Here is a 115,343-nt window from a genome sequence, read left to right as displayed (position 1 = left end):
CCAGAACGTATCTAACGCCAGGTGATGATAATGTTTCTCATTCCTATTCTTTAAATGTGCGGTATTATATTGCCGGAGCCGATGATTATTTGAGTTTTGGAGTAGGTACAGGTATTTCTCCTGACGATAATACGAACAACATTTTGATTCAGGATCCCTATAAATTAAAATCCAGTAATATTTCAGTAGGTTATCGTATGTCTGTAAATAGCACGAATGTATTTTTTATTAATGCTGAACTCGAAGATCAGGAGTATGCTCCTGAAACTCGGGGTAATCAGTTTTCTATTGGCATAGGCTATTTCAAAAAATTCTAAAATGAGAAAAAAAATCTCTTTGGGAATCCTCATTTTGGTTCTTAGTATCCCCCTAATTATGTGGGTAATCTGGTTGGCAACTCCAAATACAAAACTGGTTATAGCTATTGTAGACAAAACTGTTCTAACATCTGAAGGGCAGGAACATATTTCTCTAAATTGGGTACTCAACCATGAAAAATACACTAAGACTTCAGAAAAACCTTATAAGGTAAGTCATGACTATTTTGGTTTTTTTCCTGAAGACAACGAAAAATTTAAACTAAAAGGTCTTGAGCGATTTTCATTTTCAAAATTAAGTCAGTTAAGTAACGATGCCGATTTGGCTTATTTTACTGATACCTACGGAATTTATAATAATGAGTGGTTTCAGGAGGGAGATGACAAAGAGCGATCTGGTATTCTCTACGGCGGTTTAAGTGACAAGGATATACAGTTACTCAAATTAATGAAAGAGAAGGGTAAACTGGTTATTACTGAATTTAATACCATTGGGTCACCAACCGCTTATGAAAACAGAACCCGTTTTGAAAAAATGTTTAAAGTAAGATGGACGGGATGGACTGCAAGATATTTTGATAACCTCAACCCCAGGGAAAATAAAGAAATCCCTAAATGGCTCATCAGGAATTATAAAAATTCACATAAGGGTCGTTGGCCATTTAAAAGTTCAGGAATTGCATTTGTGAATAATAAGGACCAGGTAGTGATTCTTGAAAATGGTACTCATCTCAATAACTCGATGCCTCATATTGAGACAAATGAAAAATTTCAGAATACATACGAACTTCCAGAAAGGATAAAATATCCATTTTGGTTTGATATTATCACACCAGATAAAAAGGTTAATTCTGTAGTATCCAGTTTTAAGATCGATGCAAATAACAAAGGGCTGGAAGAACTAAAGAAATTTAATATTCCTTCAGAATTTCCCGCGGTTACTGAGCATATTGACAGCGATTATAACTTCTTCTATTTTTCAGGGGATTTCGCAGACAACCCCGTTGGAATGAATAGTTCTTACTTTAGCGGTATTGGCTATTTTAAAGGACTTTTCTATGATGAAAGGAATACCATGGAAAGAAGCAGCTTTTTCTGGAATTATTACAAGCCTTTACTTACAACCATTTTACAGCAATATTCTGAAAAAGGTATAAACTAGTTAATCGTATATTTTTCAATAATAGAATCCGGTAAAATTCTCTTACCATTCACGATCTCTGAATTCTTTCTTCTGAACTGATTAAATCCATTCCTGATTTCTTCTACTTTAGCAGGGTCTTTAACGATCTCTTCTTTGAATTCACGGGTTAAATGATACAGGTCATCTCCATTTAAATGATATTCCCCCATTACAAAATCAATTAGATCTGTTTTAGTCTGCATTAAAGGAATTTGATGAATATTCTGAAAATTCCTGGTCGTATCCAGCCCCCGGCCCACGAAACTGTTTATTTTAGGAGACTTTACTTTATAATTATTTTCCAAAAATGAGATTAAACTCGGTGCAATATCAAAATGGGAAGAAACAGATTCAAATTCTGCAGGCCGGTTTATCATAGGCGAATAAATAAGTAAGGGTACGTGATAACGATCAATTTTTGAAGCCATGGGTATCTCCGGAATCCTATGATCCCCGGTTATGATGAAAATTGTATTTTCAAAATCGTCCCTCTTTTTATAAGTCTCTATAAAATCTTTAATCGCGTCATCTGCAAAAAGGACACTGGTATATTGCCTGGTGTAATTTCTATAGTCACTTTTTTTCCCTTCACTAAAACCAAACTCAGTCATTCTATTCTCAAATTTTTGAGTATACTTTTCAGTTTCATCAATGAGAAAAGGATCATGGGTGCTAACGGTAAGTAACACGTCTAATCTGGGTTGATTATCTTCCCCTGATTTAGTATTTAAATAGTACCTGAACAATTCCTTATCGCCATAACCCCATGTAAACCCAGAATTGGAAGCCGGTATCTTTTTATAGGAAGACGGGAAATCATTTTCATCAATAATTTGGTCTATCCTGTTCTTTTTTAAGTACATGTCCATTTTATCAAATTCAGAATTTCCTCCATAATAAAAGGATGTTCTATAGCCATTCTTTTTAAGAAGATTCAGAAGGGAAATTTGATTTGGCATTTTATCTTTCATCTCCAGAAAACCATTTTCTGAAAATGGCAAAGAACCAAGCAGTGAAGGTAGCACGGCAAAGGTACGACCGCCATTACTTAAGAAATTTGACCAGTAAAGACTTTCTGTAGAAAGAGAATCCAGGTATGGTGTAAAGTTGCCTAAATAAGCACCGCGATTCGTGAAGGCCCTTCCCAGTCCTTCCACAAGGATAATTACGATATTTGGTGCCTTTTCCTGTGTGTCGAAAAATGGAGAAAGCACATCACTCTTCAATTCCTTATGCAAAAATGGGTAATCTGGATCATCCAGATATTCTATAGGCTCTGCATTGGCATATTTTGAAAAGAATTCCCCCAGGTAACTTTCAGCATAAATATCGGTTTCATAAAGATCTGGATCAAGGTAAGCGTACGTTTCAGAAAAGAAATGCTGGGATTTATTCTTAATTAAATTTGTTTCAAAATCTGAATTTAAGTCCGCAGTAATTAACTTTTCAGAAGCTCCAAAAAGTATGAATACAACTGAAAATAATACTAATACAGAAGGAAATATAATCCCAAAATTAAGTTTTTTAGGCAGATAGAATAGCGAAGCAACCAAACCTGTTACCACAACGATGAATATAAGTACTGGAGTTAAGCTCAAGGTACCTGAAGCACCAACTGTCTGCATTATTTCATCGGTTGAATACCCGAAAATATCACTTCCCAGCATTAAAAGCGTGGTGTTAAAGTAAAAAACAAGACCAAGTTGCCCCAGGAAAAATACAATGCTAAATATTATAAATGAAAATCTGGCAATCTGTTTACTTAGTAAATATAAAATGGAAAAAATAAGATAAGCAGGTAAAAGCCAGGTGAAAAAGAACTTTAGATCTTCAAGGCAACTCCACAAAAAAAGATCTGAAAATCCATTTTCGACCGTATGATTTGCTATTCCCAGGCTTACCTCTACTCCACTGAGTATAAACAGGAAAATAAGAAAAATTAAGGCAAAGCCTGTGAATGCAGTAGTAGCTCTTCTAATATTATATAGGAATATACTGTTTACAGAATTGGTTTTAGATTTCATGGGTTACAGATATGAGGCTTATCTTTCTTTAATTCAAACTAAAGTGGTGCAAAAGAATGAAAAATAATTGATTATTTGGAAAACAGGGAATTATCCATTCAAGAAATAAGTGAATTCTGATTTTAATACAGCCTGATTATTCCTCATCATCAAATATTTCCTCGATCTTCAATTTGAAAAGTCTGGAAAATCTAAATGCCAATGGTAAACTGGGATCAAATTTACCTTTTTCGATCGCATTGATGGTTTGCCTGGAAACCCCTGTTTCATCTGCCAGTTGTGCCTGGGTCATATTATATTCGGCACGCAGTACTTTGAGTCTGTTTTTCATTTGTAACGTGCATTTCCAATTAATACCGCCCCAAAATAACTTAAACCTATTAGAATAATGAGGAAAGAGATCTCAGCATCTTGAGAAATAATATTGGTAGTATCTAGCATGGAATAGCTAATTCCACCAACTAATGCAACTCCAAGGGCTATTCCCATAGCATCCATCTGGATTTTTCTTTGAAGCTCATCCAGCGCCATTAAATACCTGATATTAGAACGAATCATTCCAATTCCGGAAATCGTAGAGACCAAAATTGCGATAATTGTTGCTATCGTATTATAGTCCCAAATAAATTTTGCTCCAAACGTCACTACCGCCACACTAATAGTCCATATACCTGTCCAAATAGCCAGATCTCTAATCTTAGCTTTTCGTTGTTCACAATGACTTTCTTTAGCTCTCATAAGTAAAGTTGTTTTGATTTATTGTAAAGTTTATTTTACAAATATAGAATAAATTTTAAATATGTAAAGTTTTGTTTACATATAAATTTTAAAATATCATATTTAGTACAATTTGAACATCTGAATCACCATTTAAGAAATTTTAGATATAACAAATTGATTCAGAATATTTTACAGGAAATTTATAAATTAAAATCTCTGTTATCAAACTAGTAGCATTTTGAGTTTTGGGTTTCTTTAACAAAGGTTTCGGGTTTCTTTCACATCTAGAAGCTATTGAGAACCGTAAGTTTCAGCGTAAACCAATTAAATTTAATTATGAAGACGACTAATTTTAAGATTACCCATTTCGGATTAGCATTTTTATTCATCTTTCTTCTTGCATCATGCTCTGATGATGATGACAATATTGATGATATGCCAGAAGTGGCAACATGTACAGACGGAGTGATGAATGGAGATGAAACAGGAGTTGACTGCGGAGGAACTTCTTGCGAACCTTGTGAAGTAGAAGCAGGAAGACGTGCAGAACTTTATGTGACTAACAATGAAAACGGAAATATAAGTAAATATAGTGTTACCGGCGATTCACTGGTTACATTTACAACAGATGCCATGGCTGCCGAAGGTATCTACTATGATGCAGCAAACGACATCGTTGTACAGGCATCAAGATCTGATTTACGATTAGACGCTTATTCAGATATTAGTACGCTAATGGAAGATACTTCAATCTCTCCTGCATATAGTAGTTCAGCAGATCTTGAAAGTCCAAGAGAGTTGGCCGTTAATGGGTCAACGTATGTAGTTTCAGATAACGGATCCAATAAATTTTATGTGTATTCCAATGATGGAAGCGGATTTTCTTTAATGAATACCGTTGAAGTGCCATTTAAAGTATGGGGAATTACCTTTAAAGGGGAAGATCTGTATGCCGTAGTAGATGCGAGTAGCGACCTTGCAGTATTTTACGATTTCGAATCTAATATAACTGATGGAGTTTTAATGCCATCTAAAAGAGTTACCGTTGAAGGGATTGTTAGAACGCACGGACTTACCTATGATGGTAGTGATGACGTGATGGTCTTGACCGATATTGGAGACGCGGCTAATGGAACAGATGATGGTGGTTTTCACGTAATTAGTGATTTTTCTACTAAATTTGATGCGCTTTCAGATGGTGATCTTTTAACCTTAGATATGCAAACAAGAGTTGCAGGAGCTTCTACCATGTTAGGAAATCCAATTGATGTAGCTTATGATTCTGAAGAAGATGCTGTTTATATTTCAGAAATAGGAAACGGAAAAGTGCTTGGCTATACTTCTATTGGAGATGGTGGAGACCTTGCCCCTTCTTACAGCATGGATCTTACCTCTGCTTCATCCATATATTTTTCAAGTGATGAAACCGATGGAAATACAGGTACGGCTACCGCTAATGCCATGACTCAATTATATGTTACAAATAATGGTAACGGAAATTTGAATGTATATGATGCTACAGGTGCAACCATTAAAACTGTAATGACAGAATCAAGTGCTTCTGAAGGAATATATTATTCAGCAACTAATGATGCGCTTATCCAGGCTTCAAGATCTGGGATGATGCTAGAGTATTATTCAGGTTTTGCAGGAGCTATGGATGGAAGTTCAGTAACCGCAGATTTTACAGGTGATGCTGAATTAGCAAGCCCGAGAGAGATTGCTGTATTTGGAAATAATGTAGTTGTTTCTGACAATGACATGCATATGTTCTATGTATATTCTTTTGATGGATCTTCTTTCACTTTAGAAAGTACCTTAGATCCAGGATTCAACGTTTGGGGAATCACTTTTAAAGGTGGTGACCTTATTGCTGTAGTAGATGGATCTAGTGATATCGCAGTTTTTAATGATTTCCTTGATAATGATATGGACGGTTCTATTACCGCTGATAAAAGAATTACGGTTAGCGGAATTGTTAGAACACATGGTATTGACTATAGCGAAGCTGATGATGTATTGGTATTGACTGATATTGGAGATGCTGGGAATGCTACAGACGATGGTGGATTCCAAATCATTGAAAATTTCAGTATGAAACTGGATGCTGTTTCAGATGGTGGAATGATTGCACAAGCTGACCAGACAAGAGTTGCTGGTGTTGCAACCATGCTAGGTAATCCTATTGATATTGCATATGATCATAAAACCAACACAGTATTTATTGCTGAAGTTGGAAATGGAAAAGTTTTAGCCTTCTCTAATGCGCTAAACTTAACAGGAAATGTTGCACCAGATGTAAGTAATGATCTTGCAGCTGCATCATCTCTATACCTTTATAATAACTAGAAGATTTTTTATTCCAATACGTAACCCTAAAAGCCCTGAGAATTTTCTCAGGGCTTTTCTTATTTCAACATTATATTAATTGAAGGCAATGTCTATATCATAACTTTATTTCCTGATTTTCTTGTCCCAGTAAACGAAGCCTCCAAAAAGCAGTAAACTAATAATAGACCCCCACAGTAAACCCGTTTTTAATCCTTGAGTGCTTTTACCTAATATAGCAATGAATATTGTCAACGGAGCTATTCCAGTAAGCGTCGCTGTTATAAATTTTCTATAACTCATTTTTAATACCCCACAAACAAAACTAATAGCATCATTAGAAAGAAACGGATTTAACCTGGTAATGAAAATTGCCCAAAAGCCATAATCTTCAAGAAAATCGGCCACTTTCTTTTTAGATTTATGACCTATGATCTTTTCTACAAGTCCCGGTCCAAAATAATGACCTATAACATATCCTACACTAGATGCCGTAAAAACAGCAATAAATGCAATGATACTGCCCCAAACCGGGCCGTAAGCTAATATACTTACCACCATTAAAGCAATCGTAGGAATCACTATTAAAAACATCTGGAATACCATTGCCAGAATTAATAATATAGGCGCAATCCAGCCAAATCCTTTAAACCAATGCTGGATCTTTTGATTGTTTCCACTTGTAAGCACACTCCATGCTTCATCCATAAAGTTTTGCGCTGAAGGGACAAAAAAGTAAGCTGAAATGATCAAAGCTACTATAGCCAGAGATGTATATAAAGGAAGTTTACTCTGACTAATGTTTTTTTCGTTAGTAATCACATGATCCATTACTTCTCCGGATTTATTATTATTTCCAGAATATTGGCATTGTTCTTTCCAGCTTCATTAGAAATAAACAGTCTGCCGTCTTCGGCAAAACTTAGACCTTCAGGTTGAGCAAATTCACCCTCATCCAAAGAAATTAATCGTAATACCTTAAATGAAGAATTAAGAATAAGCAACCTTGGATTCTTACCATCAAGAACATAGTACTTACCGGTTTCCGGGTTTATTTCAATTTCAGAAGGTCTGAAGGAGCCTTTAAAATCCTTGAAGATTCCCTTTTCGGTTTCCAGCTTAAAAGGAATAGTTTTATCGAATTTTTTGGAAGCAAGATCAAAACTATAGACATTCTTAATCCCGTTACTAACATCTTCATCCTTGGTAATCATTAATAGTTTTTTTGAATCCTTACTAAGACAAAGTCCTTCAAAATTGACAGAATGTTTTAAATCTGGTTCATACTTGATAGTTTTAGGATTGCTTAAAAAATCTTTTACTTCAAAAAGAACTCCATCGCTTCTTAATACATAAGCATCTTTAGCTTTTACAGTCAAGGCTTCATAATCTCCACTTCCGGCAAAATCTATCTCCCGCTCTATTTCTTTTTTCTGCAGATCATAAATAAAGATCGTTCCATCTTCATCCTGAATACTGGCAAGTTTATTAGGAGTATAATAATGGATTCCCGAAACCTCTTCCAGCACTTTTGGAAGACGCCATTGATTGTTAATGGTATATTCCCGTTCGCCCTTAGCATCAGGAGAAATACCACTTTCAAATTTTTCGCTAAAGGAAAATGCAACCACGCCTGCGAGTACAAGCACAGCTGCAACGATTCCTATGATTACTCTGCTCATTTTCATGAAACTCTGCTTTAATCCCATACTGGAATTTCTGTAGTCATTTCACCTGAAGCAGTAAAAACAACTTCCTTGTCTCTTAAGGTTCCATCTATTTCAATTTGATAATACTCCATATCACCACTTACCAGCAAATCAAAATCATCAAATTTTTTATCTGAAAACTCATTCTGAAGTGCTGTTCTTACGGCCTCTGGAAGATCTGTTTCCATGATGTCTTTTTTGTATTTGAACAATTCTCCACTCTCATTTAAAAGTGCCGTATGTTCCACATTTTTTAAATCAAACTCTACTTCATAATCCTGCCCGTTCATTTCCCAATCGGTATTGGTAGGATTATCAAATCTGGATTCAAATGCGTTTAAAACTACAGAAGGAATTTCTGAATTAGCCTTATCATCCTGTGCACATGCGGTCATAAAAAAGGCCGCGAACATGCTTAAAAAAAATATTTTTCTCATAATTCAATTTTTAATTTGAACAAATATGAGACTGAAAACTGTAAAGAATCTGGAATTGGTTAGGTGAGCTTCTAAAAATCTATTTTGAAAATATGTACTTCCCGGTATATATAAGAAAGTTTGAGCTGATAGGTATCTGCGATGGCCTTTGAGATTGCCAGCCCCAGACCTGAAGAACTTGAAGTATCATTTACTTTCTGAAAACGGGTAAAAAGATCCTGTTCCTCTAAAGTATGGCTTCCTTTGTTTGAAATTTGCCAGGAATGGGATCTTAGGCTGATCTTTATATTAGCTGAATCAGAATTATGAAGTATAGAATTTTTTATGAGATTGGTTAAAAGAATTTGTGCCAGATCCGGATTCATAGAAAATTTTAGATCTTCAATATTTTCAATTATAATATCAACATTTTTATGATGGAGCAGATCTTCAAAATTATCAACAATTTTTTGAGTTAATTGATTAAAATTTACTTCCTGAAGCTCCGTAAACTGCTTGTTCTCTATTTTAGATAATAGCAAAAGAGACTGGTTAAACCTTGATAGACGCTCCAGGTTTTCTATTACCGTAACTATTCTATTCGCCTGGGAAACCTTTAGATCGTTATCTTCTAATAATAACTCCAGCTTATTGATACTTATCGCTATAGGGGTTTGTAATTCATGTGATGCATTTTCTATAAACTGTTTTTGATCCTGGTAACTTTTTACCGACTTTGTTATTAAATTTTCTATATTTTCATTAAGGGTATTGAACTCGTCTATTTTTGAGTTTTCCAGTTCTATTTTAGAATCATTTTCAATTTTGAAATTCTTCAGATTTTCAATCAGCTTGTAGAAGGGATTCCAAACTTTCTTCAGGATAAGATTATTTAAGATCAGGATACTTAAGATCAAGCCAACATATAACCATATTATGGAAAAAAGAAGATCTTCTACCAGGTCGTCTTCCTCTACCATAGACGTGATGATCTTAACTTTATAATATTGATCTTCCCGTTTAAAAACACTTTCCAGCAAACGAACCGGTTCAAAATCCTTTTCATTTTGCATATACATCAGAGTATCGCGGTAGGAATCCTTAAATTTCAGGGCTGTAGATTCACTAATTTCATGCAAAGTAAAATACCCATCGCCAAAATCTGTTTTGGTTTGCACAGTATCCCTTTGCCTGGCATTTCTAATTACCAGCATCTTTTGGTTTTCCAGACCATCATCCATACTATCATAGATCTCATCTAACATCTGAAAATAGAAAATAACCGCCCATCCAGTTAATACAAAGAATAACAGCCAGGCAAAATATTTAGAGGTGTAATTGAGTAATTTCAAGGAAGTATAAGTTTATAGCCAATTCCATAGATAGCTTTAATTTCAACCTCTGCCATCACATCTTTGAGTTTCTTTCTAAGATTTTTTATCTGGGAATAAATGAATTCAAAATTATCTGCCTGGTCTATATGATCTCCCCAAACATGTTCTGCCAGCGCCGATTTACTTACCAGCCTGTTTTGATTGGTAGCAAGATAGGTAAGAATATCAAACTCCTTTCGGTTGAGTTCCATCTCTCCAAATTCAGTATATGAAGTATGCTTTTCAGAATCTATATGGAGATTGCCAATGTTGAAAAGTACGCTTCCATCAAATTTTTTTCTTCGAAGTAGCGCCTTTACCCGTGCATTTAACTCGGCCATATGGAAGGGTTTAGCTATATAATCATCAGCCCCTGTATCTAATCCCTGGATTCTGTCATCTAAAGAATTTCTTGCTGAAACTATGATCACCCCTTCTGTCTTTTTATTCTCCTTCAGAAAATTCAGAATTTCCATGCCACTACCATCAGGAAGATTTATATCGAGAAGAATGCAATCATAATCATAAACACCCACTTTAGACATGGCAGAATCCAGATCACTCGCCGTTTCTACAATATAATTCTGTTTCAAAAGCGTATCCTCCATATTCTGAAGCATATCTTTTTCATCTTCAATAATGAGAATTTTCATAAGCTTGATTATAGCCGATAATTATAAAGATGAAAACTGGAAAGAATTGGGAATTTATTTTGACTACAAATTCATCAACACTTATATATCAAAATTGCTATTATAATTCTAAAAAACAGCTAAGAAAACTTATCGATATTCCGGGTTTTCAAAATTCCAGCGTGTGCCATCATCCCATTTTTCTCTGGAATTCCCATACTCAGGATATCCTCCCTGATCTTTAAGCATTTTCGCCAGGTGCATCAAATTATAGGTCATAAAAGTAGTATTCCTATTGGTAAATTCTGAATCATATCCTACCGGAGGATCTTTCTTTTCACCATCCCATTCAGTATCTCCATAACTCGGCCCGGGTCCAACTTTGCCAATCCAACCCGCATCTGCCTGCGGCGGAATACTATACCCAAGGTGCTGTAGAGCATATAGAATTCCCATAGAACAATGTTTAACTCCGTCCTCATTTCCTGTAATTATACAACCGCCGGCTTTGCCATAATAAACATACTGCCCCTTATCATTTTGGTATCCGCTCATAGCGTATAAGCGTTCAATGAGTCTTGAAGCTATAGATGAGCGTTCTCCCAGCCAAATAGGAGTTCCAATAACCAAAATATCTGCATCTATAATTTTTTTATAGATCTCCGGCCAGTCATCTTTATCAAATCCCTCCTCAGTCATATCTGGTTGCACTCCCGCAGGCACCTCATGATCCACAAGGCGTATCATTTCTACAGCTACACCTTCAGTTTCCATAATTCCTTTGGAAACACGCATTAAATCTGCCGTATGACTTTTAGATGGCGATTTCTTTAAGGTACAGTTTACAAATACAGCCTTGAGGCCATTAAAATTATTTTTATCCATTATTCCCAATTTTATTTAATATGATTAATTGAATTTTCTATTTAAAGATGACAAATTTTTCTGAAACTTAAAATTAAACAGAGTACTAAGAATCTCTCTATTAGATTCATAAAGTCTTTATCTAATGAACTTTCAGCTATAAGTTTGTTATAAGTTCTAAATATTATTCAGCAATTAATTCTGAAAGCACCTGCTTAAAAGTGTCTACCGGTTGTGCACCAGTAACAGCGCTTTTTCTATTAAAAACTACAGTGGGCACAGAGCTAACTCCTAAATTCTTCCAATAAGCTTGCTGACTTCTAACTTCATAGCGAGCTTCTTCGCTTTCTAACCTGGCTAATCCTTCTTCTGCATCTAACCCAACATCTAATAGAGCTTGTCTCAATACATCTTTATCTGAAACGTTTTTACGTTCACTAAAAAAAGCTTTGGTCAGGTGCATTTTTAATTCGGTTTGCTTGCCAAATTCCTTTGCATAGTCCAGTAAAATATGGGCGTCAAACGTATTTACCATTTTCATCTCATCGAAATAATCGAAAGTAAAACCAAGTTCTTCACCAATTTGGGTCATATGTTGCTGTGATTCTTTCTGCTGGTCTATTGTAGAACCGTATTTTTCTGTAATATGCTCGGTGACGTTTTGACCTTCAGCGGGCATATTTGGATTTAATTCAAATGGTTGCCATTCAATTTCAACCTGATCTTCTACACCCAATTCAGTAATAGCTCTCGCTAATCTCTTATAACCAATAGTACACCAGGGGCACACTACATCAGAGACAATATCAATTTTCAACTTTTTCTTCATATCATTTTTTTAATAGGTAAACTATACCACTTCACTAATTTGAACCTCCGGTTTCACATTGGTGAAATTTGGAAGATCTTCTAAAATCTTTTGTCTATGTTCTCCAAACGATTGTTGAAAAGATTCCATAGATTTAAAAACCAGGTTGGTAATTACAAAATAAGGTGCAGGTTCATCGGGATTACCGCCGGCTACTCCCATATTCACATCAGACGAAATAATAGCCTCCCCTAATAGATCTTTCAGTAATTGACCATGATGATTTATATAATATTCTTTATCGAATTTTAAATCAGCACTATTTGGATACATCACTGTTAATTTTATCATGTCGTTTTATTTAGGTAAAGGTTATTAAATCAGTAAATGTCAGGTTGAGTGAAGTCGAAACCTAAATGTATCTGACTACTAGTTCTCGACTGCACTCGAACTGACAAAACCGTTATTTTTATAAGCTTCGCATTTAGTTTTTATAATTCTGAAATTATATACACTAAGGTACTGACCTTAATTATTAAATCTATTCTGAAAAGTCTGCCAGGACCACATTTTCTGAAAACTCCTTGTAAGCCTGTTCTACCTGCTTCGCCATTTCATCGGGGAATAAATGAAAATCACTCGCTTTAAGTGCTTTCACAATACCTTCTGAAACGGTTTCTGTGGAAGCCGGATCATCAAAACCTGCTTCGGCAGCCATTTCAGTATCAATCGGTCCGGGATGCACACTTAATACACTCACACCTTTCTCCCCAAGATCTGCTCTTATTCCTTGTGTTAGTGAATAGGAAGCTGCTTTTGAAGCAGAATAAGTAGAAAGATGCGGGAAGTTCTTGATAGAAGCTACCGAATTCATCTGTACCAACGCCCCCTTATTCTTTATCAGGGTTTCAGCAAAAGCATTTGCAACCCTTAGCAAACCAAAGACATTGACATCAAAATGCTTTTGAAGATCTTCTTCTACCCCATCAGCAATGGTAGTATGCGGTTTTCCAACTCCTGCATTGTTAACCACAATTTCTACATCTTTTGACTTATTCGCCAGTTCCTGGATGGAGGTTTTATTAGATAGATCTGCCTCAAGGGTTTCTACTTTACTTCCAAATTCTTCTTCCAGATCTTTTGTAGAACCTGTATCCCGAACGGCAAGATATACCTTTTTTGCACCGTGTTTTATAAAAGATTTCACGATTGCCTTACCAATTCCTCTATTTGCACCGGTTACTAATGCGACTTTATTCTCTATTGAAATACTCATAATTATTCTTTTTTTAATTGTTTTAAAATTCTAAATGATCTCCCACATTTTAAAGTGGGAGATCATTTAAAGCTACTTGATTCATAGCCTTTTTATGATGCTACATCCTCCTTATTCCATTCAAATTTTTTGAATGGTTCATCTACCGGAGTTTCTGCTATATGATTTGTGTAATTGCTAATTACTTTCTGAGAAAGCCCCAATATAATTTCCAATAGCTGACGCCTGGTATATCCAGCAGCAAAGAAATTCTCTAATTCTTTCTCGGCTACCTGACCACGATTTCTTACTATAGAAAGCGTCATTTCATGTAACTTCTGAAGTTTTTCAGTAGGCATTTCCGTTCTGTTACGGAGTGCCTCGGTAATGGCTAAATCTACTTTCATCATATTGGCAATTCCCGTGTGTGCAGGAACGCAATAATGACACTCGTGCTCAACATTTATCGTTTGCCATACCACCGTTAGTTCTTCTTTATTAAAAGATGAATTTTCAAATAGGTTATGTAGGGTCAGATAAGCTTCATAAATTCCCGGCGATTCAGCCAGCACTCCATGAAGATTAGGAATCATTCCGTAAGCTTTCTTCGATTGCTCCAAAAGAGGTTTACTGTCTTCTGGTGCGGTTTCCATATTGTGAATTTTTAATGTACTCATTTTTTAAATATTTATAATTAATAATTTTTTTATACTACTTGTTTTAGTTAATCATCCCAGTTGTCTGCTAAATCCTGAACGTATTTATTAAAGGTCCCTTTTCTGAACTTTTTATATAACTGATCCAAATCATTATCGGAAACATAATTTCTGAATGATGGAGTAACGTTATCCAGAAATTCACTGAATTCCGTCGTATTTCCAGATTTTCGAGCTGCTTTTCTTAAAAGCTTTACTAATTCTGTTTTTGTATAATTTTTCTTTCCAAATTTATATTTCGATCTGGAATCTTTAGAATCTTTCAAAAACTCGCGATATTCAAAATCCTCATTCTGAACAATTTCCTTTAGAAAATTAGCTGATAATGTCGCGTTTCGAGATGTCGAGCGATCTATTGTATTAGCCTGGTTATAAGCTACAGTATAGGTTTGAGCATGACTGGATATCGAAAATACAATGAGAGCAAATATTAGAATTGACTTTTTCATGTTATTGATTTTTTTCTAAGCAAACGCTTAGTTTTAGATTAAAAAAAAGTTATATAGATTTAAAGGTGGTTTCTATAAAGTCGTCGAGTTGTTGTTTTTCCAGAATTCTGGATCCTAAAGATAATCCCAGCATGGAGGTCATAAGAAAGTTCGCTTCTTTCTCTACTGCTTCAGGAGTTTTTCCCTGAACCTGCTCTAAATTCTTTAAAAACAGATCTCTGATCTCTTCAGTAAATTTCATTAACTGAGCTAAAACCTCCGGCTTAGCCTTATTTCCCAATTCACTTACCGTATTACAAACCAGGCAACCTTTATTTAAATTATTGTCTTTTGTAAATTCAAGAAAGTCATAAAAGAATTGTTTTATACCCAATACTCCGTTATTAGATTCTTTAAGTGTATGTCTAATACTATTCAGTTTATTTTTGTAAACCTTAATACTTTCCAGGAACACCCCATTCTTACTACCAAAACTAGAATATATAGAAAACTGATTAATTCCCATTTCCTTTTCAAGCATACGTACAGAGGTGGCTTCATATCCATTTCTCCAGAAAAGATCCATTGCTTTCTGAATAACATCTTCTTCTCTATACTGCTTAGTTCTTGCCATATCATTATTACTACAACACAAAACTAAGCACATGCTTTGTTATAGCAAAACTTTTAAGCTTTTTTTAATATTGCAAAGACTAGTAGCTGCGAAATTGAATATTTTATTTGAGGTAAAATACCATTAGAGCTATTTAGAATAAGCAAAAAATTCAGAAAGAATGAATGTTTTGTCGCCCAGCAATCTATTCTAAATATTTTTTAATCTCCAGAAAGTTAGAACGATCTTCAGTAAGAATTAACAAAATATCATTCTCTTCCACAACAGTATCCCCTTTTGGGGTTATAAAGTTGTTGTTTCTTGTAATCATCGCAATGATTGCCCCGGCAGGAATTTTAAGATCTACAATGCGCTTTCCTATAGCAATACTTTGCTGCGGAATATCAATTTCCTGCAAATGGGATTTACTTTCATCCATCAGGATTTTATCCACAGGAGATAATTTTTTCTCAGAACTTGGCAGCGAAACCTTGAACCAATGTGCCACGGCTGCCAAACTGGTTCCCTGAACCAAAACAGATGTCAGTGAAACAAAGAACACAATATTAAAGATTAAATTGGCTTTTTCTATTCCGGCTATTAACGGATAGGTGGCAAATACGATTGGAACGGCACCTCTAAGCCCTACCCAGGAGATATAAAGTCTTCTTCTGAATTTCATTTTAAAGAAACTTAAGCTAAGAAAAACGGCAATTGGCCTAGCCACGAAGATCAATACCGCTGCAATAGCCAAACCAATTCCAACTACAGGCACTACTTGCGAAGGAAAAACCAGCAGGCCCAAGGTTAAGAAAAGTATGATCTGCATGAGCCACGCCAGACCATCAAACATTTTGATGACTGTATTCTTATGGATTAGATTCTGATTTCCCAGGAATACTCCACATAAATAAACGGCTAAGAACCCGTTTCCACCCATAGCGTCGGTAGCAGAAAAGGTGATAAACATTAGAGAAATTACTAAGACTGGATATAGCCCTTCAAAGCCGAGTTTAATTCTATTGATGACCAGTTTGCTCAAGTAACCAAAAACAAACCCTGCTATTCCTCCAATAATTATTTGCAGAAAAAATATAGGGATGATACTCCAAACTGAATCTTCCGGATTCATTACTAAACTCAAGAAGGCAATAGTTAAAAAATAGGCCATGGGATCATTACTCCCACTTTCAAGTTCCAGTGTAGGTCGAAGGTTAGATTTAAGCGCCAGGTTTTTAGACCTCAAAATAGAAAATACGGCGGCCGCATCTGTTGAAGAAATAATAGCGCCCAATAGCAGTCCTTCCATCAAAGTGAAGTCTGTAATTTGCCAGGCAAAAGTCCCAATACACAGCGCAGTAATGAGTACACCCAGGGTAGAAAGCGATATTCCCTGCCATAAAACAGGCTGGATGCTTTTCCACCGGGTATCCAGACCTCCGGAAAATAAGATGAAATTAAGTGCTACTATCCCTATGAACTGGGCTATCTTAGGTTCGTCAAAATAGATCCCCCCTATTCCTTCTGAACCCGCAAGCATCCCTACCGCCAGAAATAAAAGTAAGGTGGGTACTCCAAACCGGTAAGAGGTCTTTCCTGCCAAAATACTAATAAAAAGCAGGATAGAACCAATAAGCATTATATTCTCAATAGTAATATCCATCAGCAGTACAAGGTGAAATTCATAGCAAAAATAATTTTTTAATTAGAGATTCATATTTTAAAATACAGAATTCCAAATTTTTGCAAATCGTAGGAGGTTTGTAATATTTTCCAAACCCTGTTCCTTTTTATTTCAATTGAAATAACTCTCATTAGTTTAGCTGCATGGGTTGTTGACCAATGGTGAATCTTTTAATTCATTTATCGAAGAATATATTGATCAACATTCAGGATTTCAGGGGATTTCAAAAGAGAATCACCTCCATCTTTTTACGCGAATAATTATAAGCTTATAGTATAACTCTATAAAAACATAGAAATCGAAGAAATATCAAATTTCCATTCCACCCAATTTCTCGAAGATGAAAATTTATATAGATCAATGTTTGGAAAAGTGTTGAGAAATGTAATCAATACCTAAAAAAACAAAAACCTTGACAATCTGAAAATTATCAAGGTTTATATGCCATATTTTATGGTCTTAGTCGGGGTGGCAGGATTCGAACCTGCGGCCTCCTGCTCCCAAAGCAGGCGCGATAACCGGGCTACGCTACACCCCGAAATTGCTTACGCAATTCATTCAATATTTTCAATTCAAGGTTCAATATTAATAAAACCTTTATTAGTAGCCCGGTTGAGGGCGGAGCCTGTACCGAGCTTGTCGAGGTGCTACACCCCGAAAATGACATTTCCGTCATTATTGGGCGGCAAATATAAGAATATTTCATCTCCTACAATGAAAACTTTTAATTTTTTATATCTTAGTTTCCTTAATACCTTTTACACCCTATAATATTATTGCTATGAAAAAAATTTTATTGATATCCGGCCTTGCCTTAAGTCTTATTGCCTGTGGTGAAAATGATAATAATTCAGACAAGGCGCAGGTTGAAGAAAATGCAGAAGAAACATCAGAAGAACAAACCCAGGAACCCACTGAAGTACCTGATCCAATAGACGCCGAAAGCTCCGATAAATATTCCTATGAAATGGTCGTTGAAGGATTAAAGATTCCGTGGGGATTCACTTTTCTTCCAGACGGGAGTATGTTGATCAATGAGAAAAATGGCGATATTATCCATTTTAAGGATGGACAAAAAAATAAGATTCAGGGAGGACCTGAAGTTTACGATCGTGGACAAGGTGGATTAATGGACGTGGTACTTCATCCTAATTATGAAAATAATGGATGGATCTATTTTTCTTATGCTTCAAAAGAAGGTGAAGACGATGGTGGAAATACTGCCGTCCTGAGAGCTAAATTAGAAGGGAATCAACTAACAAGTAAAGAAGTACTTTATAAGGCTTCTCCAAATACTACCAAAGGCCAACACTTTGGTTCAAGGATCGCATTTGATAAAGATGGTTATTTATATTTTAGTGCCGGTGAACGCGGTGCCCGGGATGAAAACCCTCAGGATATTACCCGTGACAATGGTAAGGTTTATAGACTAAATGATGACGGGAGTGTTCCTTCAGACAACCCATTTGTAAATCAAGAAAATGCTGTAGAGGCAATTTATTCTTATGGGCATCGTAATCCTCAGGGAATGATCCTAAACCCTGAAACTGGTGAGATCTGGGTGCATGAGCATGGCCCAAAGGGAGGTGACGAAATTAATATAGTAAAAAAAGGAGCTAATTTCGGCTGGCCTGTAGTAACCTATGGAGAAAATTATAGCGGTACGTCAATTACCGATGAAAGGTCAAGACCGGAAATGGAAGACCCGATCTTTTACTGGTTACCATCGATTGCACCAAGTGGATTTGCCTATATAACTTCAGTTAAATTTCCCGAATTGAAAGGAAATCTTTTGGCAGGTTCTCTTAAGTTTCAGTACCTGGAACTTCTGAAATTAGACGGTAAAAAGATCAATAAAAGAACCAAACTTTTAGAAGATTCTGGAAGAATGAGAGATGTGCGACAGGGACCTGATGGTAATATCTATGTTGCTATTGAAGGAAAAGGAATTGCAAAATTAATAAATAAACAATAATAATGAGAAAACTGTTATTTGTAATAGGATTGGCAACTGCTATGATTGCTTGTAAATCTGACAAGAAGGAGAATGATCCTGAAGAAGAATCTTATGTGATTCCGTCTTCAGAAAAATCAAGCCAAAAGACTCCGCTTACTGCTAGTATTGAAAGAGGAAAAGTTCTATACAACGATCTTTGTGTCACCTGTCACCTACCAAACGGAAAAGGAATTCCCGGCACCTATCCTCCTCTCGATGGCTCTAACTGGCTTACCGAAAAAAGAGAAGAAAGCATACGAGGCGTAAAATATGGGATGCAGGGACCAATAGAAGTCAACGGTGAAAAATATGATAATATTATGACCCCAATGGGCTTAAGCGATAAGGAAGTTGCAGATGCTATGAATTACGCAATGAATTCCTGGAGTAATAATATTGATGATATGGTTACAGAAGAAGAAGTTGCTGCTATTCAAGAAAGTGCGGAATAAAGACTTTTTATATTCAGAATCTAAACCGGACTAATCTCAGTCCGGTTTTTTAATTTCAATCCAATTCGTGTGATCACAAATTGAAATAAGAATCTTCAAAAGATTTTTAAAAACTAATATTACCTTTGCGCAAATTTTAACGTTATGCTAATAATTGGTATTGCCGGTGGTACGGGAAGTGGGAAAACTACGGTAGTAAATCAAATTACAGAAGAACTGAAACACGAAGAAGTAGATGTAATCTCACAGGATTCTTACTACCAGGATACTTCTCACCTATCTTTTGAAGACAGAAAAAAAATAAATTTTGACCATCCAAAATCAATTGATTTTGAACTTTTAGCGGAACATTTAAGAGAATTAAGAGCAGGAAATTCTATTCAGCAGCCAGTTTATTCATTTAAAGAACATAATAGAACGGGTGAGACTATAGAAATTCAGCCAAGAAAAGTAGTGATTGTAGAAGGAATTCTTATTCTAACTCATCCTGAAATTCGTGAGTTATTCGACATTAAGATCTATGTTCATGCAGACAGTGATGCTAGATTAATTCGTAGATTAAAGCGTGATATTGCAGAACGTGGTCGTGACCTGGAAGAAGTTTTATGGCGTTATGAAACTACTCTAAAGCCCATGCACCAACAATTTATAGAACCCACCAAAGAGTTCGCTGATATCATTATCCCGACCAATCGCTACAATACAGTTGCTGTTGATATCGTTCAGACTATAATTAAGGATCGCTTAACCTAATTTTGTATATTTAAAGCGTATGAATTTTAAAGACCTGCGTAAAAAACCCTGGTTTAGGTTTATCAGCAACAAATATATACTGATAAGTCTTGTATTTGCCGGGTGGATGTTCTTTCTAGACACCAATTCATGGTTTATCCATCATGAGCTGGATCAGGAGGTAAATGAATTGCAGGACAATAAAGAATATTATCAAAAGGAAATTTCGAAAGATAAGGCAGTTATTGAAAAACTTCAGGATTCAGTAGAGCTTGAAAAATTCGCCAGACAGAAATACTATATGAAAAGATCTGATGAAGATATTTACATTATAGAATATGATACTGTAAACTAAACTTTTCGAAAATTTTCCCACTCAAAACAAACTAAGAATGAAACAATTGTTATTTCAGGACTTTGAAGAAGTTTCTGCAAAACAATGGAAACAAAAGATCCAGGCCGATCTAAAGGGTGCCGATTATAACGAGAAACTGGTCACTAAAACCCTTCACGGCATTGATATTAAACCATTTTACTCTTCAGAAGATGTTACCGAAACTTTAAAGGTTTCAAATCCTGCACACTGGAATATTTGCGAAAAAATTTATGTTTCTTCCGCAGATTCAGCCAATGAAAAAGCATTGGAGAAACTTCAGAAAGGAACTGAAGCCATCTGGTTTATATTACCTGAGAAGGAAATCGACCTGGCTAAATTATTTAATGATCTTCCGGCTGGTCTTTCAGTATATCTACATCTGGAATTTTTGGATGCTGAATTTGTTCAGAAACTGAATGAATTAATTTCTGAAAAAGATTTTAAAATATTTCTTCAGACTGATATTATAGGAAATCTAGCCAGATCTGGAAACTGGTATGAAAACTTACAATCTGATCATTCAGCACTTGAAACTATTCTGAATAATTCTTCAAATATTGAGTCGGTAGTTAGTATCGATCTCGGATTGTTTCAGAATGCAGGTGCCAATATTCCACAGCAATTAGCGTATTCGCTGGCTCAGGTAACAGAGTATTTAAATCATTTTGAAAAAATAGAATTTTCAGAAGAGCAAAGGTCAAAATTCACATTCCAGTTCAATATTTCGGTAGGCTCAGATTATTTCTTTGAAATTTCAAAGATCAGGGCTCTACGCTGGCTTTTTGCAACGGTAGCAAAAGAATTTAATTTCAACACCACCTGTCACGTGATTGCTGAACCAACAAAGCGTACCAAAACTTTATATGATTATAATGTAAATCTTTTACGTACCACCACCGAAAGTATGAGTGCAATCCTTGGTGGAGCCGATTCCATCTGCAACATGCCTTACGATGCTATCTATCATAAGAACAATAATTTTGGAGATAGAATTGCCCGTAATCAATTGCTTATTATGAGAAATGAAAGCTATTTAGATAAAGTTGGCAATGTTGCTGAAGGCACTTATTATATCGAATCGCTCACCAGACAGCTTGCTGAAAAAGCATTGGAAATCTTTAAAGAAATAGAAAAAGGTGGTGGTTTCCTGAAAGAATTAAAAGCTGGGATTATTCAGAAAAAAATAAAAGAAAGTGCTGCGGAAGAACAGGAAAAATTTAATAATTCCGAATTAGTACTAATAGGGACTAATAAATTTGAAAATCCTGAAGATAGAATGGAAGAGGATATCGAATTATATCCTTTCCTTAAGAAAAACCCACGTAAAACCTTGATAGAACCTGTACTTGAAAAACGGCTGAGTGAAGAGCGTGAGCAAAAGAAATTAGCAGAAGAAAAGAATAGCCAGCCAACTCCACAAAATTAAGAGGTATGCAACGCAAAGACCTTCAAAACATAAACCTTTTGGATAAAGAGTTTTCAACGAGAAAACCTGAATCGCAAAAGGAAACTTTTAAAACTCCCGAAGAAATAGAAATCAAAACCTCTTATTCTAAGGAAGATATTTCAGATGCTGAACATTTAAATTTTGCTGCAGGAATTCCACCTTATTTACGCGGACCCTATAGCACCATGTATGTGAGCCGTCCCTGGACGATTCGCCAATACGCAGGGTTTTCTACCGCAGAAGAGAGCAACGCTTTTTATCGAAGAAATCTTGCTGCCGGTCAGAAAGGACTTTCAGTGGCTTTTGACCTTCCAACTCACCGTGGTTATGACTCAGATCATGATCGTGTGGTTGGCGATGTTGGAAAAGCCGGGGTGGCCATAGATTCTGTGGAAGATATGAAGATCCTTTTTGATCAGATTCCGTTGGATAAGATGTCGGTTTCAATGACCATGAATGGCGCAGTACTTCCCATAATGGCTTTTTACATCGTTGCTGCGGAAGAACAAGGCGTAAAACCTGAATTATTATCAGGAACTATTCAGAATGATATTTTAAAGGAATTTATGGTAAGAAATACCTATATCTACCCTCCCACTCCTTCCATGAAGATCATTTCAGACATATTTGAGTACACCTCTCAAAATATGCCAAAATTTAACAGTATTAGTATTTCCGGGTATCATATGCAGGAAGCAGGCGCTACCTGTGATATTGAACTGGCTTATACGTTAGCCGACGGACTCGAATATATTCGAAAAGGTTTAGATGCGGGAATGGATATTGACAGCTTTGCCCCGCGACTTTCTTTTTTCTGGGCCATTGGGATGAATCATTTTATGGAAATCGCTAAAATGCGAGCCGGAAGAATGCTTTGGGCTAAACTGGTAAAACAATTTAATCCAAAAAACTCAAAATCACTTTCTCTTAGAACTCACTCGCAAACCAGCGGATGGAGTTTAACAGAGCAGGATCCTTTTAATAATGTAGCAAGAACCTGTATAGAAGCGGCTGCGGCTGCTTTCGGCGGAACGCAGAGCTTACATACCAACGCATTGGATGAAGCTATTGCGCTGCCTACAGATTTTTCTGCCAGAATTGCCAGAAATACCCAATTATACCTTCAGCAAGAAACAAATATTACAAAAACTGTTGATCCCTGGGCAGGAAGTTTCTATGTCGAAAAACTTACGGAACAGATTGCCGAACAAGCCTGGAAGCTTATTGAAGAGGTTGAAGAACTTGGCGGAATGACTAAAGCTATTGAAGCCGGAATTCCAAAAATGCGTATTGAAGAAGCTTCCGCAAAAAAACAGGCAAGAATTGATAGTGAGACCGATGTTATTGTAGGCGTTAACAAATATCGATTAGACAAAGAAGATGAACTGGTAACCCTTGAAGTTGATAATCAAACAGTTAGAAAGCAACAGGTTGCCAGGCTTGAAAAAATAAGGGCTGAAAGAAATAATGAAATAGTAGAAAAAGCACTGGAAAATCTAAGAAAAGCTGCCAAAGAAGAAAATGGTAATTTACTGGCACTGGCAGTTGAAGCTGCCCGGGAAAGAGCCAGTCTCGGGGAGATAAGTGACGCTTTGGAAGATATTTATGGAAGATATAAGGCGAAAATTCAATCTTTTAGCGGAGTATATTCAAAAGAAATGAAAGATAATAGTCCATTTAATGAAGCAAGAGCGTTAGCAGACAAATTTGCCGAAATGGAAGGTCGTAGACCAAGGATCATGGTCGCTAAAATGGGTCAGGATGGCCATGACCGTGGGGCTAAAGTAGTTGCGACAGGTTATGCAGATCTTGGTTTTGATGTGGATATTGGGCCATTATTCCAGACTCCAGCAGAAGCTGCGCAACAGGCTACAGAGAACGATGTTCATATTTTAGGCGTGTCTTCATTAGCTGCCGGACATAAAACACTGGTTCCGCAGGTTATTGAAGAGCTAAAAAAACGAGGTAGAGAAGATATTATGGTGATCGTAGGTGGAGTAATTCCTTCACAGGATTATCAATTCCTTTTTGACGCTGGAGCCGTTGCCGTATTTGGTCCTGGAACTAAAATTAGCGATGCGGCAACTCAGTTGTTGGAAATATTGATTGACGAATAAATTAACAAGTAAGCAGTCACAGTTTGCAGTAAGCTTCTTTTTAAATACTGCCAACTGAATACTGAATACTGAATACTGAAAAACATGGATCTAAAGAAAAAAATGCTTAGAGACGATGCGCTCGAAGGAAAAAATATCATCGTTACCGGAGGCGGAAGCGGACTCGGAAAATCAATGACCAAATATTTTCTGGAACTGGGAGCCAAGGTTGCGATCACTTCCAGAAATATTGAGAAACTTGAAAATACCGTAAAAGAGCTTGAAGAGGAAACCGGCGGAAAATGTTTTGCAGTTCAATGTGATGTTAGACATTACGATCAGGTGGAAGCTATGCGTGATGCGGTAATCACCGAATTTGGATCTATCGATATTCTTCTTAATAACGCCGCAGGAAATTTTATCTCTCCTACTGAAAGGTTAAGTGCAAATGCCTTTGATACTATTATTGACATTGTGCTGAAAGGAAGTAAAAACTGTACACTTGCTCTGGGAAAATACTGGATAGATAAAAAAGAAGAGAATAAAACGATACTAAATATTGTAACCACTTATGCCTGGACAGGTTCTGCTTATGTAGTTCCAAGCGCGACTGCAAAAGCAGGTGTCCTTGCTATGACCAGATCTCTCGCTGTAGAATGGGCAAAATATGGAATTAGATCTAATGCGATCGCTCCGGGACCATTCCCAACAAAAGGCGCATGGGACAGATTATTGCCGGGTGACCTAAAAGAGAAATTTGACCTTGCCAAAAAAGTTCCACTCAAAAGAGTTGGAGATCATCAGGAACTGGCAAACCTCGCGGCTTATTTGGTTTCAGATTTTTCAGCTTATGTAAATGGCGAAGTGATTACCATAGATGGTGGAGAATGGTTAAAAGGTGCCGGCCAGTTCAATTTACTGGAAGCAGTTCCAGAGGAAATGTGGGATATGTTAGAAAACATGATTAAATCAAAGAAAAATTAATAGAGTAAAATACTTTTCTAAATTACTTATTTACCGGATAGATTGATGACTCAATACTATCCGGTATTTTTTTACAGGAGAGCGTGAAAATTTTAACGTAAAAAAAAACTCAAAATTCAAGTGTTTTTTAGATTAATCCTATCTTAGGCACCAATTCATTAACACCTATATAATTATTTATGAAAAAACACCTATCCAGCAACATTTGGATGTTGCTTTTGATAGTAACAGGCTTTTCTGTTGCTCAATCAAACGACACACAAAAAATTCCGGTAGATCCCAATGTCAAAATTGGAAAATTAGACAATGGTTTAACCTACTACATCAGGAATAATGGAAAACCGGAGGATAAACTTGAATTAAGGCTTGCCATAAAGGCTGGTTCTATCCTTGAAAATGAAGATCAGCAAGGCCTGGCCCACTTCATTGAGCATATGAACTTTAATGGTACCAAGAACTTTGAAAAAAATGAATTGGTGGATTATCTTCAAAGTATTGGAGTAAAATTTGGAGCAGATCTAAACGCTTACACTAGCTTTGATGAAACAGTTTATATTCTTCCTATCCCAAGTGATGATTCTGAAAAACTTGAAAGTGGTTTTACCATACTCGAGGACTGGGCTCATAATGCGTTGCTTACAGAAGAGGGAATAGACGGTGAAAGAGGCGTTGTACTTGAAGAGTACCGTCTTGGTCTTGGCCCAGATAAAAGAATGATGCAGGAATACCTACCGAAGGTTATGTATAATTCAAGATATGCTGAGAGATTACCTATTGGAAAGAAAGAAGTAATTGAAAATGCAGATTACGAAACCGTAAGAAGCTTTTATAAAGATTGGTATCGCCCGGGATTAATGGCTGTAATTGCTGTGGGAGATCTGGATATTGAAACCATCGAGAATAAAATTAGATCCCATTTCTCAAACTTGGAAGCTCGAAAAGACCCGAAAAAAAGAGAGGAATATGACGTTCCTAATCACGATGAAACTTTCGTTGCAATTGCATCAGATCCCGATGCAAATTTCAGTCAGGTAAGAATCTATTATAAAGATCTGGACAAGGCCAGGGATGTTGTAACTATTGGGGACTATAAGGAGCAATTGGAACAAAGCATGTTCTCTTCTATGATTAACAATAGGTTAGATGAATTAGCAAATTCCTCTAATCCTCCATTTACCTATGGATTCTCTTATTATGGCGGCACATATTCCCCGATGAAAAATGCTTATCAATCATTTGCCATGGCAGGTGAAAATTCTCAGCTCCTAGCCTTAAAAGCTCTGGTTACTGAAAATGAGCGCGTAAAAAGATATGGCTTTAAAAATTCTGAATTTGAGAGAGCAAAGAAAGAATATCTGGCCAGATTGGAGAAATCTTTTAAAGACCGCGACAAGCAGGAAAGCAATAGAATTATAGGTCAGTATGTAAACCATTTTCTTGAGGACTCTCCTATCCCGGGAACAGAATGGACCTACGAATTTGCCAAGAACAATCTTGATGCTATCAAACTTGAAAACATTAATGGTCTAATCAATGATTTTCTTCATGAAGAAAATAGAGTGGTTGTATTAACAGGTCCCGAAAAAGAATCTGTTGCAAAGATAACTGAGAAGCAGGTTCTTGCAGTTCTTAATGAAGTGGGAAATGCCGAGATCGAAGAATATTTAGAAGAGGAAGTTCGTGAAGATCTTATTACTAATATGCCCCCCAAAGGATCTATTACAGATTCTAAAGCAAATAATGAGTTGGGCATTATCACCCTTACTCTTAGTAATGGTGCTAAAGTAATTTATAAAAAAACAGATTTTAAAAATGATGAGATTCTTTTCTCCGCTTATAGTGAGGGAGGAACTTCTTTATATAGTGACGAAGAATACCAGTCAACAGTATTTGCGAATGCCGGACTAGGCGAAGCAGGTATTGGTGGCTTGGATAAGAATGATTTGAATAAAATGATGAGTGGAAAGATTGTGAATGTTCGCCCTCAAATTGGTTCTTATTCAGAAGGTCTTAGCGGAACTTCAACACCGAAAGATTTCGAAACGATGATGCAAATGATTAACCTTTATTTTACAGGTCTTAATAAAAATGAAGAAGCATACCAGTCATTTGTAACCAAGCAGAAAAACTTTCTCGGTAATTTGATGTCCAATCCAAATTTCTATTTTCAGAATGAGTTGGGTAAATTCAGAAATGAAGGTAACCCAAGATATACAGGTTTCCCTACTCCAGAAAAATATGACGAGATGGATTATAATCTGGCTTATACTAAGTACCAGGAAAGGTTTGCAGATGCGTCAGATTTCACATTTTTCTTCGTTGGAAATGTGGATGAAGCGCAATTAAAGGATTATGCGACAAAATATATCGCAAGTTTACCATCTTCAAATTCAAAGGAAGTTTATGAAGCTCCGGAATTTAGAGAGGACACCGGTTCTAAAAGAGAGAAGACCGTATATAAAGGTTCAGACCCTAAAAGTCAGGTTTCCATACTTTGGAATGGAGAAACAGAATACGATAAAGAGGACGAATTTGCTCTTACCGCTCTAGGGGAAGTTCTTACCATTAAGCTTGTGGAACAACTGAGAGAAGAAGAAGGTGGTGTGTACGGTGTAGGCGCTCGAGGAAACATGTCTGAGATTCCTTACGATAGTTATAGCTTTTCCATTTCATTTCCTTGTGGCCCCGAAAATGTAGAGAAATTGACGAATGCGGCATTAGCTGAAGTCGAAAAAATTAGAAATAACGGACCTTCTCAAGAAGATCTTGCCAAGATCAAAGAAACCTTTAAGGTTCAGAGAAAAGAGCAGCTCAAGGAAAACAAATTCTGGCTGGATCAAATTGAGAAAGCAGAAGTTGAAGGATATGAGATAACAAGAATCAACCAATTTAATGATATGGTAGAAGATCTTGAAGTAGAAGATCTTCAAAAAATGGCTAATAAATATCTTGACTCTAACTACTTACTTGGAGTATTAATGCCTGAAACAGAAAAATCTTCTGCTGAATAAAGTCGTTAATTTTTTAAACTTATAAACAAACCACCACCAGAAACTGATTCTGCTGGTGGTTTTTCTTTAAAAGTTCTTCTCAACCTGTTAACAATTTCATTTTCTAAACCTATAATAAATTGTATTTTTACCTTTCAAAAATCATACACTTTTAATGGGTAAAATCATTGCTATTGCCAACCAAAAGGGAGGCGTGGGTAAAACCACAACATCCGTTAACCTTGCAGCATCGCTTGGGGTTCTGGAAAAAAAGATATTATTGATTGATGCCGACCCTCAGGCCAATGCAACTTCAGGTCTGGGAATAGACGTTGAAGAGGTAGAGAATGGCACCTATCAACTACTGGAACACTCCATAAAAGCTGAAAAGGCTATACAAAAAACCAGCTCTCCAAATCTCGATATTATTCCTGCACATATTGACCTGGTGGCTATTGAGATTGAACTGGTAGATCAGGAAAACAGGGAATCGATGCTAAAGAAAGCCATTGAGCCCTTAAGAGATCTGTATGATTTTATTTTAATTGACTGTGCTCCTTCTTTAGGGCTATTAACACTGAATGCACTAACTGCGTCAGATTCTGTGATTATTCCAATTCAATGTGAATATTTCGCTCTTGAAGGTTTAGGTAAACTATTGAATACCATAAAAAGTGTGCAAAAGATTCATAATAACAAACTGGATATTGAAGGTCTTTTATTAACGATGTATGATTCAAGGTTAAGACTTTCCAACCAGGTGGTAGAAGAAGTTAAGAAACATTTTGATGAAATGGTTTTTGAAACAATCATTCAGCGAAATGTACGTTTAAGTGAAGCGCCCAGTTATGGAGAAAGCATTATTAACTATGATGCTTCCAGCAAAGGAGCCAGCAATTATTTAAGCCTGGCACATGAAATTATCAAGAAAAACTAATACAAATGGCTAAGGCTACCAAAAAACAAGCATTGGGAAGAGGACTTTCAGCATTACTGAAAGATCCCGATAATGATATAAAATCTGCTGAGGATAAAAATGCCGACAAGTTGGTTGGTCATATTGTGGAACTGGAAATGTCTTCTATTGAAGTAAATCCGTTTCAGCCAAGAACCAGTTTTAACGAAGATTCATTAAAAGAACTTGCTTCATCTATACGTGAATTAGGTGTGATCCAGCCAATTACCGTAAGAAAGCTGGATTTTGGTAAATTTCAGCTGGTCTCTGGTGAAAGAAGATTTAGAGCTTCTAAACTTGTTGGCTTAGATAGCATTCCGGCTTATATAAGGATTGCCAACGATCAGGAATCTTTAGAAATGGCTCTGGTAGAAAATATCCAGAGACAGGATCTTGATCCTATTGAGATCTCTTTGTCCTATCAGCGTTTAATAGACGAAATTCAACTAACTCAGGAACAGTTAAGTGAACGTATTGGAAAAAACCGTTCTACGATTGCAAATTACCTAAGACTTTTAAAGCTTGATCCGATCATTCAAACAGGAATGCGAGATGGTTTTTTAAGTATGGGACATGGTAGAACGCTTATAAATATTAACGATACCCAGAAGCAACTGGAGATTTACGAAAAAATTCTTCAGAAATCCCTTTCTGTTAGAGAAACAGAACAATTGGTTCGTGAATTAAATGCTGAAGGGAAACCGGCTTCAGCTATTTCAAAAAAAGCTGCCGTTCCAAAAACCTATAAAAAAGGCATTAAAGAATTTACTGAATATCTTGGAGCCAAGGTTGATGTGAAAGTCACTAAAAAAGGTAGCGGTAAATTAACTATTCCATTTTCTTCCGAAGAAGATTTCGAAAGAATCAAAAAACTAATTCGGGGTGAAGAATAGCGTCACATTTTTACTTTCTATTTTTCTAGTGAGCTTTTCAATAGCTTCCGCACAACAGGATTCGCTTGCGATCACTTCTGAAAATGCTTCGAAAAAAGAATTGAAAGAAAAAGATTATGAACCTTATAATGCTTTGGCTCCCGCAAAAGCTGCTTTTTATTCAGCAATTTTACCGGGTTTAGGTCAGGCGTATAATGGAAGTTACTGGAAAATTCCCATCGCTTACGGGGGTTTAGGTACGGGCGTATATTTTTACCTGAAAAATGATAAGGATTATGATAGATATCGGGATGCCTATAAAAACAGGTTGGCGGGAAGACCGGATGAGTTTACAGTTGATGGAAAACAAAGAATTACTACAGACGGGTTGATCAGGGCGCAGGAGCTTTTTCAGAAAAATAAGGAAATCTCTATTCTGGTTACCGTTGGTGTTTACATCCTAAATATCATTGACGCTAATGTAGAAGCACATTTGAGACAATTTAATGTTGATGAAGATCTTTCGGTAAAACCAGGTCTTGATTATGATGCCTTTTCAGGAAAAACAAATTACGGACTTACTCTTAATTACAGATTCTAGTATGAATATAGCGCTTTTAGGTTACGGCAGAATGGGGCAAACAATAGAAGAAATTTCTAAAAACCGTGATCATAAGATAGTTTTCAAACTTGACGACGATATTGAAAATCATGATTTAAATGATTTTGAAATTGATGTCGCTATAGATTTTAGTGTCCCGAAAGCGGCTTTCAAGAATATCACAACCTGTTTTAAACATGCGATTCCTGTAGTGAGCGGAACAACGGGTTGGTTGGATGATTACGCGAAAGCACGTGAAATTTGTAAAAAAGAGGATTCAGCATTTATCTATGCGTCTAATTTCAGTTTAGGTGTGAATGTGTTCTTTGAACTCAATCAAAAACTTGCGGGAATGATGCAGGGGCTTGAAGATTATTCGGTTGATATTGAAGAGATACACCATTTACAAAAACTAGATTCGCCCAGTGGCACAGCCATCACTCTGGCACAGCAAATACTTGAGCAGAATTCAAAGTTAAAAGGATGGCAGCTTGATGAGGCTGATGAAGATGAAATTCCCATTCATGCTAAAAGAGAAGAGAATGTTCCTGGGACTCACACGGTAACCTATGAATCTTCTATAGATAAAATTGAAATTACCCATACCGCTAAATCCAGACAGGGATTTGCCCTTGGAGCGGTTGTAGCTGCTGAATACCTCAAAGACAAAACTGGGATTTTCACTATGAAAGATGTACTTTCAGATCTTTTTAAAAATTAAAATGTAACATTTAGAGGCGTATCCAGCCTTATACTATAAAGACTTTTAAATATGACTTTTACCGAATGGTTTATTTTCTTCCTGCTTATTCAGGTAGTTCATTTTTTGGGGACCTGGAAATTATATCAACGAGCCGGTAGAAAGGCCTGGGAAGCAGCCGTACCGGTCTATAATGCGGTGATTCTAATGCAGATCATTAACCGTCCATGGTGGTGGGTTATTTTGATGTTTATTCCCATTGTAAACCTGATCATCATTCCGGTTATTTGGGTAGAAACCATACGGAGTTTTGGACGTAATTCAACCGCAGAAACTTTTGGGGTAATTCTCACACTTGGTCTTTACATTTATTATGTAAATTATGCTACTGAGAATGCGTATATCGTAGACAGGGATCTAAAACCAAGAACTGAAGCCGGTGAATGGATAAGTTCTATCCTTTTTGCAGTAATCGCAGCCACTATTGTACACACGTACTTTATGCAGCCTTTTACCATTCCAACCTCCTCTCTGGAGAAAACTTTACTGGTTGGGGACTTTCTTTTTGTAAGTAAATTTCATTACGGTGCCAGAGTGCCAAAAACAGCGGTAGCATTTCCCATGGTGCATGATACCATTCCTTTTCTTGGAGTAAAGTCTTACTTAAACAAACCTCAGATTCCATATTTAAGATTCCCGGGATTTGAAGAGGTTGAACGTAATGACATAGTTGTTTTCAACTGGCCTGTAGATACCGTTAGGAAATTCTTTGACAGATCTGGAAAACACTATGCAAAACCGATAGACAAGAAATCTAATTACGTTAAAAGAGCTGTAGGGGTTCCCGGAGACTCTCTTTCCGTAATTAATGGTTATGTTCATATAAATGGAAAACAACTGGAACTTCCAGATCGAGCTAAACCACAATTCTCGTATGTAGGTAAAACAAAAGGGAATAGATTTGATCCATATAATCTCTATAAACTTTACGATATCACCGATGGTTTTGGGTATTTAGAAAATAACGGATTTTTTATTCAATCTTTATCTGAAGAGACTTTAGAGAGATTCAAAAACCATCCAAATGTTGCCAGTATTAGAAGATATGTAGATTCGGCAGGTGTTAAGAATGCGAGTTTATTTCCAAATGACGGAAAACGCAACTGGAATAATGACAATCTTGGCCCTATCTATATTCCTAAACAAGGTGTTACTGTGGATATAACTCCGGAAAGTATGGCCTTCTACAAGGAAATTATTGAAACCTATGAAGGATCTGAATTTGGCGTAACTAACAAACTTAAAATTAATGGAACCCAGGTCTTATTAAATGGGCAGCCTATAACCAGCTACACCTTCCAACAGGACTATTACTGGCTTATGGGTGACAACCGTAATAATTCAGAAGATAGCCGAACCTGGGGCTATGTTCCGGCAAACCACATCGTAGGAAAACCTGTATTTATATGGTTGAGCTGGGATTCTAATGCCAGCGGATTTGATAAAATTAGATGGGAGAGGGTTTTTACCACTGTTAAAGGTGATGGCGAACCAACGTCCTTCCTGCCCTATTTCCTAATTATACTGGTAATATTCTTCGGATGGAGATATTTTAAGAAACGTAGAGAAGCTTAAGATCTATGAAGTCTGTTTTACTACATCCTTCCTATTTTGGGCCTGTTAGCCAATGGGTCGCTTATGTAAATGCTGAAAAGGTCCTTTTTGAAAATGAGGACAATTATCAAAAGCAGACCTATAGGAACAGGATGTATATCTATGATGCTAATGGTAAACTAACACTTAACATCCCGATAAGACATAGTTCTTCGTTAGGCTTAAGTCATAAGGGGCATCAGAAATATAAGGATATCCAGATTGAAAATGATTTTGAATGGCAAAAGCAACATTGGCGAGCCTTTAAAGCGTCTTATCAAACTTCTCCGTTCTTCGAATTTTATGAAGATGAATTATATCCTATCTATCACAAAGAATTCAAATATTTATTAGATCTAAATTATCAATGCATGGAGTTTGTGGCAGATTGTCTTCAAATTGACTTCAATTTTGAAAAGTCTGATGAATTTATTCTGAAACCAAAAGACCAAACCGATTTAAGGAGTTTGATAAATGCCAAATCCAACAAGGGTTTCAGTAATACACCATATACACAGGTATTTGAGTCTAAAGAAGGATTTCTGCCTAACCTTTCTATCCTGGACCTTATCTTTAATGAAGGAAACACCGCCCTAACTTATCTACAGTCTCAGGAATTAAAGCCCAATTTTGGTTAAAACCGGGTAATGGTCTGAATAGTCGATATCCAATATCCTGAATTCATTAATTTTCATATTATTTTCTATCAAGAGAAAATCAATACGTAACGGAAAGTAATTCAGCTTAAAGCTTTTCCCAAAACCGGAGCCGGCTTCCAGAAAAGCATCATTAAATCTATCATCCTGTTTTATCAAATCATAGATATATGAAAAGCTTGTATTATTAAAATCTCCGGCGATAATGGTTCTGTAAGGCGATTTTTTTATATCGGCTAACAGTATTTCAGCTTGCTCCTGCTGAAGGGAAAATCCATACCCTATACGTCCCAGAAGCTTCTTTGAGTCTTCTTTCTGAAGATCATCAATTCCCGGTTTAATATTTAATGACTGAAAATGAACATTATAAACGCGTACCGTATCCTTTTTATCTATCACAAGGTCTGTAAAAATCGCGTTGTTATTTCCGTCGTGAGGAAAATCCAGGGAAGCCTGGTTAATGATAGGATACTTTGAAAAGATAGCAGAACCAAACTCTGCATTCTTTCCCTTCAGTTTTATATATTCATAAGGATAGACCTCAGAAAGTGCCGCAGCTCCAATATAATGCTCCTGAACACACAGAATATCCGGATTATTTTCTTTTATAAACCCGGTAATCTTTTCAGGAATATCTTTTCTATCAGACCACTCATAAGCATTGAACATTCTTACATTATAGCTCATTAATGAAAAGTCTGAGACATCTGCTCCATCAGATTCAGCTCCCGAAAACTTTACAAAACTTGTAACATGGTTATATCCAAGAATGAGAACAATTAATGAGAGTAAAACCTGCCTTTTCATTCTAAAAACCCAGTAAACCAGAAATAACGCATTGAGGATAATAAGTACCGGCACTCCGAGGCTTAACACTGAAAGTAATGGAAATGACTTAGGGGGAATAAGTGGTAGTAAATAAGAGAAAAGCAGTGCTGTTGCCGCAAGGGAATTCAGAATAAATATGAATTTATCAAAGAGTCCTAATTTCTTCATTTAGTCTTCTTTTCCGGCCTGAAACAAAAAGTCTTTTTCCTCTTTGTTTAAACTTTCATAACCACTTTTGCTAATCTTGTCCAGAATAGCATCTACCCGTTTTTGCTTTTCGTTCTTATCAAACTTGCTTTTAGTTTTTTGTGTTGTTTTTGCAGTCTTTCCTGTGCGATGAACTGTTTTCATTCGTGCTTTACGTTCCCTTGGCTTAAAAAGTGCTGCTATAGAATCCATAATATTTTCAAACCATTTCCCTATATCATTTCCTTTTTTAAGCTGATTGGTATATAAATACCCAAGTGCTGCCCCTCCCAAGTGAGCAAGGTGACCCCCCGCATTTCCCATGGGAATTTGAATAATATCCAAAACCAGTAAAAAAGCTGCGATCCACCAGAACTTTATATTTCCAATAATCATGAGCCGTACTCTCATATTTGGTATATGAGTAGCAATCCCTATCAAAACAGCCATAACCCCCGCAGAAGCTCCCATAAGATACGAACGCCCGGTGCCCTGGAAGGCAGGAAATAGGTTATAGCTTAACATATAAACCAAAGCTCCAATGATCACCCCTAAAAAATAATAATTAAGCAATCTTCTGGGAGAGAAGTAATTCAAAAAATAAATTCCGGAGAAATATAAGATCAGCATGTTCGATAAAATATGCCAGATCCCGCTATGTAGAAATGAATAGGTAATGATAGACCACGGCTTCATTAAAAATTCCATCGGTTCTTTCGGGAAAACAAACCATTCAACCAGAAATTCTGAAGGAACCTGAAAGAGATAAGCAATGGTTCTTAATAGAAAAAACAATATAAACACCAGCACATTAATAGCAATGAGCTTTTCTGTGACCGTAGCGGTCTGGATCTTATATCTAATTCTATCTGATGATCTCATCAATACCAGCGATTGTCGTTAAATTGATTCTTCTTCCAATAATACATCATTATAAAGCCGAATAAAGCCCCTCCAACGTGCGCAAAATGAGCAATGGAGCCTCCAAATAAAGAATATCCGGTGAAACCTGAAAACAAATCTAAGGCAATTATTCCGGGAATAAAATACTTGGCTTTAATTGGCACTGGCACAAAAAGCAGAAATAGTTCTACATTGGGAAACATCATTCCAAATGCTACCAGGATTCCATAAATAGCACCAGATGCTCCTACGGCCGGGGAAGAAAATGCTTCCAACATAGCTCGCAAAGTTCCTTCATCTATTCCCTCTGGGATCCTAAATCTATTAGAAGCATAGGCTTGTTCCACAAAACTCATGATTTCAGGTGGAGTCCATCCTAATTCTAGCAGCCCGTTAAATCCTTTTTGATAAGCATAATAATTAACTAAAGTATGCAAAAGTGCTGCACCTATACCGGCTGAGAAGTAAAAGAATACAAACCTCTTCTGACCCAGCATTTGCTCAATGGGGCTACCAAAGGCCCACAAAGCATACATATTAAACAAAATATGCATAAACCCACCATGCATGAACATATGGGTGATAATCTGCCAGAATTCAAAGTTTGGATTCTTAATGAACCATAATGCGAAATATTCGTACGCCACGTCACCAATTAGCTGGCTACCAATAAAGAAAATTACATTTATAATCAGGAGAACCTTTACGGTTTCTGTCATTCTTCCCATCAGGCAAATTTTTTATCCAGTTCGTCTACAGATAAAGTAGTGAACACAGTTTTATTAAATGGACTAAGCGCCGGTTCTTTACAGGCAAATAATCGGTTTACAATATGTTGTTGTTCGGCTGAATTCAATAAAGTACCTGAACGCACCGCCATAGAATTCGCTAGAGATTTTGCCAACAGATCTGTTTGTGAAAATCCGTTATCTGGGACATCCTTTTCAAAATCGGCAATGAGCTGTTCCAGTAAAATCTCCACTTCACTTTCTGAAATCAATGTGGGTATTCCGCTAATTTCAACCTCTTCTTTTTTGATAGATGAAAATACAAATCCTGTTTGTTCCAGCGAATCTTTAATCTCTTTCAACATTTCAACTTCATGCGAATTAAATTGAAGTAATAATGGAAATAAAAGCTGCTGACTTACAGCAGATGAGACTGTTATATTTTTCAATAACTCCTCATAAAGCACTCTTGTATGCGCTCTATGCTGATCTATGACCAAAATTCCACTTTTTAGGGTAGAAACAATGTATTTTTTTTGAACCTGAAAGGTAGATTTTTCTGTTTGTTCTTCCCTGGCCCCGAACAAGTTACCTGTCACCTCTTCACTCTCAAATTCAATATGACGGATGTCTATATCGGTATCAGTTTCAGACTGCATTCCTGAATAAATACTCTCCCATTCGGCAGGTTTATCTTTTCTAAAATTAGTCCCCCCCGAAAATTGTGTTTTAGAGCTCCCTTCATTCTGAAAAGGATTGAAATTACGATCTACTTCCACCTGAGGTGCATCGGCTTCCTTATTTTTATAGTCATAAGGAGTATCGAGTTCAGAATCTCGTTCAAAATCCAATATAGGAGCAACATTAAATTGACCAAGACTATGTTTTATAGAACTCTTAAGAATCGCATATAAAGCATGCTCATCATCAAATTTTATTTCGGTTTTAGTTGGATGGATATTAATATCTATAGACTTGGGATCTACTTCCAGATAAAGAAAGTAACTGGGATAGCTCTTATCTTTCAGCAAACCTTCAAAAGAAGCTGTAACGGCATGGTTTAGATAAGGACTTTTGATAAACCTGTCATTCACAAAAAAAAACTGCTCTCCGCGACTTTTTTTCGCGAATTCCGGTTTGCCAACAAATCCTGAAATCTTTGCAATTTCGGTATCTTCTTCAACAGGCACCAGTTTCTCATTGGTTTTTCCTCCCAGAATATTGGTAATACGCTGTCTAAAATTGGTTATTGGAAGCTGAAACAGTTCATTTCCGTTATGCAATAAAGAAAAACTAATATTGGGATGTGCTAAAGCCACACGTTGAAATTCATCAATGATATGACGTGTTTCCACGTTATCTGATTTCAGGAAATTACGACGAGCGGGAATATTATAAAAAAGATTCTTTACACTTATACTAGTTCCTTTAGGTGTCACAAAAGCATCCTGCGATACTACTTCACTACCCTCAACTTTAAGACAGGTACCTACCTCATCGTTTTCGGTTTTTGTTCTTAATTCTACGTGAGCAATAGCGGCAATAGAAGCTAGTGCTTCGCCACGAAAGCCTTTTGTTTTAAGGGAAAAAAGATCATCGGCTAATTTTATCTTGGAAGTCGCGTGCCTTTCAAAGCTCATTCTGGCATCGGTAAGACTCATTCCTATTCCATCATCAACGATCTGTATAAGCGTCTTGCCCGCATCTTTGATCACCACCTGAATGCGACTGGCTTTTGCGTCTATTGAATTTTCGAGAAGTTCTTTTATTACTGAGGCCGGCCGTTGCACCACTTCACCCGCAGCGATCTGGTTGGCAACGTGATCGGGCAACAGTTGAATTATGTCACTCATTTAACGGGGATTCGAGAAAATGGATAAATCAAAATCTAATATCCACAAACATATGAAAAGTAAAATAACAATAATATAAACCACTCGTCTGTTAATACTTCGGTTTCCCCGGTGACGACTGGAATCTCGTGCCTCAGCCCACTGGGAACCAAAATCTATAGCATTGGTAGTTTCTCTATATTTATTGAATTTTGAATCAAAATCATAGATATTACCAGCATCCTTACCTTTATAATAGCGTGGAGTATAGTTATACCTGGTATTTTTCCTGATTTTACCTAAATTGATTTTCAAAACTGTAGATTATTTGCTGATTCAAATTTACTCAAAATGCTTCAAAAATCCGAAGTCTTAGAGTATTAATAAAGAAAGCAATAACAATGCCGTTTTGAAGCTCTAAGAGCGGCCAGATTAGCCTTTATAAAATTTAGCATCCTTTCGTAACTGTGCCATTTTAATGGCAGCAATTGCAGCTTCAGTTCCTTTATTACCGTGTTTACCTCCACTACGTGCCCGGGATTGTTCAATATTATTATCTGTTAGAACACAAAATATCACAGGAATATCTGTTTGAACATTAAGATCCTTTATGCCCTGGGTTACGCCATCACAAACAAAATCAAAATGTTTGGTCTCTCCCTGTATAACATTACCTACAGCAACAATCGCATCCAGCATTTCAAAACTTTGCTGCATTTTTTTACAGCCATAGATAAGTTCAAAACTTCCGGGAACATTCCAGCGAACAATATTTTCCTTCTGAACCCCATTTTCTATCCACGCATCAAAGGCGCCCTGGAAAAGACCTTCCGTGATTTCTTCATTCCACTCAGAAACAACAATCCCAAACCGAAAATCTTTCGCGTTTGGGATTGTGTTTTTATCGTATTGTGAAAGGTTATTACCTTCTGTAGCCATAGTTTAGTTTAATGTGTCCGTTTTTCACATTTCTATTCTTTTGTGATCCTGAGCGAAATCGAAGGATAAAACATCTCGACTGCGCTCGATGTGACATTCAGATTCCATTTCAAGAATCCAAATAGTTTAACGAACAGTCATCTTTTAATTTTTCATTGCGCGAGCCTGACCAAGATAAATCGGCACTTTTTCTGCCTCAGGAGCATCAGAATAATCATCTTCAATTTGAAGAAGGTACTCTTCCGCAGCATCTGCCTTACCTAACTTTATCGCCGTAATAGCCGCCTTTAGTAAAAATCTTGGCGTTGTAAATGAATTAGCTCTCATTTCTGCAGCTTCTTCATAATAGCCTAAAGCTTCTTCAGCCTGCTCTAATTGCATAAAAGCATCACCAATTCCTCCGGTTGCCAAAGCAGCAAATATCTCATCGTCACTTTCAAAACCTTCTAACTGCTCGATAGCTTCCTGATATTTCCCGGTTCTAAGGTATGCAAATCCAGCATTGTAATGCGCAAGGTTTGCAGCATCAGTTCCGCCATAGTTGTCAATAATATCTAAAAATCCGTATTTACCTTCACCACCATTCAGGGCCAGGTTATATAAAGAATCACTCTGCGCTCCATTTGCCTGTAAAGCGGAAGCCATATAATTCTGAGCCTGAGACATTTCATTCGCAGCTTCATTCTGGTTTGGCTCATGAATAAAACGGTTGTATCCTAAATATCCCAAAACGGCAACAATAGCGACCCCTACAATAATATAAATATACTTTTGATTATCGGCAACCCAGGTTTCAGTCTTACTTGCTCCTTCGTCTAAAGTATTAAAAACTTCTGCCGTTGTAGACTCCTGTTCTGTAGTTTGTTCTCTTTCCTCCTTATTGGAAGGCTTGTATCCTCTTTTCTTATACGTTGCCATAAAAAATTTTTAATGCGTCGCAAAAATATAATTTTTTGTGAAAATTAAAAGATAAAATATTTGTATTTTTTGAATAATTTGGAGTCCTTTTGCAACTCAGTTCTACTTTAATCAATTATTATATTTCCAGCTGAAAAACAGCGCTTTATGCACTTAAAAAATCTTAGCCTGCTAAATTACAAGAATCTTAAGACGGCTGAATTTGATTTCGATGAAAAGATCAACTGCCTTGTTGGAAATAACGGGGTGGGAAAAACGAATGTTTTGGATAGTATTTATCTACTCTCCTTCGGAAAAAGTTATTTTAACCCAATTACCTCTCAGAATATCAATCATGATTCAGATTTTTTTGTGGTTGAGGGCGAATTCAAAAAAAATGATAAAGCCGAAAAGATCCTTGCCAGCGCCAAAAAAGGTCAGAAAAAGATTATAAAAAGAAATAATAAGGCTTACGAGAAAGTAAGTGATCATATTGGTTTTATTCCTACTGTAATCATTTCACCGGCAGACAGGGATTTGATAATTGAAGGATCTGAAACCCGAAGAAAATTTATGGACGGAGTGATCTCGCAAAGTGATCAGTCTTATTTGAATAAACTTCTACAATACACTAAATTGGTATCACAGCGAAATTCGCTTTTAAAATATTTCGCTGCCAACAATACTTTTGAAAGAGATACACTGGAAGTCTATAATCTTCAAATGAGTAGTCTAGGCCAGGATCTTTTTGAAAAGCGCAAAGAATTTCTAAAAGAATTTATTCCAATTTTTAATAAGAGATATGCTGATATCACCAATAATAAGGAAATAGTTGATATAAATTATAAGAGTCAGCTTTTTGATAATTCGCTTGCAAATCTGCTGGAAGAGAACCTTCAGAAGGACATGGCTTTACAATACACTTCCGTCGGAACGCATAAAGATGATCTTAGTTTTGAGATTGAAGGTCATCCGATTAAAAAATTCGGTTCTCAGGGACAACAAAAATCATTTTTGATTGCTTTAAAATTAGCTCAGTTCGACTTTATAAAAAAGATAAGCAAAGTGAATCCTATTTTGCTTTTGGATGATATTTTTGATAAACTGGATGAAAACCGGGTTGCCCATATCGTAGCATTAGTAGCTACTGATGAATTGGGACAAATATTCTTAAGCGATACTCATGCCGAGAGAACCGAAAAAGTGGTTAAAAGCAGTAATCAATCTTATAAAATATTCAAGCTTTGAAAAAACTGATCTTATTATTTTCAATTTTCACAATCGTTTCTTGTTCAGATAAAGATCCGCATGAACAATTGAAAAACCTCAACGGTTACTGGCAAATTGAGAAAGTAGAAATAGAAAATGATTCTGTCGTAGAATATGGACTGAGTCAGTATATAGATTATATAAAAGTGAAAGACACCGTAGGTTTCAGGAAGAAACTTAAACCAAAAATTGATGGTGGTTTTATTAAAGCTTCTAACGATTCAGAAAAAATTACCGCCAAAATTGAAGAAAATAAGCTTATACTATATTATTCCACTCCGTTTGATGAATGGAAAGAAGAAGTTTTGGAAGCCACTGAAGAAAATTTAGTGGTCTTAAACAGAGACGATAAAAAATACTACTACCAGAGATACGAACCTTTACTAAGCAAAAATGAAGAAGAAACGAAAGAATGAGGAGATGAAATTGGGCGATTTGCTCAAAAGTTTCGTTGATGAGAACAAACTGGATAAAAAAGGCCTTAATGAGGTTAAAGTTCGGGATGTTTGGAATAACCAGATGGGTCCGGCAATAGAAAAATATACTACCGGATTAAAACTCAAGAATGACACTCTTTTTGTACAATTAAGTTCTTCAGTTCTGCGAGAAGAATTAAGTTATGGCAAGGAAAAAATCATTAGAAACCTCAACGAAGCAATGGGTAGGGATCTTATTTCTAAACTTGTTTTGAGGTAGTGAATAGTGAGGTAGTGAGCTTTTAAAATTAACTGTCACTGCGAAGGAATGAAATGACTGAAGCAGTCTAATTATTCCAATTATCGTAATTAAGATTGCCTCATTCCCTTTCGCTTCGCTTGCAATGACTGTCAGCCTGAGCGCAGTCGAAGGCAGGTTAAAACTTCGACTGCGCTCAGTTTGACAAATTTCAACAAAAGGCATAAAAAAACCGGACTTCGACAAGCGAGTCCGGCATTTTTATAATAATATGTTTTATACTTAAAACATTTCTCTACCTGCAAAATGAAAAGCACCTTCAATTTGTGCATTTTCATCGCTATCACTTCCGTGAACGGCATTTTCTCCAATGCTCTTTGCATATTTTTTTCTGATAGTTCCTTCAGCAGCATCCTCTGGGTTTGTAGCGCCAATAAGGGTTCTGAAATCTTCTACGGCATTGTCTTTTTCAAGAATAGCCGCAACGATAGGACCACGAGTCATAAACTCAACTAATTCCCCGAAGAATGGACGCTCATTATGCACTGCATAAAAAGTCTCAGCATCTCTCTGAGTCATTTGAGTAAGTTTCAAAGCTACGATTCTAAATCCTGAAGCTGTGATCTGGTCCAATATTCCACCAATATGCCCGTTCTCAACTGCATCTGGCTTAATCATGGTGAATGTTCTATTATCTGCCATTGTATGGTTTTTAAATTTGCTGCAAAAATAAATAATTCCTTACCATATACAAGTGCTTTCAGCTTTTATGTTCAACTACTGAAATTCAAGCAAATAATCCTGCTGTAACTTATTATTCAATCCTCTCATTTCAAGACGTACTTCATTCTTATCAAAATTGAATCTTAACATCCCAAAACTTTTATTTTTCACCACCTCTCCTACTCTATATTGATTGGGTTCTCCGCTGAATTCTTCGTAGGTATGCGTAAGTCCGCTGGAAGTAAAATCAATTAAAGGATAATTTAGACCACTAACTTCGGTTGCTGAAAATTCTGAAATATGCCGATCACCACTTAACAGAATTACATTTTTAACTTTAGAAGCAACAATAAGATCCTTCAATTTTTCAACTTCCATAGGAAAATTTCCCCAGGTTTCAAATCCGTGTTCTGCTGATAGTATCTGAATACTGGAAAGAATTACGTTAAAATCTACCTCACTATTTCCAAGTTCCGCTTCCAGCCAGCTCCACTGTTCTTCTCCAAGCACTGTTCCTGTTGAAGGTTCATATCTTTTATTAGGATCTTCGCTTTTGATCAATTCATCTCTGAAGTACCTCGTATCCAATAAAATTACTTTCACATTCCCTTTTTCAGTTTTAAAAATTTCAGAATGATAAATGCCTTCCCTACTCCTGCGCGGACTTTCTTCAGAAACCTCCATAAAGTCTAAGAATAACTGCTGACTTCTATTTTTAAAATGCCATTCTTCACCACCATCATTCAGTCCGTAATCATGATCATCCCATATTCCAAGTACCGGCACTTGATTAAGTAATTTCTGATAGTTCCGATTATTTTTTTGTTTCTGATATGCAGCTTTCATAATTTCAGCATTATCGGTATCAGAATAAATATTATCTCCGCCCCATAAAAAAACGTCGGGATGATTTTTCAGAATAGGTTTCCATAACAATTGTGACTCATCCTCCCGATTACAACTTCCAAAAGCAATGACGAAATCTGATTCAGTTTCTTTATTTGCCGAAGATGAACTTCCGCAGGATAAGATTAGAAAAAGTACAGGTAATATTTTGAATAATATTTTCATTAGTTGGTTTTTGCAACACAAATTTAAAGCTTCTGATATTTCTTAAGTATTATTAAATTGTATATTTAGCCCTGAATATGATAGATACAAGAATACTTGAAATAACGGCCGAACTGGCCAAAGCTGAGAATATAGTTATTGTCCCCCATAAAGGTCCTGATGGTGATGCGATGGGTTCTACACTTGGACTCATGCATTTCTTGCGAGACAAAGGTCATAACGCGACGGTAATTGCGCCAAATGATTATCCTCATTTTTTAAAATGGTTGCCGGGAAATGAAAAAGTGATCATTTACGAATCTGATAAAGAAAAAGCCGATGCACTTATTGCTGAAGCTCAGATAGTGTTCACTTTAGATTTTAACAACCTTTCCAGATGTGGGTCTATGCAGGAATCTCTTTTGGCATCAGATGCTGTTTTTGTTATGATAGATCATCATCAAGAGCCTTCAGACTATGCCGATTATACGTATAGTGACTCTAAAATGAGTTCTACCTGTGAGATGGTATATAAATTCATAGATAAATTAAGAGCCAGCAAGAAAATTACTCCGGAAATTGCTACCTGTCTTTATACGGGGATCATGACAGATACCGGATCTTTTCGTTTTAGCTCCACTTCCAGTGATACTCATAAGGTTATTGCAGATCTAATTGATAAAGGAGCTGAAAATGATCAAATTCATAATAATATTTATGACACCAATTCTGAAAATAAACTGCAATTATTAGGTACAGCCCTTCAGAATTTAAAAGTGAATAAAGAATTAAGAACTGCCTATATAAGCCTTTCACAAGAAGAACTGAACAAACATAGTTTTAAGAAAGGAGATACTGAAGGCTTTGTAAACTACGGTCTTTCCCTTGACGGAATAATATTCGCTGTAATATTCATCGAGAAAGAGAACGAAGATCTTATAAAAATGTCATTTAGGTCTAAAGGAGATTTTGACGTAAATAAATTTGCCCGTGCTCATTTTGAGGGCGGCGGTCATATTAATGCTGCCGGAGGAAAAAGTGACATCTCGCTGAATGACACCATTGTAAAGTTTAATGATATCTTGCCTCAATACTCAGAACAGCTAAAAAAATGAGAATTCTAAGTGTTATAATGCTGATCTTTTTAGCCATCGGTTGTAAATCTCCCGAAGCACGACGTCCTGTTTCTCAAAATAGCGGCTCCTACATTGATGAGTCTGTAGAAAGAAACAAAGAAATGATCGCCAGGGATGAAGATTACATCAAGCAGCAAATGGGAAAAGATCCTGATACGGAGTACCTAACCTCTGCAGATGGATTCTGGTATTTCTACAATAATAAATCAACAGATAGTTTAAACACAAAAACGCCTCAATTTGGAGATATAGTAGTTTTTGACTATTCAATTTCAAGTATAGAGGGAACTTCTATTTATGCCGAAGGCGAAAAACCTACCCGTGAATATACCATGGATAAGGAGAAACTATTTACCGGATTAAGACAGGGCTTAAAATTGATGAAGGAAGGCGAAACTGTAACTTTTCTCTTCCCCTCTCATAAAGCTTTTGGATATTACGGCGATAAAGATAAAATTGGTAGTAATGTACCAATTACCGCAAAAGTTACTTTGCACAATATAAAAGAGGAATCGACCAACGAAATCGATAATTAAGAATGAAGTGCGCCAAAACGAATTTCGGTTGATGATCGAAATGACATTTGGCATCCCGAAACTTCAGGATCACATGACAAACAGAAAAATCAAAAATTACAGATGAAAACAAAAAGTATTTTTTTACTACTAGCAGTAGCAGTATCCCTATTTTCTTGCAACGACGAATATCCGGAATTAGAAGATGGTATGTATGCCGAATTCAATACTTCAATGGGACCGGTAATTGCCGAACTATATTTTGAAGAAACTCCCATGACTATCGCCAGTTTTGTATCTCTTACGGAAGGGACGAGCAAAATGGCCGACAGTACTTACAAAGACAAAAAATATTATGACGGACTTATTTTTCACCGGATTATTGATGGCTTCGTGATCCAGGGTGGAGATCCTACCGGAACTGGTAGCGGTGGCCCAGGTTACAAATATCCTGACGAATTTGTAGACTCTTTAAGTCACGATTCAAAAGGAATACTTTCTATGGCCAATGCAGGTCCCGGAACAAATGGAAGTCAGTTTTTTATCACCTTAGGACCAGTTGCGCAATTGGATGGAAAACATACCGTTTTCGGAAAAGTAGTGAAAGGTCAGGATGTGGTAGATTCTATTGGAAAAGTGGAGACCGGACCTCGTGATCGTCCCACCAAAGACATTGTTATGAACGAAGTGAATATTATTCGTAAAGGAAGTGCAGCCAAGAATTTTGACGCTCCGAAAGTTTTTGAGAATCAATTAGCTGAAATTGATGCTGAAAAAGAAGCTGAAGCTAAAAAGAAGCAGGAAATGGCTGCAAAAAAGAATGAAGAATTTAAGTCTCTGGAAGAAAAAGCAGATTCTTTAGACAGCGGTTTAAAGATCTATTTTGAAAATAAAGGAGAAGGTGAAAAACCGAAAAATGGTCAAAAAGTAAAGGTATCCTACGAAGGTTATTTCGCTGATGGTACCATTTTCGATACCAGCAAAAAAGAACTTGCTCAGGAAATGGGAATTTATGATCATCGTAGAGATACCAGTGGTCAATATGGCCCTATGACTACAGTTTATGGTCCGGATGCTCCAATGATTCCTGGTTTTAAAGATGCTTTGCAGGAAATGAAAGTTGGAGATAAAGCAGTGGTATTTATACCAAGTGCAATGGGATATGGTGAAAGAGGCGCTGGTGGTGTTATTCCTCCAAATACCGACCTTATCTTTAAAATTGAGATGGTCGAAATAGTTGACAGTTCTAAATAATTAAATAATTAATTATTAAAAAAGCCCTCAGGAATATTCCTGAGGGCTTTTTATTTTCGTAGTCTTTAATTCTAATTTTCAGGAATATTTTTTAAAACTTCCAGTAAAAATTTCCAGTATTTCTGAGCAGATTTTACGCTGGCTCTTTCATCTGGAGAGTGCGCTCCCCTAATAGTTGGACCAAAAGAAATCATATCCATATTAGGATAGTGACTTCCAATAATTCCACATTCTAATCCTGCATGACAGGCAGCAATATCAGCTTTTGAACCATTTACATTCTGGTAAATTTCATCTAAAGTTTTCAAAATTGCAGAATCACTGTTTGGTGCCCAGCCGGGATATTCACCGGAAAGTTTTACCTCAAAACCGGCCAACTCAAATACAGCTTTTAAAGAATCAGCAAGATCATCTTTGCTGGATTCAACCGAGCTTCGGGTAAGACATTTTATATGTACTTCTCCATCTTTCAGTGCAACTTTTGCCACATTATTGGAGGCTTCCACCAAACCTTCAATTTCAGGACTCATTCTATACACTCCGTTGTGTGCTGCTGCAAGTGCGAGCAAAATGTCTTTCTGTGATTTAAGATCCATCACTGAATTTTGAGAAGTGGTTCTCTGTAGCTCTATAGAAAGGTTTGGTTCCAAAGAAGCATATTCAGATTTGATCGCTTTTGCTCTCGACTCGAATTCTTTTTTAAAACTTTCTTCTTCTGTATCTGGTAAAGCTATGATCGCTTCACTTTCTCTTGGAATGGCATTTCTTAAGCCTCCACCATTAATTTCAGAAACTCTCATTTTAAGGTCTTCCGAAGTATTAAGCAGTAAACGATTCATCAACTTATTCGCATTCCCGAGGCCTTTGATAATATCCATCCCGGAGTGTCCGCCGCTCAAACCTTTCACTTTTACCGAATAGCTTCGGTAAGTTTCAGGCATTTTTTCTTCTTCATATTTCTTTATCGCAGTAATATCCACACCCCCGGCACATCCAATGCCTATCTCGTCATCTTCTTCAGTATCAAGATTCAACAAAATATCACCTTCTAAAAGATCTGGACTTAAACCTTTAGCCCCGGTCATCCCGGTTTCTTCGTCTATTGTGAACAAGGCTTCGATGGCAGGGTGCTCTATAGAATCACTTTCAAGAATCGCCATCATAGTGGCAACCCCAAGGCCGTTATCGGCACCAAGCGTAGTTCCTCTGGCACGAACCCAGTCTCCATCAACATACATCTCTATACCTTGAGTATCAAAATTGAAATCTGTATCGTTATTTTTTTGATGCACCATATCCAGGTGAGCCTGTAGAACGATCTTTTTTCGGCTTTCCATTCCTTTGGTTGCAGCTTTGTAGATCACCACATTTCCAACACTATCCACTTCAGTCTTGAGATCCAGGTTGTTCCCGAAATTCTTAATAAACTCTATAACTCGCTCTTCTTTCTTGGATGGCCTTGGAACGGCATTTAGGTCTGCAAATTTGTTCCATAATACTTTGGGTTCCAGCGCCCTTATTTCTTCATTCATTGATCTAAATTTTGGTATCTTCACAAAGGTATTCGATTTTACCGAACTCTAAAATTTGAGGCCTGCCGAATATTTGTATTTTTAAGCCGTGAAGAGAAAATCTATCCTGCTACTAGCTATCCTGTTACCGGTTCAAATTATAGGTATTAACATACTTTCCGGACATGCCAATTTCGTCGAAGAATATTATTCCAATGGCGTATATCCTGTTATTTCTAAAATAATGCGATATAGTTTAGGATGGATTCCTTTTTCTATAGGAGACTTTCTCTATGCCGCACTTATTATTCTTTTGATCTTATGGCTAATTAGAAGACTTAGGCATAAATTCAAAAATCCGAAGATCTGGATCCCTGATGCCCTAGCGAGCCTTTCTATTATTTATTTCTGTTTTCATTTATTCTGGGGTTTCAATTATTATAGACTTCCGCTCCATGAGAGCCTGGAAATCGAAAATGATTATACTACGGAAAAACTTATTAAACTAACGGAGACGCTCATTTCAAGATCGAATAAGATACATTCAGAATTAGCCGAAAATGACTCTACCAAAGTTGATTATCAATACACAAAAAATGAATTGTTCAATATCACGCTCGAAGGTTACGATCATATAGAAAATGAATTTCCGGAACTGGCCTATAATGGTTTCGCTTTAAAAAGATCTTTATATAGTTTACCCCTCACCTATATGGGTTTTAATGGATATTTAAATCCTTTAACGAATGAAGCACAGGTAAACACCCTAATTGTACCTTATAAAATACCAACCACGGCAAGTCATGAAGTTGGTCATCAGTTAGGTTTTGCCAAGGAAAATGAAGCAAATTTTATCGCCTGTCTGGTTACTATGAACCATCCAAATAAGAAATTTCGGTATTCCGGATATACTTTTGCGCTTAGTTATTGCTTAAGTGAACTTTATAGGCGAGATCAGGCTAAGGCCGAAGAACTCATTGCAACCATGAATGTTGGAATTCTCGAAAATTATAGAGAGGTAGATGAATTCTGGAGGCAGCATACCAATCCATTCGAGCCTATTTTCAAAGCAACTTATAACAGATATCTCATTGTAAATAATCAGTCAGACGGAATGAAAAGTTATAGCTACGTGGTTGCATTACTGGTAAATTATTTCGATGACACTCGAAACGCACTATAATTCCTCTGAATTTATTCAAATTTTAGTACTTTAAGGCTCTTAAAATTTTGAGCAATCTTATTTATCTAAACCACCAATTTTTTATGAAATTAAAATTACTGATTTTGGGAGTTTTCCTTTGTGCTTTTTCGGTGCAAGCTCAGGAATACTTCCCGAAAAATGATGGGGTAAAAACCCGAAACACCAACTACACTGTTTTCAAAAATGCCAGAATTCATGTAGATCCTCAAACCGTGATCAACAAAGGAATGTTTGCTATTAAGGATGGGAAAATCACCTCAGTTGGAAAATCTATTACTATTCCGAAAAACAGTATTGTCATAGATCTAGAGGGAAAGGAAGTGTATCCTTCTTTTATTGACCTTTATAGCGATTTTGGAATCTCAAAACCAAAAAGAGCTGAAGGCGGGAACGGACCACAATACGACGCTTCCCGAGAAGGTTATTACTGGAATGATCATATACGCCCTGAAACTGATGCGGTTTCACAATTTAGTTTTGATTCTAAAGAAGCAGAAAAATATCATAAAGCAGGCTTCGGTGTTGTAAATACACATGTTCCCGATGGGATAATAAGAGGAACCGGGATGCTGGTTGCCCTTACGCCTGAAGTTAATGAAGGTGACCGTATTCTTAATAGTAGATCTTCTCAGTATTTTTCATTTGATAAAAGTGTGCAATCCAGACAATCTTATCCTACTTCTATTATGGGAACCATGGCGCTTATTCGTCAGACCTACCTGGATGCTGACTGGTATGCAAAAGGAAATGCTAAAAATAAAGATCTTGCCCTGGAAGCTCTTAATAACAACAAGGATCTTGTTCAAATTTTTACTACAGATAATCTTCTGAACGAACTAAGAGCTGATAAAGTTGGGGATGAATTTGGAGTTCAGTACGTGATTCTTGGAAGCGGAAATGAATATCAGCGATTGGACAAAATTAAAGCTTCAAATGCTACTTATATTGTGCCTTTGAAATTTCCGGAAGCTTACGATGTGGAAGATCCTTATTTAACGGGATATTTAAGCCTTAACGAAATGAGAGAATGGAATCAGGCTCCGTCAAACCTCAAAATGCTTTCAGAAAATAAAGTTCCATTCACAATTACAACTCACTCCATAGACGCTGAAAAAGACTTTAAATCGAATCTTTTAAAAGCAGTTGAATATGGCTTAACCAAAGAAGCTGCACTGGCTTCCCTCACCACGGTTCCTGCTCAAACCATAGGACAGGCAGGAAAAATTGGGGTTTTAAAAGAAGGAGCCTGGGCAAATTTCATTATTACTTCTGGTGATTATTTTGAAAAGGAAACAACACTTTACGAAAACTGGATCCAGGGAGAGAAAAAAGTTCTGGAAAATATGGATGTCACTAATATTTCTGGTAATTACAACCTGAAAATAGACGAAAAACAATATGAACTAAATATCACCGGAGAGCCTTCCAAACCCAAGGCTGAAGTAAAATTAGGCGAGAGTAAAATAGGTTCCAAAATTAGTTTTGAAGATAATTGGATGAACCTCCTGCTTTCTTCTCCAGATACTACAAAAACTGAATTTATTAGACTTGTAGCAAATGTTCCTGTTCCAGGCAACATAATTTCAGGAAAAGCTATTCTAGCAAATGGAAATGAAATGGCTTTTCAGGCTACCAAAAAGTCAGCTTCAGAAAAAGACAAGAAGGACGAGAAGGACAAAAAAGATGACCAGACTCCAAAAGTATTACCACTTACCTACCCAAATATCGCCTATGGTTTTGATAAACAGCCTAAGCAGGAAAATATTCTTTTCAAGAATGCCACGGTTTGGACAAGTGAAGAAGAAGGCGTTTTGGAAAATACCGATGTACTCGTTAAAAATGGAGAAATTGTTAGAATTGGGGGAAACCTAAATGCTGGCGGCGCCAAAGTTGTTGACGCTACCGGTAAACATCTTACTGCAGGGATCATAGACGAACATTCGCATCTTGCTGCTTCAGATATTAATGAAGCCGGTCACAACTCCACAGCTGAAGTGAGTATGGAAGATGTTATAGATCCTACAGATATTGGCATCTATAGAGGCCTTGCAGGCGGGGTCACCACTATTCAGCTTTTACATGGCTCAGCAAATCCTATTGGAGGCCGTTCAGCAATCTTGAAATTAAAATGGGGAGAATCTGCAGATGATCTCATCTTTGAGCAGGCACCACCGTTTATAAAGTTTGCCCTTGGTGAAAATGTGAAACAGTCTAACTGGAGTGGAAATCGTTTTCCACAAACTCGTATGGGTGTGGAACAGGTATTTGTTGATTATTTCAGTCAGGCGCGAGCTTACGAAGCTGAAAAAAATAAAGGTGGAGAAGATTTCAGAAAAGACATAGAAATGGAAACTCTGGTTGAGATTCTAAATGGAGAACGATTTGTGACTTCTCACTCCTATATTCAAAGCGAGATCAATATGCTAATGAAAGTTGCCGAACAATTCGATTTCAACATTAATACGTTTACACATATTCTGGAAGGATATAAAGTTGCCGATAAAATGAAAGAACATGGCGTGGGCGCTTCAACATTTTCTGACTGGTGGGCATATAAATATGAAGTAAATGACGCTATTCCTTACAATGCTTCTATTATGAATGAAGTTGGGATTACCGTAGCTATAAATAGTGATGATGGTGAAATGAACCGAAGGCTGAATCAGGAAGCTGCAAAAAGTGTGAAATATGGTGGAATGAGTGAAGAAGATGCCTGGAAAATGGTCACTATCAATCCTGCTAAACTTTTACATGTAGATAATCTTGTAGGAAGTATAAAAACAGGAAAGCAGGCAGATCTTGTACTTTGGAATAATCATCCTCTTTCTATTTATGCAAAACCAGAAAAGACGATGATTGAAGGTGTAATCTATTTTGACATTGATCGTGATGAAAAAATGAGAGAAGAGATCAAAAAAGAACGTAACCAGCTAATTGCACAGATGTTGAAAGCTAAGAACAGTGGAGTGAAGACTCAACCTGTGACAAAAAAGGAAAAACAACATGTTCACTGTGATCTATTAGAAGAGGTTCACTAAAATTTAAAGTAAAATGAAAAAATTTAATACATATATTTTAATAGCCTTTTTGATAATTTCCGGAAACAGTTTTGCCCAGCAAACTCCTGCTGATAAACAATCTGAACCGATTAGCATTGTTGGAGCTACTGCGCATATTGGAAATGGTGAAATTATTGAGAACAGCCTTATTATTATTGAAGAAGGAATAATTACTGAAGTGATCGCGGAAAATCTTACCAAAAGACAATACCCTGGAAAGATCATCAACGCAGAAGGTAAACATGTCTATCCCGGAATTATCGCACCAAATTCAACGCTTGGTTTAGTGGAGATTGCTTCCGTAAAAGCAACGGAAGACAATGATGAAATGGGCGAAATGCTTCCAAATGTAAGAAGTTTAATCGCCTATAATGCTGAGAGTAAAATTGTGGAATCTATGAGACCTAATGGTGTACTTTTAGGTCAGGTTGTTCCCAGAGGTGGACTTATTTCGGGAACTTCTTCCATTGTACAGTTTGATGCCTGGAATTGGGAAGACGCTGTAGTAAAAGAAAATGACGGACTACACATTAACTGGCCGGATGCTTTTAGAAGAGGTCGCTGGTGGAGAGATGAAGATCCAGGCATAAAATCTAATAAAGAATATACCGATGAGGTTCAAAAACTTTCAGATTTCTTTGCATCATCTAAGGCCTATCTTGCAGGAAATAGAGATTATAAGAACCTTCCGTATTTAGCTATGGAGTCTGTTTTTAACGGAGATAAAAAAGTTTTTGTGCATGTTGATGGTGAAAAAGAGATTATGGATGTTATTCAATTCAAAAAAGAAAATAATCTTGATGGTGTTGTGATCGTTGGAGGCTACGATGCCTTGGGTGTAGCTAATGATTTAAAATCTAATAATATTCCGGTACTTGTAAATAGACCGCATAGCACCCCAAATAGAGACCATGAAGATTACGACTATCCTTATAAATTAGCAAAATTACTTCAGGATGAAGGAGTTTTGGTAGCAATTGAAGGCAGTGGACAAATGGAAAGAATGAATAGCAGAAATTTGCCTTTCTATGCAGGTACGGTTGCAGCTTTTGGAATGCAAAAAGAAGATGCACTTAAGCTTGTTACTTCCAATACAGCAAAAATCTTAGGAGTTGATGAAAAATTTGGAACTCTGGAAAAAGGAAAGTCGGCTACCCTTTTTATTTCTGAAGGCGATGCGCTGGATATGAGAACTAATATTCTTTCGCATGCATTTATCGATGGCAGAGAAGTTAGCCTGGAAACCCATCAAACCGAACTTTGGAAGCGATATTCTAATAAATATAAAAACCAGGAAGGAAAGTAATTTTATTTAGACTCATAAAAAAAGACCTCCCAGATTTTGCAATCTGGGAGGTCTTTTTTTCGAACTAGATTCAACTATTCTTCTGAAGCTTCAAAAACCCTGGCGCCCTCCGGCATTTTAAAAGTTTCAACATCCATCTTATTTTGAGTAATGCTTGGATTATTAAAACTTACTTCATTTTGCATTTCGCCAATTGTTCCAGCTTCATAATTATACCATGCGATCTTTTTAGGTAATAGCAGACCATTTGTTTTCTGCCATTCAGCATATTTTATAAGATTCACCTTATCGCTGGATTCTCCGGTTTGGTAGGTTACGGTATATCCTAACCACGCCATCTTTTTAGTTTGAGGGTCATAATAAAGATAATATTCATCTTTTGGTGAAGCTCCTACTCCATTATTAAAAGAAATCTTAATTCCAGGATACGAGGTATCTTTATAATTTAATGCTTCAGCATTTTCGTAATTAAGGCCATCATCACCAAATACAAAAGGCATAGCATAAAAATAGAACATAAGATTGTGATAGAAACCGGCATTTCCCTTATACTCTGTCGCTCCTTCTTTCACCCAAATATCTTCTCCGTTGTATCCCATGGAAACGTTTTCATTTTCAACTAAAGTATACCGGTTTTTCAAGTCTACAGTCTGATACTCCATATTTTCTTCAGACTTGGGAATGCTATACTTCAAAGTATTCATTTTATTCCATTGCACTATTCCGCCATGAGCTGTGAGTACTTCTTGTAACTCGTCGGGATAATTCATTGAAGACTCAGATTTTTCTTCGGTGGAGGACGCAATTTGTTTTTGTTTTGATTCCTTAGAATCGTTTTTACAAGCTGTGACTAAAGCAAGAGCTGCAATAAATAATAGTACTTTTTTCATGGTTAGTGGTTTAATTTTGTTGAATTGTTCAGTTTGTCTATAAAGAGACCATAAAATGGTCGAAATGATATTGGATATCTTACAAATCCCCATACTAGAACATTCTAAAAACTAAATATCTTAGTTCTAATCAGTATTCCATATTTTTACGGTTATGCTCAAGAAGATCACAAGTCAGCAAAATAAAGAAATAAAATGGCTACTCCAGTTACAGGAAAAATCGCGTAATCGCAGAAAAGAAAACTCTTTCATTGTAGAAGGAAAAAGAGAGGTGAACCTTGCTCTAAAAGGTGGGTATTTGCCGCTTCATCTTTATTTTGTTCCTGAATTGATCGACTTCCAGGAAGTGCTAGAAATGGCTAAGGCAAACGAGCATGAAGCTGCTGAAATCACGGAGATAAACAAGGAAGTGTATGATAAAATAGCTTACCGCGGAAGTACGGAAGGCCTTTTAGCAGTTTTCAGAAATATTGAACATCCAGTTGAAAATTTAAGTTTTGAGCATCCTTTCCCACTGATCTTAGTAGCAGAAGCACCTGAAAAACCCGGAAATATCGGAGCTATTTTAAGAACTGCGGATGCCGCAGCTGTAGATGCTGTGATCATCGCTAATCCAAAAACAGATCTCTATAATCCAAATATTATAAGAAGTAGTGTTGGCAGTTTATTTACGAATAAGATCGCTACGGGAACAACTTCCGAAATCATTCAATTTCTACAAGCACAAAAAATTCATATTTATGCCGCGGCCTTGCAGGCATCAAAACCTTATTCCGATATAAATTTTAAAGAAGCTTCCGCAATAATAATGGGAACCGAAGCTACGGGATTAAGTAACGAATGGCTGGAAAATTCAACTCAGAATATCATAATTCCAATGCACGGTAAAATAGATTCGATGAATGTTTCTGTCGCAGCTGGAATTCTTATTTTTGAAGCGAAAAGACAAAGGTTAGTCGAAAACAGCTTGCATTAACAATAGGCATTAATTAATAAAATGCTGTACTAAAAGTGTCATAAAGTGAAGGACGTCATTCTGTCCCGATAACTATCGGGATTGTTTCAGGATCACATAAAATTATAAATCTCAAATTACAGAACTTGAATTCAGAAACCCTATTTTATATCATCATCGGAATTATTGTGATCGATTTTATATTTGACAAAATACTTGATGCGCTTAATGCAAAACATTTCAACGATCCGATTCCAAATGAGTTAGAAGACGTTTACGATACAGAGGAATACGAAAAATCTCAGCGTTATAAAAAGGAAAGATTCAAATTTGGGATCATCACTTCTACATTTTCTGTATTGCTAACGCTGGGATTTATCGTTTTTGATGGTTTTGCCTATGTAGATGAAATAGCCAGAAGTATAAGTGACAATGCTATTTTAATTGCTTTAATCTTCTTCGGAATCATCATGCTGGGGAGTGATATTTTAATGACACCTTTCTCCTGGTATAGTACTTTTAGTATAGAAGAAAAATATGGCTTCAATAAAACTACAAAAGGAACTTTCTTTCTTGATAAAATAAAAGGACTCGCTATGACGGTTATAGTAGGTGGTGGGATTCTCGCTCTAATAGTATGGTTCTATCAATTCGCCGGTGATGATTTTTGGTGGTATGCCTGGATATTAGTAGCGGTTTTTTCAGTATTTATGAATATGTTCTACGCAAAACTCATTGTGCCGTTATTCAATAAACAAACACCGTTAAATGATGGTTCTTTGAGATCCAAGATTGAAGCATATGCCAAAAATGTAGGATTCAAACTTGATAACATTTTTGTGATCGACGGTTCAAAAAGAAGTACCAAAGCCAACGCCTATTTTTCAGGTTTTGGAAGTGAAAAAAGAATCACCCTTTATGATACTTTAATCAACGACCTGGAAGAAGAAGAGATTGTGGCCGTACTCGCCCATGAGGTAGGACACTATAAAAAGAATCATATTATTGTTAACCTGACCGCTTCCATTTTAACGACTGGTTTTACGCTTTGGTTACTATCCCTTTTTGTTGGAAATCCTTTGTTATCACAGGCTTTGGGTGTTGCTGAACCCAGTTTTCATATTGGCCTGGTAGCCTTTGGGATTCTATATAGTCCAATTTCAGAAATCACAGGGCTTATTATGAATTATATATCCAGAAAATTTGAATATCAGGCAGATAATTTTGCAAAAAACACGTACGATGGCAGTTTCCTGATTTCAAGTCTGAAGAAATTATCAAAAAATACATTAAGCAATTTAACTCCACATAAAGCTTATATTTTTGTACATTTCTCGCATCCCAGTCTCCTACAGCGATATCGCAATTTGAAGGCTGGTATTTAGTTGTTTCCTTTTAATCTTAATTGTATTTTTAACCTATGACAGAGGAGGCTATCGTAAAAGAAAACAAACAAATTGCACGGCAGTATAAAGAATTGCTGCGTATAAGTTATCAAACGCTTACCGACGATGATAAAAAGCTCATCCGGACAGCCTTTGATATGGCTGTGGATGCCCATAAAGACCAGCGAAGAAAATCTGGCGAAGCCTATATATTTCATCCTATTGCAGTAGCAAAGATCGTAGCTTCAGAGATTGGTCTGGATGGGACTTCCATTGCCGCTGCCCTGCTCCACGATGTGGTTGAAGACACCAAATATACTCTTGAAGATCTGCAAAAAACATTTGGAAAAACTGTTGCCAAAATTGTAGACGGTCTCACCAAGATTTCCAGTCTAAAAAAAGATAAGGATGTATCCCTTCAGGCTGAAAATTTCAGAAAGATGCTACTTACTTTAAATGATGACGTAAGGGTGATCATCATTAAAATTGCAGACCGGTTGCATAATATGCAAACTATGGATGCGATGCGGCCTGATAAGCAAATTAAGATCGCTTCAGAAACACTTTATATATACGCTCCCCTCGCCCATAGAATAGGTTTATACAATATTAAAACTGAACTTGAAGACCTGGGTCTAAAATACACGGAGCCGGAGGTTTATAGTGATATTCTTACAAAAATCAAGGAAAGTAAAGAGGAACAGGATCTTTATATCAAGGAATTCAGTAAAATCATTCAGGATTCCCTGGATCAGGAAGAACTGGACTATGAGATTAAGGGAAGACCTAAATCTATTTATTCCATCAATAAAAAGATCAAAGCTCAGAATATTAGTTTTGATGAGATCTATGACAAATTTGCGATTCGTATCATTTATAAAGGAGAACCCGGACAGGAGAAATTTCTAGCCTGGAAAATATATTCTATCGTTACAGATCACTTTAGACCTAATCCTACCCGATTAAGAGACTGGATCTCTTCCCCAAAGTCTACCGGCTACGAAGCATTGCATATAACAGTAATGGGACCAAAAGGGCGTTGGGTAGAAGTTCAGATAAGAAGCGAGCGTATGAATGAGATTGCTGAAAAAGGTTATGCTGCTCACTACAAATATAAACAGGGAGAAAATAATAAAGAAGAAAGAGGTTTTGAAGAATGGGTCTCTCGTTTACAGGAAGCGCTGGAAAGTTCAGATGTTAGTGCTATTGATTTTGTAGAACAATTCAAACTGAACCTCTATTCAAAAGAAATTTTTGTTTTTACTCCCCAGGGTGATTTAAAATCACTTCCAAAAGGTTCTACACCATTAGATTTTGCTTTTAGCATTCATACTGAAATTGGCATACACACACGTGGCTCACGGGTTAACAATAAGCTGGTGCCATTAAGCCATGAGCTAAAGAGCGGAGACCAGGTTGAAATTATCACTTCAGATAATGCCAAACCAAATATTAACTGGCTGGATTATGCAAACACCGCCAGGGCAAGAGCAAAGATCAAATCTTCTTTAAAAGATGAAAAGAAGGAAATTGCAGAAGAAGGAAAAGCGGTGCTTGCCAGAAAGCTAAAGGCACAGAAGATTCAATTCAACGAAAAATCTATAAATGAACTGGTCGTTTTTTTCAATCTCAAAACCAGTCTGGACCTTTTCTATCGTGTAGGTATTGGCAAGATTGACAACCAGTTGCTAAAAGACTTTGCATCTTCCAGGAGCAACTCTATTGTGAGTTATTTTAAAAGCAAGATCAAGAAACCTCAGGTAGCATCAGATCTTAATAAAGATGAGATCACGGCGAAGTACGATCAGTTAGTTTTTGGAAAAGAAGAGGAAAAACTGGAATATAAATTATCTAATTGTTGCAACCCTATTCCGGGTGATACTGTATTTGGATTTATTTCGGTTAATGATGGGATCAAAGTCCATAAAAAAGACTGCCCTAATGCCCTTCAACTCCAGAGTAATTATGCCTACAGGATTATCCAGGCAAAATGGATAGATAGTTCTCAACAGGACTTTAAGGCGGTTATCAAACTTCAGGGAATAGATAATCTTGGTCTTGTAAGTGAGATTACCCAGGAGATTTCCAGCAATATGCATGTGAATATGCAAAATCTGAATTTTGACAGTTCAGATGGGGTATTCAGTGGCCGTATTACACTTGTTGTAAAAAATAATAATATCCTGAATACCATCATCCAGAGGTTGAAAAAAATTAACGGGATAGACAAGGTTAGCCGTGAATAAACTTTTACCTTTGCAAAGCAATTATGAGTAAAAAAGTCGTAAATAAAAACGATCAGGCGGTCGTTAAAAACGTTTTCACCAAGTATCTTGAAGACAAGGGGCACCGGAAGACACCGGAGCGTTTTGCTATTCTTCAGGAGATTTATAATGCTGAAGATCATTTCGATATTGAATCTCTTTATATTAAAATGAAGAACAAGAAATATCGTGTGAGCCGTGCCACTTTATATAATACTATTGAATTATTATTGGAGTGTGGCTTAGTTAGAAAACATCAGTTTGGTCAGAACCAGTCACAATATGAAAAATCATATTTTGACCGCCAGCACGATCATATAATACTTACAGATACCGGGGAAGTTATTGAATTCTGCGATCCAAGGATACAGAGCATCAAACAAACAATAGAAGAAGTTTTTGATATTGAGATCAATAAGCATTCTCTATACTTCTACGGAAACAAAAAATCAACCAATTAAGTTTAGAAATTCATGGCAGTAGATTTACTACTAGGTCTTCAATGGGGTGATGAAGGAAAAGGAAAAATAGTTGACGTCCTAACCTCCAAATACGATATTATTGCACGTTTTCAAGGCGGCCCAAATGCAGGGCACACTTTAGAATTCGATGGTCAAAAACACGTTTTACATACCATCCCCTCGGGTATATTTCATGATGACAGCATCAATCTTGTAGGTAATGGTGTAGTAATAGATCCGGTTATCTTTAAACGAGAACTGGATAATCTTGCTAAACACAAAATAGATTATAAATCTAAACTTGTAATATCAAGAAAAGCCCATTTAATTCTACCAACCCATCGTTTGCTGGATGCCGCTTCTGAAGCTTCAAAAGGAAAAGCGAAGATAGGTTCAACTCTTAAAGGAATTGGGCCTACCTATATGGACAAAACAGGTAGAAACGGCTTGCGTGTGGGAGATCTGGAATTAGAAGACTGGAAAGACAGATATCGCGCTCTTGCTGATAAGCATGAAAAAATGATCGCTTTCTACGATGTAGATGTTCAGTACGATCTTAAAGAATTAGAAAAAGAATTCTGTACCGCTGTAGATACTTTAAAAGAACTAACTTTTATTGACAGTGAAGAATATCTTCACCAGGCAATGAAGTCTGGTAAAAGTATTCTGGCTGAAGGAGCCCAGGGATCTCTTCTCGATATTGATTTTGGAACCTACCCTTTTGTAACTTCATCTAATACTACAGCTGCTGGCGCATGTACCGGACTTGGTGTTGCTCCAAGAGAAATTGGAGAAGCATTTGGTATTTTTAAAGCCTATACCACAAGAGTGGGTAGCGGCCCTTTCCCTACTGAACTTTTTGATGAAGTAGGAGAACGAATGGGTAAAGTTGGAAATGAATTTGGAGCTACCACTGGCAGAAAGAGACGATGTGGGTGGTTGGATCTTGTAGCTTTAAAATATGCTGTTCAGGTAAATGGTATTACCCAGCTTATAATGATGAAAGGTGATGTACTTAGCGGTTTTGATACCCTAAAGGTTTGTACCGCTTATAAGTATAAAGGTAAAGAGATTACGCATCTTCCTTTTAATATTGAATCAGGAAATATAGAACCTGTATATACGGAAGTAAAAGGCTGGGAAGAAGACCTTACAAAAATGACTGATGCTTCTTCATTACCAAAAGAGTTTAATGAATATGTAGATTTTCTGGAAAAGGAACTTGAAACGCCTATTACCATTGTTTCAGTGGGTCCTGATAGAAAGCAAACTATCACGCGATAGGTTTTATAAAATTCCAAGTATAAAAAACGGCTACCAATTGGTAGCCGTTTTTATTTATATAATCAGGATAATTTCTATCCGTCACTACCATCTTCTTCAGATACTATAAAGAGACCACCAATAGCAAGTACTTCATCCATAGTTAATGGCTCATCAAAGGCTTCCTGTACAGCCTGAGCTCCTCCAAATTCATCAAATAGCGTAGCAAGTTCTACACCTCCTTGCATGGTATTTGCTTCACCTGCATAAATAGCATCGAATTGCGTCAATGGAATACCATTACTAGCCGCATCACCTCCGGTTACCCAACCTTTTTCACCGCGTATTCTTCTCACCTTGGAAGCATGTCTAGCTTCTACAGAATGAATCTGTAAAGCATACTCCAGAAGGGTATCATCACCTGCCAATGCTACTGCTTGTCCTTTATAAGCACGTACACCAGTATCTTCAAATCCCTGCGCAAGTGCTAGAAAGTCATCATAATTCCCAAAAGGGTCTACAAGGCCCCCTGCTGTGAAATCGAAAGTTGGTTTTGCAATTGCATTTTCACCAAGCGCATTCACTAAAAATTCCACGTGATCATCTTCGTGTTTTGAAATGGTTTCAAAAACAGTCATGTTTTCATCAGCAATAATACCTGATTCTAATCCCATGTTATAGAATTCTGCTTCCAGATATTCCAAAGTTAAGGCAAAGTTCAATACATCTGTTGGTGAAGCTTGCATGGCCGCACTGGCCATAGAAAATCCAGCTGCTTTTGATTTAGTACTACTCGCTGCCAATCCAAATGGGATAGAAGCTATGGCAGCACCTTTTCCAAAAGTTTTGAACTGCTTAAAAGCATCCCTTCGGGAACCTTTAGCATTCATCGAATTTGTATTAGATATATTATCTAAAAATTTTATAAGACTCATATTATTAGTTTTTTTTATTAAAGATTAATCTATTGCTCCATTGGTAGTTCAGTTGCAGTAAACTCAGTTACTACAAATCCAGTGCCTACCACTGCAGTTAAAACATCTGCAGGATCTGTAGCTTTATCGAATGCTGGACCAACTCCATCAATGGAAACTAATACTTCATCTCTAGCAAATGCATCGGTATCTGGATTAATAAGATCAGCAAATGCAGAAGCGTGTCTTGCTTCAACCGATACAATTTTACCAGCAAGTCCTAAATAAACATCACCTAATTCGGCATCCACATCAATTAAATTACCAGCGCCGTTATAGGCAGAAACACCTGTATCTTCAAGAACAAGAGCAGTTCCTAAAACCGCATCTCTACTATCAAAATCTACACTAGAAAAATCAAACTCTATATCAGGAAGCATTGCTTCTGGAGTAGCTTCAGTTGCAGTACCTATAGCTGACCTAAAGAATTCCCTATGAATTACCTCATGATACCATGTATCTTCAAGTATTTGTTTTTCCTCAGAATCATCTGCCAATCCTTGATAATAAGCACCTTCAGTCATTTCTGTGTAAAATGCCGCTTCAAGCTGCTCTAATGCATAAGCATAGTTAAGGATACCTAAATTTCCAGGTCCTAAATCAAATACTTCTGGCTCTGGATTTTCTGGCTCTTCCGGCTCCTCTGGTTCCATAGGATCAGGACTTCCGGTAGGTGCACCAGGATCAAACATATCATCTTCGCTACATCCATATAATAAAAAACTGGATCCTGCTATACCAAGTCCGCTCAACTTAATGAACTTCCTTCGCGAGTTATTTTTCGAATTTTTGGAAGATGCGTCAACCACATCTACCTTGACTAAGGGTTTTTTCATAATTAAATATTTAGTTTTCTACCGAAACTTACGAAGAGAAAGCTGCTTTGGTTTAGCTTTAAGAGTTAAGGTTATCTTAAAACGTAAAAAATTTAGAAATCTTTAGGATTTGAGGCTAATAAACGTGCCCATATTAAGTTAATTTTTAGTGTCCGCTATTTTCAACTAGGTTTTATTCCCGAAATACAATCCGTCGAATTTAATTACTTTTGAAAAAAAATAAGATTGAAAACTTCCTCTATTCCTATATTATTTATAGTCTTACTTATTTCGGTTTTGGCGAATGCCCAAACGAGTCAGGAAATAAATTATGATTCTGATAGAACCTTAAAAAATGAACAAAGATATCCCGGTGCACTTATATTAAGTAAAGTAGACAACCAGGTTTATTTTGATCATGATGGGATTGAAGTTTGGTGCGACAATGCAGTTTTCTATAAGGAGGCTAATTTCTTCAAAGCTTATGGTAATATTCGTATGCAGCAGGGAGATAGTGTGAGCATGACCAGTAATTACGCCGAATATAATGGTGATACTGAATTTGCCTTTGCCAGTGGTAAAGTAAAAATGAAAAGACCCCAAACTACATTGGAAACTGATAGCTTGTTTTTTGACCGAATTAAACAACAGGCTTATTATAGAAGTGGAGGGAAAGTAACCGATACCGCTAGTGTGCTTACCAGTACTATTGGAAGGTACTTTATGGAGGAGGATAAATATAGTTTTGTAGACAGTGTTGTAGTTACAAACCCAGAATATAAAATAAATTCAGAACAACTTGATTTCTATTCTAATAGTGGTCACGCCTACTTGTATGGACCTTCAACTATAGAAAGCGAAACCAGTACTGTTTATTGCGAAAGAGGCTTCTACGACACCAGGGCAGATAATGGTTATTTCGTAAAGAATTCCCAGATCAATTATGACAATAGAATCCTTAAAGGTGATAGTCTTTATTTTAACAGAAAAAACAGTTTTGCTTCTGCTACTAATAATATCAGAGTTATTGACACCATAAATAACAGTAGGGTTAGTGGTCATTACGCCGAAGTTTACAGGGATAAAGATTCAGTTTTTATAACTAAAAAAGCCCTTGCTGCAAGTCTCCAGGAAAGGGACACATTATTTATTCATAGTGATACCATAATGATTACCGGAAAACCCGAAAATCGCGTTATAAGAGGTTTTTACGATGCCAGGATCTTTAAAGAAGACCAAACCGGGGAGAATACTATGAGTGGAAGAAGTGACTCCATATATTCTGATCAGCAATCTGGTTTAACCAAACTTATTAATTTAACTAGCCGAGGTAATGGAAAACCGGTTCTATGGTCGGGTGAAAATCAAATGACGGGAGACAGTATTCATCTTCAAAGCAATCCTAAAACCGAGCAACTGGACTCTTTATTAGTTTTTGACAATGCATTTTTAATTCAGAAAGATAGTATTGAAGGCTATAACCAATTAAAAGGAAAAATACTCACGGGTTATTTCAAGGATAACCAACTCCACGAAGTAGTGATTGATAAAAATACCGAAACTTTAAATTATATGCGTAATAGCGAGAATGAACTAATAGGTATTAATAAGACACTGGCAAGTTCAATTAAGATATTATTCGAAAATCAGCAAATTCAAGATATTTATTATTATAACCAGGTAGATGGAAATCTTACCCCTGAAGCCGACTTTCCTCCTAACGCAAGACAGTTACAGGGTTTCAACTGGCGGGGAGAAGACAGGATCCTTAGCAAGGAAGGCTTATTTAAAGGACAACCTGAACCAGAACTAACCAAGATAAAAGGTATTCCGTTACCCGATGAACCAGATGAATTCTTTGATGAAAGGGAAGAAGATGATTTGTTGCTTGATAAAAATTCGAGACTAAATCCAGAAGTATTAAAGAACAGAAAAATGGACACGTTAAAATTCAAAACGAAAGAACTCCCGGATTCTTTAAAAGTTGAAACTCCTAAAAAAGTGGATTCTTTAAGAACAGAACAAGACATAATAAAGGAGAATTAATTGAAAGAAGATTTTATAAAATATCAGGCACAAACCACTCCTCACCCACTTGCCCTGGAGATTTCTCACGCCAGGGGAAGCTATATAACCACCACAGACGGAAAAGACCATCTGGATTTTGTTGCGGGAGTCTCAGCCTGTAGCCTTGGACATTCACATCCTAAAATAGTTTCAGCTATTCAGAAGCAAGCTGAAAAATATCTTCACGTTATGGTTTATGGAGAATATGCACAAAAACCAGCCGTAGATCTGGCAAAACTCCTAGCAGCGCATTTACCAGATCCTTTAAATAAAACCTATCTCGTAAATTCAGGCACCGAAGCTATTGAAGGCGCCATGAAGCTTGCCAGAAGAGCCACAGGCAGAACTGAAATTATCGCCGCCAAAAATGCTTATCATGGAAATACCATGGGCTCACTAAGTCTGATGGATCTTGAAGAAAGGGTAGAACCTTTTAGACCTCTTTTAGGTGATATTTCATTTATTGAATTTAACAAAGTAGCAGACCTAAATAATATCACTTCCAGAACTGCAGGGGTCGTATTGGAAACTATTCAGGGAGGTGCCGGTTTTATAATGCCAGAGGACGATTATCTTAAAAAAGTAAAAACTCGTTGTAAAGAAGTTGGAGCGCTCTTAATTTTAGATGAAATTCAGCCGGGATTTGGACGTACCGGTAAACTTTTCGGATTTGAAAATTTTGATGTAGTGCCTGACATAGTTGCACTCGGAAAAGGAATGGGCGGAGGACTGCCTATTGGAGCATTTTCAGCTTCTAATGAGTTAATGGATCTCCTTAGTGATAACCCAAAACTTGGACACATCACAACTTTTGGCGGAAACCCCCTGATTGCATCTGCCGCCTTAGCTACCTTGAAAGAGATCACTGAATCTAATCTCATTGAAAAGAGTCTCGAAAAGGAAGAATTATTCAGAAAACATTTGCAACATCCTCTAATTAAAGAAATTAGAGGTAAGGGATTAATGCTGGCGTTAATATTTGAATCTGCCGAAATTACCGATCAACTTATTCTAAAGGCAAAAGAAAAACAACTTATTCTATTTTGGCTACTATTCGAAAAACGTGCAGTACGCCTTACTCCCCCACTCACAATTTCTAATGAAGAAATCATGAAAGGATGTGGCATTATTGTTGACATACTCAGAGAAATAGAAAATTGAGGTTTCCGGGTGTTAATTAATTTGTTAACAACAATGTAAAGTTTTTCAAAAAACACCTTTAATCATTTATAACTTTAGTACAGTAGAAATCCCTTAATCACTCTCTTATGCAGCTAAGCCATAACGAAGAAGATAATTTCTCACTTGATCGCTTTGAATCTATGCTTAAAACAAATGATATTTTGTTTTTCGATTCAAACGAGTTTGAAAATATTATCCATCATTATCTTGAAAATGGTAAGATTTCACTTGCCAAAAAGGCAGTAAAGATGAGTCTTGCCCAGCATCCTACTTCAGTGAATTTAAAGCTGTTCAAGGTAGAGATATTGGTGTTTGAAGACAAACTTGATCTGGCAGATGGTATCTTAAATGAGCTGAAGGAACTGGAGTCTTCCAACGAAGAAATATATATTCAAAAAGCGCAGATTTATTCTAAAAGAGATATGCATAGTGATGCTATAAAAATGCTTCAGGCTGCGCTTGAAATCACTCTGGAAGATGCTGAGATCTTTTCATTAATAGGGATGGAATATCTTTTTCTTGAGGATTTCGAAAATGCCAAGTATAGTTTTATGAAGTGTTTAGAAGCAGATGAAGAAGACTATTCTGCGCTGTATAATGTAATGTATTGCTTCGATTTTTTAGATCAGAAGACAGAAGCTATAGAATATTTAAATCTTTACCTAAATAAGCATCCTTATTGTGAAGTTGCATGGCATCAGGTAGGAAAACAATATTTTGATTTAAAGGAATACAACAAGGCACTTGCGGCCTTTGATTTTGCAATTATTAGTGACGACCGGTTTATTGGTGCTTACCTTGAGAAGGGTAAAGTGCTTGAAAAACTGAAACGTTTTAATGAAGCTATTGAAAATTATAATATCACCCTTGAACTGGAAGATCCTACTTCATTTGCTTACTTAAGAATTGGCAAATGTTTTGAAAAACTAGGTTGTGACGATTTTGCGCTCAAAAACTATAAACAAACCGTTCATGAAGATCCGCTATTAGACAAAGGCTGGATCGCGATTACCGATTTTTATATTAAAAAACGGAATTACCAGAAAGCTCTTTACTATATTAATAAAGCTATTAATATTGACGAGGAGAATGTGCTTTATTGGAAGCGATATGCCAAGATCAACAGCAGGCTCAATTTTTACGAAGAAGCTGAACAGGGATATAAAAAGAGTCTGGAATTAGGTAATTATGAGTTAGAGACCTGGATAAGACGTAGTGATATTCTTATTGGACTTGGCGAATATGAAACAGCCATCACTTGCATGCTTCAGGCATTGGAATTTTATCCTGGTTCTGCGGAAATTGAATATCGCCTTTCCGGATTGTTCTTTTGTACAAACAGAGGAGAAAAGGGTTATTTTCACCTTAATAATGCCCTTAAAATTGATTCAGAATATTACATAATTATAGAAGAACTTTTTCCGAATATTTTTGATAGAAAAAGCGTCAAACAAATTATAAATTCCTACGTTAAGCTCTCTTAGTTATTTTGCTACCTTTGGGCAAATTCATAAAAAGTTAAGATGCAGCGAAGTTTTTTGGATTACCTTAAGGTTACTCTAAAAGGAATGGCCATGGGAGCCGCAGACGTAGTACCGGGAGTTTCCGGGGGAACTATCGCTTTTATTTCAGGAATTTACGAAGAATTAATTTCCACCATAAGTGGCATAAAACCATCCTTGTTATCTACCTGGAAGAATGATGGTTTTTCTGAGATGTGGAAAGAGCTGAATGGAAATTTCATCCTTGCCCTTTTCGCCGGAATTCTAATTAGTCTTTTCAGTTTAATGCGCCTGGCCAATTATTTACTGGAAACACACCCTGTATTAATCTGGTCATTTTTCTTCGGACTTGTTCTCGCAAGCATCTGGTTTGTGGCTAAGCAAATCCCAAAATGGAATTATAAATTATTTATCGCCTTAATTCTGGGGGCTGCGGTTGCTTTTTACATAGTAAGCCTCCCACCGCTTTCTGCCAATTCCAGTTCATTATTTCTATTCTTTGCCGGAGCTATAGCTGTTTGCGCAATGATTTTACCGGGAATTTCAGGAGCATTCATTTTGGTTCTATTAGGTGCCTATAAATCGATTACAGAAGCAGCGCATGATTTCGATATTAAGACATTAGCGATTGTAGGAGTTGGAGCGATATTCGGATTGCTTACTTTTTCAAGAGTTTTAAAATGGCTTTTTGTTCATTATAGCAATATTACTTTAGCTGTGCTTACAGGATTTATCGCGGGATCATTAAATAAGATTTGGCCATGGAAAGAAATTCTTGAAACCGCAATATACGGTGATAAAGAAGTTGTTTTAAAAGAAGCTTCGGTTTTGCCATGGAATTTCAGTGGGGATCCCCAGACATTATGGGCTATCCTTTTAATGCTTGCCGGGTTTTTACTTATTATTGTGTTAGAATTGGTAGCTAATCAAAATCCAGAATCTGCCGATGCAGCAAACTAGAACGTTTACCGATAAGATCCTTTTGGTTTTGAAGGGTCTTGCCATGGGAGCCGCGAATAAAGTTCCGGGAGTCTCTGGTGGTGTGGTTGCGTTTGTTGCAGGATTTTATGAAGAATTTATTTATTCCCTTCAAAAAGTAAATCTAAAAGCATTTAAACTCCTTATTTCGGGGAGGTTCAGCAGTTTCTATCAGTATATAAACGGGAAATTCTTAAGCCTGCTTATTTTAGGTATGCTTATAAGTTATTTCAGTGTTTCCAAAGTACTGGACTACCTCATTGTGCATTTTGAACTTTACGTTTGGTCGGCTTTCTTCGGCATGATCATAGGTTCCATTTATTATATAAGCAAGGATTTTGATGAATGGGATAGAAACTCCATCCTTTTTGCCATTTTTGGAATCATTGGCGGGATCGCGATCAGTTTTCTGGAACCGGCGAGAGAAAATGATAATTTATGGTTCGTTTTTGTCTGCGGAATGATAAGTGTTTCGGGAATGACATTGCCAGGACTTTCCGGAAGTTTCATTCTTATACTTCTCGGTAATTACGTGCTGTTACTGGTAGATTCAGTAAATGCGCTATATGATACTATAGCCGAAATTATTATGCTGGATTTTGGTTTCATTGGTGACGCCGAAAGAATTCGGATGCTTCAGGTTTTAATTGTATTTGCCCTTGGCTCCCTGGCAGGGCTGGTTTCTTTATCCCATCTTCTTGGTTATGTTCTTAAAAAGAGAAAAAAAGAAACATTCGCAGTTATCATAGGATTTATCACAGGTTCTTTAGGCGTAGTGTGGCCCTGGAAAGAAAAAATTTTCAAAGCTAACAAACTGGGAGAAGTCATCATAGACCGGGAAGGAAATAAGGTAATTGACAATTACGACAGATATTGGCCTACATTCGAGACTACAGAAACCTGGCTCGCCATCTTTTTTATTATCGTAGGGATATTTATTGTATTGGGCCTGGCATGGTATGAAAATAGAAAATCTAACATATGAGAACTTTTGGCCTACTCGGAAAAAATATAGATTATTCTTTCTCACGAAATTATTTTTCTGATAAATTCAGCAACGAAAATATAGATGCGGAATACAGGAATTTTGATCTTTCCTCTATTGAAAAATTTACTGATGTTATTAAAGATAATATCATATCAGGGCTTAATGTTACTATTCCTTATAAGGAAGCTATTATTCCTTATTTAGATCACCTGGACTCCAATGCTGAAAAAATTAAAGCGGTAAATACGATCAAATTTGAGAAAGACGGAAGCCTCTGCGGTTATAATACAGATTACTGGGGCTTTCTGGAATCTTTAAAACCTCACCTGGAACCACACCATTCAAAGGCTCTTATACTGGGAACTGGAGGAGCATCTAAAGGAATTGCCTATGCTTTGAGCTTATTAGAAATAGATTTTAAGTTTGTATCAAGAAACCCTGAAGAAGATCAATTTTCGTATCACGAATTAGACAGCAAGATTATTGGCTCCCACAGCCTTATCATCAATTGTACACCCCTGGGCACTTATCCTGATATTGAAAGTTCCCCGGAAATTCCATTTGAATTTATTTCTGAAAAACATCTTATCTACGACCTGATTTACAATCCTTCAGAAACAAAATTCATGCAACTTGCTGCTGAAAAAGGAGCCAAAACTACAAACGGATTGGAGATGTTAAAGCTGCAGGCAGAAAAAGCCTGGAGTATCTGGAATTCCTAATTCAGATCTATAAATACCAAATTCTGTACTCATAAATAAAACCAATCCCTTGTTCAATTTTAGGGGAGTTGTTATCTTTCAGAATTAATAGATTACGAGGAACCTTAACATTGAAAGATATGTCACAGCAAGAAAATGAAAACACAAAGAATAAGCTTTCGCCTGAAGAGCTAGAAAAGAAGGAGAATAAGAAGACTTCAGAAGAGAAGACTTCGGCGGAAAGTAGTGAGGGAAGTATTGATAAGCCTGTGGGTGAACAAAAACCAGAAGATTCAAAAGAAAGCTCTTCTGATAAATCAGAAAAAGAATCTACAGATCATGAAGAGGCAATGCTTCATGAGTCGGCTACCGGTAAACAAACTTCAGATAAAATTTCCAGGGAAAAGAAAAATCCAGATGAAGATCCATATACCCATATGGAAGAAACCGAAGATGTTGAAAATCCATTTTTCAAGGAGCCTGAAATAAAAGGTGAAAAATCTGAAAAGAAAGAAAAGGCTGAGCCAAAAGTATCAGATTCTACAGATCACGAAGACGCTATGGTCTCTGAATCTACCTCTAAGGCGAAGAGAACTGAAGAGGTAGAAGATGAAGATACCGATAGTGATATTGGAGATGCCCAGGTGGGTGAAACCAAAAAAACTTCGGGAAACCACGAAGAAGATATGGACAGCGCGGTGGCTGAAGACAGCGAGGACGAAAGTGCCAATGCCCGCCACGATATCGAAAAGAAAGATTATCATTCGATGAACAAAGAAGCCCTGGCAGATGAGCTGGAAAAGCTTCTAAAAAATGAAAAAATACAGGCCATCAATGAGCATGTTTCAGAAATTCGTACAGAATTCAATGCCAAGTTTGATGAGGAAATGGAAGAGAAAAAAGAAGATTTTATTGCAGATGGTGGCAATATCATTGACTTCCACTACTCTACTCCACTAAAAAAGCGTTTTAATTCCCTTTACTTTGACTATAAAGAACAAAGAAATAATTATTATAAACGTCTTAAGAAAGACCTCAACGAGAATCTCAATAAACGACTGGAACTTATTGAAGAGTTGAAAGGTTTATTAGATGTTGAAGAAAATATTAATACAACCTATAATCACTTTAAGGAAATCCAGGATAAATGGCGTACGGCTGGCCCAATTCCCAGAGATAGATATAACAATGTATGGAATACCTATCACCACCATGTAGAAAATTTCTATGATTTTCTTCACCTAAACAGGGAATTCAGGGATATGGATTTTAAGCATAACCTGGAACAAAAATTAAAGGTTATAGATCGTGCTGAAGAACTGGTTCAGGAAAAGGATGTAAATCGTTCTTTCCGCGAATTACAGATGCTTCATAAAATGTGGAAAGAAGAACTTGGCCCGGTAGCAAAAGAGTATCGTGAGGATATTTGGGAAAGGTTTAGCACTGCCACTAAAAATATTCATGATAAAAGACAGGAATATTTCAATAACCTTGACGAGCATTATGAGAAAAATTGGGAGCGCAAGCAGGAGATTATTGAGAAAATCAAGGAAATAGCAGGTCAGGATTTTGACAGCCATAATAAGTGGCAACAAAAGATCAGGGAGATCGAGGCTTTGCGCGAAGAATTTTTTAATGCGGGAAAAGTCCCGAGAAATAAAAATCAGGATACCTGGAATGCCTTTAAAGAAAATGTTCGCAGTTTTAATCGTAAGAAAAATGCTTTTTACAAGAACCTGAAAAAGGCCCAGTACGATAACCTGGAGAAGAAAAAGGAACTTATTAAGATAGCTGAAGATAATAAGGATAGTGACGACTTTAAGACGGTCACTCCTTTAATGAAGAAAATTCAGGCCGACTGGAAAAAGATTGGTCACGTTCCAAGGAAGGATAGTGACAAGGTCTGGAAGCAATTCAAAAAAGCCTGTAACGACTATTTCGACAAACTTCATGCTCAAAAAAATGAAGATAATAAAGAGGAAAATGAGGCTTTCGACAAGAAGAAGGAAATTCTTGATAAAGTAAAAGCTATAGAACTCAGCGGCACTAAAAAAGAGGATCTTGCCCGAATAAAGGAACAGATCAATGCCTGGAAAGAGATTGGGAAAGTGCCTTATAACAAACGTTTTATCGAAGGGAAATTCAATAAAGCTTTGGATCAAATATTCAAGAAAATGGATATTGATAACACCAAAGCTGAAATGATGAAATATGAGAATAAGGTACAAGCCTTAGATGATGCAGATGATGATAAAAGAATCAGAAATGAGCACTATTTCCTGACCAAAAAGATCCAGGAAACCAAAGCTGAAATAAACCAGTTAGAAAATAACCTGCAGTTCTTTTCAAATGTTGATGACGACAATCCTTTGGTGAAGGAGGTACATAAAAATATTGCAAACCATAAAGCAGATCTTGAAGTCTGGAAAGAGAAACTTGAAAAGATCAAGTCGCTTTATTAAATAGGAAATCATGCTTTGCAATTTATGCAATTGCGCCACCCGAATTTTCGAAGTCATTCAAGATCGGGAATATGTGCAATGTATGGGTTGCAAGGCAATTTTACTTTCTCCAGAGCATCACCTTTCTCCGCAAGCAGAAAAATCCAGGTATATTCTTCACAATAACGATGTAAATGACGCCGGTTATATCAGGTTTGTACAACCTGTTATTGAAAAAATTAGATCTGATTTCAGCTCTAATTCAAACGGACTTGATTTTGGCTGTGGCACCGGCCCGGTGATCACTTCAAAATTGAAAAAATCAAGCTTTAAAATTGAACTTTACGACCCTTATTTTAAGCCCGATAAAAAGGTGCTGAAGACTACTTTTGATTTTATTATTTGCTGTGAAGTGATGGAACATTTTCAAAATCCACTTAAAGAATTTCAATTACTGCGCACTCTATTAAAACCTAACGGAAAATTATATTGCAAAACTGAAATATGGAAGGATGCAATAGATTTTTCTAACTGGCACTATAAAAATGATAAAACGCATGTGATTTTCTACGACAGGGAAACTCTGCGTTGGATAAAAGAAAACCTGAATTTTTCATCTTTAGAAATTTGTAAAGAATTCGTCATTTTCTCTGTGTGATCATTTCTTTTTAGCCTCGTTCCAGAAAATATCCATTTCTGCCAGGGTCATATCCTTCAAAGCTTTGTTGTTTTCTTTTGCTTTTTCTTCCAGGTATTGAAACCGCTTGATGAATTTTTTATTAGTTCGTTCCAGAGCATTCTCAGGGTTTACTTTCAAAAATCTGGCATAATTCACCATTGAGAAGAGCACATCGCCAAATTCAGCTTCTATTTCGTCTTGATTATCTTCATTTACTTCATGTTGAAGCTCCTCCAGTTCTTCCTGAAGTTTTTCAAATACTTGTTGTGGTTCTTCCCAATCAAAACCAACTCCTGCAACTTTATCCTGAATTCGGTTAGCTTTAACGATTGAAGGCAAAGATCTGGGTACACCTTCCAAAACACTCTTTTTTCCTTCTTTTAGCTTAAGATTTTCCCAATTGCGCTTTACGTCTTCTTCATTAGCCACCTCAACATCTCCGTAAATATGTGGATGCCTATCGATCAACTTATCACAAATTGAGTTAGCTACATCTGCAATATCAAAATCATTCGTCTCACTTCCTATTTTGGAATAAAATACCAAGTGTAAAAGTACATCTCCTAATTCCTTCTTGATCTCTTCCATATCCTTATCCAGAATCGCATCACCGAGTTCGTAGGTCTCTTCAATGGTAAGATGCCTCAAAGACTCCATGGTTTGTTTTCTATCCCAGGGACATTGCTCCCTGAGCTCATCCATTATAGTCAATAATCTATCAAATGCTTTTAGTTGATCTTTACGTGAATTCATGCTGAATATAATTTTGGTAAAAATAGGATTGTATATCCGCAAAGTATCATAAAATTATAAATAGCGTCATTCTGAACTTGTTTCAGAATCTCATAAAACTAAGAATCTATAATAAGGGAACTTGAGACCCTGAAATAAATTCAGGGTGACGAAACAACCATTGCATCATAACCGGATATACAAACATAGGATTTCGAAAGTGGGAATTTGAATTTATTACACAAAAAAAGCTTCCCATTTCTGAGAAGCTTTGCTTAAGGGTGGAAGACCGGGTTCGAACCGGCGACCTCCTGAACCACAATCAGGCACTCTAACCAGCTGAGCTACAACCACCATTTGATTAGCGGTTGCAAATGTAAGTTATTTGTACAATTTCGCAAAGAAAAAATTTCAATTAAATTAGGTCAAATATAGAATCTACTGCAACATTACGCTCTACATTAAAACCTTCTGCATGTTCTGTATTAATTAATCTTCCCATATCCTGCGCGCGGTAAGTAATGCTATCCAGGAAGTTACTACTTGAAATGGGGGTTTGGGGCTCCTGGCTGTTCTCATCAAAAAACTGTGATCGATACGCCAAAACAGATTCTAATTTTTTATCTAAATATCCTGAAATATCTACTACAAAATCAGGCTGAAGGTTTTTCCACTGAATATAGTGAAATACATGTTTAGGCCTCCAGGCCGTCTGTTTATTACCGTTCATAATAGTTTCGATCTTTCTCAATCCGCTTAAAAAGCAGGCATCACTAACCAGCTTAGCTCCTTTTCCGTGGTCTATGTGACGATCTTCAACCGCATTACAAAGAACGATTTCAGGTTTATATTTTCTTATGATTTTTATAATCTCGAGTTTATGCGCAGTATTATTTTCAAAAAAAGCATCGCTAAATTCCAAATTATGGCGCATTTTAACCCCTAAAATTTCAGCAGCAGCTTTAGCTTCATCATCCCTGATCTCTGCCGATCCTCTTGTACCGAGTTCGCCTCTGGTAAGATCTAGTATCCCGACTTTCTTTCCGCGGTCTACTTCTTTCGCTATAGTCCCTGAACAGCTTAGTTCTACATCATCGGGATGTGCTCCTACTGCCAGTATATCTAATTTCATAAAGTCTATATTCTAATTTCTATTTGGTCTTCTCAATTGCCTGAGACAGATCTTCAATCAGGTCTTCAATCTCTTCAATACCTACTGAAAACCTCATTAAATTATCTTTAATTCCCTGTTTTAGTCTGTCTTCTTCACTTAACAAACCGTGAGAAGTTTGCGAAGGCAGTAAGATGGTACTTTCAACCCCGGCAAGGCTCATAGATGGCTTTATAAGATTGAGGCTTTTCATGAATTTTGAAGCATTGATATTCTCATTTAATTCAAAAGAAAGCATGCCGCCAAATCCTTTCATTTGCTTTTTAGCCAACTCGTGATCTGGATGATCTTTCAAGCCAGGATAAAAAACATTTAAAACACTGCCATGAGAATTTAAAAATTCTGCGAGTTTCATGGCATTTTCATTTTGGGCTTTCACTCTAATGCCCATCGTTTTTATACTTCGCTCCAATAACCAAACGGTATAATCACTCAGGCTTCCTCCAAAATTCTTAGCCATTTGAAAGATCCTTTCAATGTTTTCTTCAGAAGAAATTACAGTGCCCGCCAGTATATCACTGTGACCTCCCATATATTTAGTTGCCGAGTGTATTACCACATCAATTCCGAAGTCTATAGGATTCTGATTCACGGGTGAAGCAAACGTATTATCTATCATACTAACCAGTCCATGCTCTTTAGCCAATTTCCCAACTGCTTCCATATCTGTGATCCGGAGCAATGGATTGGATGGTGTTTCTATATAGATCACCTTTGTATTTTTCTTAATTTCAGCTTTCAGAGAATTGGCTTTGGCATCTTTTGCAAATGAATATTCTATTCCGAACTTATCAAATTCCTCAGTTGCCAGATTACTGGTTCCTCCATAAAGCGAATCCTGAAAAACTACATGATCTCCAGACTTTAGAAAAGCCATTAAAGAAGTACTTACCGCAGCCATTCCGCTTCCGAAGATCAATGATGCCTCTCCGTGTTCTAATGCCGCCATCTTTTTAGCCAAAGCTACCTGGTTAGGGGTATTAAAATATCTGGGATATCGCTTGGTCTCTACATCTTCAAAGGCATAAGAGGTGGACATATACAATGGAGAAACCGCTCCTTTAAATTCTTTGTCTTCCAATTCTCCAACATGTGTACAAATCGTGTTGATCCCTTTGCTCTTACTCATAAATTATTTTTAAAAAATTTGAGCCCTAATGTACTAAGAATTCTGCTAAAAGCGCCTACTGTCCTAATTGCGTTGCTATGAATTAAGACAGACGTTAATTAAAGTTAAACCTTAGCCACCTGCCAAGGTATTGGCCTCTATTTTCGGTAACTTTCGATTTAAATAAAAAATTGAACAAATGAAGAATGTAAATGCATATGCAGCGAAGTCAAATGATGCCAATTTAGAGCCATTTGATATCGAAAGAAGAGAAATTTTAGCCGACGATGTAAAGATCGAAATAGATTATTGCGGAGTTTGCCATAGTGATATCCATCAGGTAAGAAACGACTGGGGAAATAGTAATTATCCTGTAGTACCGGGACATGAAATTATAGGCCGTGTTACCGAAGTTGGAAAAGACGTTAAGAACTATAAAGAAGGAGATCTTGTTGGTGTTGGTTGTATGGTAGATTCCTGCCAGGAATGCCAATCCTGTAAAGATGATCTGGAGCAATATTGTGAGAACGGAATGACGGCTACTTACAATAGTAAAGATAAACATCTGGGAGGTCATACTTTTGGAGGTTATTCTGAATTAATTGTAGTTAAAGAGAAATTTGTCTTAAAGGTTCCGGAAAACCTGGATACCAAAGCCGTTGCTCCATTACTTTGTGCTGGTATTACTACCTGGTCACCATTAAGACAATGGAATGTAAAAAAAGGAGATAAAGTGGGTGTTGTAGGTCTTGGAGGTCTTGGCCATATGGGAGTGAAGTTTGCCAGTGCCCTTGGAGCTCATGTAGTAATGATTACCACATCTCCAGGAAAAGCTGAAGATGCTAAAAAATTGGGTGCAGACGAAGTTCTTATTTCCAAGAACGATGATGATATGAAAAAGCATCAGGGAACTTTCGACTTTATTCTGAATACTGTTCCTGTTGGTCATGATACAAATCCATATGTTGGTTTACTAAAACGTGATGCGACAATGACCCTTGTAGGAGCTATTGATGAAGTTGATATTCATGGTGGCGGATTGATCATGGGGAGAAAAAGACTTGCCGGTTCATTGATTGGAGGAATCAAGGAAACTCAGGAAATGCTTGATTTCTGTGGAGAACATGATATCGTATCTGATATTGAAATGATCGATATTCAGAATATCAATGATGCTTTTGACAGAGTGGTAAAGTCTGACGTAAAGTACAGGTTTGTAATCGACATGAAATCTATAAAGAACTAATATGAGTATTCTTTCTTCTTTATTAGGAAACGCAGGAGCAATAGAAAAGGATAAACTCCAGGAGAAATATGGAAAATTGCTGATTCCTTCTGAAGAGATTGAAGCAGGATTCAAGATTATTCGTGATACTTTTATTTTCACGAATAAACGTCTTATTCTGGTAGATGTTCAGGGACTTACCGGAAGTAAAATCGAATACTTTTCTGTTTTATATAAAAGTATCACCAGGTTTAGTGTAGAAACTGCAGGAAGTTTTGATTTAGATGCTGAATTGAAAATCTGGATCTCTGGGGAGCAAACACCCTCTATTTCCAAGCGTTTTAATAAGAAAGTAGATATTTATGAAGTTCAGAAGTTATTAGCGGAGTTCACACTCTAGTTAATAAAAGTTATACTGAACTTGTTTCAGCATCTCAATAAATTCTTGAAGCCACTTATCTCTAATTAAAAGATAAGTGGCTTTTTATTTAAAGATATATTAAGAACACATTTTTCTAAACTGAGTTTATATCTTTGTTTTAGCATTTGTTGAACGATCAATCCAGAAAATATATGACTCTATTAGTAACCAATATCAAAGAATTACTTCAGGTTAGGGAACAAAATATCCTTAAAGTTTCAGGAAGTGAAATGAAAGAACTTCCCACGATAAAAAATGCCTGGTTGCTTATTGAAAATGATAAGATTGCTGATTTTGGCACTATGAAAAACATGCCTAAAATAACCGCTGATCAAACCATAGATGCTACCGGAAAGATCGTACTACCAACCTGGTGTGATTCTCATACGCATATTGTTTATGCCGGAAACCGGGAACAGGAGTTTGCTGACAGAATCAATGGATTGAGTTATGAAGAGATCGCAAATCGTGGTGGCGGAATTCTGAATAGTGTAAAAACCCTTCAGGATACATCTGAAGAGGAGGTCTATGAACAATCAGCAAAAAGGCTGAAAGAAGTCATGAAACTGGGAACCGGAGCGGTAGAGATAAAATCTGGTTACGGACTTACCGAAAAAGCAGAATTAAAAATGCTTCGGGTAATTAAGAAGCTCCGCGAGAATTATGATTTACCTGTAAAATCTACATTTTTAGGAGCTCATGCAATTCCGAAAGAATATAAGAACGACCCTGATGCCTATATGGATCTTGTAATTAATGAGATCCTTCCAAAAGTTGCAAAAGAAGGTCTTGCTGAATACATAGATATCTTTTGTGAAAAAGGTTATTTCAGTATAAAAGATACTCACAGATTGCTTTCTGCTGCAAAGGAACATGGCTTAAAACCTAAAATTCATGTAAATCAGTTTAATTCCATTGGAGGTGTAAAAGTCGGCGTTGAGCATGAAGCGCTAAGTGTAGATCATTTAGAGGTGATGAATGATGAGGATATAGAAGTTCTAAAAGGTACCAGAACAATGCCAGTAGCACTTCCCTCCTGTTCTCTATTTCTGAGTATTCCCTATACACCCGCCAGAAAAATATTAGATGCTGAACTTCCATTGGCACTAGCAACAGATTTTAACCCGGGAAGTACACCCAGCGGAAATATGAACCTTGTGGTTTCCCTGGCTTGTATAAAAATGAAAATGACTCCGGAAGAAGCCATCAATGCTGCCACTATTAATGGAGCTTATGCCATGGACTTAAGCGAAACCCATGGTAGCATTACTAAAGGAAAAATGGCTAATTTCATGATTACTAAGGAAATCCCATCCTTTACTTTTCTGCCATACGCCTTTGGCACCAACTCTATTGATTCTGTTTATATTAATGGAAAACTGATATAATATGAACGGATTAAAAATTTATAAACCTGCGGATATCGAGAAATTGATCTCTACAAGACATGGAGAGGTGAAGTTTGGTGAAAATCTGAAATTCGTAAAGAGTATTGATGAGCTTGACAAAAGTTCAGCCAATTATGTTTTATTGGGTATTCAGGAGGATATTGGCGTTCGAGCCAATTACGGAAATTCAGGAACCTCCAGGGCATGGAATGCGGCTTTAAAAGCTTTGGTCAATATTCAGGTAAATAAATTTAATAATCCCGAAAATTTAATTCTTCTCGGTGAATTGAATTGTGAAGACCTAATGGCTAAAGCCTCAAATATTGATAAGGCAGATCCTAATTATTACCCTAAACTAGGCGATCTGGTAAAACAAATTGATCAATTACTAGCCAATATTATTGAAAAGATCATTTCTACAAATAAAATTCCCATCGTTATTGGGGGTGGACACAACAATGCCTACGGAAATATAAAAGGTTCTTCTAAGGCGTTGAATGACCCAATTAATGTAGTGAATATCGATGCGCATACAGATCTTCGGCAACTGGAACATAGACATAGCGGGAATGGGTTTAGCTACGCCATAGAGGGACAGTATTTACGAAAATATACGGTCTTCGGATTACATAAAAATTATACTCCTGAATATATTTTCGAAGAAATGAATGCTTCTGAAAATTTCCAATATCACATTGCTGAAGATATTCTAAAAAATCCGCAGGAAGTGAATAATAAATTTCAGCAAAGCCTGGAAAGCATAGGTCAGTCCAAATTCGGGCTGGAACTCGACTGTGATTCAATTTCAGATTTTCCGAGTAGTGCTAAATCACCTGTAGGTTTTTCAGTAAATAACATTAGGAGCTTTATAAAGATTTCTTCTGAAAATGAGAATTGCTGCTATTTCCATATTTGTGAAGCTTCTCCGAATGAACAAAACGATACTCAGGTAGGGAAAGCACTGGCCTATTTTGTTTCAGACTTTTTAAACTAATTAATTATAAGTCCTGATCAAGATGTTTGTCTGATGGTTCTCGTTGCCAGGGAAACTTTCCTTCTATTTCCAATTCTATAGATAAGCTTAAAAAAGTCCTTATTAATACAATGACCCCAAGGGTAAGAACTTTGTCCATTGTTGGTTCTGTGACCACTGTTGCTATAATATCTGCCGCAACAAGGATCTCCAGGCCTAATAAAATTCCTTTCCCTAATTCCTGACGCAACAGTTTATAAGATCTTTTTTTGGCTTTCTGTTGTGCAAAAAGAAATTTTCCCAGTGCCAATAATGTCCCGACCAATATGGTAAGTACACCACCTACTTCGATGATCCGGGCGACATACTCAATATAAAACTTAATATTTTCCATGTTCAATTTTCCGAAGATAGCTTTTGATATACTCCATTGGTCCATCCAAAACCATCCTGGGTAGGATACTCTCCTCCTCCACTCTCTTTAGTTAAATCTTCCACATTATACTTTTCAAGCATTTTAAATGTGCGGTTATAAACATCCTTATTTAACTTCAACCATCTTGATCTAATCTCCATTGCAAGTTGGTTTTGATTATAATTTTTCAATCCTTTAATACTTAACCATTGCAGAGGGGGCCATCCATTTGGAGCATCCCATTGTTCACCAGTATTATAAGGAGTGGTGACCAGCCCACCTGGTTTTAAAAAAGTTTTTTCGATCTTGTTGGCAACACTTTCAGCTTGTTTTTTTGTTGCAATTTCAAAAAATAACGGATAGACGCCCGCAAGAGAATATTGTCCTGTAACTTTTTCATTTTTGAAATTATAATCTTTAAAAAAACCTGCCTCTGAATCCCAATTATATTTAAGGATTGCCTGTTTTCTATTTTCTGCTTTTAAGCTAAATGCTTTTGATTTTTCCTGATTGCCGGAAATTCTGGCAGCTTCAGAAATCGTCATTTCAAGATTATACAGTAAAGAATTAAGATCTACAGGAACGATGTCTGTTGTATGAATAGTTGATAGATCATATTGTCCATTTTCATTTTTATGAAGCCATCTACTAGAGAAATCCCATCCAGATTCAGCACCTGCTCTTAAATTCCTATACACTTCTTCTTTTGTAAGGGCTGGATTTTCAGCTATGGCATCTTCAGCAGTTTTTACATCTTCGCGATAACTCTCAGGCCTCGGGGTAGCATTATCATCCCAGTAGCGGTTTAAGATTTCACCGTCTTTCATTTTAACAACTCTCCGGACCGCGTTATTGTTCTGGAAAGTTTCACTGCCGTCCATCCAGAAATTATACTCTCGTTCAAGTTCCGGAAGGTATTTTGCAAGCACTTGCTCTCCCCTAATTTCAGAAAGTACTTTAACCATCATCGCGAAAAATGGAGGTTGAGATCTTCCCAAATAATAAGTTCTGTTACCGTTTGGTATAAAACCATATTCATTGATCAAGAAAGCGAAGTTGTCAACCATATTCTGAATGGTTTCAACTTCCCTATCTTCCTGTAATCCCAGCATCGTAAAATAACTATCCCAGTAATAAATTTCTCTGAAGCGACCACCGGGAACTATATATGGCTTAGGTAAAGGTATAAGAGTTCCCGACTTTCTTTCATCTGAAGGCCTTTTCAAGACATTCCATAATTTACTGATGTGAGATTTAATTGAGGAAGAATCTATTTCTAATTCAAAATCACTCCCCGGTAATTCAAAATGCTGCTTCACAAAATCTGAAATTCCTTCTTTTGTTGTATCCTCCAGCATATTATATCGCTGCCTTATAAGACCCACATTGTATTGAGGCTTTGCATCAACAAAGGTTTTACTATCACTAAAGATCGTATTCGTTTGTACGTCATAAAACAAGTCTCCGTATAATTCTCCCGGAGGGAGTATATCAACTTTACTTTCAATTTTCTCCAGTTCCTGCTCAGGATTCGGACCTATTTTACAGGATAAAAAAAGAAAGATTACCAATAAATAATTTATGTATACAGGAAAATGTTTGTTCATAGTTTCATTTTAATATCCTATAAATATAAGTGATTTTAAAGATTCATTTTGTGGGACTATTATTTCGTAAGATTTAATAATTTTGAATTCAAAATAATAAGAAATGCAAATAGTCTCCTGGCAATACAAATATTCCGAAGAGTTTAAAAATATGAACCTGCACTGGCTAAAAGAATTTTTCTGGGTAGAACCCCATGATGAAGATGTTCTTGGAAATCCTGAAAAATATATTATCAAACCTGGAGGAATGATATTCTTCATGAAAGAAAATAAAGATAGTATTATTGGATGCGTCGCATTAATGAAAATTGATGATAATATTTTTGAACTAACCAAAATGGCGGTAAAGCCAGATCATCGAGGGAAGAAAATTGGCCATGAGCTTATGAAATATACACTCGATTTTGCAAAACAGAGTGGGTGGAATAAATTGATTATATATAGCAACAGGAAACTGGAAAACGCTATCCATCTCTATAGGAAATATGGCTTTGAAGAAATTCCAATAGAGGAAAATAATCCTTATTCCCGTGGCGATATTAAAATGCAACTAAAGCTTTCTTAAAACTTTATTAATTGGGAACTGACTCCATCTAGTGTTTTTTAGCTTTATGTAAAATTTTAAAAATGAGAAGTATAGCTGCCTTAATGGCTATTAGCATAATGCTAATTGGCTGTAAAAATGACAAAAAATCTGAAGAGAATGAGGCGAAGACAGAAGTAGCCGAAAGCAATTCTTCTAATAAAATGCAATCTGATTCCAGCGAAATAGAAATAACCCCTATTTCTCATGCGACCGCTGTTTTTAAATGGGGTGAAAGTGTTTTCTATACCGATCCAGTTGGCGGAGCTGAAGTTTTTGAAGGAGAATCCAAACCAGACTTTATTTTAATTACCGATATACATGGTGATCACATGAATGCAGAAACTCTTCAAGCCCTTGAGCTTGAAAACACCAAGATCATAGTTCCTGCCGCTGTGCAAAAGAAATTACCGGAAGCCCTGCAATCAAATCTCATTGTTATGAATAATGGAGATTCAAAAGAGGTTATGGGTTTCAGAATTGAAGCAGTACCTATGTATAACCTTCCTCAAAGCAAAGATGCGATGCATGAAAAAGGTCGCGGCAATGGATATGTGCTAGAAATGAATAATAAAAGGCTCTATATATCTGGTGATACAGAAGATATTCCTGAAATGCGAAATCTGGAAAATATTGATGTAGCACTGGTATCTATGAATCTTCCTTACACGATGCCTGTAGATCAGGCTGCAGATGGGGTTCTGGCTTTTAAACCAAAAAAAGTGATCCCTTATCACTACAGAGGAAAAGATGGTTTTTCAGATATAGAAGAATTCAAAAAATTGGTAAACGAAGGGAATCAAAACATACAGGTTGAACTAATGGAATGGTATCCTGATAATAATAAATCTTAGTTCTATTAAAGAAGCTGTCTTTCTTAATTTTCTATACGAAGAGTTGCAAAATTCTTATGTTGGCTAATTCAAATTTAACAGTATGTCAACGCAAATGCTTTATTTAGAAAGACAGCTTTTGATATTTTCAGTAAAATCTACTTAAAGATATATATTATACAGACATTTAACAAAAAAATAGTAAGATAATTTACTAATTATCAGATTTTTATAATTTTTTATCAATTATAAACTTATGAAAATTTAAGCATAATATCATTTCTATGCTGTCTTTCTATGCTGTCTTTCTATGCTGCTATCATTCCTTTTGAGCATGGGGATATCCTGACTTCAAACATGACAACATACCGGTGATTTGATTTCACAGTTCATACTTTTATAGGTACTATCAAATTGTAAATGATTCACTTTATATTCAAAGAAATAATCTACCTGTTCTGCTTTAGTGTCTATAGATAATGCTGTGTATTTAAGTTCATTATCTGATCTTAAACTTACCTTTGCGATGATTGATAAAAAAATGATGACGAAGAGAAAGAGATGAACCTTTTTCATGATAATTCTTTAGTTGTTCTATTTAAAAGACGATCCAAAATATAAATCGTTACAGAAAATGTTTGTTTTTAACATTTTGACTACTAGATATATATCTATAAAAACGAAGAGAAGGAAATATAATTGCATAAAAAAACCCTGACAAAAATGCCAGGGTACTATTTATTTATTTTAATAAATTACTTTGAAAGTACTTCCTGTACTTTATCTGCAGCTTCCTGAAATTGTATAGCACTTGATACTTTTAGTCCACTGTTATCTATTAATTCTTTTGCGATATCTGCATTGGTTCCCTGTAATCGAACAATAATTGGAACATTCATAGCGTCACCCATATTTTTGGATGCATCTACAATTCCCTGTGCTACACGATCACAACGTACGATACCTCCAAAGATATTTACAAGAATAGCTTCTACTTTATCATCCTTAAGGATTAGTCTAAAAGCTTCTTCAACACGTTTAGCATCTGCTGTACCTCCTACATCAAGAAAGTTAGCTGGTTCACCACCGGCTTGTTTAATAAGATCCATTGTTGCCATTGCAAGTCCGGCACCATTAACCATACATCCAACGTTCCCGTCAAGATCTACGTAGTTAAGACCTACTTCCCTAGCTTCAACTTCTGTTGCGTTCTCTTCACGAACATCACGCATCTCTGCATAATCTTTATGACGAAAAAGTGCATTATCATCTAAAGTCACCTTTGCATCTACAGCCATGATAAGATCATCACTGGTTTTCAATACAGGATTGATCTCAAATAAAGAGGAATCAGACTTTTCAAAAGCTTCGTATAGAGACATTACGAATTTTGTCATTTCTTTGAAACCTTTTCCACTGAGTCCAAGATTAAAAGCGATACGACGTGCCTGGAAACCAAGTAATCCGGTTGCAGGATCAATTTCTTCTGTGAATATAAGTTCTGGAGTTTCTTCAGCAACAGTTTCTATATCCATACCTCCTTCAGTAGAATACATGATCATGTTACGACCGGTAGCACGATTAAGCAATACAGACATGTAGTACTCTTCCGGCTCATTATCTCCAGGATAATAAACATCTTCGGTTACAAGAACCTGATGAACTTTCTTCCCCTCAGCAGAAGTTTGAGGAGTAACAAGGTTCATCCCAATGATCTCTCCAGCTATTTCTTCAACTTCCTTAAGGTTTTTGGCAAGTTTTACACCTCCACCTTTACCACGTCCCCCGGCATGAACCTGTGCTTTAATCACATGCCAGCCAGTTCCAGTCTTTTCAGTTAGTTCTTTAGCAGCTTCCACTGCTTCTTTGGCATTTCTTGCCACGGTTCCGCGTTGAATGCGGACTCCGAAGCTGTTTAAAATCTCTTTTCCTTGATATTCGTGTATATTCATAATCAGCTATTTCTTCTGTATTAATTATGGAAGGCAAAAGTAACAAATACATACTATTGTACCAATCTTTTTTGAGCTTCTTAACGCTTGATAAATTGGCGAAATCCAATATTCGCGAAGGCTTTGCAAAATGGGGCTTTTTTTGCGAAAAGGTTATAGTAGAAAACTTTGATATTCCTAGATGTAGAGTACATTCTCTATTAAATTCGTTGTTTAATTTTTTTTTATGAAAAAAGCCTTGTTAGCATTGGCGATTGGTGGATTTGGAATTGGAATGACAGAATTCGTAATTATGGGGATTTTGCCTGAAGTAGCTGAAGCGCTAAGTATCACTATTCCGCAAGCCGGACATTTTATTTCGGCATATGCCCTGGGTGTAGTGGTGGGAGCGCCTTTACTTACCGCTTTCGGAAATAAATGGCCTCCGCATAAGGTCTTAATGGCTTTAATGATCTGGTTTACAATATTTAATACGTTATCAGCATTTTCAAACTCATACACGCTTTTATTAATAACCAGGTTTTTATCAGGCTTACCACATGGTGCATTTTTCGGCATTGGTGCCGTGGTAGCTGGTAAACTTGCAAAACCGGGTAAAGATGCCCAGGCAATTGCCATGATGTTCACAGGACTCACCGTTGCAAATGTTATTGGTGTTCCTTTGGGAACCTGGTTGGGACAAAATTTTGAATGGGGAGTAGCTTTTCTCGCGGTTGGAGTCGTTGGAATTCTGGCAATATTAAGTGTCAAATTTTGGATGCCAGAATTGCCGAAAACTAAATCTAATGGCTTTAAGAAAGATATTAAAGTTCTTAAAAAACCTGAATTATGGATGGTGATTCTTCTAACCACAATTGGTACTGGAGGTTTCTTTGCTTGGTACAGTTATATTGCCCCTTTAATTACAGATGTTGCAGGGCACGAAGAAAATATTGTGAGCTATGCCATGATTTTGGCTGGTTTAGGCATGGTTGCAGGAAATTTTATAGGAGCAAAACTTGCTGAAATGTTCAGGCCTATTTATGCTGTTATTATTGCCCTAGTCTGTATGGTTATAGCATTGATTTCAAATACCTTCCTGGCTTATGATCAAATTGGTGTTTTAATAATGACCTTTATTTTACCTCTCATTGCATTTTGTATTGCCACACCTATTCAAATGGCAGTGATCAATTCAGCTAAAGGTTCTGAAATGCTGGGCTCTTCTCTAAACCAAAGTGCTTTTAATATGGGAAATGCCAGCGGTGCTTATCTTGCGGGATTACCTATTGCATATGGATACGGAATCGTTTCTGCTCAATATGTTGGTGCTGCAATGGCGGGAATAGGTATTTTTATTGGATTGGGTGTGATCATGATTAGAAGACATCAGGCAGCACAACTGGAATTAAGTAATTCTTAAATTAATCACTTTCAGAAATAACAGAATGTATAAATCGGTTATATTTGATATAAGGCTTATTTGTCCTTGCTGAAGAAAATTATTTTTGCTCAAAATATTTAATAAAAAATGACTCAGAAAGATCTCCTTTCCATAACTAAAGAATTTAGTAGTCCGGTTTATGTTTATGACGCCGATAAGATTATATCTCAATATCAAAGATTAACCGATGCTTTTAAAGTTAATGAGCTTCGTATTCATTATGCAGTAAAAGCATTATCTAACATCTCCATTCTTAAACTTCTAGGTTCTCTTGGGTGTGGATTAGATACGGTATCTGTCCAGGAAGTTAGACTAGGTCTAAAAGCTGGTGTAGATCCTTCTAAAATTATATACACTCCAAATGGAGTTTCTTTGGAAGAGATCGAGGAAGTTGTTCAATTAGGAGTCCAGATCAATATTGATAACCTTTCAGTATTAGAACAATTTGGCACGAAGCATCCCAAAATTCCTGTTTGTATCAGGATCAATCCCCATGTTATGGCGGGTGGAAATTCGAAAATATCTGTAGGCCATATAGATTCTAAGTTCGGAATTAGTATTCACCAGATGCCACATTTACTTAGAATTGTTGAAAATACAGAAATGCATATTAACGGGATTCATATGCATACCGGTAGTGACATCCTGGACATTGGAGTATTTCTATATGCTTCTGAAATTCTTTTTGAAGCGGCCAAAAATTTTAAAGAATTAGAATTTATAGACTTTGGAAGTGGTTTTAAAGTTCCGTACAGAGAAGGAGATATTGAAACCGACATTGAAGATCTAGGTGTACAATTAACGCAAAAATTTAAAAAATTCTGCAAGGAATATGGGAGAGAACTGGCTTTGGCTTTTGAACCCGGGAAATTCCTGGTTAGTGAATCAGGGAAATTCCTGGCTAAGGTAAATGTGATCAAACAAACTACATCTACTGTCTTTGCGGGAATAGATTCTGGTTTTAATCATTTAATTAGACCAATGTTCTATGGATCGCATCATGACATCACCAATATTTCAAATCCAAATGCAAAACCTCGTTTTTATAGCGTAGTGGGTTACATTTGTGAGACCGATACTTTCGGGAACAATCGCCGGATTTCCGAAATACGGGAAGGAGATATTTTAAGTTTTAGTAATGCCGGTGCTTACTGCTTTTCCATGGCCAGTAATTTTAATTCAAGGTACCGTCCACCTGAAGTTATGTGGTACAATGGGAAAGCTCATTTAATAAGAGAACGCGAAACTTTTGAGGATCTTACCAGGCATCAGGTTGAAATAAATTTCGATTCCTCCCCCAAACAATTGGTAGATAAAGAGTAGTTTATAAGTATTAAGAGTAGCTGTTTGTCTGCTTTTAATCTTTTGAATATTAAGATTTTATAGTATTTACAGAATTTCCCTTATTCATCATAATATTGTATAAATCCAGAGTGCTATTTAAGTAAACTACATTAATGTCAAAAAAACATCAAAATCCACTTTATTTTATCGCTCTCCTTCCCCCTGAAAATATCAGGGCTGAAATTGAAAATTTTAAGGTCACGATCAAAGAAAAATTTCAGGTTGAACATGCCTTAAAACTTCCGGCACATATTACGCTTCAAATACCTTTTAGAGCTTCAAAAGAACAGGAGGCTGTATTATTTCAGAAACTTGCTGCATTTTCAGAAGAAATAGCTCCTTTTAAAATTGATCTGGAGGATTTTGGAAGATTCGCTAAAAATGTAATTTTTATAAAACTTAAAGATCATGAACCTTTTATTCAGCTTCATTCTGAGCTACAAAAAACAATTAGATCTTTTATTAATCTGAAAAGTCATGAAATACCATCCAAAATCCATCCTCATATAACGATCGCGGTAAGGGACTTAAAACGAAGCAATTTTCATCCTATCTGGAATGAATTTGAACATAGGGAATATAAAAATTCTTTTATGTCTGGGAATCTGGTTCTTCTAAAACATAATGGAAAAACCTGGGATATTATAAGAACGTTTAAGTTGGCATATTAAAAATGAAATCCATTTACCTCGGTTTGGAATATTTCAATCATAATTTTCAGTACCTTAATATTATATACAATTGTTGAAAAATGAAAGCGAATTACTCAATTGCAATCCATGGTGGTGCAGGTACACTTATAAAAGGAAAAATGACACCAGATAAGGAAAAGGAATATAGAAATATCCTGCAATTGGCTTTAGATGAAAGTTTTAAGATTCTTCAGAATAAAGGCTCCGCCATAGAAGCGGTAGAGAAAGCGGTAATAATCATGGAAGACTCCCCCCTTTTCAATGCCGGAAAAGGAAGTGTATTTACGGCAGACGGCACCCACGAAATGGATGCGGCTATTATGGAAGGAAAAACCCGGAATGCTGGTGCGGTAAGTTTAATTACCGGGATTAAAAATCCCATTTCTCTCGCAAAAATGGTGATGGAAAAGAGTCCGCATGTTTTACTGGCCGGTAAAGGGGCTATGGATTTTGCCAGGCTGCATGGTTATGAACTGGAAAATGAAGATTATTTCTATGACGAATTCAGATACCAGCAGTGGCAGGAGCTTAAGGACACTACGAGGTTTCAGCTGGATCATAGTCAAGAAAAAGATTCAAAATTTGGAACCGTAGGTGCAGTTGCCTGCGATATAAATGGGGACGTTGCAGCGGCCACCTCAACCGGCGGTATGACTAATAAAAACTGGGGACGCATTGGCGACAGTCCAATTATAGGAGTGGGTAATTACGCTAATAATAACACTTGCGCCGTAAGTTGTACCGGTAGTGGGGAATACTTTATGCGTGGGGTTGTGGCATACGATGTTTCCTGTTTAATGGAATATAAAAACCTCAGTCTTAAGGAGGCTGCTGATGAAGTAATTCACCACAGACTCCCAAAATTGAAAGGTGATGGAGGGCTTATTGCGATAGATGCCAGGGGAAATATCGCCATGCCATTTAATACGGAAGGAATGTACAGAGGAAAAAAAACAGCCTACAATGACAGTTATGTGGCGATATATAGCAACTAACTATTCTGAAACCGGAGTTTCTACATGCAGAATTCTCACCTCATGTTTTAGAATATTGAATTTATCACCATAAGCGAGAATATGAGTCTTTAAATTGGTGAGCGACATCACCTCTCCTTTGGCGACAAAACTTTCATTATTATGTTCCAATTCCCCGGGATCGAAGATAATTACCATTCCGGATCCTACGACTTCTACATAATTACAATCTTTAATCACAAGTCCTGTGTTTTCTGCAAGTCCTATTCCTACGAGATGGGGAAATTTCGCCACCGCTTCAGCAAGTCTTCCAAATCTTCCTCGACGGATGAAATGAGAATCTATAATTACATTCGGTAAGAAACCCATTCCCTTACTCATTCCTACAGCACCTTTTACGAAAGCCTCTTTTTTCTTTCCTCCAATAATCATTTCCTTAGACATACACATAGCTCCAGCGCTGGTTCCTGCTATCACAATAGAGCCGTCCAGATGTTTTTCAGTTAAGATCATATGTAGACGTGTTCCCAAAATTTTCTGGGTGATTTCAGATTGGTTACCGCCTGAAAACATTACACATTGAGCATTGCGAACCATTTCTATATATTCATGGCTCTCTGCCTGGCTACGCTCTCTTATATCTGCGACCTGTACATTTGTACAGCCTAATTTCTTAAAAGCTTCCCGGTAATTCTCCCAAACTTCAGTAGGAATACTGGAAGCAGTGGGAATAACCACGATAGAGGCCTGTGGCCCGCCACTTTCCAACACCACACGGGAAAGAATACTGTCTTCAATATATTCGGTATGGTATTTTTCATTGGTTCCAATACCCTTATTTTCATTTCCACCAATAGGAATTAAGGTTCCTTTAGAATTCATTAACGTAAAATTGAGAATACTAAAATACGCTTGTTGCCTTAAATAGTCTAATTTTATTTAAATCATTACATATCAATTTGCTATACAGATGAAAATTAGAAAAATTAGGGCGATGAGGGGGCCAAATTACTGGTCGGTAAACCGGCATCAACTCATCGTAATGGTGCTGGATCTTGAAGAAATGGAAAATTATCCAACCAATAAAATCCCCGGATTCAATGAACGGATCATTAATTTATTACCAGGTTTAAAAGAACATTATTGTTCTGAGAACAGGCCCGGAGGTTTTATCACACGTCTGGAATTAGGAACCTGGATGGGCCACGTTATTGAACACGTAGCCTTAGAAATCCAAACCATGGCAGAAATGGACACGGGTTTTGGAAGGACCCGGGATTATGGTGAAAAAGGGGTTTACCATGTTGTTTTTTCATATGTTGAGGAAAATGCAGGTTTTTATGCTGCCAAGGCTGCAGTAGCTATTTGCGAAGCTTTAATTGAAGGAAAAGATTACGACTTAGATAAAGATATTCAGGAATTAAGAGAATTAAGGGAAGATGGACGCTTGGGTCCTAGCACCGAATCTATTATTAGAGAAGCCGAAAAACGAGGAATTCCATGGATCAGGCTAAACGAAAGTTCATTTTGCCAGTTGGGATATGGAGCCTGCCAGCAACGAATTCAAGCAACCGTAACCAGCAAAACCAGTAATATTGCCGTTGAAATTGCCTGTAATAAAGAAGAAACTAAATATTTATTGCAACAGGCAGCTATTAAGGTTCCGGAAGGTGAAAGCGTAAGAAATGTGGAAGAATTAAAAAGCGCTGTGAACAGTTTAGGTTTTCCGCTGGCCATAAAACCAACCGATGGAAATCATGGCAGGGGAATTACGTCAGGTATTCAAAACATGGAAGAAGCTATTAGCGCTTTTCATAATGCTGAAAAAATCTCCAATAACATTCTGGTAGAAAAGCATATTTCGGGTGCAGATTACCGCTTACTCGTGGTTAACTTTAAACTGGTTGCGGCAGCCAAACGCACACCGGCCAGTATCACGGGAGATGGAAAATCAACTATTCAGGAACTGGTAGATGAAGTGAATAGTGATCCCCGTAGAGGTTACCGGCACGAAAAAGTGCTTACCAGAATAGATTTAAATACAATTAGCCTTCAGTTGATAAAGAAAAAAGGATACGACCTACATTCAGTTTTGTCAAAAGGAGAGGTACTTCTTCTAAAAGATACGGCGAATCTTAGCACGGGAGGAACTGCAGAAGATGTGACAACCATTGTTCATTCTTCCAATATCTTTATGGCAGAAAGGATCGCCCGACTTATAGACCTCGATATTTGCGGGATAGACATCATCACCAGCGATATTAGCAAACCCATAGATGAAACCGGTGGCGCTGTAATTGAAGTGAATGCGGGACCGGGTTTTAGGATGCACTTGGCCCCCACCCTGGGACTTCCAAGAAATGTAGCGGCCCCGGTACTGGACGCGTTGTTTCCGGGGAAAAACGATACAGGAAGAATTCCACTAATCGCCATTACCGGAACCAATGGTAAAACCACTACCACAAGGCTTATAGCTCATATAGCTAAACTGAGTGGAAAACTGGTAGGCTATACTACCTCTGATGGGGTCTATATCCAAAACCGGATGGTAATGTCGGGCGATTGTACAGGACCAAAAAGTACCGAATTGGTCTTAAGGGATCCAACTATTAATTTTGCCGTGCTGGAATGTGCGCGCGGCGGACTACTTCGTTCCGGACTGGCTTTCCAGGAATCTGATATTGGCATTGTTACCAATGTGGAAGGTGACCACCTGGGACTTGGCGGTATTCATACTATAGACCAGTTGGCCAGGTTAAAATCTGTAATTCCTGAAACAGTGAAACCCGACGGTTATGCTATTTTGAATGCAGATGATGATCTGGTTTATGACATGCGACACGAACTTCGTTGCAAACTGGCACTCTTTTCTATGGATGAGAACAATCCCAGAATTAAAAGATTTCAGGAAGAAGGGGGAATTACGGCAATTTACGAAGAGGGTTATGTCACCATTACCAGTGGAGTCTGGAAAATGAGGGTGATGAAAGCCGAAGAAATTCCACTTACTTTTGAGGCCAGAGCACACTTTATGATCCAGAATATCCTACCGGCAATACTGGCGGTTCACCTTAAAGGCATTAGCATACAGGATATGAAGGCGGCGTTGCAAAGTTTTATCCCTTCAGACAGTCAAACCCCGGGCAGATTGAATTTTTTCAAATTTAGAAAATTCAGCTTTCTGCTAGATTATGCCCATAATCCTTCTGGAATGAAAGCACTTCAAAAGTTTACAGACACTTTCACTGAGTCCTATAAAATTGGAATTATCGCGGGAATTGGTGACCGACTCGAAAGGGATACGGTAAAGATTGGAAGTATTGCTGCAGAAATGTTTGATGAAATCATTATTCGAAACGACAGGGATTTGAGAGGAAAATCGGCAGATCATCTCATACAGCTTATAAAGGAAGGCATTCAAAAAATTGATCCGCTGAAGGTGGTAAGCTTAATCCCTTCTGAAACTGATGCGATTAAACAGGCTACGCAGAAGGCACCAAAAAATTCACTTATAATTTTATGTAGTGATTCTATCGTGGCATCCCTGGAACTTTTAAAAGAACTAAAAGCAAACGAGGAAAAAGAGAAGATGCATGAGGTTAAGGCTCAGAAACGGAAATATAAATTTCGGGTAAATCCAAAATCCAAAATTACCTAAGCACAACTTTAACCAGATTTTATAATAGCAGATAGCTGGTTTATTAAACTATGTCCTATATTTTAAAGGCTTGATACTGAAAATCAGTCTGTCAATAAATTCTAATCAACCAAAAAATTACAATGAAGAATCTAACAGAATTACTAGAACATGAAATAAAAGACCTTTATTCCGCAGAAAAGCAGTTACTGGAGGCTCTACCAGAAATGATCAAAGCAGCAACCAACGAAAAGCTAAAAAAAGGTTTTACCAAGCATTTAAAGGAAACCGAAAGACATCTTGAACGAATTCAGGAAGTATGTAAAGAAATGGATATAAACCCCGGAAGTACTAAGTGCAACGCAATGGCGGGTCTAATTGAGGAATGCCAGGGACTATTAAATGAAAAAAGCAATGACGCTGTTATGGATGCAGGTCTTATTGCTTGCGCCAGGAGAGTAGAGCATTATGAAATTGCCGGATATGATACAGCATACCGCTATGCTAAAGCACTAAAATTAAAATCTGTTCGTAAACTTTTAAAGAAAACGCTTAAGGAAGAAAAAAAGACCGAGAAGAAACTGAAAAAACTGGCAAAAAAGAAAATCATCAAAAAAGCGAAGGCATAGTACAAAAGTGTAATTTTAGATATTTAGCAATCCTCATTGAAATTTTTCAGTGAGGATTATATTTTTTCTACGTCATTGTAGCGGACGGGTTTCTTAATTCCTGCAAGCTTTACCAAACCTTACAGGTATAAATGATCAACCGATTTCTAAAACGATACCTACAAGGTCTAAAAAGACCTTGTAGGTATTATTGGTAAAATAAAACAGAATCAATATTTTAAAACTCTATACAGGACTATGAATCCTTCACTCCCAATTTTTCAATAATTTTTCCTACACTCAATCCCTGTACTAATATTGAGAATACTACGATAAAATAAGTTATGGTAAGAAAAAGTTCACGATGCATCTCTACAGTAAGGCTCAATGCAAGAGCAATGGAAATCCCTCCTCGAAGACCGCCCCAGGTCATAATCAAATTAGTATTTCGGACAAAATTCAGCTTTCGCTTAAAAAATTGAATTGGCACAAGTAAGGAAGCATATCTACATATAAGCACTACAGGGATTGCGAGAAGTCCGGCTAAAATATAATTTTCTTCAAAAGTCAATACCAGCATTTCCATACCAATCAAAACAAAGAGGATCGTATTTAGCAAAATATCTATCAGCTCCCAGAATTTATCTACATAAGTTTCCGTAATCTCAGACATGGTACTCAATCTTACTGTATCGTTTCCAACAATTAATCCTGCGGTTACCATAGCTAAAGGTGCTGAAAAATGAAAATGATGTGCCACTGCAGTGCCACCCATTACGGCGGCGAGTGTAATAATTACCTCGATGTCGTAATCATCTATAGATTTCATAAGTCTGTAGGTTATATAACCTAATACTCCGCCTATAGCTATTCCGCCTATTACCTCCATCCCGAATAATTCTAGGATCTCACCAATTTCTATTTCTCCTGAACTGGACGAGGCTATTTTGAAAATCGTTAAAAATACTACCACTCCTACTCCATCATTAAAAAGAGATTCTCCCACGATTTTTGTTTCCAATCGTTTCGGGGCACCGGCCTTTTTCAGAATTCCCAATACCGCAATAGGATCTGTGGGGGATATTAAGGCTCCAAAAAGTAAACAGTATATAAAATCAACCTGCATGGATACTAATTGTAGAATAAAGAACATAAGCGTACCAACTAGAAAGGTTGATACCAACACACCAATAGTAGAAAAAACTAAAACGGGCCACCTCTGAATCTTTAATTGCTCGAAATTAGTATGTAGAGCACCTGCAAATAGTAAAAAGCTCAACATAACATCCAATAATACTGTTTGAAAGTCTATACTGGTAATGATCTCTTTTTCGGCATTTAGCAAGGTATCGTCAAAGGCACTTATTCCTAGAACGATTAAACTAAAAACTATGGTTATAAGCATTAAGCCTATGCTATTAGGTAGTTTTAAGAACTTAACATTGATGAAGCCAAATATGGAAGCCAGGCAAACAAGTATGGTAGTAATTAAAAAATATTCCATTTAATAAACTGGTATTTATGAACTCTGAAAAGATTTTACTATAAATGCTTCTTAAAACTTCAAAATAAGTATTATACAGATTCTACTGCTGGTAAGATATAGAAATAAATACTTACAAAATGGGCGAAGGTTCCCAGAAGTACGAAAATGTGAAAAATAGCGTGATTAAATGAAATTTTATTCAGCATAAAAAATACCGCTCCAATTGTATATGAAATACCTCCGGCAAAAAGCCACTGCAATCCAGGAGTCGATAAATTTTCAATCAAAGGATTTAATGCAAAAATTATAAGCCAACCCATAGCTACATACATAATGGTTGATAGTAATTGATAACGTCCTGCGTAAAATAATTTTAAAATTACCCCTACCAGTGCCATAAGCCATACCACCCATAATATGATCCATCCCGTAGTTCCATTCAACGTAATCAAGGCAAAAGGGGTATAAGTACCTGCAATAAGAATATAGATAGCCGCATGATCCAGAATGTTCAGTTTCATTCGGAGTCGATGTGTTTTAGCACTATGATAAAAAGTAGATGCAGCGTATACTAAAACCATACTTGCTCCAAAAATAATAAAGCTGATTAGGTGTATATGTTCCCCTATTTCCAGAGCTTTGAGAATGAGCATTACCAGAGCTACAATACTCAAAATAAACCCAATTCCATGTGATAGGATATTTAGTTTTTCTTCTTTGGGAGGATAATATTTCGGCTTTTTAATCTTGCCCATTTTTCAATTAGAAATGTAACTTTAATTTAATTGAAAATTAGATTCTTTACAATAGAACAATTTTAAAAACTTAGTTAATTATATGGAGGGAAATAAATTTTATTTTATGATACAAAAAAGTGGTTCTATATAAAACCCTATTCTGGAATCTTAATAATCGTTTCTACCCCTTTTCCATCTTCCTTATTTCTAATTTCGAAAAAGTAATTTGTTTTATAAAGATTGTGTAGCCTGTCATCTATATTCTTTAAGCCCACCCCTTTCTGCATTAACTGGCTATGGGTTTCTGATACCGGAGCACCGTCATTTTCTACTTTTACGACCAGCATTTTATCTTCCTGGTATATAAATACATTAATATTTAAATCTGTATGATCGTAAGAATATCCATGCTTGATTGAATTTTCTATCACCGGTTGAAGTAGCATTGCAGGTACTTTCTTCAGCATTAAAGATTCGTCAATATCTTTCGTGATAGTTAGGTGATCTGAAAACCTGACGTTTACAATGTTTAAATAATATTCCAGAATTCTCAATTCTTCATCCAAAGTAATCCTGTTACGGTCACTGTTATAAAGTATTTCTCGTAAAAAGTCACTTAAATCTGCAATCGTGTCTTTCGCTTTGTTTGCATCCATATCTGTTAAGACTGCGATAGAGTTAAGTGTATTAAAGAGAAAATGTGGCTGCAATTGGGAGGATAACATTTTCATTCTCGTATTCACCAATTGCGATTCCAGTTTAGAATGTTGCTTTTCTGCTTCTTTAACCTGTCTCAAATAATAATACGTGTAAATGATAAAAATCATCGCAAAATAGATCAGAAAGTTTAGATCTATCACATAAATAAAAGCATTGATACTTTTTCTTAGATTGAAATCAGCTATTTCAATATGTCCGGCGATAATAGAATAAAAGTCGAAAATAAGTCGAATGATCAGGCCTATAAGAATTGAAAAGAGCGTGTGAATAGAGATGATCTTAACCCAGGGGTAATTTTTGTTTAGAAATCGTTTGGTGCTAATGGCTATAAGCGTCATATAACTCACCACAATCACATAATCAAAAAGTAGATTATGTACTAAGAATTCTGACCACATAAAATTTTCTACTCCCTCTGGCGACTTCATATAGGTCCGCATATAGGCGACCTTCACAATTAATACCAGGTCAAACATCAAATAGAATCCTGCCAGTAATAAAACCAGTTTGAAATCTATGTACTTCTTTTTGAGTGTTGAGAGGCTCATCTTAAATTCCTATTTTTTCCAGAAACTCCTTTTTGTGGGACTTACTGACGTGTAATAGTTTACCATCGGTCATTTTTGCGTCTATTTCAGAATAATCTGAATGTATAATTTCATTTACATACTTAAGGTTCGCGATAGTAGATCTATGTATTCTCACGAAGGTATTGCTATCGAGTATTTCCGAGAGATTATTTAAAGATTCCCGCAGCACATATTTTTTTGAATCTACAAAGATCTCGGCGTAATAACCTGAAGCCTGGATGTATAAAATATGGTTAGGGTCTACCAGAGCTGTCTTATTACCTTGTTTTACCGGTATTTTTTGTACTGAATTAAGTTGAAGTCCGCCCTTAGAATATTCATGAAAAAATTCTACCAGACGTTTTTCAAAAGTAACATTTGCTTCTGTTTTCGTAGTTTCAAGCACTTTATTGATGGTTTTAAAAAATCGCTGATCTTTAAATGGTTTTAATAGGAAGTCAAATGCTTCCGCATCAAAAGCCTTCAAAGCGTAATTATCATAGGCTGTTACAAAAATAACAATGGGTTTAGGTGAAATTTCAACTTGCTTCAGCACTTCAAATCCATTCATATCTTTCATATTGATATCAAGGAAAACGAGATCTGGCTTATCTGTATTTATTCTTTCAATAGCGGTGCGTCCATTGGAACATTCACCAATAACTTCTATTTTCTCTACATCTTCCAGTAGATTTAGAACTCTCCTTCTGGCCAGTTCTTCGTCGTCAATTACAAGTGCTTTCATGCTTTACACAATAGTTTGATAAATACAATTTAAAACTATTTGAACTTCTTTACTGAAAATTTCTCATTTTCGTTAATTCATCAATAGAGTTACTTAGTTTTTATCATAAAATTTCATTACTTAATTTGAAATAAAAGGCTATCAAAATTGAGATTTTGATAGCCCCTGCATAAAACTCAAACAACTAAATTTAAAAATGCAATACTAATTATTAACTGCTACTGAATTTCTGGAAACAGATCTTGGATTCAGTTTGATGCTTCGTTTTTGATTGCCATTATCAAGCTTTATTTTGTAAACTTCTTTCTCAACAAGGTCTCCTCTACCTGAGGCGATGTATTTATTTGAAGTCATGGTCCAACCTTTGTTAGTCATATATACTTCTCTCCTTACATCAAGTGGTAAAACGATATCCTTAAATTTTTGATAGGTTTTAACCAATTCCCCTTCTTGATTGAAGTTGGCAGATAAATGCCCTTTTTTACTTCTAAATGTTACCAGGTAAGATGTGTATTTATCTCCTTCAAATTCGGTGATGAAATTATTGATGTCAAAATTAGCTTTCATAAATCCGATAGCATCTTTGGTGAATTCTCCTGCGTATGCTTCTTCTACTTTATAGGAGAAACTATCTCCAATTTGTGTAATCTTGGCGTCAAGTGGTGCAAATCCTACTTTGGCTTCTTCCAGTTGAGTAATCTTCTGTTCTTGTGCGTGTCCTACAACGGTCACAGCAACTAATAATAAAGAAAAAATTAATGTTCTCATGATGAATGTTTTTTAAATGAATAATGATTTTCTAACTGTCAATTAATTGATTAATGAAATAATTATAATGCTAATTTACAGTAGATTACCCTGTATCTTAGTAGAATGATTTCAGTAGCTGAACTATAGTATCCAGATGCTCAATAATAGATTTTAACCCAAATTAAAATGACTACAGCTTAAATTTTTCTGGTTTTAGGCACTTACCGCTTCTAAGAGGTTATTCACCGTTTTTAACCATCATATTAAATCAGTCTACCTGTATTATTGGCTTTCAATACCTTCGTAAATGTTTTTATATCTTTCCTGAGAATTTTCCATTTTTAAAAGATTTCTAAACCCAATTATGAGAACTACTCGATATATAGAATTAGCTTTTAAAAAATTAATACCTGCACCTTTTACTCTTGCAGTTCTTCTCACTTTATTTACTATCGCCATGGCTTTTCTATTCACCGGTAAGACCAATGGCGAGTCCATGATAAATATTCTTAAATTCTGGCAGAACGGAATGTGGGATCCTGCACTCCTTGTATTTGCAGTTCAAATGATGCTGATCCTGGTATTAGGACATGTTCTGGTACTTACAAGGCCTGTTTCATGGATCACTGAAAAATTAACCAGTATCGTAAAAGACAATGCCAGCGCGGTTGTTATGGTTTCGGTGTCTACTATGCTTGTAGCTTTCTTTAATTGGGGTCTGGGACTTATTTTTGGAGCAATTATGGCGAGAAAAGTTGGAGAAGCCGCCAGAGACCGTGGGTTTAAAATCAACTATCCTTTGGTTGGCGCTGCTGGATATGTGGGTCTTATGGTATGGCACGGTGGAATTAGCGGGAGCGCTCCTTTAAAAGCTGCGGAAAGCGGGCATATTAAATCATTATTTTCAGGAAAGGGAAGTGAGAATCTTGTCCAACAATTGCCTGATAGTATCCCAACAGAAACCACCATTTTTGCCGATTGGAACCTAATCCTTTTTGGAGTTCTACTTGTTCTGGTTCCTATGCTACTCTGGGTGGTTAGCAAAAAAACTGAAACATCATACGTTGAGTTACTAGCTGAAAAAGAAATTAAAAGAAACTCAATTATAGAAGGTGCAGAAAAACTTGATCATTCTAAATACTTAAGCCTGATATTTGGGATTCTACTAATAACTGCTTTTTTGTTTAGTTATGGTTCCAACCTTCTCGCCGGAAACCTTACACCTAACATGCTAAACTTTTTTATGTTAGGCCTTTGAGTCTTACTTCATGGTTCATTTGTTTCATTTCTCAATGCCCTGGACGAAGCCATTGGTGGAGCGGCCGCTATTTTAATTCAATTCCCTCTCTATTTCGGAATTATGGGTATTATGAAAGAAACAGGAGTTGTGGGTGATATTGCAGGTTTTTTCTCAAGTATCGCTACAGATATTAGCTTACCTGTCTATACATTTTTTAGTGCAGGTCTCGTGAATATATTTGTACCTAGTGGAGGTGGCCAGTGGGCGGTACAGGGACCAATTGTTATTGAAAGTGCTTTAAAACTGGGTGTTCCGCTTAACAAAGCTATTATGGCTTTTGCCTATGGCGATCAAATTACAAATATGCTTCAACCATTTTGGGCATTACCCCTATTGGCGATCACAAAATTGAAAGCCCGGGAAATTCTTCCATACACCTTGATGTTAATGCTATTGGGAATATTCGTTTATATTGGAGGTCTACTTATAATTTAAAGAAATATTTCATTCTTCAGCTAGGTAAAAAAAGGACAAAAAAAAGGCTAACTAAAATATTTAAACCATTTTCCAGTTAGCCTTCGCAATCATTGTTTAACCAATAATTACAAGATAAATATAGTTAGATATTTTCATATCTTGAGTTAAGTGAAAGCCAAAATTTCCTAATTAAATATTAAAAATTCCTCAAAAAACGGGGAGAACTATAAATGTGTTGCCAGCTTCTAGTTTAGAAATTCTGAAAACGATCTCCCTGAAAAGTTTCTTCCATATTATGCCTCTTACAGAATATAATCTGTACTCACGAAATTTGAACTTTTACTATCGAGTAATTTTCTCAGAATTTCATTATTATACTTTTTATCCTTACTGGCAACAAAGGTTCTTATAGAAAAAGATCTTAAAGCATCATGAACACTTAGCGTTCCCACAGCAGAATCCTTTCTTCCTGTAAATGGAAATACATCCGGTCCTCTCTGGCAGGAGCTATTTAAGTTAACTCTGCACACCAGGTTCACTAATGTATCAATTAACGGAGCAATCTTATCTATTCCTGTTCCGAAGAGACTCACCTGCTGACCGTAATTAGAATCGGAAATTTCATCCAGTAATTTTTCAATAGAATTGAATGGCTTTATCGGAATTACCGGACCAAATTGTTCCTCTTTATAAACCTGCATATCTTCGGTCACCGGATAAAGAACAGCGGGGAAAATATAATTTTCTGACGTTGCTCCACCTCGTTCATTCAATATTTTAGCTCCTTTTTTCTGCGCATCGTCTATTAATTCCTGGATATATTTAGGTTTATCGGGTTCTGGAAGTGGTGTAAGCATCACATTTTCATTCCACGGATTCCCAAACTTTAATTCATCTACTCGTTTCGCAAATCTCTTGTTGAATTCTTCCTGCACTTCTTCATGAACATATAAAATCTTTAAAGCCGTACATCGCTGTCCATTAAAGGAAAGTGTTCCCGAAATGCATTCTTCTATTGCCAGATCAAGATCTGCATCTGGTAAAATAATTCCCGGATTCTTAGCTTCCAGTCCCAGAACCAGCCTAAGTCTGTTTTTATAAGGATGCTGATCCTGTAAAGCGATTGCCGATTTACTGTTTCCTATCAACGCAAGAACATCAATTCTACCGGTTTGCATAATTGGAGCTGCCACTACTCTACCCCTACCATAAATTACATTCACTACTCCTTTTGGAAATGAACTTTGGAACGCTTCTAATAATGGAGACAACAACAATACCCCATGTTTAGCGGGTTTAAAAACCACCGTATTCCCCATGATCAAAGCCGGGATCAATAACGCAAAGGTTTCATTTAAAGGATAGTTGTAAGGACCAAGACATAAAACTACTCCAAGAGGACCTCGTCTAATATGTGCATAAACCCCATCCTTTTCATGGAATTTAGCGCTATCACGATCAAGTTTTTTATAATCTTCAATAGTATCTTTAATATACTCAACGGTACGGTCAAATTCCTTCTGAGAATCAGGGAGGGATTTACCTATTTCCCACATAAGATATTTTACAACTTTCTCACGTTTGGTTTTCATTTGTTCCACAAAATCCTCCATACAGGAGATCCTGTCTGCCACTTTCATCGTTGGCCAGTCTCCCTGTCCTTTGGCATAAGCATCACACGCCGAATTCAACACCTCAAGAGCTGTCTTCTCATCCATATGCGGAACAGTTCCCAATAGCGTTGGCTTATAATCATCTGTAGAAGATATTGTGGAATAAACCTCATCGGTCTTACCTTTCCATTTAATCAACTCACCATTGGAGAGATAGGTTTCCTGGTTTAATTGATCGGTTATTTGAAATTCTTGTGGAATCTGAATATTCATAATGTTCTTTTTGGTGGGTTTATTTTTTCCTGGCAGGGATTTTCGCCCTTCGTCAGGTTCATGTAAATACTAATACAAAACTCTAAACCTAATGGTCCCCTGAATTCCTTTTAGTTCCTTGATCACATCAGCATCATATGCCTTGTCTATATCTGTGATCACGTATCCTACAGTTTCATTGGTTTTAAGATATTGCCCAACGATATTAATATCGTGTGCAGCCAGAATTTTATTAATATGTGCAATGATTCCTGGTTTATTGTGGTGAATATGAATGAGTCTATGTGCGTTCTCCAGTATAGGTAACTGCAAATTCGGGAAGTTTACCGAGTTGGTAGTTCCACCTGTATTGATATAATTAATAATCTTACCCGGAACAAAATTACCAATATTTACCTGTGCCTCTTCAGTGCTTCCACCTATGTGTGGAGTGAGAATAAGATTTGGCAAACCTCTTAAAGTAGACTCAAATTCATCCTGATTGGTCTTTGGCTCTTTTGGGAATACATCCACTCCCGCTCCGGTAATTTTACCAGATTCCATGTGTTTTCTTAACGCATCAACATCTACTACCTGACCCCTGGCAAGATTCAGGAATATAGAGCCTTCCTTCATCCAACCAAATTCCTTATCACCTATCATGTTCTTGTTTTCATCCCTTCCATCCACATGAAGGGTAACAATATCAACTTTCTCAAATAATTCCTGAAGGCTACTACATTTGGTTGCGTTTCCCAGTGCGAGTTTCTCAACCAAATCGTAATAATAAACATCAAAACCTACCGCTTCGGCCACCACAGAAAGTTGTGCGCCGATATTACCATAACCTACAATTCCGAGTTTTTTACCTCTAATCTCATAACTTCCTTTGGCAGATTTGTTCCATTCCCCATTATGCATCTCTGCAATACGGTCTGGTAGGTTTCTCATTAATAAAATGATCTCACCAATGGCCAGTTCAACCACAGATCTTGTGTTACTGAAGGGAGCATTGAAAACCGCAACTCCTTTTTTAAGACAGGTTTCAAGATCTATTTGATTGGTACCAATACAAAAAGCTCCTACGGCAATAAGTCGGTTTGCATTCTCAAGAACCTTTGCCGTTAGATTGGTTTTAGATCGAATTCCTAAAACTGATACATCTTTAATCTTTTCAGCAAGTTCATCTTCATCTAAGGCACCAGAAATCGTAGACACATTATAGCCTTCATTTTTCATAATGGCCACGGCATCTGCATGCACATTTTCTAATAAAAGAACTTTTATTCGGTTTTTTGGATAAGAAATAGCTTTGTTCATTTTATGAAGGTATAAGAATTCATCAAGACTTGGCGTGATATGGTCTGCTTTATCAAGAACATTATCCCGCTCTATATTTTCAGTAAAAGCGTAGAACTTATTTGCCAATCCCGCTGCTTTTATTTCGTAATCATTATAGCCGTCACCAATAACGTAAACATCACCCTTCAAGCCCATTTGTTTTAGAAGCTCCACTTTCCCATTATTAGAAGAAAGCACGTTATCCTGATCAAAACCGGTAATATTCCCATCTTTATCAAAAGAAAAGGTATTGGCATACACATTGGTTTCTTTCACTCCCAGTTCACTTACAATAGGAACTATAACCTCTTTAAAGCCGTTAGAAATAATATAAATGTTATCCCTGTGTTCTTTAAAAAACTCTTCATTCCTAACAAAGGAAACTGAGACCATATTTTTCAGCTTTTCAACAAGCTCTGGAAGAGCATTTTTATTTGCTTCCAGAATCTCCAATCTCTTTTCCAGGGATTCTCTAAATGCGAGTTTTCCTCCCATTGCAAGATCTGTGAGGTCCTTTAGTTCCTGCAGCTTTTCCTTTTTTTTAGGGTTATTCGCCAGAGATATCTCTCCGAGTACATCCAGCGCTTCTACCTGAGTAAAAGTACTGTCGAAATCAATTACAAAATGCCTTTTATTTTCCATACTCCTGTTGAAAATTCTAAAAATGAATTAGTAAAACTAAAGCTTTTTGAATCATTAAAAAACAGTGTTTTATGCCTAAAAACATTCAATTATACAATTTGCAATAAATGGCTTCAAAATCTCCGATTCCGAAAATTTAGATCATATTGAGAGCTATTTTTGCATAAAGTTTATAAAATGAATTCAAATTATTTTAAACAAAAAAAGCCGGATCTGTATCCGACTTTTTGTTTGGGCTAATTCAATGATTAAAAATTAATTATTGAACAAATAGTTTTTTAAAGCTTTATTTTTCCAAGCATACCTCCTTTTTTTCTTTTATATATATACGTCAAAACATATTCCACAGTTTTTCAGAAAAGAACTCTATTCATTAAATAATTAACGTAATCACATTATTTTCACCGTATTAATGAATATTTTAAACTTAGAGCATCTAAAAACAGATGATTTTATTTCTGAAATAAATATTGTTTTGTTGGAAACACTTCTTTCACAGCTTCTCTTTAGTATATTTATAATCTCAATAAACCACCTATGGAAAAAAAGATCCTGATCCCTACCAATTTCTCCAAACATTCCTGGAATGCGCTCATTTTTTCAATGAACCTTTTTAAAAAATATTCCTGTACATTCTATTTGATCAATGTTTACCATTCACAGAGGTTTTTAAGCGAGGCTATTCCGTTAAATAAAAATAATGATGAGGAGCCTACAGGAAAAGAGGCTTCAGAAAAAGGTCTGGAAAGGATCATGCAGGGACTTAGTTTCAGAAAAGAAAATCCGAATCATAATTTCGAAACTATTTCTTTCCAGGGAAATCTGGTGGAAGGTATTCAGGAGAATGCAGATAAATTTGGTGTAGATCTTATTATTCTGGGATCCCGCGGTGATTCAGTTCATATAAATTCTTCGGAAGATATTTCAAAAATTACCGAAGATGTGGAACAATGTCCAATCCTGGTGATTCCTGAAGTCTATGAGTGGAAAGCCCTTACAAATACAGAGATCGTTTTTCCGACCAATCTCCGCATTCCCTTTAAACAAAAAGAATTACTCGCGCTAATAGATTTCGCAAGAAGTATGGGAGCGACCGTTCGGGTACTATACATTAATACTGAAAATAAAAAGCTTAGTCCAGAACAGGAAGAAAATAAGGAGGAGTTAGAACATCATTTAACAGGGGTTTACCATAGCTTCCATATGTTAACACAAACTACGGCTGCAACTGGGGTACATTTATTTATAGAAAGTCGGGAAAGTAATTTCCTGGCATTATATCAAAGAAAGCAGGGGTTCTTTTCCAGACTTTTTTCAAAATCTGTAGTTAGCGAAATCGCATTTGATCCAAAATTACCTGTGTTGATCTTAAAAGAAGTAAAATAAAAAAACAAAGGGAACATAAATGAATATTTCACATTAACTGCTCCCTTTGCATCGTCATAATCTTCATTCAGCATTATCTGAATAATCAACAGGTATAATCTCAGCTCTAATTAAAGATAGCACCCTGAACGACTTTTTAAAGATACTAAATTAATTTGTTGATTTTCAATTTAATAGATACTTTTTTTGGTTAAAAAAATATTATTATACCTCCATATTTGTTTAATGAATGGGTAGGTTCCTAATTATTAATTTCAATCCAAAATTCAATTTAAATATAATAACTTGCCTTAAAATCTCTCTGGAGACATTTATACAAAAACCTGAAAAATTGCTTAATTTACTTGTAGATTTAACAAATTCTTATTCTCCAGGTTAACCTATATCAAGTTATATTTAGCCGTGAAGCTTTAAATTTGTAGTAATAAAAATTAAAATAATGAATGTCATTCCGGATTTGCAAATGCTCTTCGGAATTATCAATAATTAAAAAATAAAGCTATGAAGATTTTATTTGTACTTACGTCTCACGACGAACTTGGAAATACGGGAAACAAGACGGGTTTCTGGATAGAAGAATTTGCGAATCCATATTATAAATTGTTAGATAAGAATGTTGATATTACTGTAGCCACTCCAAAAGGCGGAAAAGCTCCAATAGATCCTAGCAGTGATACGGAAGATACACAAACTGAAGATACTGTACGTTTTAAAAAGGATGATGCAGCACAAAAGGTGATAAATAACACGGAAGTATTATCAAAAATGAATCCGAAAGATTTTGACGCGGTGTTCTATCCTGGTGGTCACGGTCCTCTATGGGATCTTTCGAAAGATGAAGATTCTATCAAGCTCATCGAAACTTTTAATAAAGCTAAGAAACCAATTGGTTTTGTATGCCACGCTCCAGCTGCTTTAAAGAATGTAAAAGCAGAAAATGGCGAGCCTTTGGTAAAAGATAAAAAGGTTACAGGTTTTACAAATACTGAAGAAGAAGCTGTTCAGCTAACCGAGGTTGTTCCATTTCTAGTAGAAGATATGTTAAAAGAAAATGGCGGAATTTATTCCAAAGCTGGTGATTGGGAGGAATATGCTATTGTAGACGGGAATTTGATAACAGGTCAAAATCCTGCCTCTTCAGGGATGGTAGCTCAAAAATTATTTGAGATGCTTAAATAATAAGCTTATTTCTATTAACTATAAAAAGCACTGCAATTTGTGGTGCTTTTTATAATTATTAGAGAAAGTGTAACAAATTGAATTTCGATTATACAAATCTTTGCGTTATATTGGATTAATTTTACAATTCGAATTAAATAAACAGCTAAAAAGAATTTCCTCTATCAAACCTGGTAAATTTTCATATTTCAATTAGCATAAAATTGAAATATTTATGGAATGATAGAATTAAATTATTCTTTTCATATGTTTATAGTAACAAGCTATATTATCTTTAACCCAAAATTTTAATCATGGGAAGACCTTCCACCAAACCAAAAGACCTAAGAGACGGATATTATATAGAAGTCAGAAATAAAAATAAGAAAACTGGTGTTAAAATCCGTAGAGATACCAAGGAACAACTCCTACTTGCTATTGAAGAATATAAAGAAAGTAAGGATGTTGTAGTTTTAGGTAAATCTAAAAACGGAAAAATGATGGAAATTCCAGACCTTTAGTTTGACAATAGTTTTTTAATGGCCAATGGATGAAATCTCGATATCTAAAAAGCTGGAAGAGCGAGTAAAAGAGCTTTCCTGTCTTTACGAGGTGTCTTCGGCCATTCGCAAACATTCAGATTCTATTTCCTTTACTCTTGAAGAAATATGCAGGATTACCCAACAAGCTTGGCTGTTCCCGCATAGCGCTGTCGTACAGTTAAAACTTGAAGATTACAGTATTCTAACTTCAGACCTGCCAGAAAAGAATATTTTTCAAGGGAGCGATATTCAGCTTTTCAATGAAAATAAAGGCTTTATAAAAGTTTATTACGATATCACGCAATTAGACAATGCTTATTTCCTGAATGAAGAACAGAAACTTCTGGATAAAATCGCAATTGAAATAAGCGAATTTTTTGAACGCAGGGAAATTTTAAGAAAAGAGAAACTTCTTAAAAGGAGCGCTGAGCGAAATGACCGACTCTCAATTCTAGGGGAAATCACAGCGGGAATAGCTCATGAACTTAATACGCCCCTAGGTAACATTCTTGGTTTTGCTGAACTGATAAAGTCCAGTACTAAAGAAAATCAAACTAAAAAAGACACTAATAAAATAATAAAGGCAGCGATCTATTCGCGGGAAATTGTCAAGAAGTTAATGTTTTTTGCTTGTGAAATGCCGCAACACAAAGAATTTATAAAGATCAAGCCTATAATAGATCAGACGCTTAATTTATTATCTCAAAATTTTCAAAAAGCCAATGTCCGCTATAATTTCGAGATAGACAATCCAGATATTGAACCACAGATAGATACCATACAATTTACACAGGTATTATTCAATCTCTTGATAAATGCCATTTATATTTCACCTGAAAAAAGTCAGATATCCTTAGAGGTTTCTAGTTTTGAAACTCATTTTATTCTGGAAATAAAAGATGAAGGTTCAGGCATTCCGGCAGATTTAAAATCTAAAATATTCGAACCCTTCTTTACAACTAAACCTGTTGGCGAAGGTTCGGGTTTAGGACTAAGTGTAGTTCATGGTATAATTAAAAGCCATCGTGGAGAAATTATTACTTTTGATAATAAACCTACAGGCACGGTATTTCAGATTAAATTACCTTTAAAAATGTAACCTATGGCGCTCAACAAAGCAAATATTCTCATTGTTGATGATGATTATGATATGCTTGAATTAGTGCAGCGTCAGCTTCAGGAACAAAATTTCCATTCTTATAAGGCCGCTTCGGTTGTAGAAGCTATCAATATTTTAAAATTTAATGCTGTAGATTTACTCATTACAGATCTTCAAATGCCTGGAATTAGTGGGATGGAGCTCATCAAATACGTAGATGAACATTTTCCTAAAGTTCCTAAATTAGTAATCACCGGATATCCTTCTGTAGATGGTGCTCTAAATGCCATGAAATCTGGTGTACTGGATTACCTGGTAAAGCCCTTTACCGCAGAAGAGCTCAAAAATTCTGTTGAAAAATCACTTCCAGATAAATTCCAAGGCTTAGAAAATAAAATTTCACGAGGCGATAAGCCGATGGTATATGCCGGCATTGTTGGCCAATCTGAAAAAATTGATGAGTTAATTGATCTCATTGAAAGGCTAAAGAATAATCGGGCAACCGTGCTAATTCAGGGTGAAAGCGGTACAGGAAAAGAATTGGTGGCTCGGGCCATTCACTATAAAGGATCTTTCGCCGCAAATCCTTTTATCGCAGTTAATTGTGGTGCAATTCCAGAAGAACTTCTGGAGTCTGAATTATTTGGATATAGAAAAGGAGCTTTTACCGGTGCAAATGAAAATCGACAAGGTTTCTTTCAGGCTGCAGCAGGCGGGACTATTTTTTTAGATGAAATTGGCACAGCTCCACTAACGGTACAAACCAGGTTGTTAAGAGTGCTTCAGGAAAAAGAAGTGCGACGCATAGGAGAACAAAAAGCTCAGAAAATAGAAATTCGCATCATTGCTGCTACTAATAGCGATCTACTACAGATGATAGAAAAGGGTAGTTTTCGGGAAGACCTTTATTACCGACTTAATGTAGTTAATATTAACACACCACCTCTGCGGGAACGTAAAGATGATATTCCATTGCTGGCAGAGAACTTCCTGAAGAAATATGCAGCAGAATATGCTAAACCCAAAATTGGATTTACTCCAAAAGCGCTGGAAATCTTAAAACGCTATGAGTGGCCCGGGAATGTACGGGAATTGGAAAATGCCGTTCAACGTGCCATTATAATGAGTGAACACACCATAGATATTCAACAAATACCTGATTATCTAAAATTTCCAACACCCAGCAAAAATGCTACTTTTAAGACTTTGCAGCAGGTAGAGAAAGAGCATATTTTAAAAATTATGTCCAGTGTAGATAATAATAAGACCAAGGCTGCGGAAATTCTTCAAATTGATCGAAAAACACTTCGTAAAAAGCTGCAATAATTGAATTTTTTGTAACGGTACTTTTCTCCCCTTCCGGGGCATTTCTCCCCGGCACAAAAACTAAACTTTAAAATTATTTAAAATTTAAAACATTTATAATCAATGTTTTAAATTCCAATTCTTGAATTTTATCAATCTCAGGCATAGCATTTGACTTTCTATAGGTAAGAAAATATAAATCTATGAAAAGATGAATTCGATTAAAGAAAAGGCAAAAGTTAGCATTCCAAATAAAAAGCATCACAACGGTGTAACCCAGGAGATGCTTAAAGGCCTATGTTTTAACTGCGACCATCGCAAAATCTGTACCTGGAAGGAGGACAGAAAAGCACTTTGTGAACACTTTCAATAAAAATAATGATAAATACAAAAAAAGTAATTAAGCAGTCTATGTATGAAACCGTAATGAACCAGTTCAATAATACGGCCGATATCATAGATCTAAATCCTAATATTAGAAAAATACTAGGGATTACAAATAATGAAATCATCGTTCATTTTCCTGTGAAAATGGATAATGGTAACGTAGAGGTTTTTACAGGCTACCGCGTGCAACATAATAACGCTTTAGGACCGTACAAAGGCGGTTTACGTTATCATGACACCGTAGATATAGACGCTGCTAAGGCGCTAGCTATGTGGATGACCTGGAAAACCTCCCTGGCGGGGCTGCCTTTTGGGGGTGCAAAAGGTGGAATCAAGATAGATCCTCGAAAATTTTCCGATTCAGAATTGGAACGTATCACCAGACGTTTCACCTATGCTTTGGGAGAAAATATAGGTCCTGAGCATGATATTCCAGCTCCAGATGTAAATACCAATCCGCAGACGATGGCTTGGATTGTAGACACTTTTATGTCTACTATATCCTCATCAGAACGTTCTCATAATCAGCATGTAGTAACTGGAAAACCAGTAGGAACCGGAGGTTTGGAAGGAAGAGATCGGGCAACAGGATTTGGAGTTTACCTCAGTATCAAACTGTTATTAGAGACAAGAAATCAAACTTTAAAAGATAAAAAATTTATAGTCCAGGGCTTTGGTAATGTTGGGTATTGGGCATCTCACTTTTTAACTCAAGATGGCGCGAAGTTAATTGCAGTGCAGGATGCTCATGCCTCATTATACAATGCTAAGGGTATAGACACTGAAGCTCTGGTACAACATTGCGAGCCAAGAAAAGGTTCAATTCAGGGGTTTGATGGTGCAACTGAAATGAATGCCGATGAATTTTTCGGTTTGGACTGCGATATAGTAATCCCTGCAGCTTTAGGAAATCAAATAACTGCAGAAAATGCATTTAAAATTAAAGCTACTGTGGTTGCTGAAGGTGCCAACGGACCTACAGATAAAGAAGGAGAGCAAATGCTTCTGGAAAACGGAGTGACAATTATTCCTGATATATTCTGCAACTCCGGAGGGGTGATTGGAAGTTATTTTGAATGGTTACAGAATAGAAATGGTGAATTATGGCAGTTGGATGAAGTCATGGCGAAAATTCAGAAGAAACTTACCGAGAACTTCCATAAAATTCATGCTGAAGTAAATAAGCGGGACGTAGACTGGAGAACAGCGGCTTTTATTCTAGCCATATCCAGAGTGGAGACCGCCTACAAACAAAGAGGAATTTTTCCATAGTTATTGTTGAATTAAAGAAAATTGAAATGAGATACGGAGAATTAATTATAGAAAAAAAGGAATATGATTTTTTAAAGCAAATTATGTCGCTGGCAAAATATCACAAAGACACTTCTTATAAAGCCTCCATTTATAAACTGAATGAAGAATTAAAGGATGCTAGGATTTTAACCAATAGTGAAATGCCTTTAGATGTGATAAGATTGAATTCCCTGGTGACCATAGAAACACCTTATGCCGTTGAAAGGACTTATCAAATCGTCACGCCGGAAAAAGGAGATATTCGGAAAAATAAGATTTCAGTCCTCGCTCCTATGGGATTGGCATTATTTGGCTATGCTCAGGGAGATAATATCACATGGACATTTCCACTAGGCGAAAGCTACATAAAAATTAAAGAGGTAAAACAAATTGAAACAGAAATAATGAAAATGAAATATGATCACAAACATTCAAGAACATCATAACGAAGAGGAAATTCAACTAGTTAGGTTTCAAAGTGAGGTTGTTTACTGGAAAGGAGAATTAGCATTTATATCGCAGGAGATTAAATTTTATTTAGACCTATTAAATTCTTCTCTAATTCTTAAAACAAATGCAAACTATATTGATGCTAATTATCTTTCAAATCAATTTTTCGACTTGCAAGAAACGAATGATCTGCACCTGAAAAGTTGTGAAGGTTTTCAGCATCAATTAATGGGGCAAAATGAATGTGATCAAATTGAGTGTGATCATGCATTTATAACGGCTCACCTCCTGTTACGTTCAAAAATTGAAAAACATATAATTGAAGTTAGGGATATCAAACAATCAGCTTTTATTTACCTGAAGGATGGTATAGAAAAATTTATTAAATAATACAAAAGCATTTATTAATTCAACCGGATAGTTCAGACTATACTATCTCTAAGATGGTTTATTGAGGGTTAAGTTTCAGCAAAAACTGTCTAGCTATCCGGTTTTTAATTTAGAAATCATGGAAAATAATATTTACAAAAGTCTTGGAATATTAGCCGCAGTAATTATTAGTAGATCCTTGTATATGCACCAGGAATTTTACGCTAATATTTGGTTTGAAAATCAACTGAAGATCATCTTTTTAGGTTTAATATTTTTGGCGCTTATAGTAATGGTAATCAGATTTCAAAATTTCGAGAAAGTAAAAGACAAATAAACGATTCTTTGTCCGTAAAGCATCCTAAACTGAAGAATGGCATCATTCTGTCCCGATAACTATCTGGATTGTTTCAGAATCTCAGTTTAATATAAATCAATGGGGTATTGAGACTCTGAAATAATTTCAGGGTAACGAAAGAACGATTAGGATGGATAACGGATATACATCTAAACGATCATATTTATTCTTATTTTTTGCTTTCCAGCACATTCTTCAATACAATGGCGTGATTATGTTCTTTGTCCCTGGCAGCATATAATAAGCTTAGACGGTGTTCTTCCGCAATTTCTCTAATGGCTTTTACTTTATCCTTTTTATCTTTTAATTCGTCCTTATATCTTTTAGAGAACTCCTCAAACTTATCAGGATCATGATCAAACCATTTTCTAAGCTCTTCACTGGGTGCAATATCTTTATTCCAATCGTCCAGTTTTGCATCTTCCTTGGAAACACCACGAGGCCATAACCGGTCAATTAAAATTCTATGACCATCCTGATCGTAGGCTTCCTCATATATTCGTTTTATTCTGATACTTTTCATAGTTCGCTTTTTCTTGTTTCAAATTGATTAATTTTTTGGCAATTTTCGAAAAATTGATTTTTCACATATAGTAATTAAATTAGCAGATTTCATATTTTGCCAATACAATCAAGTTAGCCATAATATAAGTCCAATCATTTTGAAAATAAAAAATAAAAGGCGGTTAATCACTTATTTAAATATACTGGATTAACCTTTAAAGATCAATCCTTTTGTATTCAGCCGAACCTTCTTTTTATGGGCACTTCTTGGAATTTTAGGAGGATTAATTTCAAGTTTTTACTGGATTATTCTTGAACATTTTACTCATATTCTAGCCATTTTTGAAGGAATATGGGTGATCCCGGTAATGGCAATTTCGGGACTTCTAGCCGGACTGGTCATACATTTTATCGGCGATCCCGGTGAAATTCATCTTATAGTAAATAATATACGTTTCAATAAAGGGAAATTAGATCCACGAAACAATCCCTCAATGATCTTATCTTCCTTGCTTTGCGTAGCATCCGGAGGAAGTTTGGGTCCTGAAGCTCCGCTAGTACAGGTTACAGGTTCTACAGGTACATGGATGGGGAAAATCTTAAGATTAAAAGGAGAAGAATTACGCTCTCTTAGTATCGCAGGTATGGCATCGGGATTTACAGCTTTGTTTGGCGCACCTTTAGGCGGAAGTCTTTTTTCTCTGGAAATTCTCCATCATAAACATGCTGTTGAATATTATAAAGCCATTATACCTGCCTTTGTCGCCAGTTCTTTTAGCTATATTATTTTCGCATTTATAATCCATCTGGGCATTGGACCTATTTGGGATTTACCTACGTATTCTTTTACCAATCAATTCGATTTTGCTTACGCCTTAGTATATGGAGTAGCCGGAACAGCCATAGCCTGGCTGTTTATATTTTGCACTAAATTTTTGAAAAAGATATTTGAAGCGGTTGAATTAAAAATCTATTTTAAGACGCTAATTGGTGGTCTGCTTTTAGGGGTTATCTCCTATTATTTCCCGATCACAAGATATTTTGGCCATCATGAAATCAATGAACTTCTTGGTAACAATTATCAACTCATGATGCTATTTGCAATTCTAATGTTCAAAATTTTGGCAATCGCAGTTACAGTAACATCAGGATGGAGAGGTGGCTTTATCATACCCTTATTTTTCGTCGGTGCCACTTTAGGGTTAATTATAAATAATCTTTTTCCTGAAACCAATTTATCTTTGGCTATTGTGGCGTCTATGGCTGCTATTAATTCCTGTGTTACCAGGACTCCTATGAGTACAACCATTTTACTTGCCACACTTACTGGTTTTGATTATTTCATCCCTATTCTATTTGCAAGTTTGGTTGGATATTTTTTCGCTCCCAAAATACCATTTATCCATAGTCAGATTAGAAGAACAGAATAATAAATGAGCTCCTCTAACCCATTTTCATACAATTGATACTAAGAATTTTTCAAATTTTTTCATTTATCCTTATACAAAAATCTCCCACTATAACCCCGATCTATTCTGAAACCTTCTATTAAAAAAGTATATTTGATATAAAGAGTCACCTGCAAGCTGAAAAATTCATATTCATTAAAAAATTGGAAAAATGAGAAATATAGGTTTTACTATAATTATGGTTTTTATAACCTTAATAGGTTGTAAAACAGATAAATCAAAACC

Annotated in this window: 107 protein-coding genes, 2 tRNA genes and 1 pseudogene (2 of these 110 only partly in view); 63 read left to right on the top strand and 47 right to left on the bottom strand. The window is 36.4% G+C overall.

The features are described from left to right. Together GFO_RS03970 and GFO_RS03965 are read left to right on the top strand one after the other, a co-directional pair. Window positions 1-317, top strand: the 3' portion of a protein-coding gene (locus GFO_RS03970; RefSeq protein ID WP_011708747.1) for a YaiO family outer membrane beta-barrel protein. The gene continues 937 nt to the left of window position 1, outside the view; the window shows 317 of its 1,254 coding nt (coding positions 938-1,254); its start codon lies off the left edge, out of view; its stop codon occupies window positions 315-317. A 1-nt stretch (window position 318) separates the two neighbouring features. Then, window positions 319-1,479, top strand: coding sequence for a hypothetical protein (locus GFO_RS03965; protein WP_011708746.1), 1,161 nt, complete (start codon window positions 319-321; stop codon window positions 1,477-1,479). Here the strand turns inward: GFO_RS03965 and GFO_RS03960 are convergent. The 3 genes from GFO_RS03960 to GFO_RS03950 all read right to left on the bottom strand — a co-directional run bounded on the left by GFO_RS03960 (window position 1,476) and on the right by GFO_RS03950 (window position 4,262). Continuing rightward, window positions 1,476-3,524, bottom strand: coding sequence for an LTA synthase family protein (locus GFO_RS03960; protein ID WP_011708745.1), 2,049 nt, complete (start codon window positions 3,522-3,524; stop codon window positions 1,476-1,478). The genes GFO_RS03965 and GFO_RS03960 overlap by 4 nt on opposite strands. A gap of 136 nt (window positions 3,525-3,660) precedes the next feature. After that, on the bottom strand, window positions 3,661-3,855 hold the full coding sequence (locus tag GFO_RS03955) for a helix-turn-helix transcriptional regulator (protein ID WP_011708744.1): 195 nt from the start codon (window positions 3,853-3,855) through the stop codon (window positions 3,661-3,663). Continuing rightward, window positions 3,852-4,262: a hypothetical protein gene (locus GFO_RS03950; protein ID WP_011708743.1), complete on the bottom strand. Its 411-nt coding sequence runs from the start codon at window positions 4,260-4,262 to the stop codon at window positions 3,852-3,854. Before GFO_RS03950 ends, GFO_RS03955 begins: the two co-directional genes overlap by 4 nt. A gap of 318 nt (window positions 4,263-4,580) precedes the next feature. Here GFO_RS03950 and GFO_RS03945 point away from each other — a divergent pair, with 318 nt between their 5' ends. Further along, the gene (locus GFO_RS03945) at window positions 4,581-6,593 is read left to right on the top strand and encodes an NHL repeat-containing protein (RefSeq protein WP_011708742.1); all 2,013 of its coding nucleotides are present in this window, start codon (window positions 4,581-4,583) and stop codon (window positions 6,591-6,593) included. A 105-nt stretch (window positions 6,594-6,698) separates the two neighbouring features. On the opposite strand, the gene GFO_RS03940 is transcribed toward GFO_RS03945, so the two are convergent. From GFO_RS03940 to GFO_RS03875, 14 genes are all read right to left on the bottom strand, one after another. Further along, window positions 6,699-7,403 (bottom strand): TVP38/TMEM64 family protein, encoded by a 705-nt coding sequence (locus GFO_RS03940; RefSeq protein WP_011708741.1) that lies wholly within the window; start codon window positions 7,401-7,403, stop codon window positions 6,699-6,701. Beyond that, window positions 7,403-8,254, bottom strand: coding sequence for an SdiA-regulated domain-containing protein (locus tag GFO_RS03935; protein WP_188619033.1), 852 nt, complete (start codon window positions 8,252-8,254; stop codon window positions 7,403-7,405). The genes GFO_RS03940 and GFO_RS03935 overlap by 1 nt, the downstream gene beginning before the upstream one ends. A gap of 17 nt (window positions 8,255-8,271) precedes the next feature. Then, complete coding sequence (locus GFO_RS03930) at window positions 8,272-8,718, bottom strand: hypothetical protein (RefSeq protein ID WP_011708739.1); 447 nt, start codon at window positions 8,716-8,718, stop codon at window positions 8,272-8,274. 71 nt (window positions 8,719-8,789) lie between these two features. Continuing rightward, window positions 8,790-10,049, bottom strand: a complete 1,260-nt coding sequence (gene porY / locus GFO_RS03925) for a PorY family sensor histidine kinase (protein ID WP_041249998.1) — start codon at window positions 10,047-10,049, stop codon at window positions 8,790-8,792. Then, the gene (locus GFO_RS03920; protein ID WP_011708737.1) at window positions 10,046-10,723 is read right to left on the bottom strand and encodes a response regulator transcription factor; all 678 of its coding nucleotides are present in this window, start codon (window positions 10,721-10,723) and stop codon (window positions 10,046-10,048) included. Before GFO_RS03920 ends, porY begins: the two co-directional genes overlap by 4 nt. A 129-nt stretch (window positions 10,724-10,852) precedes the next feature. Beyond that, window positions 10,853-11,587, bottom strand: a complete 735-nt coding sequence (locus tag GFO_RS03915) for a flavodoxin family protein (protein WP_011708735.1) — start codon at window positions 11,585-11,587, stop codon at window positions 10,853-10,855. Window positions 11,588-11,750: 163 nt separating this feature from the next. Beyond that, entirely contained in the window at window positions 11,751-12,395 is a 645-nt protein-coding gene (locus GFO_RS03910; RefSeq protein ID WP_011708734.1) for a DsbA family oxidoreductase, read from the bottom strand. A gap of 21 nt (window positions 12,396-12,416) precedes the next feature. Continuing rightward, on the bottom strand, window positions 12,417-12,725 hold the full coding sequence (locus tag GFO_RS03905; RefSeq protein WP_011708733.1) for an EthD family reductase: 309 nt from the start codon (window positions 12,723-12,725) through the stop codon (window positions 12,417-12,419). A 190-nt stretch (window positions 12,726-12,915) separates the two neighbouring features. Next, window positions 12,916-13,650, bottom strand: a complete 735-nt coding sequence (locus GFO_RS03900; RefSeq protein ID WP_011708732.1) for an SDR family oxidoreductase — start codon at window positions 13,648-13,650, stop codon at window positions 12,916-12,918. 92 nt (window positions 13,651-13,742) lie between these two features. Further along, window positions 13,743-14,306 carry a carboxymuconolactone decarboxylase family protein gene (locus GFO_RS03895; RefSeq protein ID WP_011708731.1) on the bottom strand — a complete coding sequence of 188 codons (564 nt, stop codon included), beginning with the start codon at window positions 14,304-14,306 and terminating at the stop codon, window positions 13,743-13,745. A 47-nt stretch (window positions 14,307-14,353) separates the two neighbouring features. After that, window positions 14,354-14,794: a hypothetical protein gene (locus tag GFO_RS03890; RefSeq protein WP_011708730.1), complete on the bottom strand. Its 441-nt coding sequence runs from the start codon at window positions 14,792-14,794 to the stop codon at window positions 14,354-14,356. Between the two features lie 49 nt (window positions 14,795-14,843). Further along, the gene (locus GFO_RS03885) at window positions 14,844-15,407 is read right to left on the bottom strand and encodes a TetR/AcrR family transcriptional regulator (protein ID WP_041249997.1); all 564 of its coding nucleotides are present in this window, start codon (window positions 15,405-15,407) and stop codon (window positions 14,844-14,846) included. 184 nt (window positions 15,408-15,591) lie between these two features. Next, complete coding sequence (locus GFO_RS03880; RefSeq protein WP_011708728.1) at window positions 15,592-17,049, bottom strand: potassium/proton antiporter; 1,458 nt, start codon at window positions 17,047-17,049, stop codon at window positions 15,592-15,594. A gap of 484 nt (window positions 17,050-17,533) precedes the next feature. Beyond that, window positions 17,534-17,608: transfer RNA gene (locus tag GFO_RS03875), tRNA-Pro, on the bottom strand. A gap of 243 nt (window positions 17,609-17,851) precedes the next feature. On the opposite strand from GFO_RS03875, the gene GFO_RS03870 reads away from it, so the two are divergent. From GFO_RS03870 to GFO_RS03805, 14 genes are all read left to right on the top strand, one after another. Continuing rightward, complete coding sequence (locus GFO_RS03870; protein WP_011708727.1) at window positions 17,852-19,045, top strand: PQQ-dependent sugar dehydrogenase; 1,194 nt, start codon at window positions 17,852-17,854, stop codon at window positions 19,043-19,045. Between the two features lie 2 nt (window positions 19,046-19,047). Next, a complete protein-coding gene (locus GFO_RS03865; RefSeq protein ID WP_011708726.1) occupies window positions 19,048-19,518 on the top strand; it encodes a c-type cytochrome in 471 nt (156 codons plus the stop codon). Between the two features lie 144 nt (window positions 19,519-19,662). Beyond that, complete coding sequence (gene udk / locus GFO_RS03860; protein WP_011708725.1) at window positions 19,663-20,271, top strand: uridine kinase; 609 nt, start codon at window positions 19,663-19,665, stop codon at window positions 20,269-20,271. Between the two features lie 19 nt (window positions 20,272-20,290). Continuing rightward, on the top strand, window positions 20,291-20,605 hold the full coding sequence (locus GFO_RS03855) for an FtsB family cell division protein (RefSeq protein ID WP_011708724.1): 315 nt from the start codon (window positions 20,291-20,293) through the stop codon (window positions 20,603-20,605). A gap of 37 nt (window positions 20,606-20,642) precedes the next feature. Continuing rightward, window positions 20,643-22,052: a methylmalonyl-CoA mutase subunit beta gene (locus tag GFO_RS03850; RefSeq protein ID WP_011708723.1), complete on the top strand. Its 1,410-nt coding sequence runs from the start codon at window positions 20,643-20,645 to the stop codon at window positions 22,050-22,052. Window positions 22,053-22,057: 5 nt separating this feature from the next. Then, window positions 22,058-24,190 (top strand): methylmalonyl-CoA mutase, encoded by a 2,133-nt coding sequence (gene scpA, locus GFO_RS03845; RefSeq protein ID WP_011708722.1) that lies wholly within the window; start codon window positions 22,058-22,060, stop codon window positions 24,188-24,190. Window positions 24,191-24,274: 84 nt separating this feature from the next. Then, on the top strand, window positions 24,275-25,153 hold the full coding sequence (locus GFO_RS03840) for an SDR family oxidoreductase (RefSeq protein WP_011708721.1): 879 nt from the start codon (window positions 24,275-24,277) through the stop codon (window positions 25,151-25,153). A 179-nt stretch (window positions 25,154-25,332) separates the two neighbouring features. Continuing rightward, window positions 25,333-28,164: a M16 family metallopeptidase gene (locus GFO_RS03835; RefSeq protein WP_011708720.1), complete on the top strand. Its 2,832-nt coding sequence runs from the start codon at window positions 25,333-25,335 to the stop codon at window positions 28,162-28,164. A 154-nt stretch (window positions 28,165-28,318) separates the two neighbouring features. Further along, window positions 28,319-29,080: a ParA family protein gene (locus GFO_RS03830; protein WP_011708719.1), complete on the top strand. Its 762-nt coding sequence runs from the start codon at window positions 28,319-28,321 to the stop codon at window positions 29,078-29,080. A gap of 5 nt (window positions 29,081-29,085) precedes the next feature. Next, on the top strand, window positions 29,086-29,991 hold the full coding sequence (locus GFO_RS03825) for a ParB/RepB/Spo0J family partition protein (RefSeq protein WP_011708718.1): 906 nt from the start codon (window positions 29,086-29,088) through the stop codon (window positions 29,989-29,991). Next, window positions 29,981-30,571 (top strand): DUF5683 domain-containing protein, encoded by a 591-nt coding sequence (locus GFO_RS03820; RefSeq protein ID WP_011708717.1) that lies wholly within the window; start codon window positions 29,981-29,983, stop codon window positions 30,569-30,571. Before GFO_RS03825 ends, GFO_RS03820 begins: the two co-directional genes overlap by 11 nt. A 1-nt stretch (window position 30,572) precedes the next feature. Then, the gene (dapB, locus tag GFO_RS03815; RefSeq protein ID WP_011708716.1) at window positions 30,573-31,292 is read left to right on the top strand and encodes a 4-hydroxy-tetrahydrodipicolinate reductase; all 720 of its coding nucleotides are present in this window, start codon (window positions 30,573-30,575) and stop codon (window positions 31,290-31,292) included. A gap of 51 nt (window positions 31,293-31,343) precedes the next feature. After that, window positions 31,344-32,906, top strand: coding sequence for a signal peptidase I (lepB, locus tag GFO_RS03810; protein WP_011708715.1), 1,563 nt, complete (start codon window positions 31,344-31,346; stop codon window positions 32,904-32,906). 5 nt (window positions 32,907-32,911) lie between these two features. After that, complete coding sequence (locus tag GFO_RS03805; protein WP_011708714.1) at window positions 32,912-33,562, top strand: WbqC family protein; 651 nt, start codon at window positions 32,912-32,914, stop codon at window positions 33,560-33,562. Here GFO_RS03805 and GFO_RS03800 read toward each other — a convergent pair. The 7 genes from GFO_RS03800 to GFO_RS03770 all read right to left on the bottom strand — a co-directional run bounded on the left by GFO_RS03800 (window position 33,542) and on the right by GFO_RS03770 (window position 39,914). Beyond that, complete coding sequence (locus GFO_RS03800; protein WP_011708713.1) at window positions 33,542-34,576, bottom strand: endonuclease/exonuclease/phosphatase family protein; 1,035 nt, start codon at window positions 34,574-34,576, stop codon at window positions 33,542-33,544. The two genes, GFO_RS03805 and GFO_RS03800, sit on opposite strands and share 21 nt — an antisense overlap. Continuing rightward, a complete protein-coding gene (locus GFO_RS03795; protein WP_011708712.1) occupies window positions 34,577-35,476 on the bottom strand; it encodes a rhomboid family intramembrane serine protease in 900 nt (299 codons plus the stop codon). Then, window positions 35,476-36,225, bottom strand: coding sequence for a rhomboid family intramembrane serine protease (locus tag GFO_RS03790; RefSeq protein WP_011708711.1), 750 nt, complete (start codon window positions 36,223-36,225; stop codon window positions 35,476-35,478). The genes GFO_RS03795 and GFO_RS03790 overlap by 1 nt, the downstream gene beginning before the upstream one ends. Next, complete coding sequence (gene mutL, locus GFO_RS03785; RefSeq protein WP_011708710.1) at window positions 36,225-38,078, bottom strand: DNA mismatch repair endonuclease MutL; 1,854 nt, start codon at window positions 38,076-38,078, stop codon at window positions 36,225-36,227. Before mutL ends, GFO_RS03790 begins: the two co-directional genes overlap by 1 nt. After that, on the bottom strand, window positions 38,079-38,372 hold the full coding sequence (locus GFO_RS03780) for a hypothetical protein (RefSeq protein WP_011708709.1): 294 nt from the start codon (window positions 38,370-38,372) through the stop codon (window positions 38,079-38,081). A 117-nt stretch (window positions 38,373-38,489) separates the two neighbouring features. Then, window positions 38,490-38,996: a 6,7-dimethyl-8-ribityllumazine synthase gene (gene ribH, locus GFO_RS03775; RefSeq protein WP_011708708.1), complete on the bottom strand. Its 507-nt coding sequence runs from the start codon at window positions 38,994-38,996 to the stop codon at window positions 38,490-38,492. A 144-nt stretch (window positions 38,997-39,140) separates the two neighbouring features. Beyond that, window positions 39,141-39,914 (bottom strand): tetratricopeptide repeat protein, encoded by a 774-nt coding sequence (locus GFO_RS03770; protein WP_011708707.1) that lies wholly within the window; start codon window positions 39,912-39,914, stop codon window positions 39,141-39,143. Between the two features lie 147 nt (window positions 39,915-40,061). Between GFO_RS03770 and recF the strand changes: the two genes are divergently transcribed. From recF to GFO_RS03755, 3 genes are read left to right on the top strand one after another with little or no spacing between them, the layout of a single operon-like run. Then, window positions 40,062-41,141 (top strand): DNA replication/repair protein RecF, encoded by a 1,080-nt coding sequence (gene recF, locus GFO_RS03765; protein ID WP_011708706.1) that lies wholly within the window; start codon window positions 40,062-40,064, stop codon window positions 41,139-41,141. Next, entirely contained in the window at window positions 41,138-41,578 is a 441-nt protein-coding gene (locus GFO_RS03760; protein ID WP_011708705.1) for a lipocalin-like domain-containing protein, read from the top strand. The genes recF and GFO_RS03760 overlap by 4 nt, the downstream gene beginning before the upstream one ends. Further along, window positions 41,556-41,858 carry a DciA family protein gene (locus GFO_RS03755; protein WP_011708704.1) on the top strand — a complete coding sequence of 101 codons (303 nt, stop codon included), beginning with the start codon at window positions 41,556-41,558 and terminating at the stop codon, window positions 41,856-41,858. Before GFO_RS03760 ends, GFO_RS03755 begins: the two co-directional genes overlap by 23 nt. A 261-nt stretch (window positions 41,859-42,119) precedes the next feature. On the opposite strand, the gene GFO_RS03750 is transcribed toward GFO_RS03755, so the two are convergent. Together GFO_RS03750 and GFO_RS03745 are read right to left on the bottom strand one after the other, a co-directional pair. Then, window positions 42,120-42,539, bottom strand: coding sequence for a nucleoside-diphosphate kinase (locus tag GFO_RS03750; protein WP_011708703.1), 420 nt, complete (start codon window positions 42,537-42,539; stop codon window positions 42,120-42,122). Window positions 42,540-42,614: 75 nt separating this feature from the next. Further along, a complete protein-coding gene (locus GFO_RS03745; RefSeq protein ID WP_011708702.1) occupies window positions 42,615-43,631 on the bottom strand; it encodes an alkaline phosphatase D family protein in 1,017 nt (338 codons plus the stop codon). A 77-nt stretch (window positions 43,632-43,708) separates the two neighbouring features. Here GFO_RS03745 and GFO_RS03740 point away from each other — a divergent pair, with 77 nt between their 5' ends. The 3 genes from GFO_RS03740 (at window position 43,709) to GFO_RS03730 (ending at window position 46,515) form a co-directional block, all read left to right on the top strand. Beyond that, a complete protein-coding gene (locus tag GFO_RS03740) occupies window positions 43,709-44,725 on the top strand; it encodes a DHH family phosphoesterase (RefSeq protein ID WP_011708701.1) in 1,017 nt (338 codons plus the stop codon). Beyond that, window positions 44,722-45,282 carry a gliding motility-associated peptidyl-prolyl isomerase GldI gene (gldI, locus tag GFO_RS03735; RefSeq protein ID WP_011708700.1) on the top strand — a complete coding sequence of 187 codons (561 nt, stop codon included), beginning with the start codon at window positions 44,722-44,724 and terminating at the stop codon, window positions 45,280-45,282. The genes GFO_RS03740 and gldI overlap by 4 nt, the downstream gene beginning before the upstream one ends. 102 nt (window positions 45,283-45,384) lie before the next feature. Continuing rightward, window positions 45,385-46,515, top strand: a complete 1,131-nt coding sequence (locus GFO_RS03730; RefSeq protein WP_011708699.1) for a peptidylprolyl isomerase — start codon at window positions 45,385-45,387, stop codon at window positions 46,513-46,515. Window positions 46,516-46,586: 71 nt separating this feature from the next. On the opposite strand, the gene GFO_RS03725 is transcribed toward GFO_RS03730, so the two are convergent. Continuing rightward, window positions 46,587-48,047, bottom strand: a complete 1,461-nt coding sequence (locus tag GFO_RS03725; protein ID WP_011708698.1) for an aminoacyl-histidine dipeptidase — start codon at window positions 48,045-48,047, stop codon at window positions 46,587-46,589. An 88-nt stretch (window positions 48,048-48,135) separates the two neighbouring features. Between GFO_RS03725 and GFO_RS03720 the strand changes: the two genes are divergently transcribed. The 3 genes from GFO_RS03720 (at window position 48,136) to GFO_RS03710 (ending at window position 53,595) form a co-directional block, all read left to right on the top strand. After that, on the top strand, window positions 48,136-49,209 hold the full coding sequence (locus tag GFO_RS03720; RefSeq protein ID WP_041249996.1) for a DUF3810 domain-containing protein: 1,074 nt from the start codon (window positions 48,136-48,138) through the stop codon (window positions 49,207-49,209). An 83-nt stretch (window positions 49,210-49,292) separates the two neighbouring features. After that, window positions 49,293-52,268 (top strand): amidohydrolase family protein, encoded by a 2,976-nt coding sequence (locus GFO_RS03715; RefSeq protein ID WP_011708696.1) that lies wholly within the window; start codon window positions 49,293-49,295, stop codon window positions 52,266-52,268. 13 nt (window positions 52,269-52,281) lie between these two features. Continuing rightward, the gene (locus GFO_RS03710; protein ID WP_011708695.1) at window positions 52,282-53,595 is read left to right on the top strand and encodes an amidohydrolase family protein; all 1,314 of its coding nucleotides are present in this window, start codon (window positions 52,282-52,284) and stop codon (window positions 53,593-53,595) included. 74 nt (window positions 53,596-53,669) lie between these two features. On the opposite strand, the gene GFO_RS03705 is transcribed toward GFO_RS03710, so the two are convergent. Further along, window positions 53,670-54,485, bottom strand: coding sequence for a DUF6503 family protein (locus tag GFO_RS03705; RefSeq protein ID WP_041249995.1), 816 nt, complete (start codon window positions 54,483-54,485; stop codon window positions 53,670-53,672). A 154-nt stretch (window positions 54,486-54,639) separates the two neighbouring features. Between GFO_RS03705 and GFO_RS03700 the strand changes: the two genes are divergently transcribed. The 5 genes from GFO_RS03700 (at window position 54,640) to GFO_RS03680 (ending at window position 60,834) form a co-directional block, all read left to right on the top strand. Then, window positions 54,640-55,461, top strand: coding sequence for a TrmH family RNA methyltransferase (locus GFO_RS03700; RefSeq protein WP_011708693.1), 822 nt, complete (start codon window positions 54,640-54,642; stop codon window positions 55,459-55,461). 125 nt (window positions 55,462-55,586) lie between these two features. Further along, window positions 55,587-56,825, top strand: a complete 1,239-nt coding sequence (locus tag GFO_RS03695; protein ID WP_011708692.1) for a M48 family metallopeptidase — start codon at window positions 55,587-55,589, stop codon at window positions 56,823-56,825. Between the two features lie 35 nt (window positions 56,826-56,860). Then, entirely contained in the window at window positions 56,861-59,071 is a 2,211-nt protein-coding gene (locus tag GFO_RS03690; protein ID WP_011708691.1) for a RelA/SpoT family protein, read from the top strand. 23 nt (window positions 59,072-59,094) lie between these two features. After that, a complete protein-coding gene (locus GFO_RS03685) occupies window positions 59,095-59,550 on the top strand; it encodes a Fur family transcriptional regulator (RefSeq protein WP_011708690.1) in 456 nt (151 codons plus the stop codon). A 12-nt stretch (window positions 59,551-59,562) separates the two neighbouring features. Further along, entirely contained in the window at window positions 59,563-60,834 is a 1,272-nt protein-coding gene (locus GFO_RS03680) for an adenylosuccinate synthase (RefSeq protein WP_011708689.1), read from the top strand. Window positions 60,835-60,908: 74 nt separating this feature from the next. On the opposite strand, the gene GFO_RS03675 is transcribed toward GFO_RS03680, so the two are convergent. Both GFO_RS03675 and GFO_RS03670 read right to left on the bottom strand, forming a co-directional pair. Next, window positions 60,909-61,748 (bottom strand): ferritin-like domain-containing protein, encoded by an 840-nt coding sequence (locus tag GFO_RS03675; RefSeq protein ID WP_011708687.1) that lies wholly within the window; start codon window positions 61,746-61,748, stop codon window positions 60,909-60,911. A gap of 29 nt (window positions 61,749-61,777) precedes the next feature. Next, a complete protein-coding gene (locus GFO_RS03670) occupies window positions 61,778-62,623 on the bottom strand; it encodes a ferritin-like domain-containing protein (protein ID WP_011708686.1) in 846 nt (281 codons plus the stop codon). 225 nt (window positions 62,624-62,848) lie between these two features. On the opposite strand from GFO_RS03670, the gene GFO_RS03665 reads away from it, so the two are divergent. From GFO_RS03665 to GFO_RS03630, 8 genes are all read left to right on the top strand, one after another. Continuing rightward, window positions 62,849-64,648: an OstA-like protein gene (locus tag GFO_RS03665; protein ID WP_011708685.1), complete on the top strand. Its 1,800-nt coding sequence runs from the start codon at window positions 62,849-62,851 to the stop codon at window positions 64,646-64,648. Beyond that, on the top strand, window positions 64,649-65,830 hold the full coding sequence (locus tag GFO_RS03660; RefSeq protein WP_011708684.1) for an aspartate aminotransferase family protein: 1,182 nt from the start codon (window positions 64,649-64,651) through the stop codon (window positions 65,828-65,830). A gap of 107 nt (window positions 65,831-65,937) precedes the next feature. Continuing rightward, window positions 65,938-67,335: a tetratricopeptide repeat protein gene (locus GFO_RS03655; protein ID WP_011708683.1), complete on the top strand. Its 1,398-nt coding sequence runs from the start codon at window positions 65,938-65,940 to the stop codon at window positions 67,333-67,335. 39 nt (window positions 67,336-67,374) lie between these two features. Beyond that, window positions 67,375-68,313, top strand: coding sequence for a DUF368 domain-containing protein (locus tag GFO_RS03650; protein ID WP_011708682.1), 939 nt, complete (start codon window positions 67,375-67,377; stop codon window positions 68,311-68,313). After that, complete coding sequence (locus tag GFO_RS03645; protein ID WP_011708681.1) at window positions 68,300-69,316, top strand: DUF368 domain-containing protein; 1,017 nt, start codon at window positions 68,300-68,302, stop codon at window positions 69,314-69,316. The genes GFO_RS03650 and GFO_RS03645 overlap by 14 nt, the downstream gene beginning before the upstream one ends. Continuing rightward, a complete protein-coding gene (locus GFO_RS03640; protein ID WP_011708680.1) occupies window positions 69,313-70,041 on the top strand; it encodes a shikimate dehydrogenase family protein in 729 nt (242 codons plus the stop codon). Before GFO_RS03645 ends, GFO_RS03640 begins: the two co-directional genes overlap by 4 nt. Window positions 70,042-70,160: 119 nt before the next feature. Then, window positions 70,161-72,482 (top strand): DUF349 domain-containing protein, encoded by a 2,322-nt coding sequence (locus GFO_RS03635; RefSeq protein WP_011708679.1) that lies wholly within the window; start codon window positions 70,161-70,163, stop codon window positions 72,480-72,482. A 10-nt stretch (window positions 72,483-72,492) separates the two neighbouring features. Continuing rightward, window positions 72,493-73,119, top strand: coding sequence for a class I SAM-dependent methyltransferase (locus GFO_RS03630; protein WP_011708678.1), 627 nt, complete (start codon window positions 72,493-72,495; stop codon window positions 73,117-73,119). Here the strand turns inward: GFO_RS03630 and mazG are convergent, their stop codons facing one another. From mazG to GFO_RS03610, 4 genes are all read right to left on the bottom strand, one after another. Further along, complete coding sequence (mazG, locus tag GFO_RS03625; protein WP_011708677.1) at window positions 73,120-73,893, bottom strand: nucleoside triphosphate pyrophosphohydrolase; 774 nt, start codon at window positions 73,891-73,893, stop codon at window positions 73,120-73,122. 258 nt (window positions 73,894-74,151) lie between these two features. Further along, window positions 74,152-74,227 (bottom strand) — tRNA-His (locus GFO_RS03620). Between the two features lie 60 nt (window positions 74,228-74,287). Then, window positions 74,288-75,004, bottom strand: a complete 717-nt coding sequence (gene bshB1 / locus GFO_RS03615; RefSeq protein ID WP_011708676.1) for a bacillithiol biosynthesis deacetylase BshB1 — start codon at window positions 75,002-75,004, stop codon at window positions 74,288-74,290. Window positions 75,005-75,023: 19 nt separating this feature from the next. Beyond that, window positions 75,024-76,172: a trans-sulfuration enzyme family protein gene (locus GFO_RS03610; protein ID WP_011708675.1), complete on the bottom strand. Its 1,149-nt coding sequence runs from the start codon at window positions 76,170-76,172 to the stop codon at window positions 75,024-75,026. A gap of 178 nt (window positions 76,173-76,350) precedes the next feature. Between GFO_RS03610 and GFO_RS03605 the strand changes: the two genes are divergently transcribed. The 4 genes from GFO_RS03605 to GFO_RS03590 all read left to right on the top strand — a co-directional run bounded on the left by GFO_RS03605 (window position 76,351) and on the right by GFO_RS03590 (window position 80,179). Further along, window positions 76,351-77,397: an NAD(P)-dependent alcohol dehydrogenase gene (locus GFO_RS03605; protein ID WP_011708674.1), complete on the top strand. Its 1,047-nt coding sequence runs from the start codon at window positions 76,351-76,353 to the stop codon at window positions 77,395-77,397. 1 nt (window position 77,398) lies between these two features. Then, entirely contained in the window at window positions 77,399-77,776 is a 378-nt protein-coding gene (locus GFO_RS03600; RefSeq protein WP_011708673.1) for a PH domain-containing protein, read from the top strand. Between the two features lie 173 nt (window positions 77,777-77,949). Further along, window positions 77,950-79,185 carry an imidazolonepropionase gene (gene hutI / locus GFO_RS03595; protein ID WP_011708672.1) on the top strand — a complete coding sequence of 412 codons (1,236 nt, stop codon included), beginning with the start codon at window positions 77,950-77,952 and terminating at the stop codon, window positions 79,183-79,185. A 1-nt stretch (window position 79,186) separates the two neighbouring features. After that, the gene (locus tag GFO_RS03590) at window positions 79,187-80,179 is read left to right on the top strand and encodes a formimidoylglutamase (RefSeq protein ID WP_011708671.1); all 993 of its coding nucleotides are present in this window, start codon (window positions 79,187-79,189) and stop codon (window positions 80,177-80,179) included. A gap of 4 nt (window positions 80,180-80,183) precedes the next feature. Here GFO_RS03590 and GFO_RS03585 read toward each other — a convergent pair whose 3' ends face one another. Further along, window positions 80,184-80,552, bottom strand: coding sequence for a DUF1622 domain-containing protein (locus tag GFO_RS03585; RefSeq protein ID WP_041249994.1), 369 nt, complete (start codon window positions 80,550-80,552; stop codon window positions 80,184-80,186). Window positions 80,553-80,554: 2 nt separating this feature from the next. Next, window positions 80,555-82,180, bottom strand: coding sequence for an alpha,alpha-trehalase TreF (treF, locus tag GFO_RS03580; protein ID WP_011708669.1), 1,626 nt, complete (start codon window positions 82,178-82,180; stop codon window positions 80,555-80,557). A gap of 103 nt (window positions 82,181-82,283) precedes the next feature. Between treF and GFO_RS03575 the strand changes: the two genes are divergently transcribed. After that, on the top strand, window positions 82,284-82,745 hold the full coding sequence (locus tag GFO_RS03575; RefSeq protein WP_011708668.1) for a GNAT family N-acetyltransferase: 462 nt from the start codon (window positions 82,284-82,286) through the stop codon (window positions 82,743-82,745). Between the two features lie 62 nt (window positions 82,746-82,807). Further along, complete coding sequence (locus GFO_RS03570) at window positions 82,808-83,617, top strand: MBL fold metallo-hydrolase (RefSeq protein WP_011708667.1); 810 nt, start codon at window positions 82,808-82,810, stop codon at window positions 83,615-83,617. A gap of 330 nt (window positions 83,618-83,947) precedes the next feature. Here the strand turns inward: GFO_RS03570 and GFO_RS03565 are convergent, their stop codons facing one another. Next, a complete protein-coding gene (locus GFO_RS03565; protein WP_041249993.1) occupies window positions 83,948-84,172 on the bottom strand; it encodes a hypothetical protein in 225 nt (74 codons plus the stop codon). Window positions 84,173-84,351: 179 nt separating this feature from the next. Next, entirely contained in the window at window positions 84,352-85,548 is a 1,197-nt protein-coding gene (gene sucC / locus GFO_RS03560) for an ADP-forming succinate--CoA ligase subunit beta (RefSeq protein WP_011708666.1), read from the bottom strand. A gap of 226 nt (window positions 85,549-85,774) precedes the next feature. On the opposite strand from sucC, the gene GFO_RS03555 reads away from it, so the two are divergent. The 4 genes from GFO_RS03555 (at window position 85,775) to GFO_RS03540 (ending at window position 90,002) form a co-directional block, all read left to right on the top strand. Further along, window positions 85,775-86,950, top strand: a complete 1,176-nt coding sequence (locus GFO_RS03555; protein ID WP_011708664.1) for an MFS transporter — start codon at window positions 85,775-85,777, stop codon at window positions 86,948-86,950. A gap of 108 nt (window positions 86,951-87,058) precedes the next feature. Beyond that, window positions 87,059-88,294: a diaminopimelate decarboxylase gene (lysA, locus tag GFO_RS03550; RefSeq protein WP_011708663.1), complete on the top strand. Its 1,236-nt coding sequence runs from the start codon at window positions 87,059-87,061 to the stop codon at window positions 88,292-88,294. Between the two features lie 134 nt (window positions 88,295-88,428). Next, window positions 88,429-88,986 carry a 2'-5' RNA ligase family protein gene (locus GFO_RS03545; protein WP_011708662.1) on the top strand — a complete coding sequence of 186 codons (558 nt, stop codon included), beginning with the start codon at window positions 88,429-88,431 and terminating at the stop codon, window positions 88,984-88,986. 80 nt (window positions 88,987-89,066) lie between these two features. Next, window positions 89,067-90,002, top strand: coding sequence for an isoaspartyl peptidase/L-asparaginase family protein (locus tag GFO_RS03540; protein ID WP_011708661.1), 936 nt, complete (start codon window positions 89,067-89,069; stop codon window positions 90,000-90,002). Here GFO_RS03540 and GFO_RS03535 read toward each other — a convergent pair whose 3' ends face one another. Further along, window positions 90,003-90,863: a cyanophycinase gene (locus GFO_RS03535; RefSeq protein ID WP_011708660.1), complete on the bottom strand. Its 861-nt coding sequence runs from the start codon at window positions 90,861-90,863 to the stop codon at window positions 90,003-90,005. An 88-nt stretch (window positions 90,864-90,951) separates the two neighbouring features. Between GFO_RS03535 and cphA the strand changes: the two genes are divergently transcribed. Continuing rightward, window positions 90,952-93,639 carry a cyanophycin synthetase gene (cphA, locus tag GFO_RS03530; RefSeq protein WP_011708659.1) on the top strand — a complete coding sequence of 896 codons (2,688 nt, stop codon included), beginning with the start codon at window positions 90,952-90,954 and terminating at the stop codon, window positions 93,637-93,639. Between the two features lie 122 nt (window positions 93,640-93,761). Continuing rightward, window positions 93,762-94,247: a ferritin-like domain-containing protein gene (locus GFO_RS03525; RefSeq protein WP_011708658.1), complete on the top strand. Its 486-nt coding sequence runs from the start codon at window positions 93,762-93,764 to the stop codon at window positions 94,245-94,247. A gap of 235 nt (window positions 94,248-94,482) precedes the next feature. Here GFO_RS03525 and GFO_RS03520 read toward each other — a convergent pair whose 3' ends face one another. The 5 genes from GFO_RS03520 to GFO_RS03500 form a co-directional block, all read right to left on the bottom strand. Beyond that, on the bottom strand, window positions 94,483-95,730 hold the full coding sequence (locus GFO_RS03520; RefSeq protein ID WP_011708657.1) for a cation:proton antiporter: 1,248 nt from the start codon (window positions 95,728-95,730) through the stop codon (window positions 94,483-94,485). 71 nt (window positions 95,731-95,801) lie between these two features. Continuing rightward, window positions 95,802-96,467: a PAQR family membrane homeostasis protein TrhA gene (gene trhA / locus GFO_RS03515; RefSeq protein WP_011708656.1), complete on the bottom strand. Its 666-nt coding sequence runs from the start codon at window positions 96,465-96,467 to the stop codon at window positions 95,802-95,804. 137 nt (window positions 96,468-96,604) lie between these two features. Next, on the bottom strand, window positions 96,605-97,717 hold the full coding sequence (locus GFO_RS03510; protein WP_011708655.1) for a sensor histidine kinase: 1,113 nt from the start codon (window positions 97,715-97,717) through the stop codon (window positions 96,605-96,607). Between the two features lies 1 nt (window position 97,718). Continuing rightward, window positions 97,719-98,483: a LytR/AlgR family response regulator transcription factor gene (locus tag GFO_RS03505; RefSeq protein WP_011708654.1), complete on the bottom strand. Its 765-nt coding sequence runs from the start codon at window positions 98,481-98,483 to the stop codon at window positions 97,719-97,721. A gap of 204 nt (window positions 98,484-98,687) precedes the next feature. Further along, a complete protein-coding gene (locus GFO_RS03500) occupies window positions 98,688-99,251 on the bottom strand; it encodes a hypothetical protein (protein ID WP_011708653.1) in 564 nt (187 codons plus the stop codon). A gap of 346 nt (window positions 99,252-99,597) precedes the next feature. Here GFO_RS03500 and GFO_RS03495 point away from each other — a divergent pair. Then, window positions 99,598-100,968 (top strand): annotated as a pseudogene (locus GFO_RS03495) (short-chain fatty acid transporter). Window positions 100,969-101,252: 284 nt separating this feature from the next. On the opposite strand, the gene GFO_RS03490 reads toward GFO_RS03495, so the two are convergent. Together GFO_RS03490 and serA are read right to left on the bottom strand one after the other, a co-directional pair. Beyond that, complete coding sequence (locus GFO_RS03490; protein ID WP_011708649.1) at window positions 101,253-102,836, bottom strand: NADP-dependent glyceraldehyde-3-phosphate dehydrogenase; 1,584 nt, start codon at window positions 102,834-102,836, stop codon at window positions 101,253-101,255. Window positions 102,837-102,905: 69 nt separating this feature from the next. Further along, a complete protein-coding gene (gene serA / locus GFO_RS03485; RefSeq protein WP_011708648.1) occupies window positions 102,906-104,798 on the bottom strand; it encodes a phosphoglycerate dehydrogenase in 1,893 nt (630 codons plus the stop codon). A 537-nt stretch (window positions 104,799-105,335) separates the two neighbouring features. Between serA and GFO_RS03480 the strand changes: the two genes are divergently transcribed. From GFO_RS03480 to GFO_RS03440, 9 genes are all read left to right on the top strand, one after another. After that, entirely contained in the window at window positions 105,336-106,184 is an 849-nt protein-coding gene (locus GFO_RS03480; protein WP_011708647.1) for a universal stress protein, read from the top strand. 501 nt (window positions 106,185-106,685) lie between these two features. Then, window positions 106,686-107,363, top strand: a complete 678-nt coding sequence (locus GFO_RS03475; protein ID WP_011708645.1) for a type 1 glutamine amidotransferase domain-containing protein — start codon at window positions 106,686-106,688, stop codon at window positions 107,361-107,363. Window positions 107,364-107,656: 293 nt separating this feature from the next. Then, window positions 107,657-107,863 (top strand): hypothetical protein, encoded by a 207-nt coding sequence (locus GFO_RS03470; protein ID WP_011708644.1) that lies wholly within the window; start codon window positions 107,657-107,659, stop codon window positions 107,861-107,863. Window positions 107,864-107,888: 25 nt separating this feature from the next. Then, on the top strand, window positions 107,889-108,983 hold the full coding sequence (locus GFO_RS03465) for a sensor histidine kinase (RefSeq protein WP_011708643.1): 1,095 nt from the start codon (window positions 107,889-107,891) through the stop codon (window positions 108,981-108,983). Between the two features lie 3 nt (window positions 108,984-108,986). Further along, window positions 108,987-110,309 carry a sigma-54-dependent transcriptional regulator gene (locus GFO_RS03460; RefSeq protein ID WP_011708642.1) on the top strand — a complete coding sequence of 441 codons (1,323 nt, stop codon included), beginning with the start codon at window positions 108,987-108,989 and terminating at the stop codon, window positions 110,307-110,309. Window positions 110,310-110,666: 357 nt separating this feature from the next. Next, window positions 110,667-111,947 (top strand): Glu/Leu/Phe/Val family dehydrogenase, encoded by a 1,281-nt coding sequence (locus tag GFO_RS03455; protein WP_011708640.1) that lies wholly within the window; start codon window positions 110,667-110,669, stop codon window positions 111,945-111,947. Between the two features lie 26 nt (window positions 111,948-111,973). Then, window positions 111,974-112,414 carry a GreA/GreB family elongation factor gene (locus GFO_RS03450; RefSeq protein WP_011708639.1) on the top strand — a complete coding sequence of 147 codons (441 nt, stop codon included), beginning with the start codon at window positions 111,974-111,976 and terminating at the stop codon, window positions 112,412-112,414. After that, window positions 112,386-112,808 (top strand): hypothetical protein, encoded by a 423-nt coding sequence (locus GFO_RS03445; protein WP_011708638.1) that lies wholly within the window; start codon window positions 112,386-112,388, stop codon window positions 112,806-112,808. The genes GFO_RS03450 and GFO_RS03445 overlap by 29 nt, the downstream gene beginning before the upstream one ends. A 118-nt stretch (window positions 112,809-112,926) precedes the next feature. Beyond that, window positions 112,927-113,124, top strand: a complete 198-nt coding sequence (locus GFO_RS03440; RefSeq protein ID WP_148264589.1) for a hypothetical protein — start codon at window positions 112,927-112,929, stop codon at window positions 113,122-113,124. A gap of 190 nt (window positions 113,125-113,314) precedes the next feature. On the opposite strand, the gene GFO_RS03435 is transcribed toward GFO_RS03440, so the two are convergent. After that, window positions 113,315-113,668: a DUF488 domain-containing protein gene (locus GFO_RS03435; RefSeq protein ID WP_011708636.1), complete on the bottom strand. Its 354-nt coding sequence runs from the start codon at window positions 113,666-113,668 to the stop codon at window positions 113,315-113,317. Between the two features lie 202 nt (window positions 113,669-113,870). Between GFO_RS03435 and GFO_RS03430 the strand changes: the two genes are divergently transcribed. Next, window positions 113,871-115,079, top strand: a complete 1,209-nt coding sequence (locus tag GFO_RS03430) for a chloride channel protein (RefSeq protein ID WP_083830793.1) — start codon at window positions 113,871-113,873, stop codon at window positions 115,077-115,079. Window positions 115,080-115,269: 190 nt separating this feature from the next. Continuing rightward, window positions 115,270-115,343, top strand: the start of a protein-coding gene (locus GFO_RS03425) for a DJ-1/PfpI family protein (protein WP_011708634.1). Its footprint extends 673 nt past the window's final position; the window shows 74 of its 747 coding nt (coding positions 1-74); it begins with the start codon at window positions 115,270-115,272; the stop codon falls past the right edge of the window.

The sequence above is a fragment of the Christiangramia forsetii KT0803 genome (genome assembly GCF_000060345.1).
In the GTDB taxonomy this organism is placed as follows: Bacteria; Bacteroidota; Bacteroidia; order Flavobacteriales; family Flavobacteriaceae; genus Christiangramia; species Christiangramia forsetii.
Note: the sequence above shows the minus strand (reverse complement) of the source record. Positions and strands in the feature narration are given on the sequence as shown.

Excerpts from the sequence above, each read along its gene's own strand:
- GFO_RS03965 (WP_011708746.1), top strand. The coding sequence starts at position 319 with ATGAGAAAAAAAATCTCTTTGGGAATCCTCATTTTGGTTCTTAGTATC.
- GFO_RS03960 (WP_011708745.1), bottom strand. The coding sequence starts at position 3,524 with ATGAAATCTAAAACCAATTCTGTAAACAGTATATTCCTATATAATATT.
- GFO_RS03955 (WP_011708744.1), bottom strand. The coding sequence starts at position 3,855 with ATGAAAAACAGACTCAAAGTACTGCGTGCCGAATATAATATGACCCAG.
- GFO_RS03950 (WP_011708743.1), bottom strand. The coding sequence starts at position 4,262 with ATGAGAGCTAAAGAAAGTCATTGTGAACAACGAAAAGCTAAGATTAGA.
- GFO_RS03945 (WP_011708742.1), top strand. The coding sequence starts at position 4,581 with ATGAAGACGACTAATTTTAAGATTACCCATTTCGGATTAGCATTTTTA.
- GFO_RS03940 (WP_011708741.1), bottom strand. The coding sequence starts at position 7,403 with ATGGATCATGTGATTACTAACGAAAAAAACATTAGTCAGAGTAAACTT.
- GFO_RS03935 (WP_188619033.1), bottom strand. The coding sequence starts at position 8,254 with ATGAGCAGAGTAATCATAGGAATCGTTGCAGCTGTGCTTGTACTCGCA.
- GFO_RS03930 (WP_011708739.1), bottom strand. The coding sequence starts at position 8,718 with ATGAGAAAAATATTTTTTTTAAGCATGTTCGCGGCCTTTTTTATGACC.
- GFO_RS03920 (WP_011708737.1), bottom strand. The coding sequence starts at position 10,723 with ATGAAAATTCTCATTATTGAAGATGAAAAAGATATGCTTCAGAATATG.
- GFO_RS03915 (WP_011708735.1), bottom strand. The coding sequence starts at position 11,587 with ATGGATAAAAATAATTTTAATGGCCTCAAGGCTGTATTTGTAAACTGT.
- GFO_RS03910 (WP_011708734.1), bottom strand. The coding sequence starts at position 12,395 with ATGAAGAAAAAGTTGAAAATTGATATTGTCTCTGATGTAGTGTGCCCC.
- GFO_RS03905 (WP_011708733.1), bottom strand. The coding sequence starts at position 12,725 with ATGATAAAATTAACAGTGATGTATCCAAATAGTGCTGATTTAAAATTC.
- GFO_RS03900 (WP_011708732.1), bottom strand. The coding sequence starts at position 13,650 with ATGAGTATTTCAATAGAGAATAAAGTCGCATTAGTAACCGGTGCAAAT.
- GFO_RS03895 (WP_011708731.1), bottom strand. The coding sequence starts at position 14,306 with ATGAGTACATTAAAAATTCACAATATGGAAACCGCACCAGAAGACAGT.
- GFO_RS03890 (WP_011708730.1), bottom strand. The coding sequence starts at position 14,794 with ATGAAAAAGTCAATTCTAATATTTGCTCTCATTGTATTTTCGATATCC.
- GFO_RS03885 (WP_041249997.1), bottom strand. The coding sequence starts at position 15,407 with ATGGCAAGAACTAAGCAGTATAGAGAAGAAGATGTTATTCAGAAAGCA.
- GFO_RS03880 (WP_011708728.1), bottom strand. The coding sequence starts at position 17,049 with ATGGATATTACTATTGAGAATATAATGCTTATTGGTTCTATCCTGCTT.
- GFO_RS03870 (WP_011708727.1), top strand. The coding sequence starts at position 17,852 with ATGAAAAAAATTTTATTGATATCCGGCCTTGCCTTAAGTCTTATTGCC.
- GFO_RS03865 (WP_011708726.1), top strand. The coding sequence starts at position 19,048 with ATGAGAAAACTGTTATTTGTAATAGGATTGGCAACTGCTATGATTGCT.
- udk (WP_011708725.1), top strand. The coding sequence starts at position 19,663 with ATGCTAATAATTGGTATTGCCGGTGGTACGGGAAGTGGGAAAACTACG.
- GFO_RS03855 (WP_011708724.1), top strand. The coding sequence starts at position 20,291 with ATGAATTTTAAAGACCTGCGTAAAAAACCCTGGTTTAGGTTTATCAGC.
- GFO_RS03850 (WP_011708723.1), top strand. The coding sequence starts at position 20,643 with ATGAAACAATTGTTATTTCAGGACTTTGAAGAAGTTTCTGCAAAACAA.
- scpA (WP_011708722.1), top strand. The coding sequence starts at position 22,058 with ATGCAACGCAAAGACCTTCAAAACATAAACCTTTTGGATAAAGAGTTT.
- GFO_RS03840 (WP_011708721.1), top strand. The coding sequence starts at position 24,275 with ATGGATCTAAAGAAAAAAATGCTTAGAGACGATGCGCTCGAAGGAAAA.
- GFO_RS03835 (WP_011708720.1), top strand. The coding sequence starts at position 25,333 with ATGAAAAAACACCTATCCAGCAACATTTGGATGTTGCTTTTGATAGTA.
- GFO_RS03830 (WP_011708719.1), top strand. The coding sequence starts at position 28,319 with ATGGGTAAAATCATTGCTATTGCCAACCAAAAGGGAGGCGTGGGTAAA.
- GFO_RS03825 (WP_011708718.1), top strand. The coding sequence starts at position 29,086 with ATGGCTAAGGCTACCAAAAAACAAGCATTGGGAAGAGGACTTTCAGCA.
- dapB (WP_011708716.1), top strand. The coding sequence starts at position 30,573 with ATGAATATAGCGCTTTTAGGTTACGGCAGAATGGGGCAAACAATAGAA.
- lepB (WP_011708715.1), top strand. The coding sequence starts at position 31,344 with ATGACTTTTACCGAATGGTTTATTTTCTTCCTGCTTATTCAGGTAGTT.
- GFO_RS03805 (WP_011708714.1), top strand. The coding sequence starts at position 32,912 with ATGAAGTCTGTTTTACTACATCCTTCCTATTTTGGGCCTGTTAGCCAA.
- GFO_RS03800 (WP_011708713.1), bottom strand. The coding sequence starts at position 34,576 with ATGAAGAAATTAGGACTCTTTGATAAATTCATATTTATTCTGAATTCC.
- GFO_RS03795 (WP_011708712.1), bottom strand. The coding sequence starts at position 35,476 with ATGAGATCATCAGATAGAATTAGATATAAGATCCAGACCGCTACGGTC.
- GFO_RS03790 (WP_011708711.1), bottom strand. The coding sequence starts at position 36,225 with ATGGGAAGAATGACAGAAACCGTAAAGGTTCTCCTGATTATAAATGTA.
- mutL (WP_011708710.1), bottom strand. The coding sequence starts at position 38,078 with ATGAGTGACATAATTCAACTGTTGCCCGATCACGTTGCCAACCAGATC.
- ribH (WP_011708708.1), bottom strand. The coding sequence starts at position 38,996 with ATGGCTACAGAAGGTAATAACCTTTCACAATACGATAAAAACACAATC.
- GFO_RS03770 (WP_011708707.1), bottom strand. The coding sequence starts at position 39,914 with ATGGCAACGTATAAGAAAAGAGGATACAAGCCTTCCAATAAGGAGGAA.
- recF (WP_011708706.1), top strand. The coding sequence starts at position 40,062 with ATGCACTTAAAAAATCTTAGCCTGCTAAATTACAAGAATCTTAAGACG.
- GFO_RS03755 (WP_011708704.1), top strand. The coding sequence starts at position 41,556 with ATGAAGAAGAAACGAAAGAATGAGGAGATGAAATTGGGCGATTTGCTC.
- GFO_RS03750 (WP_011708703.1), bottom strand. The coding sequence starts at position 42,539 with ATGGCAGATAATAGAACATTCACCATGATTAAGCCAGATGCAGTTGAG.
- GFO_RS03745 (WP_011708702.1), bottom strand. The coding sequence starts at position 43,631 with ATGAAAATATTATTCAAAATATTACCTGTACTTTTTCTAATCTTATCC.
- GFO_RS03740 (WP_011708701.1), top strand. The coding sequence starts at position 43,709 with ATGATAGATACAAGAATACTTGAAATAACGGCCGAACTGGCCAAAGCT.
- gldI (WP_011708700.1), top strand. The coding sequence starts at position 44,722 with ATGAGAATTCTAAGTGTTATAATGCTGATCTTTTTAGCCATCGGTTGT.
- GFO_RS03730 (WP_011708699.1), top strand. The coding sequence starts at position 45,385 with ATGAAAACAAAAAGTATTTTTTTACTACTAGCAGTAGCAGTATCCCTA.
- GFO_RS03725 (WP_011708698.1), bottom strand. The coding sequence starts at position 48,047 with ATGAATGAAGAAATAAGGGCGCTGGAACCCAAAGTATTATGGAACAAA.
- GFO_RS03715 (WP_011708696.1), top strand. The coding sequence starts at position 49,293 with ATGAAATTAAAATTACTGATTTTGGGAGTTTTCCTTTGTGCTTTTTCG.
- GFO_RS03710 (WP_011708695.1), top strand. The coding sequence starts at position 52,282 with ATGAAAAAATTTAATACATATATTTTAATAGCCTTTTTGATAATTTCC.
- GFO_RS03705 (WP_041249995.1), bottom strand. The coding sequence starts at position 54,485 with ATGAAAAAAGTACTATTATTTATTGCAGCTCTTGCTTTAGTCACAGCT.
- GFO_RS03700 (WP_011708693.1), top strand. The coding sequence starts at position 54,640 with ATGCTCAAGAAGATCACAAGTCAGCAAAATAAAGAAATAAAATGGCTA.
- GFO_RS03690 (WP_011708691.1), top strand. The coding sequence starts at position 56,861 with ATGACAGAGGAGGCTATCGTAAAAGAAAACAAACAAATTGCACGGCAG.
- GFO_RS03685 (WP_011708690.1), top strand. The coding sequence starts at position 59,095 with ATGAGTAAAAAAGTCGTAAATAAAAACGATCAGGCGGTCGTTAAAAAC.
- GFO_RS03680 (WP_011708689.1), top strand. The coding sequence starts at position 59,563 with ATGGCAGTAGATTTACTACTAGGTCTTCAATGGGGTGATGAAGGAAAA.
- GFO_RS03675 (WP_011708687.1), bottom strand. The coding sequence starts at position 61,748 with ATGAGTCTTATAAAATTTTTAGATAATATATCTAATACAAATTCGATG.
- GFO_RS03670 (WP_011708686.1), bottom strand. The coding sequence starts at position 62,623 with ATGAAAAAACCCTTAGTCAAGGTAGATGTGGTTGACGCATCTTCCAAA.
- GFO_RS03655 (WP_011708683.1), top strand. The coding sequence starts at position 65,938 with ATGCAGCTAAGCCATAACGAAGAAGATAATTTCTCACTTGATCGCTTT.
- GFO_RS03650 (WP_011708682.1), top strand. The coding sequence starts at position 67,375 with ATGCAGCGAAGTTTTTTGGATTACCTTAAGGTTACTCTAAAAGGAATG.
- GFO_RS03645 (WP_011708681.1), top strand. The coding sequence starts at position 68,300 with ATGCAGCAAACTAGAACGTTTACCGATAAGATCCTTTTGGTTTTGAAG.
- GFO_RS03640 (WP_011708680.1), top strand. The coding sequence starts at position 69,313 with ATGAGAACTTTTGGCCTACTCGGAAAAAATATAGATTATTCTTTCTCA.
- GFO_RS03635 (WP_011708679.1), top strand. The coding sequence starts at position 70,161 with ATGTCACAGCAAGAAAATGAAAACACAAAGAATAAGCTTTCGCCTGAA.
- GFO_RS03630 (WP_011708678.1), top strand. The coding sequence starts at position 72,493 with ATGCTTTGCAATTTATGCAATTGCGCCACCCGAATTTTCGAAGTCATT.
- mazG (WP_011708677.1), bottom strand. The coding sequence starts at position 73,893 with ATGAATTCACGTAAAGATCAACTAAAAGCATTTGATAGATTATTGACT.
- bshB1 (WP_011708676.1), bottom strand. The coding sequence starts at position 75,004 with ATGAAATTAGATATACTGGCAGTAGGAGCACATCCCGATGATGTAGAA.
- GFO_RS03610 (WP_011708675.1), bottom strand. The coding sequence starts at position 76,172 with ATGAGTAAGAGCAAAGGGATCAACACGATTTGTACACATGTTGGAGAA.
- GFO_RS03605 (WP_011708674.1), top strand. The coding sequence starts at position 76,351 with ATGAAGAATGTAAATGCATATGCAGCGAAGTCAAATGATGCCAATTTA.
- GFO_RS03600 (WP_011708673.1), top strand. The coding sequence starts at position 77,399 with ATGAGTATTCTTTCTTCTTTATTAGGAAACGCAGGAGCAATAGAAAAG.
- hutI (WP_011708672.1), top strand. The coding sequence starts at position 77,950 with ATGACTCTATTAGTAACCAATATCAAAGAATTACTTCAGGTTAGGGAA.
- GFO_RS03590 (WP_011708671.1), top strand. The coding sequence starts at position 79,187 with ATGAACGGATTAAAAATTTATAAACCTGCGGATATCGAGAAATTGATC.
- GFO_RS03585 (WP_041249994.1), bottom strand. The coding sequence starts at position 80,552 with ATGGAAAATATTAAGTTTTATATTGAGTATGTCGCCCGGATCATCGAA.
- treF (WP_011708669.1), bottom strand. The coding sequence starts at position 82,180 with ATGAACAAACATTTTCCTGTATACATAAATTATTTATTGGTAATCTTT.
- GFO_RS03575 (WP_011708668.1), top strand. The coding sequence starts at position 82,284 with ATGCAAATAGTCTCCTGGCAATACAAATATTCCGAAGAGTTTAAAAAT.
- GFO_RS03570 (WP_011708667.1), top strand. The coding sequence starts at position 82,808 with ATGAGAAGTATAGCTGCCTTAATGGCTATTAGCATAATGCTAATTGGC.
- GFO_RS03565 (WP_041249993.1), bottom strand. The coding sequence starts at position 84,172 with ATGAAAAAGGTTCATCTCTTTCTCTTCGTCATCATTTTTTTATCAATC.
- sucC (WP_011708666.1), bottom strand. The coding sequence starts at position 85,548 with ATGAATATACACGAATATCAAGGAAAAGAGATTTTAAACAGCTTCGGA.
- GFO_RS03555 (WP_011708664.1), top strand. The coding sequence starts at position 85,775 with ATGAAAAAAGCCTTGTTAGCATTGGCGATTGGTGGATTTGGAATTGGA.
- lysA (WP_011708663.1), top strand. The coding sequence starts at position 87,059 with ATGACTCAGAAAGATCTCCTTTCCATAACTAAAGAATTTAGTAGTCCG.
- GFO_RS03545 (WP_011708662.1), top strand. The coding sequence starts at position 88,429 with ATGTCAAAAAAACATCAAAATCCACTTTATTTTATCGCTCTCCTTCCC.
- GFO_RS03540 (WP_011708661.1), top strand. The coding sequence starts at position 89,067 with ATGAAAGCGAATTACTCAATTGCAATCCATGGTGGTGCAGGTACACTT.
- GFO_RS03535 (WP_011708660.1), bottom strand. The coding sequence starts at position 90,863 with ATGAATTCTAAAGGAACCTTAATTCCTATTGGTGGAAATGAAAATAAG.
- cphA (WP_011708659.1), top strand. The coding sequence starts at position 90,952 with ATGAAAATTAGAAAAATTAGGGCGATGAGGGGGCCAAATTACTGGTCG.
- GFO_RS03525 (WP_011708658.1), top strand. The coding sequence starts at position 93,762 with ATGAAGAATCTAACAGAATTACTAGAACATGAAATAAAAGACCTTTAT.
- GFO_RS03520 (WP_011708657.1), bottom strand. The coding sequence starts at position 95,730 with ATGGAATATTTTTTAATTACTACCATACTTGTTTGCCTGGCTTCCATA.
- trhA (WP_011708656.1), bottom strand. The coding sequence starts at position 96,467 with ATGGGCAAGATTAAAAAGCCGAAATATTATCCTCCCAAAGAAGAAAAA.
- GFO_RS03510 (WP_011708655.1), bottom strand. The coding sequence starts at position 97,717 with ATGAGCCTCTCAACACTCAAAAAGAAGTACATAGATTTCAAACTGGTT.
- GFO_RS03505 (WP_011708654.1), bottom strand. The coding sequence starts at position 98,483 with ATGAAAGCACTTGTAATTGACGACGAAGAACTGGCCAGAAGGAGAGTT.
- GFO_RS03500 (WP_011708653.1), bottom strand. The coding sequence starts at position 99,251 with ATGAGAACATTAATTTTTTCTTTATTATTAGTTGCTGTGACCGTTGTA.
- GFO_RS03490 (WP_011708649.1), bottom strand. The coding sequence starts at position 102,836 with ATGAATATTCAGATTCCACAAGAATTTCAAATAACCGATCAATTAAAC.
- serA (WP_011708648.1), bottom strand. The coding sequence starts at position 104,798 with ATGGAAAATAAAAGGCATTTTGTAATTGATTTCGACAGTACTTTTACT.
- GFO_RS03480 (WP_011708647.1), top strand. The coding sequence starts at position 105,336 with ATGGAAAAAAAGATCCTGATCCCTACCAATTTCTCCAAACATTCCTGG.
- GFO_RS03475 (WP_011708645.1), top strand. The coding sequence starts at position 106,686 with ATGAAGATTTTATTTGTACTTACGTCTCACGACGAACTTGGAAATACG.
- GFO_RS03470 (WP_011708644.1), top strand. The coding sequence starts at position 107,657 with ATGGGAAGACCTTCCACCAAACCAAAAGACCTAAGAGACGGATATTAT.
- GFO_RS03465 (WP_011708643.1), top strand. The coding sequence starts at position 107,889 with ATGGATGAAATCTCGATATCTAAAAAGCTGGAAGAGCGAGTAAAAGAG.
- GFO_RS03460 (WP_011708642.1), top strand. The coding sequence starts at position 108,987 with ATGGCGCTCAACAAAGCAAATATTCTCATTGTTGATGATGATTATGAT.
- GFO_RS03455 (WP_011708640.1), top strand. The coding sequence starts at position 110,667 with ATGATAAATACAAAAAAAGTAATTAAGCAGTCTATGTATGAAACCGTA.
- GFO_RS03450 (WP_011708639.1), top strand. The coding sequence starts at position 111,974 with ATGAGATACGGAGAATTAATTATAGAAAAAAAGGAATATGATTTTTTA.
- GFO_RS03445 (WP_011708638.1), top strand. The coding sequence starts at position 112,386 with ATGATCACAAACATTCAAGAACATCATAACGAAGAGGAAATTCAACTA.
- GFO_RS03440 (WP_148264589.1), top strand. The coding sequence starts at position 112,927 with ATGGAAAATAATATTTACAAAAGTCTTGGAATATTAGCCGCAGTAATT.
- GFO_RS03435 (WP_011708636.1), bottom strand. The coding sequence starts at position 113,668 with ATGAAAAGTATCAGAATAAAACGAATATATGAGGAAGCCTACGATCAG.